This is a genomic window from Geodermatophilus obscurus, assembly GCF_900143215.1.
In the GTDB taxonomy this organism is placed as follows: domain Bacteria; phylum Actinomycetota; class Actinomycetes; order Mycobacteriales; family Geodermatophilaceae; genus Geodermatophilus; species Geodermatophilus obscurus_A.
The window spans coordinates 1-102,396 of sequence record NZ_FRDM01000015.1; the positions used below are offsets into that span (position 1 = coordinate 1).

Sequence of the window (102,396 nt, forward strand, 5' to 3'; positions counted from 1 at the left end):
TCAGGCCCGAGTCCGGCCGGGACATCAGGCCCGAGTCCGGCCGGGACATCAGGCCCGAGTCCGGCCGGGACATCAGGCCCGAGTCCGGCCGGGACGCGCCCCCACGACGTCGCCGTCCTGGCGCTGCCCGGCTCCATCGCCTTCGAGCTCGGTCTCCCCCACCGGCTGCTGGAGTCCGCGGTCGACGCCGACGGGCACCGGCTCTACCGGGTGCGGGTCGCCACGCTCGACGGCGGGCCGGTCCGCACCTCGGCCGGGTACTCGATCACGCCCGAGCACGACGCCTCGCTGCTGACCTCCGCCGGGACGGTCGTCGTCCCGGGGGTGCACGGCGGGCCGGCGATGACCGACGGCACGCTCCCCGACGGGCTCGCCGACGCGCTGCGCACCGCCGCCGGGCACGCGCGGCTGGTGTCCATCTGCACCGGCGCCTTCGTGCTCGCCGCCGCCGGCCTGCTCGAGGGGCGCCCGGCCACCACGCACTGGATGCACGCCGAGACGTTGCAGCGGCTGTTCCCGGCCGTCCGGGTCGACCCCGGCGTGCTCTTCGTCGACGACGGCGACGTGCTGACCTCCGCCGGCAACGCCGCCGGCATCGACCTGCTGCTGCACCTCATCCGCCGCGACCACGGCGGCGAGGTGGCCAACCGGGTGGCGCGGCGCAACGTCGTCGCCCCGTGGCGGGAGGGCGGCCAGGCCCAGTTCGTCGAGCGGCCGCTGCCCGAGGTCGGGGACGTCGGGACGGCGGCGACCCGCGCCTGGGCCGTCGAGCGGCTGGCCGAGCCGCTGACGCTGGCCGACCTCGCCGCGCACGCGCGGATGAGCGTGCGGACCTTCACCCGCCGCTTCCGCGACGAGACCGGCCTGTCGCCGCTGCGCTGGCTGGCCGGGCAGCGGCTGGCGCTCGCCCGGCAGCTGCTGGAGTCCACCGACGCGCCGATCGACCGGGTCGCCGACGAGGCCGGCTTCGGCACGCCGGCGTCCCTGCGCCAGCACCTGCGGGCCACCATCGGGGTGGCGCCGGGCACCTACCGGCGCAGCTACCGCGGCCGCGGTGTGACCGGCGCCTCCCCCGTCTGACGGCACAGGCCGGCGCCGCGTCTGGTTGAGTAGCAGTACCGGCGTTGCCCTGCTGCCCATCCGGGGCGCAGGACCGGACGTCGGGCTGCGGCAGCGCCACCCCGGCGCGCCCGGCTGTCCGACGTCCCGCCGACGACGCGGTACCCGGCCCTGCCCCGTGCAGGGCCGCGAGTGCGCTCGTGCCGGGTCGCCCGACGGCGAACCGAGCACCGAGGAACACCCCATGACCCCGCACGACCAGTCCACCCCTGCCCCCGCGGGCACCCGCCGCCGCCGCGGCGGCCGCGGCGGGAGCAGCCGCCCCGCGACCGGCCAGCGCACCGAGCAGCAGCCGGTCGCCCCCGTCGGCGGCGACGCCATGCCGTCCGCCCGCCCCACCACCCCGGCGACGCTGCCCACCGACACCACCTTCGCCGACCTCGGCGTGCCCGCCCCGCTGGTCGAGGTGCTCGCGGCCAGCGGCATCACCGCCCCGTTCCCGATCCAGGTGGCCACGCTGCCGGACACCCTCACCGGGCGCGACGTGCTCGGCCGCGGGCGCACCGGCTCGGGCAAGACGCTGGCCTTCGGCCTGCCGCTGGTCGCCCGGCTGGCCACCTCCGACAGCCGCCGGCAGCCGAGGCGGCCGCGCGCGCTGGTGCTGGTGCCGACCCGCGAGCTGGCCAACCAGGTCGCGGCCGTCGTCGACCCGCTGGCCCGGGCGCTCGGCATGAAGACGACGACGATCTTCGGCGGTGTCGGCCAGAACCCGCAGGTGCAAGCCCTCGCGGGCGGCATCGATGTGCTCATCGCCTGCCCCGGCCGGCTCGAGGACCTCATCGGCCAGGGCCACTGCGACCTCTCGGCCGTCGAGATCACCGTCCTGGACGAGGCCGACCACATGGCCGACCTCGGCTTCCTGCCCGGCGTCAAGCGGCTGATGGACCGCACCCCGGCGACCGGTCAGCGGCTGCTGTTCTCCGCGACCCTGGACAACGGCGTCGACGTGCTGGTCAAGCGCTACCTGCACGCTCCCACGACGCACTCGGTCGACCCCGCGGTGGCGCCGGTGGCCACGATGACCCACCACGTGCTCCGGGTGGAGGCCGCCGACAAGCCGGCCGTCGTCCGGGAGCTGGCCTCGGGGCTGGGCCGCAGCGTGCTGTTCACCCGCACCAAGCACCAGGCCAAGAAGCTCGCCAAGCAGCTCACCGCGGCCGGCGTCCCGGCCGTCGACCTGCACGGCAACCTCAGCCAGAACGCGCGCGAGCGCAACCTCGAGGCGTTCAGCAGCGGCGAGATCCGGGTGCTCTGCGCGACCGACATCGCCGCGCGCGGCATCCACGTCGACGACGTCGCGCTCGTCGTGCACGTCGACCCGCCGGCCGAGCACAAGGCCTACCTGCACCGTTCGGGCCGCACCGCCCGGGCCGGCGCCGGCGGCACCGTGGTCACCGTCTCCACCCCCGACCAGGCCGGCGAGGTGCGCACCCTCGCCCGGCAGGCCGGCATCACCCCGACTGTGAGCGCCGTCCGCCCCGGCGCCGTGGAGATCAGCGCGCTGACCGGTCCGGCCGCCCCCCACGTGGAGCCGGCGCCCGCCCCGGAGCCCCAGCCGCAGGGCCAGGGCGGTGGCCGACGCCGCCGTCCGGCGGGCGGGTCCGGTCGCTCCGGAGGCCAGCCGGGCGCCGCGTCCGGCGGCGGGACGACGTCGTCCTCCCGCGGCTCGGGCCGCGCATCGGGTCCGGCGCGCACCCGGGCCGAGCTCGCCGCCCGCGCCGGAACGCACTCGGCGGCGTCGTACAGCGGGCGGTCCCGCCGCGGGGGCCGCTGACCGGCCGCCAGGATTGACCCCCGAGGTGGTGGGCACAGCAGTCCTCGCCAGGGCCAGGCCGGGCCCTGACCGTCTGCGACCAGCGAGGAGCACCATGGCACTGCCCATCACCCTGTCCGAGATCGCACCCCGCATCTCGGCCGGCGCGTTCATCCTCAACAGTGGCCTGGGCAAGCGCGGCGCCGACGAGGGCACCGCGGCCGGGCTGCACGGCTTCGCCACCGGCACCTACCCGTTCCTCAAGGACGTCGACCCGGCGACGTTCGTCAAGGCGCTGGCCTACGGCGAGATCGCCGTCGGGACGGTGCTGCTGACGCCGTTCGTGCCCACCGCGGTGGCCGGCGCGGCGCTGACCGCCTTCTCCGGCGGGCTGCTCGGGCTGTACCTCAACACCCCTGGGATGCGGAAGCCGGGCAGCCTGGCGCCGACCCAGGAGGGGCTGTCGGTGGCCAAGGACGTGTGGCTGCTCGGCATCGGCATCGGCCTGCTCACCCGCGGGACGATCGACCGGGAGCCGCGCCGCGTGCGCAAGGCCGCGAAGACCCTGGCCAAGGCCAACAAGCGGGTCACCAGGGCCGCCGACCGCGCCGCCTGACGCGGCACGGGGCCGGGAACTCCCCGGCCCCGTGCGGTCACCCCGGCAGGAACACCTGGCTGACGATCCGGCGCCGGCGGGCGCCGCCGGGCTGGAGCGCCAGCCGTGCGGTCAGCACCGCGCGCAGCTCGGTCACCAGTCCGGTGAACTCCTCGTCGTCGAGCCACAGCGCCACCTGGCGGTAGCCGACCCCGTCGGCCGCGGGGTCGAGCCCCGGGCCGGCCGCGGCGTCGGCGTACCGGTCGAAGTCCGCGAGCAGCGCGGCGACGAAGGTGGCGAAGGCCCGCCGGTGCTCGTCGACCGACATCGCCGCGGCGTCCGCGGCGCCGACCGACGCCGCCTCGGTCACCAGCCGGTAGCTGCGCTCGGCCGCACCGCGGACCTTCCGCTCCCCCACGACGGCCAGCACGCCCGCCTCGGCCAGCACCCCGACGTGCCGGTACAGCGTCGCCAGGGGCACGTCGGGCAGCTCGCCGCGCAGGTCGGCCGTGGTGAGCGCACGGTCGCCGAGGAAGGCCTGCACGATCCGCAGCCGCACCGGGTGGAGGAGCAGGTCCGCCGTCGCCATGACGCCACCGTTCTCATAGTTGACATCGTTCTCAGTATCGATAACGATGATGCCATGGCGACCGTGACCACGACACCGCAGACCCTGCACGTCTCCCTCACCCGGGCTGAGCGCGTCCTCGGCCTGCTCCGCGACCTCAAGGTCCCGCTGGCCGCCGTGCAGTCGGTCGAGGTCGTCCCCGACGGGCCGGCCGCCGCCCGCGGGCTGCGCGCGCCCGGCCTCGGGCTCCCGGGCCTGCGCCTGATCGGCACCTGGCGCCGGCGCGGGGAGAAGGCCCTGGTGTCGGTGCGGCGCGGCCAGCCGGCGGTGCGCGTGCACCTGACCGGGCAGCGCTTCGACACCCTGCTGCTCGGGGTGGACGACCCGGCCGCGGTCGCCCGTGCCCTCTCCCCGGCGCGCTGAGGTGCGCGAACTGCCGGTGCAGGTGTCCGGCCACCCCTCGCTCGCCGGGACCCTCACCCTCCCCGACGCCCCGACGCCGGTGCCCGCGGTGCTGCTGGCCGCCGGGTCCGGTCCGCTCGACCGCGACTCGAACCACCGCCGCCTGCGCTTCGACGTCACCCGGGCGCTGGCGCAGGCCCTGGCCGAGGGCGGGCTCGCCTCGCTGCGCTACGACAAGCGCGGTGTCGGCGGCAGCCCCGGCGACTGGCGGGCCGCCGGCCTGTACGACAACGTCGACGACCTGGCCCGGGCGCGCGACACCCTGGCCGCCCGGCCGGAGGTGGACCCGGACCGGATCGTGCTGGCCGGGCACAGCGAGGGCGCCGTCCTGGCCGCCGCGCTGGCCGGTCGGGGTGTCCCGGTGGCCGGCGTCGTCCTGCTGGCGATGAGCGCGACCCCGGGCGCGGAACTGCTCCGCTGGCAGGCGCGGCAGATCGCGCCCATGCTCCCGGCGCCGGTGCGCGGCCTGTTCCGGCTGCTGCGCACCGACCTGGAGGCGAAGGTCGCGGCCAACCACCGGAAGATCCTCGCGACCACGGCGGACGTCGCACGGATCGGCGGCGCCCGCACCAACGCCCGGTGGCACCGCGAGTTCCTCCGCCACGACCCGCGGGCCGACCTCGCCCGGCTGACCGTCCCGGTCCTGGCCGTCACGGGTGACAAGGACCTCCAGGTGCCGGCCGACGACCTCGCCGTCCTCGCCGCGACCGTGCCCGGACCGGTCGAGGTCCGGCGGGTCCCCGACCTGACGCACACGTTGCGCCGGCAGCCGCGCGTGCCCTCGTTGCGCCACTACCGGGAGGAGCTGCGCCGTCCGGTCGACCCGGATCTGCGCGCCACCGTGGTCGCCTGGTGCCGGAGCGTGACGGGAGTGCCCGCGTCGTCGTGATCCCGGGGTCGGGGGGTTCCCCGAGGTGCTTGACCCCTGCAGCATCTGCGGGCACGGGGAGCCGCCGCCGGGGCGGGATCCCGTCGGCTCCCAGGAGGTCCCGCGTGCCCCACGCGACCGGTCCCACCCGCTCCGCCCGCCACGCCGCGCCGCTGGTCCTGGCCCTCGGCATCGGCCTGCTCAGCGGCTGCTCGGGGGACGAGGGCGCCGCGGACGCCGCGCCGTCGAGCAGCGCACCGTCGAGCAGCGCGGCCTCGAGCAGCGCGGAGGCGAGCACCTCCGCGTCGTCCGCGCCCGCGTCGAGCGCCCCGGCGGAGGCCGAGAGCCAGACGGTCGCGGTCACCGAGGGCGAGATGTTCATCGAGCTCTCGGAGGACTCGTTTTCAGCCGGCACGTACACCTTCGAGGTGACCAACGACGGCCGCATGCCGCACGACTTCGTCGTCGAGCAGGGCGGCAGCGACGTCGCCGGCACCGAGGTGCTCCAGCCGGGCGAGTCGGCCACGCTCGAGGTCGAGCTGGCGCCCGGCGACTACGTCTTCTACTGCTCCGTCGGTGCCCACCGGGCCGCCGGCATGGAGGTCACGGTCACCGTCGCCTGAGGAAGGACCCCTGCTCCCCGCCGCGGGAGCACGAGCGGCGGGGAGCGGAGCGGCCCCCTGGAGGGTCCCGCCGCGAGCCCGGTGACGTGCTGGAACGGCCCCCTGCAGGGAGAAGGACCCCGTCCTCCTCACCACTCGCACGCTCGCGGCGAGCCTCGCGACGGGGCCTGGCGCGAGCCTGCGAGTGGCGGGGGCAGGGGGTCCTTCCTTCAGTTGCCGCTGGCGAAGGCTGCGTCGAAGGCGGCCGCGGGCGGGTCGAAGGCCAGCCGGCGCACGAACGCCAGCGCCTCGGGTGCGCCGACGAGGCGGTCCATGCCGGCGTCCTCCCACTCGACCGAGATCGGCCCGTCGTAGCCGATCGTGTTCAGCATCCGGAAGCAGGCCTCCCACGGGACGTCGCCGTGGCCGGTGGAGACGAAGTCCCAGCCGCGCCGCGGGTCGGCCCAGGGCAGGTGCGACCCCATCCGGCCGTTGCGGCCGTTGCCCACCTGCTTCTTCGCGTCCTTGCAGTCGACGTGGTAGATCCGGTCCTTGAAGTCCCAGATGAACGACACCGGGTCGAGGTCCTGCCAGACGAAGTGGCTCGGGTCCCAGTTCAGCCCGAACGCCGCCCGGTGCCCGATCGCCTCCAGCGTGCGCACCGTCGTCCAGTAGTCGTAGGCGATCTCCGACGGGTGCACCTCGTGCGCGAAGCGGACCCCCACCTCGTCGAAGACGTCGAGGATCGGGTTCCACCGGTCGGCGAAGTCGCGGTAGCCGTCCTCGACCATCGAGTCGGGCACCGGCGGGAACATGGCCACGGTCTTCCAGATCTTCGACCCGGTGAACCCGACGACGACGTCCACGCCGAGCCTGCGCGCCGCCCGTGCGGTCAGCTTCATCTCCTCGGCCGCCCGCTGCCGCACGCCCTCGGGCTCGCCGTCGCCCCACACCCGGGCGTTGACCATGCCCTTGTGCCGCTCGTCGATCGGGTCGTCGCAGACGGCCTGGCCGTGCAGGTGGTTGGAGATGGCCCACACCTCCAGGCCGTACTTGTCCAGCAGCGCGAGGCGCTCCTGCACGTAGGAGTCGTCGTTCGCGGCGCGCTCGACGTCGAGGTGGTCGCCCCAGCAGGCGATCTCCAGGCCGTCGTAGCCCCACTCGGAGGCGAGCCTGGCCACCTCCTCGAACGGCAGGTCGGCCCACTGGCCGGTGAACAGGGTGACAGGGCGGGGCATCGCAGGGTGTCCTTTCGTCCGATGAGCAGTGATGGCCTCGTCCCGGGCACCGCCCCGAGCCTGCGGGGGGTGGGGAGGACGAGGTCCTTTCTCAGATCTCGGTCCACACGGACCGGGCGGCGGCGCTGCGCTCGACGGCGTCGAGCACCCGCTGCACCTGCAGCCCGTCGGCGAAGGACGGCGTGGGGTCCTCGCCCTTGGCGATGGCGGTGACCAGGTCGACGACCTGGTGGGTGAAGCCGTGCTCGTAGCCCAGGCCGTGCCCGGCCGGCCACCAGGCGCCGACGTAGGGGTGGTCGGGCTCGGTGACGAGGACGCGCCGGAAGCCCGCGGTAGCGGCCGGCTCGTCGCCGTCGAAGAACTGCAGGACGTTCATGTCCTCGAAGTCGAAGGCCAGGCTGCCGCGGGAGCCGTTGACCTCGATCCGGATGGCGTTCTTGCGGCCGAGCGCGAAGCGGGTCGCCTCGAAGCTGGCCAGCGCCCCACCGTCGAAGCGGCCGAGGAAGACCGCGGCGTCGTCCACCGTGACCGTGCCGGTCCCCTGCCCGGCCACGCCGGAGAGCGACCCCTCGGACGCCGGCAGCGGCCGCTCCTCGACGAAGGTCTCCAGCAGCGCGCTGACCCCGGTCATCCGCTGACCGGTGATGTGCTGGGTGAGGTCGACGATGTGCGCGCCGATGTCGCCGAGCGCGCCGGAGCCGGCCCGCTCCTTCTGCAGCCGCCACGACATGGGTGCGGCGGGGTCGGCGATCCAGTCCTGCAGGTACTGGGCTCGCACGTGCCGGATCTCGCCGAGCCGGCCCTCGGCGACCAGCTGCCGGGCCAGGCCGATGGCCGGGACGCGGCGGTAGGTGAAGCCGACCATCGACCGGACGCCGCGCTCGGCGGCGCGGGCGGCGGTCTCGGCCATCGCCTCGGCCTCGGCCACCGTGTTGGCCAGCGGCTTCTCGCAGAGCACGTGCTTGCCCGCCTCGAGCGCGGCGATCGCGATCTCGGCGTGGGTGTCGCCGGGGGTGCAGACGTCCACGAGGTCGACGTCGTCGCGCTCGAGCACGCGGCGCCAGTCGGTCTCGGTCGACGTCCAGCCCAGCCGCCCGGCGGCGTCGGCGACGCGGACGGCGTCCCGGCCGGCCAGCACGGTGAGCTCGGGACGCAGCGGCAGGTCGAAGAAGTGAGGGGCGGTGCGCCAGGCCTGGGAGTGCGCGGCGCCCATGAAGGCGTAGCCGATCAGGCCGACGCCGAGGGTCGGGGTCATGCGGTCTCCTCACGGGAGTCGCCGGGGGACGGCGCGCCGTCCCCCGGCGACCGGCGTGTCAGCGGGTCAGGACTCGAACGCGGCGTCGATGTACTGGTCGACGTTGTCGGCGGTCACGACGGGGGCGTCGAGCACGATCCGCTGCGGCACCCCCTGCGAGGAGAGGTCGGACAGGCTCTTGCCCTGCACGATGAGCCGGGCGAGCGCGATGCCGTCCGCGGCCTGGGTGTGCGGGTAGATGACCGTCGCGTCGAGCACCGACTGGCCGCCCTGGATCTCGCGCATCGCGTTGGCCGACCCGGCGCCGCCGACCATGACGAACTCGTCCCGGCCGGCGTTGTTGATGGCGGCCAGGACGCCGACGCCCTGGTCGTCGTCGTGGTTCCAGATGGCGTCGATCTGCGGCGCGGCCTGCAACAGGTTGGCCGCGGTCCGCTCCCCGCCCTCGACGGTGAAGTCCGCCGCCACGCGGTTGTCCACGTTGAGGCCGCATTCGGACAGCGCGTCGGCGAAGCCCTGGCTGCGGTCCTGCGTCAGCGGCAGCGAGTCGATGCCGGCGATCTCCGCGACGACGGCGTCGGGCTTGTCGCCCACCTGCTCGCAGATGTACTGGCCGGCCGAGACGCCCATGCCGTAGTTGTCACCGAGGATGGTGGCCTGGGCGGCGAACGGGCTGTTGAACTCGCGGTCGACGTTGATGACCGGGATGCCGGCCTCCATGGCCCGCAGCGCGACCGGGGTCAGCGCGGCGCCGTCGAAGGGCAGCAGCACGATCGCGTCGACGCCCTCGTTGATGAACGTCTCGACCTGGCTGATCTGGGTGCTGACGTCGTTGGTGCCCTCGGCGATCGAGAGCTCGACGTCCTCGTAGCCGTCGGCCTCGGCCTGGGCGGCCTGGCTGATGCCGGCCATCCAGCCGTGGTCGGCGGCCGGCGCGGAGAACCCGATGCGCACCGTCTCGCCGGCCTCGTCGTTGGGGCTGGCGGCCTGGCCGCCGCCCCCGCCACCGCCGCCGCCGGCGCTCTCGGGGGTGTTGCTCGTGCAGCCGGCGACCAGGACGCCGGCGCCGAGGACGGCGAGCGCGGTCGACGTCACACGACGCCCTCGGACCCGGCTCCGCGAGCCGGTCCGCTCCTCGCTCGTTCCTCGCTGCGATGCTCCCGGCTCTGTCGCCGGGCGACGGAACGGGCGCTGCCTCGCTGCAGACATGTTCTCTCCTCGGGTATCGCCTCCCTGGCTGTCGTCGGCCAGGTGGTCGGGGTGGTGCGGTGGTGCCGGTCCGGGACAGCTGCCCCGGGCCGCGTCAAGGGCGGTCGGTCGTCGCGCCGGGCGCGGGGCCGCCGGGGCCGCCGGGGGTCGCGCCGCCGGAGACCGTGCCGGCCGCGCCGGCCGGGGCGGGCGGGCTGCCGCCGTCGGATCCGCGGCCGAGCCGGCGCAGGCTGAACGAGCCGGTGGCCAGGCGCATCTGCAGCAGGACGGCGACGACGATGATCACGCCGCGGGCGACGGCCTGGGCGGAGCTGGACAGGTTGTTCAGCGTGAAGACGTTGCCGAGCGTGGTGAAGATCAGCACGCCGAGGACGGTGCCGACGATCGTGCCGCGGCCGCCGATGAGCAGCGTGCCGCCGATGACCACCGCGGCGATCGCGTCCAGCTCGTAGAGCGTGCCGTGGGTGGAGCTGCCGGTCGTCGTCCGGGCCATGAGCATGACGGCGGCGATGCCGCAGGTGACGCCGGAGAGCACGTAGAGCCACATGGTGTGCCGCTGCACCCGGATGCCGGCCAGCCGGGCGGCCTCGGCGTTGCCACCGACGGCGAAGGTGCGCCGGCCGAACGTCGTCCGGTTGAGCAGCACCCACCCGGCGACCGCGACCAGCGCGAAGATCACCACGAGCGTGGGGACGCCGAGGACGTCGCCGGAGAAGAAGGCCAGGAAGTCGCGGTCCTGCACGATCTGGGTGCGCCGGTTGGCGATGATCTCGGCCAGGCCGCGGGCGGCCGCCAGCATCGCCAGCGTCGCGATGAAGGCGACCAGCTTGCCGTAGGCGATGACGATGCCGTTGACCAGCCCGCACCCGGCTCCCACCAGGAGCGCAGTGACCACCATGACGATCCAGTGGAAGTCCGCCGCCATGGCCTGGGTGGCCAGCGTCGTCGCCCACACCGAGGACAGCGCCACGATCGCGCCGACGGACAGGTCGATGCCACCACCGATGATCACGAAGGTCATGCCGATGCTGACCACGCCGATCACGGCGGCGCCCCGCAGGATCGTCAGCACGTTGTCGACGTCGAGGAACCGGTCGGGGGCGGTGGCGGTGCCGACGACGCAGAGCACCACCAGGGCGACCACGAGGCCGAGGTTGCGGCCCACGGGCCCGGCGAGGAAGCCGGGGCCGCTGCGGCGCGCTGCCGCGCCGGACGGCTGCCGCGGGGCGTCGGTCCCCGTCGTCACGGTCGTGCTGCTCATGCCACGTCCCTCATGCCACGTCCCCTTCGCGCTGTGCGTGTGCGGCGCCATGGGCGGCCGCCTCCTCCATGACCAGGTCGAGCACGCGGTGCTCGTCGAGCGCGCCGGCCGGTTCCTCCGCCAGCACGCGGCCGTCGCCGATCACCAGGACCCGGTCGGCCAGGCCGAGCACCTCGGGGATCTCGCTGGAGACCACGACGACGGCCACGCCGCGGTCGGCCAGCCCGCGGATGAGCGCGTAGATCTCCGACCGGGCGCCGACGTCCACGCCGCGGGTGGGCTCGTCGAGCAGCAGCACCCTGCAGTCGCGCAGCAGCCACCGGGCCAGCACGACCTTCTGCTGGTTGCCGCCGGACAGCGTCCGGACCTCCCGGTCGACGTCGGCCGGCCGGACCTCCAGCGCCGTCACCTGCTGCCGGGCGGCCTCGGCCTCGGCGGACCGGGACAGGAACCCGGCGCGGGCGAACCGGTGCAGGCTGGACAGGCTGATGTTCCGGGAGATCGACTCCCCGAGCAGCAGGCCCTGGCTCTTGCGCTCCTCGGGGGCCAGGCCGACGCCGGCGGCGACCGCGGCGGCGACGTCCCCCGGGCGCAGCCGCCGGCCGCCGACCCGGACGGTGCCGGCGGTCGGGCGGCGGGCGCCGTAGACGGCCTCGAGGATCTCCGAGCGCCCGGAGCCGACCAGGCCGGCCAGGCCCACGACCTCCCCCGGGCGGACGGTGAACGAGACGCCGGCGAAGGAGCCGCGCAGCCCCAGCCCCTCGACCTCGAGCAGCGGGGCGGCGTCGGGGTCGGGGTGCTCGCGCCGCTCGGGGAAGACGTACTCGATGTCGCGGCCGGTCATCAGCGTGATGACCTCGCGCGTCGGGGTCTCGCGGGCGGGCAGGCCGGTGGCGACGGTGCGGCCGTCCTTGAGGACGGTGATCCGGTCACCGACCTCGCGGATCTCCTCGAGGCGGTGGGAGATGTAGACGACGGCGACGTCGTGGGCGGTGAGGTCGCGGATCACCGCGAACAGCCGCTCGACCTCCTCGCTGTCCAGGACGGCCGACGGCTCGTCCATGATGATCAGCTTCGCGTCCTGGGAGAGGGCCCGGGCGATGCTGACCATCTGCTGGGCGGCCGCAGACAGGGAACCGACCTCCGCGGTGGGCCGGATGTCGGCGTGGCCGAGGCGCTCCAGCAGCCGGGCGGCGGCTCGGTTCGCCGAGGACGGCCGGGTGAGCCCCAGCCGTGCGTGCTCGCGGCCGAGGAAGACGTTGTCGGCGACGGTGAGGCCGGCGACCAGGTCCAGCTCCTGGTAGATGGTCGCGATCCCGAGCGACATCGCCGCCTGCGGGTCGGCGAGCCGGACGGGCTCCCCCCGCCAGCTGATCCGGCCGGCGTCGGGCTGGTGCGCCCCGGCCAGCACCTTGATCAGCGTCGACTTGCCGGCGCCGTTCTGGCCGAGCAGGCAGTGCACCTCCCCCGCCCGGACGTCGAGGTCGACCCCGTCCAGCGCCCGGACGCCCGGGAACGACTTGACGACTCCGTGCACCTCCAGCAGAGGAGGCACCCCGGCGCGGGGAGGAGGGACAGCCACTGCGACACCACCCAGACTTCTGCTCAACACTGACCATTAGTCGGCTGAGGCGAGAACATAAGGGCAGTGCCAAGGGTGGTCAAGGGCACCGAACGGTGGTTGTCGAAAACGAGACCTGGACGGGGATGCTGCGCGTTCCCGCCGGGCGGTCGGCTCAGCGGGCGAGGGCCTGCTCGACCGAGTCCTCGTCGAGGAAGCCCTCGATGGCCATGAGGGCGGCGCCGACCCGGCCGGAGAGCTCCGGAGCCGCGCTGACGGTGATCTCCAGCGCGCGGGCGGCCAGCGGCATCGACCGCCGGTAGACCGACTCGCGGATCCCGGCCAGCAGCGGGACGCCGGCCTGGGCCACGCCACCGGTCACCACGATGCGGTGCGGGTTGAAGAAGTTGACCAGCGCCGCGAGCACCGTGCCGATCGTCCGCCCGGCCTCGCGGACCAGCTCGATCGCCGCACCGTCACCCTGGGCGGCGCGCTCCACGACCTCGCGGGTGGTGCTGACCGGGAGTCCCGCCGCGACGGCGTCGCGGAGCAGCGCACCACCGCCGGCGAGCGCCTCCAGGCAGTTCTCCTGGCCGCAGCGGCAGGTCACCAGCCGCCCGTCGGGCGTGGTCACGTGGATGTGCCCGATGTCCCCGGCGCTGCCCTGCGCCCCGCGGTAGACCCGCCCGTCGACGATGACGCCGCAGCCGATGCCGGTGCCGACCTTGACGACCAGCACGTCCTGCACCGACCCGGCGGCGCCCATCTCCCCCAGCGCCATGACGTTCACGTCGTTGTCGACGTAGACCGGGCACTCGTAGCGGCCGAAGGCGCTGGGGATCGGGAAGTCGTGCCAGCCGGGCATGATCGGCGGGTGCGAGGGGCGCCCGCTGGAGTGCTCCACCGGGCCGGGCACGCCGATGCCGATGGCGCACACGTCGGCCGGCTCCAGGTCGGCCTCGGCGAGGACCAGCTGGGCCAGCCGGTCGACCTCGGTCAGCACCGGGCCGGGGCCGTCGGCGATGTCGATCGGGTGGCCGATCGTGGCGAGGATCTGCGCGGAGAGGTCGGTGACCGCGACGTCGACGCTCGTGACGCCCAGGTCCACGGCGAGCACGCAGCCCGCGCGGCTGTTGAACTGCAGGATCGTCGGCGGGCGCCCGCCGGTGCTCCAGCCGCGGCCACCCTCGGCGAGGAGATTGGCCGCGATCAGCTGGTCGACCCGGGCGCTCACCGTGTTCCGCGAGGCGCCGGTCAGCGCGACCAGCTCCGCCCGGCTGCGCGCGCGGCCGGTGCGGACGTGCCGCAGCAGCGCACCGGCCGAGGCGGCGGAGGAGGAGGCCACGAGCACATCGTGTCACGCAGCGGCCAGCCGCCCGAGCGTCCGGGCCGCCCGCGCTCCCCGTGCTCAGGCACCCGGGCGCCGCTCCGCCGCGGCCTCGCGCACGAGGCCCGCGACCTCCTCCGGGTGGGTCATCGGGCTCAGGTGCGCCGCGCCCGGCAGCTCGAGGAGCCGGCCGCGGGGCGCGGCCGCGGCCACGGTGGCGGCCCAGTCGTGCGCGCAGAGCCGGTCGCGGGTGCCGCGGACGACCGTCACCGGGACGCCGGCCGTCCGCAGCCGGACGTCGATCCGGTCGGGTGAGGCCACGGCCCACAGCTGCCGCATCGCCCGCGGCCCGGTGCACAGCCACTGCGGCAGCGCCAGCAGCGCGTGCGGCCACCGTTCCCCGAGCGCCGTCGCCACCCACCGCCGGACCAGTCCGCCGACCGACCGCAGGCGGGGGTCGGTGGTCGGCCCGAGCAGCACCAGCCCGCTGACGCGCCGGTCACCGGCCAGGGCGGCGACCACCTGACAGCTCTGGGAGTGCCCGACCAGGAGCACCGGCCCCCCGCCGAGCCGGTCCCGCAGCAGGGCGGCGAGCTCCTCGAGCGACGGCACCGGGCCGGACAGCCCCATCCCCGGCAGCAGGACGACGTCGGCCGGCAGCAGCTCCCGGAGCCGGGCCGAGGAGCGCTCATCGAGCCCGAGACCGGGGACGAGGACCGGCCGGGACGCGAGTTTCGGCACCGAACCGGTCTACCGCGTCCGCGTGAGGCGCTCACCAGCGGGTAGGACGGCGGACTGTGACCTGGAAGGCTCCGGGGCGTCCAGGCCCTGGGGACACCGAGGTGGGAGACTGATTCATCATGACGACATCACCTGTGACCGACCCCGTCGGCGCCTCCCCGTCCGGCCGTCCCAGGGTCGTCGTCGTCGGTTCCGGGTTCGGCGGGTTGTTCGCCGCCCAGGCGCTCAGGCGGGCTCCGGTCGACGTGACGGTGATCGGCAAGACCAGCCACCACCTCTTCCAGCCGCTGCTCTACCAGGTGGCCACCGGCATCCTCAGCGAGGGCGAGATCGCCCCGCCGACCCGCGAGGTGCTCCGGCACCAGCAGAACGCCCGCGTGGTGCTCGGCGAGGTGACCGACATCGACCTGGTCGACCGGACGGTCACCTCGACCATCCTGGGCCGCACCACGGTGCACCCCTACGACGAGCTGATCGTGGCCGCCGGCGCCGGGCAGTCCTACTTCGGCAACGACCGCTTCGCCGAGTTCGCGCCCGGCATGAAGAGCATCGACGACGCCCTGGAGCTGCGCGGGCGCATCTTCGGTGCCTTCGAGCTGGCCGAGCTGGCCGACGACCCGGCCGAGGTCGACCGGCTCCTGACCTTCGTCGTCGTCGGCGCCGGCCCGACGGGCGTGGAGATGGCCGGGCAGATCGCCGAGCTGGCCCGCCGCACCCTGCGCCGGGACTTCCGCCGGATCGACCCGACCCAGGCGCGGGTGATCCTGCTCGACGCCGCGCCCCAGGTGCTGCCCCCCTTCGGGGAGAAGCTCGGCACGGCCGCTCGCCAGCACCTGAACCGGATCGGCGTCGAGGTCCAGCTCGGCGCCATGGTGACCGACGTCGACGCGGACGGGCTGGACGTCAAGGACGCCGACGGGCAGGTCCGGCGGATCACCGCAGCCACCAAGGTGTGGGCCGCCGGCGTGCAGGCCTCCGGACTGGGCCGGATGCTGGCCGAGCAGTCCGGGGCGGAGATCGACCGGGCCGGGCGCATCAACGTGCAAGCCGACCTCACGCTGCCCGGGCACCCCGAGGTGCACGTGGTCGGCGACATGATGGCCCTGGACAAGCTGCCCGGGGTGGCGCAGGTCGCCATCCAGGGCGGCCGGTACGCCGCGGAGGCCATCCAGCGGCGGATCGCCGGCAAGCAGCCCCAGGGGCCGTTCCGCTACCGGGACAAGGGCAACATGGCGACGATCTCGCGGTTCTCCGCGGTCGCGGACATCAAGGGGCTGAAGTTCTCGGGCTTCCTCGCCTGGGTGATCTGGCTGGTGGTGCACCTCTTCTACATCATCGGGTTCAAGAGCCGGATCACCACGGTGCTGCACTGGGCGGTCAGCTTCCTCGGCCGCGGCCGCTCGCAGCGGGTGGCCACCCAGCAGCAGGTCTACGGCCGCCTCGCCCTCGAGCACCTCGGGCCCGGATTCGCGGCGTCCAAGACCGGCGGGCGCAAGGACGTCGGCGCCGCCGCAGCCGAGGACGCGACCGAGCGCCGCTCCGCGTGAGAGAGGCCCCCGTCCTCCCCCGTGAAGGACCCCCTTGCCCCCCGCCACTCACGGGCTGGCAGCGGGACCTTGCAAGGGAGCCGTCAGGGCTCAGGGCAGGGCCCGGCACGGGGCCGGACCGGCGGTTCACCCGAGCCAGGTGGTGAGGGCGGCGGTCACGTCTCCGGGCCGGACGACGTGGCCGCCGTCGAACTCCTCGTAGCTGACCTCGTACCCGCCGGCGCCCAGCTCGCGGGCCAGCCGCCGCCCGCACCGCGCGACGGGCAGCACGCGGTCGTCGGTGCCGTGCGAGATCCAGATCCGCGGCCGGCCGACCCGCCGCGGCGGGACGGCGAACCCCGGCGAGAAGGCGAGCACCGCCCCGGCGAGGTCCCCGTTGGCCAGCCCGAGGCTGAGCGCGTACGAGGCGCCGTCGGAGAAGCCCCCGAACGCCACCCCGGTGACGGTTTGGCGGGCGAAGACCTGCTGGAGGGCGGCGTCGAGCACCGCGACGTCCCGGCCGAGGCCGCCGGCGACGAGGTCCCAGGTCGAGGCGATCGAGGACGGGGCCAGCACCAGGGCGTCCCGCGCGGCGGCCGGGTCGCCGACCAGGGCCACGCCCTGCGCCGCCGTGCCGCCCGCGCCGTGGAAGAACACCAGCAGCGGCCGCGGCCGGGGCGGCCCCTCGGGGACGACGAGCTGCGCCTGCGCGTGCGGTCCCAGCTCCAGCGTGCGGACCCCCGGCGGGTACGGCACCGCGGCCGGCGCGCTCACCGGCCGGGCGTCGAGCCGTCCCTCCGCGGCGTGCCGGAGCGCCATCAGACGACGTGCCCCAGCGGTGGCACGTGCTCGTCGGCCCGCTCCAGGTGCAGCGGCTGCAGGGGCGAGGTGTCCTCCAGGTAGAGGAAGGCGTCGTAGCGCTCGCCCAGCACGGTCGGCACGTAGTTGCCCCACCGCTCCCGCTCGGGCCGGTAGACCACGCCGATCGCCCGGTGGTCCAGCCGCCGCTGCAGCTCGGCCGGCCGGGAGCCGTCGCGCGCCCAGACGAGCAGCGCGTCGCGGCCCACCTCCTCGTGCAGCAGCGCCTCCAGGCTGCCGCGCCGGGCCTCGGGCACCGGCATGCGCTGCATCTGCGCGCCCCACTCGCTGCCGGCGATGACGCCGCCGCGGTGGCCGCCGAAGCCGATCAGGACGACGTCGTCGGTGCTGTGCCGCTCGCGCAGCAGCTGCCCGACGTTGGTCATCCCGGCGTCGGCCATGTCGGTGGCGCGGGCGTCCCCGATGTGCGTGTTGTGCTCCCAGACGACGGCCTTGGGCGGGTGGGGCCCTGTGTCGGCATGCACCAGCAGCCGGTCGAGGGTGTCGACCATGTGCACGTCCCGCACGTTCCACGACTCCGCCGAGCCCCGCACCATCGCCCGGTAGTAGCGCTCGGCGTCGACGACCGCGGCCGCGTTCTGCTCGGCGGAGAAGCGGGCCTCCGGGTCGGTCCCGGCCTCGGCCCGGCCGCGTTCCTCGCACAGGTGGTGGAGCAGGTCGACGACGGCCTGCTCGCAGCTGGTCGGGGTGAAGCGGCTGGCGAAGGCGTACTCGGCGCCGTCCTCACCGAAGGGCTCGAAGCAGCGCAGCGCCCGCAGCGCGGTCTCCACGTGCCCGGGCTCGTTCTCGCGCAGCCAGCCGACGAGCTCCTGCATCGAGTCCCAGAGGCTGTAGACGTCCAGGCCGTAGAAGCCGACCCGCTCGCCCTCGGCACGACCGGCGTTGACGTCGCGCAGCCACCGGCAGAAGTCGACGACGTCGTCGTTGGCCCACATCCAGGTCGGCCAGCGGGAGAAGGCATCGAGGGCGTCGCGTGGGTCGGCGTCGGCACCCGGCCGCAGCTTCACCGAGCGGTTGACCCGGTAGCAGTCGGGCCAGTCGCCCTCCACCGCGACGAAGCCGAAGCCGCGCTCGGTGATCAGCCGGCGGGTCAGCGCGGCCCGCCAGGCGTAGTACTCGGAGGTGCCGTGGCTGGCCTCGCCGATCGCCACGACGCGCGCGTCGCCGACCCGCTCGAGCACCGGGTCGAGATCGGCGGGGTCGCGCAGCGGCAGCGCCAGGTCCCGGACGCCGGTCATGGCCTACTCCGCGCCCCCGGGCTCGGCCAGCTTCGCGTGGCCGGCGGACTTGAGCCGGTCCGGAAGCACCGAGTTGACCACCGCCTGCGCCTTGCTCAGCAGCGAGCCGCCGAGCACCTTGGTCTCGCCCGCCATCAGCGCCTCGAACCCCTGCCTGGCCACCTGCGCCGGGTCGTCCTTGGGACCCTGGCCGAGCCTGGTGTCCAGCAGGTCACCGCGCTCGAAGAACTCGGTGTCGGTGGGGCCGGGCATGAGCGAGGTGACCGTGACCCCGGTGTCGCGCAGCTCGGTGGCCAGCGCCTCGGCCAGCGACTGCACGAAGGACTTGGAGGCGTTGTAGACCGCCTGGTGGGGCCCGGGCATCGTCGAGGCGATCGACGAGGTGATCAGCACCCGGCCCTCGCCGCGCGCGGCCATGTCGCGGAGCACGTACTTGGCCAGGACGACGGTGGAGACGACGTTCAGGTCGATGACGTCGAGTTCGTCCGCCAGGTCGTTCTCGACGAACGGCCCGCCGCGGCCCACCCCGGCGTTGAGCGCGGCGGCGGCCAGCGGGCGCCCGGTCGCCTGCACCGCGGCCCAGAGGGCGTCGACCCCCGTCCGCGACCGCAGGTCGGCCTGCACCGCCTGCACCGTGGTGCCGGCCGCGCGCAGCTGCTCGGCCGCGGCGGTGAGCTCGGCGTCCTCGGCGTTCACCACGAGGTCGAAGCCGTGCTCGACGAACTGCCGGGCGAGCTCGAGGCCGATGCCGCTCGAGGCGCCGGTGACCAGGGCGAGGGGACGCGGCTCTGTCATGGGCGCCTCCTACCCTGCGGGCTCCCTGCTCACCCGGCGCCGGGGACGCCGTCCCGCACCACCTCGGCGGCCACCGCGCGCCGGTCGCCGGTGCGCGACCAGGTGGCCCGCTGCCGCGCGGCCGAGGTGCCCCGCTCCCACAGCCGGTCGAGCAGCGCGGCGACGTCGTCCTCCTCGTCGTGCGCGCGCAGGTCGTCGGCGAGCTCGGCGACCAGCGCGCCGACGGCGTCCGTCGCGCGCACCGGCTCGCCGCGCACCGGGTCGAACAGCTCCCCGCCGAGGCCGTCGCGGGCGGCCCGCCAGCGGGCCGCCCGCAGCAGCTCGGGACGCGGCCCGTCGAACGGTTCGCCGCGCTCGGCGCGGCCGGCCAGCACCCGCACCAGCGAGCGGGCGAGCGCGGCGTGCAGGACGGCGGCGTCGAGGTCGGTGCAGACGTCGGCCAGCCGGAACTCCAGCGTCGGCCAGCGCGCCGAGGGCCGCACGTCCCAGTACAGGTGCCGGCCGTCCTGCACCACCCCGGAGCGGACCAGCCCGTCGACGACCTCGCGGAACCGCTGGTCGCTGCCCATCGGCTCGGGCGGCCCGGCGTTGGGCCAGTGCGACCACCAGATGGTGCGCCAGGACTCGTAGCCGGTGTCCGCACCGTCGTGGAACGGCGAGCTGCCGGTCATCGCCAGCAGCACCGGCAGGTACGCACGGGCGCGGTCCATGACCGCGACCGCCGTTCCGACGTCGGGGACACCGACGTGCACGTGGCAGCCGCAGATGTCCTGCCGGTGGGCCAGCGCGCCCCACCGCTGCGCCATGTCCCGGTACCGCGGTGCGGCGGTGAGCCGCTGCTCGCGCCAGGTGCCGAACGGGTGGGTGGAGGCGGCCAGCAGGGCCAGCCCGTCGCGGGCGGCGGCGGCCGCGGCCTCCGCACGGGTGGCGGTCAGCTGGGCGCGCAGCTCGGCGAGGGTGGCGCAGACGCCGGTGGAGGTCTCCAGCTGCGTGCTGACGATCTCCGGGTGCACGTGCTCTCCCGCGTCGCCGGCCAGGGCGGCCGCCACGACCGTCGGGCCCGGGGTGAGCACGAGGGTGTCGGGGTCGACGAGGTGGAACTCCTCCTCGACGCCGACCGTGGCCCCCGGCTCCGTCCCCGGTCCGCCTCCCCGGCTCACGGCTCGGCGAACCAGGCGAAGCCGAGGCCCGGGACGACGACCCGCCCGTTCCGCACCGGGAGGACGCCGTCGCTGCCGTGCACCTGCTCGAAGCCGCCGAAGCCGGTGACGGTGTCGGCGTCCACGGCCTGCGGGGACGCCGAGACGTTGGCCAGCCCGACGAAGGTGCCGCTGCGGGGGTGCTTGCGCCGCCACACCAGCACCGCGTCGCTGCCGGCGTCCACCACCGTGGACTCGACGCCGCCGCGCAGCGCGAGCAGCGAGCGGCGCACCTCGCCCAGCCGGCGGATCTCCCGCCAGACCCGGCCCTCGAGCGTCGCCGGGTCGGTGGCGCGGGCGGCGGCGTCCCAGTCCATCGGCGGTCGGTGCATCCAGCGGTTGTCCGGGGCCAGCGCGGGGTCGGCCAGGTAACCGGCGTCGTTGCGCAGCGCCAGCTCGTCGCCCATGTACAGCAGCGGGATGCCGCCGTAGGCGTAGGCGACCGAGTACAGCAGCACCAGCCGACGGACGCCGGCGTCGAGCGCGGCCTCGTCGCGGGCCTGCAGCGCGGCCTCGATGCCGCACAGGGACGCCGCCGAGCCGGAGACGCGGGCGTCGCCGGTGGCCTCGTTCTCCTGGAACAGCGCGCCCCGGGCGAAGGAGCCGGGGAAGCGGCCGGCGTAGAAGTCGTTGAGGAAGCGGCGGTGGGCGAACCCGTCGAGGCCGACCGCGGCGGCGTCCTCGTCGGCGACCGCCCAGCCGATGTCGTCGTGGCCGCGCACGTAGGTGCACCAGGTGGCGCTCGGCGGGATCGGCCGCATCCGGCGCAGCGCCTGCCGGGCGAGCCGGACGTCGCCGGTGGCCAGGCTGCTCCACAGCAGCACCATGAGCTGGTTGTGGTAGGCCAGCTCGCACTCGGGCCGGTAGCGGTCGTGCCCGCCCAGGTAACCGACGAGGTCGTCCGGCGAGACGATCGCCTCCGCCTTGAAGACGACGCCGGGGGCGGCCAGCCGGGTCAGCGCGTGCAGCAGCTGCAGCAGGCTGTGCCCCTCGGGCTGGTTCTGGCAGCTGGTGCCCAGCCGTTTCCACATGAACGGGACGGCGTCCATGCGGAAGACGTCGACGCCGCGGTTGGCCAGCCAGGTGATCTCGCCCAGCATCGCCAGGGTGACCTCGGGGTTGGCGTAGTCGAGGTCCCACTGGTAGGGCCAGAACGTCGTCCACACCCAGCCGCCGGCGCCGCCGCAAGCCTCCGGCACCCAGCTGAACGAGCCCGGCGCCCGGTCGGGGAACACCTCGGGGATCGTCGCGTCGTAGGCGTCGGGCAGCGTGCGGTCGGGGAAGGCGGTGTAGAAGCCGGCGTAGGCCGGGTCGCCGGCCAGCCAGCCCCGCGCCCAGGCGTGCTCGCGGGCGGTGTGGTTGAGCACCAGGTCGATGCACAGCGCCATGCCGCGGTCGTGCAGCGCGGTGGCGACGTCCTCGAGGTCGCCCATCGTGCCCAGCCGCGGGTCGACCGCGCGGTAGTCCAGCACCGCGTAGCCGCCGTCGTTCTCCCCCGGCCGCGGCCGCAGCAGCGGCATGAGGTGCAGGTAGGTGGTGCCGAGCCCGGCGAGGTGGTCCAGCCGGCCGGGGAGCCGGTCGAGGGTGCCGCAGAACCGGTCGACGTAGCAGACGTAGCCCTGCACCCGGGACCGCTGGAACCACCCCGGGTCGACCTCCCGGCGCCGGTCGATGCGCCGCAGCGCCTCCGGGCGCTCGACGGCGGCGGCCAGTGCGCTGCGCAGCGCGCGGGCGAAGAGCTCGTCGGCGGCGTCCGCGTAGAGGACGGCGAGCGGCTCGTGGACGTCGTACAGCGCGAGGTCGACGCGGGCGAGGAAGGCGTCGCCCTCCGCCGGGCCGAGCGCGGTGACCGCCTCGGCCTCCAGCTCCGGGCGCAGCTGCGTCCACGCCTGCTCCGCCGCCGCTCGACGGGCCGTCGCCGGGATCGTCACCGGGCCAGTATCGGGCTGCTGTTCGCCCACGGCATGACCGTGCCCGCAGCGCCCGCGGGAGGCGTTCACTGTGTAAGCGAGTAAGCAGGAGGTCGCCATGGACACGTCCCCGGAGCCGGACACGGCCTCCGCCCTGGACGCCTACTCGCAGGCCGTCACCGCCGTCGCGGCCGAGCTCACCCCGCACGTCGCGGCCCTGTCGGTGATGGCCCCCGACGGCCGCGGCGGCGCCGGATCGGCGGTTGTCGTCCCGGGTGGGGGGCTGATGCTCACCAACGCCCACGTCGTCGGGCGGTCCCGGGCCGGGACGGCGGTGTTCGCCGACGGCAGCGAGACCGCGGTCGACGTCGTGGGCGCCGACCCGCTGTCCGACCTCGCCGTCCTCCGGGCGCGGGGCGCCACTCCTCCGCCGGCCCGGCTCGGCGACGCGTCGACGCTCCGGGTCGGCCAGCTGGTGGTCGCCGTCGGTACCCCGCTGGGGCTGGCCGGCTCGGTGACCGCCGGGGTGGTCAGCGGCCTGGGCCGGTCGCTGCCCACCCGCGACGGCCGCACCGCGCGGGTGGTCGAGGACGTCATCCAGACCGACGCCGCGCTCAACCCGGGCAACTCCGGCGGGGCGCTGGCCGACTCCGCCGGCCGGGTGGTCGGGGTCAACACCGCGGTCGCCGGCTGGGGGCTGGGCCTCGCGGTGCCGGTCAACGACACGACCCGGCGGATCGTCGACGCGCTGGTCCGCGACGGCCGCGTGCGCCGCGCGTACCTCGGCCTGGTGAGCACGCCGGCACCACTGCCGGCGGCGCTGGCCGAGCGCACCGGGCGGCGGCGGGGGCTGCGGATCGTCGACGTCGTCCCCGGGTCGCCGGCCGACCGGGCCGGGCTCAAGGCCGGCGACCTGGTGCTCGAGGCCGGGCGGCGGCCGGTCGCCGAGGCGCAGAGCCTGCAGCGGCTGCTGTTCGACGAGGCGATCGGCCGGCCGCTGCCGGTGACCGTGCACCGGCGCGGCGCGATGGTCGACGTCATCACCGTGCCCACGGAGCTCACCGGGGGGTGACCCTGCGTACCCATCGGGTGACGGCACGGAATCCGGTGTCGCCCGCACGGGCGGGAGTGCCTCCCCCCATGGGGTCGGGTCGGTCACGCAGCGCTGCGGAGCGTCGTCCGGGCAGCTGATCCTGGCCCGGACGAACGGGGGACCATGTACACGCTCCGGCCTGACGGCATCGCGCTGCTCTCGCTGCTCTACGCGGTGGGCGCGGCGCTGTGCACCGTCGGCGCGCTGGTGCCGGCGTCCGACCGCGCCTCCGTGCCGCTGCTGTGGGGCCTGGCCGGGCTGGGCGCCGCCGGGTCGGCCGTGCTGTGGTCGCGCCGCGACCGGCTCGGTCCGGGGGCGCTGCACGTGGCCGTCGCCCTCGTCTCCGCCGCCCTCGGCCTGCTGGCCTGGCGCTCGGTGACCGCGGTCGGGATCGTCGGCCTGGGGCCGGCGATGGTGGCCGTCGGGGTCTTCAGCGCCCACTTCACCTCCCGGCGGGCCGCCCGGCTGCACGTCGTCCTGCTGCTGGCGCTCACCACCGCCGGCGCCGTGGCCGCAGCGCCGTCCGGCTTCCTGCCGCAGTGGCTCACCACGGCGGTCAGCGTCGTCGTCCTCACCGAGGTGCAGTCCCGCCTCTCCGGCGACCTGTACCGGGCCGCGGGCACCGACCCGCTCACCGGGCTGGCCAACCGGCGCACCTGGCAGGCGATCGCCGACAGCGGCCTGGCCCACGCGCTGCGCAGCCGCGAGCCGTTCACGGTGGTGCTCATCGACCTCGACGGCTTCAAGGCGGTCAACGACCAGGGCGGCCACGGCGCCGGCGACGCCCTGCTGCAGGCGCTCGCCGACGCGTGGAGTGCGCAGCTGCGGCTGTCGGACCTGCTGGGCCGCTACGGCGGCGACGAGTTCGTGCTCAGCCTGCCCGCCACCGACGCCGCCCGCGCCGAGGACCTGCTGTCCCGGCTGCGGGCCGCCCACCCGGCGCCCTGGTCGGCGGGGACGGCGACCGCCCGGCCCGGCGACACCCTCGCCGAGCTGCTCGTGCGCGCCGACACCGACCTCTACCGCGCCAAGCGCCGCAAGCGCGGCGGCTGACGACGCCGGCCCGGCCACGTCCCACCTGCCGTCGTCCCGGAGTCGAGGGCTCACCGAACGGCGGAACGGCGACGGAACCGGGGGGCTTCCGGCACTGTCCGCTCCCCCGGCGCGGTGGCAGCGTCCCCAGCGGACCCGGGAGGTGGCATGGCGGCGATCGTGGTGTGCGGCGGCGGCGTGGTCGGCCTGTGCGCGGGCCTGATGCTGGCCGAGGACGGGCACGAGGTCACCGTCCTGGAGCCCGACGCGGCCGACCCTCCCGGAACGCCCCGCGAGGCGTGGGACGGCTGGCGGCGCGCCGGCGTGGCCCAGTTCCGCCAGCCGCACAACCTCCTGCCCCGCTTCCGGCAGGTGGTCGACCGGGAGCTGCCCGGGCTGACCGAGCGGCTCGCCGACGGCGGGTGCGTCCGGGTCGACTACCTCGAGTCCCTGCCGCCGTCGATCGAGGACCGCGCGCCCCGGCCGGGCGACGACCGCTTCCGCTTCGTCACCGGGCGGCGTCCGGTCAGCGAGGCGGTCGTGGCGGCGGCCGCGGCGGAGCACCCGGGGCTCTCGGTCCGCCGCGGGGTGCGGGTCGCGGGTCTCGTGGCCGGCCCCTCGGCGCTGCCCGGCGTGCCGCACGTCGCCGGGGTGCGCACCGGCACCGGCGAGGAGGTCGCCGCCGACCTCGTCGTCGATGCGACGGGACGCCGGTCGCCGAGCGCGGGCTGGCTCGCCGAGCTGGCCGCCCGCCCGGCCGGGGCGGAGAGCCAGAGCAGCGGCTTCGTGTACTACACCCGCTACTTCACCGGCCCCGAACAGCCGCGGCGGACCGGCCCGCAGCTGGCCCCGGTGGGCAGCATCTCGCTGATCACGCTGGGCGGGGACAACGACACCTGGTCGGTGACCGTCTTCGGGCCGACCCGCGACGCCCCGCTCAAGGCGCTGCGCGAGGCGGCGACCTTCGACCGGGTGGTCGGCGCGTGCCCGCGGCAGGCGCACTGGTTGGACGGCCGGCCGATCACCGGCGTGCTCGCGATGGCCGGGGGGCTCGACCGCTACCGGCGCCTGGTGGTGGACGACGTCCCCGTGGTGACCGGCTTCGTCGCGGTGGGCGACGCCTGGGCCTGCACCAACCCCTCGGCCGGCCGCGGCATCTCGGTCGGGGCGCTGCACGCGCAGCTGCTGCGGGCCGCCGTGCGCTCGTCGCTCGACGACCCGGGCGAGCTGGCCCGGGCCTTCGACGAGGCCACCGAGCGGGAGGTCACCCCGTTCTACCGCGGCCAGCTGGCTGCCGACCGGGCGCGGATCGCCGAGATGGACGCCCTCCGCGCGGGTCACGAGCCCCCGCCGCCGGACCCGGTGCGGGCCGGGCTGCTGGCCGCCGCGCTGCACGACGCCGACGCCTACCGCGCGCTGCTGGAGACGGTCACCTGCCTGGCGCTGCCCGACGAGGTGCTCACGCGTCCCGGGATGGCCGAGCGGCTGGCGGCCCACGCCGGCGAGCCGCCGTCGAGGACGCACGGCCCGGACCGGGCGCGGCTGCTGGACCTGCTCGCCGGCTGACCGGCTCCGGTCAGGGACGGCGCCAGTCGTCGGAGGTCAGGTGGGAACCGGCCATCGGGCCCATCTGCAGCATGCCGCCGTCGACGGCGTAGGAGGTCCCGGTCACGTAGGAGGCCTCCGGTGAGGCGAGGAAGGCGACGACGGCGGCCACCTCCCGCGCGCCGCCGGGACGGCGCAGCGGGACGCCGGGCCGCTCGTGCCCGGGAGCGGTCGGGTCCTCGTCCTGCTGGCCGGTCATCGGGGTGGCGATCTCGCCGGGCGCGACGGCGTTGACCGTGATGCCGTGCTCGGCCAGCTCGATCGCGGCGACCCGGGTGAGCAGGCCCAGGCCGCCCTTGGCCGCGCAGTAGGCGGCGGCGCCGACCCGCGGCTGGTGCTCGTGGACGCTGGTGATGTTGACGATCCGCCCGCCGCGGCCGGCGGCGACCATCCGCCGGGCGGCCCGCTGCAGGCACAGGAACGCCGCGTCGAGGTCGGTGGCCAGCACCTCCCGCCAGGTGGCGAAGTCGGTGTCGAGCAGCGTGGACATGTGCCCGGTGCCGGCGTCGTTGACCAGGACGTCGACACCGCCGAGGGCGTCGGCCAGCTCGTCGACCACGTCGGCGGCCTCGGGCAGCCGCGTCAGGTCGACGGGCCGGACCTCGGCGCGCCGCCCCAGCCCGCGCACCTCCTCCGCGGTGGCCTCCGCGGCCTCGCGCTCGCGGTACCAGGTGATGCCGACGTCACAGCCCTGTTCGGCGAGCGCGACGGCGGTGGCCCGGCCGATGCCCGACTCGGAGCCGGTGACGATGGCGACGCGGCGTGCGGGTGCGGTCATGGCCCGACGCTAGTTCCAGGACCCTCCTGCCCCCCACCGTTCGGAGGAGGACCCCGTCCCGCTCACCCCTCGCGAGCTCGGGGTGAGCCTCCGGACGGGGCCGGCGGGACTCTGCGGAGGGGCCTCCCGGGACCGACACCCGATCGCAGTGCGATCCACGGCCGGCCGGGACCCGGACGGGGTAGTGGACGAGCATGACCGCCGGCCGCCGCTGCGCACTCGCCGCCGTCGCGGCGCTCCTCACCGTGCTGCTCGGCGGGTGCGTGGCGGTGGAGGTCCCGGTGTCCGGACCGGCCCCCGAGGCGGCCGCGCCGACCTCCACCCCGCCCCCCGCGGAGGCCTCCGCCGCGGAGCGGGAGATGGCGCGCGACATCCTCGACCGGGTCAACGACGAGCGCACCGAGCGCGGGCTCGCACCGGTGGAGTGGGACGAGGAGCTCGCGGCGGTGGCCCGCAGCTGGAGCGCCGAGATGGCGCGCACCGGGCAGCTGCGACACCAGGACATCGGGGGGCTGCTCGCGCGCGAGGACCTCTCCGACCTGCAGGGGATCGGCGAGAACGTCTTCCAGTCGACCGGTCCGGTACCGGCGGGCACCATCCACGCGGGCTGGATGCGCTCCGACGGCCACCGGGTCAACGTGGTGAACCCCGGTTGGAACCGGTTGGGCGTCGGCGTGCACTGCGCGGAGAACGGGTCGGTGTGGGCGACCCAGGAGTTCGGGCGGACGATCGGCGCGGACCTGCCTGCGGTCGCCACCACCACGCCGCCGCCGGAGCCGCTGGTCCGCCCGGAGGACGACGGGCCGACCTGCGGCTGACCACCGCCCTCACAGTCAGGCGGCGGCGAGCCGCCGGTCGAGCAGGGTGTCGACGTCGGCCTCGGCCTCGGCGACCCGTCGCGCGTTCTCGGCCGATGGGCTGTGGGCCGCGGCGCTGCGGGCGACGCCGAGCGCGATGTAGGCGACGGCGATCTCCAGGTCGAGGGCCTCGATGCTGGTGACGGTGCGGGTCATGGTGACCTCCCCTCGGTGGGACGGTCCCCATGCTCGTCCGGGGGTACGACGGAACCGGCCCTGCTGAACCGATGCCCCCACTCGTGCAGCAGATACAGCAACTCCGGCGGCGAGACGACGGCGACCTCGGCGCCCAGGGTGCCGATGGCGAACGCCGGCCAGTCCAGGCCGTCGGCCTCCATGTGCACCCGGCTGCGACCGGGGCCGTCGTCCTGGACCCGCGCCCACCGCCCGATCCGTGCCCGCACCCGGTCGGCGGGGGCGTCGACGAGGAACTCGACGGCGGTGGGCGCACTCAGCGCCGCCGTGCCGGCCCGGACGAACGCGACGGCGTCCTCGGCCGGCAGCCGCCGCGGTGCGAACCGGGCCCCGGTCGGCCGCGGCTCGGCCAGCCGGTCGAGGCGGAAGCTGCGCCAGTCGCCGCGGTCGAGGTCGTAGCCGACCAGGTACCAGCGCCGGCCGAGGGTGACCAGCCGGTGCGGCTCGACCCTCCGGTCCGACGGGGTGGCGTCGGCGGCGGTGTAGGCGAAGTGCAGCCGTTCGCAGTCGCGGGCCGCCTGGGCCACGACGGCCAGCGCCTCCGGGTCGACGAGGTGCCGCGGAGCGGCCCACGGCGCCGGGTCGGTCACCGCGCGCAGCGCCTCGACCCGGCGCCGCAGCCGCGCCGGCATCACCTGCACGACCTTGGCCAGCGCCCGCACCGACGACTCCGCCGTCCCGGCGACGGCGCTCTGCGCGGCGGTCTGCAGCCCGACGGCCAGGGCGACCGCCTCCTCGTCGTCGAGGACCAGCGGCGGGAGGGCGGCGCCGGGGGCCAGCTGGTAACCGCCGTCGACGCCGCGCTGGGCCCGCACCGGGTAGCCGAGCTCGCGCAGCCGGTCGACGTCCCGGCGCAGCGTGCGGACCGAGACGCCGAGCCGGTCGGCGAGGTCGGCACCGGCCCAGTAGCGGCGCTGCTGCAGCAGCGAGAGCAGCCGGAGGGTGCGGGCACCGGGGTCGGTCATGCAGGAATCCTGACTGGTATTGAGGTCAGGATGTGGCACTTGTCCGGCCTAGCGTCGTCCTCGACAGGAACGAGACCCGGAAAGGCGGATCCCATGGACACCACGACGACCCTCACCGGCGAGCGGGCGGACCTGCTGGAGGCGCTGGCCGCGCACCGGCACTTCCTCCGGTACACCGTCCAGGGCCTCACCGAGGAGCAGGCCCGGCTGCGGCCGACGGCCAGCGAGCTCACTCTCGGCGGGCTGGTCAAGCACGTCGCGCACCAGGAGGCCGGCTGGGTGGACTTCATCGTGGACGGCCCGGCCGCCATGGCCTCGGCCACCGACCCGGAGCAGATGGCCACGTGGGCCGAGCAGTTCCGGCTGGGCCCCGACGAGACGCTGGACGGCGTGCTGGCCTCCTACGAGGAGGCCGCGCGGCGCACCGACGAGCTGGTGCGCACCCTCCCCGACCTCGACGCGTCGCACCCGCTGCCGGAGGCGCCGTGGTTCGAGCCGGGCGCGACCCGCTCGGCCCGCCGGGTGTTCCTGCACATCGTCGCCGAGACCGCCCAGCACGCCGGTCACGCCGACATCCTGCGGGAGACCCTGGACGGCCAGAAGACGATGGGCTGAGCTCAGGGCTCCGGCCGCCGAGGCGGCCGTCCGGAACCGGACGGCCGCCGACCACGCTGGGATGCACATATGACTGAGTCAGTCATAGAATGGTGGCATGGAGCGGCTGACGAACCTGCTCGGCGCCTTCGCGCTGGCGGTCGCCGATCGGGTGGCAGCAGCCACCGAGGCGGCATGCGGTGCGGGCGGCGCCGCGGCTGCCGTCCTCGTGCACCTGAGCCGCCATCCGGAGACCTCGGTGTCCGACCTGGCCGCGGTCGTGGGCGTGGGCGGCTCCGGCGGCGTGCGCCTGGTGGACCGCCTCGCGGCCCAGGGCCTGGTCACCCGGGAGCCGAGCCCCACCGACCGGCGCACCGTCCTGCTGCGCCTGACCGAGACGGGCACGGAGACGGCCCGGCGGGTGCTGCACGCCCGCGAGGAAGCCGTGCGCCAGACGGTGGAGGCCCTCGGGGCGGACCAGCGCTCGGCGCTGGAGCGCCTGCTCCCGGACCTCGTGACCGCCCTGCCGGGCAGCCGGACGGAGGTCCTGCGCACCTGCCGCCTGTGTGACGTGGCCGCCTGCCGGCAGGAGCCGGGCTGCCCGTTGGACTGCTGGCCACCGGACGGCGGCGGACCGGCGTGAGCGGCGTCCCGGCCGTCCGCGCGCCGGATGCCGAGCGGATCCCACCGTGGGCGCTGATCGGGTCGGGACTGGCGGTGGTGGCGGTCGCCTTCGGCCTCGCGCGCTACGGCTACGGACTCCTGCTGCCGCAGATGCGGACCTCCCTGGACCTGTCGCTGGGCCAACTGGGCGCCATCGGCGGCGCGGGGTACGGCAGCTACCTGGTCGCCTCCCTGGCCTGCCCCGCGCTGCTGTCCCGGTGGGGGCCGCGCAGGACCGTGCTGGCGGGTGGGGCGTCCGCCGTCGCCGGGATGGCGGTGTGCGCCGCGGCCACCGGCCCGCTGACCCTGGGGGTCGGCGTCCTCGTCGCCGGCGCGAGCCCGGCTCTGGTGTGGCCTCCCTACGTGGCCGCGGTCGAGGCGCACCTGGCCGCGGACCGCCGGGCACGCGCCCACGGGGTCATCAACTCCGGCACCGCCTACGGGGTCGCCCTGGCCGGGCCGGTGAGCCTGCTCGCCACCGGATCCTGGCGGGGAGCGTGGGCGGCCTTCGCCGCCGTGGCCCTCCTGGCCACGATCTGGGCGGTGCGCACCCTGCCCTCCGGGGTCCACTCCACCGCCGGCGCCCGCGGTGCCGGGAGCCTGGTGGCGGTGGCACGGGAGCAGGGGAGGCGGCTGCTGCTGGCCGCGTTCCTCGTCGGTCTCGTCGCGGGCAGCTACTCGACCTTCGGTGTCGAGGTCGCCACCGCGCAGGCGCCGCTGGGCGAGGTCAGCGGCGGGGTCTTCCAGACCCTGGTCGGGATCAGCGGCGTCGCGGGCGGACTGGTCGGAGCGCTGCTGGCCAGGACCTCGCTCCCCCGCCTGCTGGCGGCAACGGCGTCGACGCTCGCCGCGTCCTGCCTGCTCCTGGCCGCGGCGCCCGGCCTCGTCCTCGTCTCGGCGGTCCTCTACGGCGCGGGCTTCATCGCGATCATCGGGCTGCTCCTGATCTGGAGCAACGCCCTCGTCCCGCGCGCCCCCGCCACCGGGATCGTCACCGCCATGCTGGCCATGGCCCTCGGGCTGGTCGTCGGCCCGCCCCTGGCCGGCGTCGTCGCCGGGGCGGCCGGTCTTCCCACGGTCTTCGTCGCGTGTGCACCACTCGCGGCGACCGTCGGGCTGCTGCACCCGGCGCGACGTCGTTCCTCTCCTCCCGGACCGGCGTGACCATCGGCGGGTGTCCACCGCCCCCGGCGTGTCGAGCAGCCACCCGTCGACGACCACCGGCGGGACCCGGAGGTCAGCCCTCCTCGAGCGCGCGGAGCGCGGCCAGCGCGTGGTCGCGGGCGGCGGCGGCCTCGGTGGCGTGCCGCTCCGCGGTGCGCCGGTGCCGCTCGGCCCGTTCGAGCTCTTCGGCGGTCCGCGCGGCCTCCTCCTCGGTGCGGGAGAGCTCGTCGGCCAGCTCCGCTCCCCGCGCCTGCAGGTCGGCCCGGCGGGCGTCGAGGTCGTCGACCCGGTGCCGCTCCTCCTCGGCCGCGGCGACGGCCTCGGCGGCCAGCGCGGTCGCCTCCTGCGCCGCGCGGCGCGCCTCCTCGAGCTCGCGCCGGCGGCGCTCCTCGGCCGCCCGCCGTGCCTCCTCCTCGCGCCGTCGCGCCTCCTCCGCGGCCCGCCGGGCGTCCTCGGCGCGGCGCCGGCGGGGAGCCGCGGTGCCGTCGCGCGTCGTGGGGGCCTCGCGCCGCTCCGGTCGCGGCGACACCAGCCGCAGCGCCGGCCGGGTGCCGGTCGTCCCCAGGCCGCTGTAGGACATCGCCCCGGTGAGCCGGCCGGACAGCAGCCCCGCGCCGGCCTCCGGATCGGCCATCGCGGCGCGCAGCGTCTCCGCGACCTGGGTCTCCACCGTGCTGCCCACCCGCATGCCGTGCTCGCGGGCCAGCGCGGTCGCCCGGCGGGTGAGCGCGGTCAGCAGCTGGGAGCGCTGGCGGTCCAGGGCGCGCAGCTGGTCGCCGGCCAGCTCCTCCTGCGCCTGCCGCAGCAGGTCGCCGAGCTCGACGAGGCCCTCGATCTCCGCGCGCTGCTTCCGCACCAGCAGGTTGCACACCCACGCCGCGGCGGTCGGCTTGGGCAGCGCGCCGATCTCCCGGGCCAGGGTCCGGTTCCCTGCGCCCCGGGCGTCGTCCTGGCGCTGCGTGCGCACCGCGACGAACTCGTCGGGCAGCACCGCGTACAGCTCGTCGGCCACCTCGTCGAGGTCCACGGGCGCCTCCTCGCTGCCGGGTGCTGCGAACTCGTGGTGATCGCGGCGCGATCACCACGAGTTCGTAGCACTCGACGGCTCAGGCGGCGCGGCACCATGACGGCCGTGACCACGACCAGGGTGAGCCGTTCCCTGCGGGCCGCGCGCGCCACCGTCTACCGCGCCCTGCTCGATCCCGTCGCCGTCGCCCACTGGAAGGTGCCCGAGGGCATGACGTGCGAGGTGCACGAGTTCGACGCCCGCGAGGGCGGCACGCTGCGCGTCTCGCTCACCTACGACGCGCCGGGGCCGCAGGGGAAGACGACGGCGCACACCGACACCTACCGCGGCCGCTTCGTCCGCCTGGTGCCCGACGAGCTGGTCGTGGAGGTCGACGTCTTCGAGGCCGCCGACCCTGCGCTGCAGGGCGAGATGACCAGCACCATCACGCTGGCCGACGCCGGCGACGGCGGTACCGAGCTGACCGCCGTCCACGACGGGGTGCCCGACGCCGTGGCCCCCGCGGACAACGAGCTCGGCTGGCGGACGGCGCTGGACCGGCTGGCGGCCCTGGTCGAGCGCGACGCCTGAGAAGGAACCCCCTGCCTCCGGCCCCGTCCAGGGCACCGCCCTGAGCTCGCGAAGGGCGGGGAGGACGGGGTCCTTCGACCTGCAGGGGGCCGTTCAGGCCGTCCGGGGGGCCTCCCAGAGGTCGATGCCGGAGTCGACGGCGTGCTGCTCGATCGCGGCGAGCTCGTCGTCGGAGAAGTCCAGCCGCTCGAGCGCGCCGACGTTCTGCTCCAGCTGGCCGACGCTGCTGGCGCCGATGAGCACGCTGGTCACCCGCGGGTCGCGCAGCGCCCAGGCCAGCGCCATCTGGGCCAGGCTCTGCCCGCGCTGCTCGGCGATGCCGTCGAGCGCGCGGACGTGCCCGAGCGCCTCCTCGGTGAGCAGGTCGGCCGACAGCGACTTGCCCTGGCTGGCGCGCGAGCCCTCCGGGACGCCGTCCAGGTACTTGCTGGTGAGCATCCCCTGGGCCAGCGGGGAGAACGCGATGCAGCCGGCGCCGACGTCCTCGAGGGTGTCGAGCAGTCCCTCGGTCTCGATCCAGCGGTTGAGCATCGAGTACGAGGGCTGGTGGATCAGCAGCGGCGTCCCCAGGTCGGCGAGGATCTCCGCGGCCTTCGCGGTGTCCTCGGGCGAGTACGAGGAGATGCCGACGTAGAGCGCCTTGCCCGCCTGGACGGCGCTGTGCAGCGCGCCCATCGTCTCCGCGAGCGGCGTGGTCGGGTCGGGCCGGTGGGAGTAGAAGACGTCGACGTACTCCAGGCCCATCCGGGCCAGCGACTGGTCGAGGCTGGACAGCACGTACTTGCGCCCGCCGCCGCCCTGGCCGTACGGGCCGGCCCACATGTCGTAACCGGCCTTGGTCGAGATGACCAGCTCGTCGCGGTAGGGACGGAAGTCGTCGGCGAGGTGCCGGCCGAAGTTGACCTCGGCGCTGCCGTAGGGCGGTCCGTAGTTGTTGGCCAGGTCGAAGTGGGTGACGCCGAGGTCGAAGGCGCGGCGCAGGATGTCGCGCTGCCGGTCGAACGGGACGTCGTCACCGAAGTTGTGCCACAGGCCCAGGCTGACCGCCGGCAGGTCCAGGCCGCTGCGGCCGGTGCGCCGGTAGGTCATCGAGTCGTAGCGGTCATCAGTTGCGGAGTAGGCCATGGTCGGCATCCTGCCCGGCTCGCGGGGGCCCGAATCCGGCCGCCTGCCGCCTACGCTGGCGAGGTCGGCGGCCCACTGCTCCGGAGGTGCACCGTGCTGCGAATCATCGGCTTCCTGCTGGTCGTCTGGCTGGTCGTCACGGTCGTCGGCGCGGTCCTCGAGGGGCTGTTCTGGCTCGCCGTGGTGGGCCTGGTCCTGTTCGTGCTCACCGCCGTCGTCGGCTGGAACAAGCGGGACACCCGGGTCTGAGCCCCTAGCGGGGCTCGTGGCCGCAGCGCTCGCGCTCACCCCCCGCCGAGCGTGTGGCCGACGCCCAGTGCGCGGGCCACCGCGGTCAGCGCCCGGGACATCCGGGACGGCACGGACGCCGGGCCCGGGATGGTGACCGGCCGGACCCGACCGTTGTGCAACGCAGCGATCCGCCACGCGCCGCCCTCCTCCACGGCGATCAGCGTCTGACGCGAGAGCCGCCGTCTCGGCAGGCTCGAGCGCCAGGGCATCAGCACGGAGCCGGTCGCGTGCAGAACCGCGACGCCGGGTCGCAGGTGACGGACCGACTCGACGCGGCCGACGAGTGCCGAGCCGCTCAGCACGCCCGTGAACAGCCGCTGGTGGTTGTCGACCATCGCCCGGCGCCCGCGCGCCTGCGTGCCGTCGTAGGAGACGTAGTCGCTGTCCTCGGTGAAGCAGTCCCCGTAGGCGGCCGCGTCTCCGGCCGTCCAGGCGGCGCACATGCGCTCGAACAGCTCGTGCAGCGCCGCGTCCGCGTTCCTCTCGACGACCGTCATCAGGCGTCCTCCTCGGCTCGTTCCGGGTGGGTGGGTGCGCGACTGGAGGCGCGGGCTGCGCCGACGAGGAGCGCCCGGGCCCGGAGCCGGCTCGCGCACGCCGCCAGCTCGTCCGTCGCGCGGGACAGGAACGTGAGCACCGCGTCGACCTGCTCGCGGGTCATCCCGGCGGTGAGGCGGTCGAGGTCCGGCCCGTCCTCGGCGAACACGGCGGCGACCTCCTCGACGCGCTCCGGCACGGGCCGGAGCAGTTGCCGTCGTCCGTCGGCCGGGTCCGGACGGCGGTGCAGGAAGCCGGCCGCCTCCAACCGGGCGACGACACCGGTCACCGCACCGGTGGTGAGACCGGTCATCCTGGCGAGCCGGCTGCCGGTGAGCTCGCCGTGCTGCAACAGCAGGTCGAGGCACTTGTGGTCGGAGGGCCCGAGGCCGAGCCGCTCTGCGACGGCGTGGTGGTACAGGACGGTCGCCGTGCTGTGTCGACGCGCGGCCCGCGCCAGCTGCTCACGTCCGGAGTCGACAGGCTGGCTCATCCCGCTCCTCGATATCGCTTAGGAGATGAGCGAGTATACGACTCAACCAAGTGGGTCCGTCAAGCCTCACGAGAGGTCGCGAGAACCCGAGCCGATCGGGGTCGGCGTCGATCGTGATCCGTCCGGTGGCGACGACAGGCCTGGGAAGCGACGCCGGACGCTGCCGCCGGTGAGGGTCCGAGGACCCCTCCGACCTGTGCGGCCGGCGAGGAGGATCGCCGCAACGGGGACCCCGTCCGCGCACTCCGGAGGGAGGGGCTGCGATGCCCTTCTTCGATGGCTCCCGTGGCCGCATCCACCACGAGGCATGGCTGCCCGACGGCGAGGTGCGCGCCGTCGCCGTGTTCTGCCACGGCGGCTTCGGCGAGCACCTGGGCCTCTACGAACCCCTGGGCCGTCGGCTGGCCGCCGACGGCATCGCCGTGCACGCACTGGACGCCATCGGCCACGGCCGCAGCGACGGCGAGCGCGACCTGATGCTCTCCTGGGACGACTACGTCGACGACGCCCGCACCCTCGCCGGGCTCGCGCCGACCCGGCACCCGGACCGCCCCCTGGTGCTGATGGGGCACTCTGCCGGTGGTGTGGCCGCCCTGCTGCTGGCCCAGCGGTCCCCGCAGCTGGGGCGGGCCCTGGTGGTCTCCGCGCCGCCGGCCCAGCCGCTGCCGTGGGTGCAAGAACTGGCGGACGAGGACGTCGACGAGGTCGACGCCCCCGATCCGGCCGAGGCGTTCAGCACCCACCCCGAGTACCTGGACGCGCTGCGGAACGACCCGCTGGTGCACCGCGGCCCGGTCCCGCCGCAGACCATCGAGGCGCTGATGCGGACCTGGCCCGAGATCGCCGCGGGAGTGGCCGAGGGCCGGCCGTCGGTCCCGACCCTGTTCCTGCACGGCGAGTCCGACCCGATGGTCCCGGTCGAGGACTCGCGGGCCCTGGTCGCCCGGCTGCCCCGGGCGACGCTGCGCACCTTCCACGGTGACCTGCACGACGTCCTCAACGAGCACGACCGGGACGCGGTGCACGACGTCGTGGCCGAGTTCGTGCTCGCCCAGGTCCGCCCGGCCGCCGTCCGGACCTGAGCTGCACCCCGCATCGGTGCGAGACCGGGCCCGCCTCGCCGCGGTCGGCACCTGCCGGTGGCGAGCAGCCCCGGCGTGGCCGCCGCACGGACGCCGTCGTGTCCTGCGCGTGACCGCCGTCGTCGGTTCAGCCCGGCGACCCGTGCGGTCGGCGCCCGAGGGCCGCCAGCAGCCGGTCCTGCGCCGGTGCGTCGTCCGGCACGGGGACCGGCGGGCCGTACATGCCGCTGGCCTGCAGCTGCCCACCGAGGGCGAGGACCCCGGGCAGCAGGGCCTGCACCGCGTCGGGATCGAGGTCGGCCGGGCGTCCGGTCGCCGTCGCCAGTGCCGAGACGGCCGCCTGGTGGGCGCGCCGCCACGAGCCGGCGCGGTCCCGACCGGCGAGCGCGCCGAGTGCCTCCAGGCCGGTCACCGGTGCCCGTGGGTCCTCCCCGGCGAGCATCGCGAGCACCTGGCCCTGCGCGTCGACGAGGTGGCCCACCAGGTGGCGGGCCGACCAGCCGGAGCAGGGCGTGGGCGCGTCCCAGCGCTCCGCCGGGACGGCCTCGACCACGGCGCCGAGCCGGTCCAGCGCACGGAGATACCGCGCGACCGCGTCGTCCGGCCGGGTCACGGGGCGGCGACCGGGTTGTCGGCCACGGGCAGCCCTGCGGCCGAGGCGACGACGTGGTCGACCAGGCCGTAGTCGCGGGCCTGCTCGGGGGTGAACCAGCGGTCGCGGTCGGAGTCGCGCTCGATCTGCTCGACGCCCTGCCCGGAGTGCTCGGCCTGCAGCTCGTTGACGTCCCGCTTGAGGCGCCGGAGCATGTCGGCCTGGATGGTGATGTCCGACTGCGTCCCGCCGACCCCCGCCGAGACCTGGTGCATCATGATCCGCGTGTGCGGCAGCGAGAACCGCTTGCCCCGCGTGCCCGCGGTGAGCAGGAACTGGCCCATCGAGGCGGCCATCCCGAACGAGTAGGTCGCCACGTCGCAGTCGATGAAGCGCATGGTGTCGTAGACGGCCATCCCGGCGCTGACCGAGCCGCCCGGTGAGTTGATGTACAGGTGGACGTCCCGGTGCGGGTCGTCGGCCGACAGCAGCAGCATCTGCGCGCAGATCTGGTTGGCGATGTCGTCGTCCACCTGGCTGCCGAGGAACACGATGCGCTCCCGCAGCAGTCGGTCGTAGACGGCGTCGTGCAGCGACGCGTGCCCGTTCCCTGCCTGCAGGAACGGGCTGTGCGCGCTGGTGGTTGTGGTGGCGTGCATGGGCCGATCCCTTCCGTGGACTGGTGACCGGAGTCAAGCAACACGCAGGGCCGAATGCGTCATTGAAATGGCGTATTCAGCCGGTCGCGCAATTCTTGTGCCGTGGGCGAAATGGTCTTGACCGCGCCTCCTCGTCTCCGCCCCGGACGTCCGGTGTCCCCGTCCGCTCCCGGTCTGGTACAGGCTGCGGACCTGTTCCGGCACCGCAGCGGAGGTTCCCGTGACGACTCCACCCACCGTCCTCGTGCACGGCAACCCCGAGACCCCGGCGCTGTGGGACCCGCTCGTCGCCTGCCTGCAGCGCGACGTCGTCCGGCCGGCCCCGCCCGGCTTCGGGGCACCGCTGCCCGCGGGCTTCGGGGCGACGATGCCCGACTACCGCGACTGGCTGATCGGGGAGCTCGAGCGGATCGGCGAGCCGGTCGACCTCGTCGGCCACGACTGGGGTGGCGCCCACGTGGTCACCGTGGCGATGGCTCGCCCGGACCTGCTGCGCAGCTGGGTCAGCGACGCGGTCGGCATCTTCGACGCGGACTACGTGTGGCACGACCTGGCACAGGCGTGGCAGCAGCCGGGTGTCGGTGAGGAGTCGATCGCGCAGATGCTGGGCGGCAGCCTCGCCGACAAGACCGCGCGGCTGGTCTCGTTCGGCTTCCCGCCGGACACCGCGGACCAGATGGCCGCCGGGCAGGACGAGGACATGGGCCGGGCCGTCCTGGCGCTCTACCGCTCGGCCGCCCAGCCGGCCATGGCGGAGGCGGGCCGGTCGCTGGAGGCCGCTGCCGCCCGGCCGGGGCTGGCCCTGCTCCCCTCCGAGGACGCCTTCGTCGGCTCCGACGCGCAGCGGCGTCGCGCGGCGGGTCGCGCCGGTGCCCGCGTCGAGGTGCTCGACGGCCTCGGCCACTGGTGGATGGTCGAGGACCCGCAGCGCTCGGCCGCCGTGCTCGAACGGTTCTGGGCGACGCTGTGACGCCGGTCAGCGCACCACGCGGAACCGCAGGCTGGTGCGCGCGCCCGCCTCGTCGACGCCGAGCTTCTCCAGCACCAGCGGCGGCGTGCCGTCGAACAGCCGGAGACCGGCGCCGAGGAGGACGGGCATGACGTCGACGTGCAGCTCGTCGACCAGCCCCGCCGCGAGCAGCTGACGGTTCACGTCGACCCCGCCGACGACGCTCACGGCGCGCTCCCCCGCCGCCTCGGCGGCCTGCGCGACGGCCGATTCGATGCCGTCGGTGACGAAGGTGACGAACAGCCGCTCGTTGCGCTTCGGCGCGACCGGCGGCGGCGTGTGGGTGACGACGAAGATCGGCACCTGCAGCTCGTAGCTGTCGGCGTAGCCGTCCGTGTCGCCGGCCATGTCGAAGGTCCGCCGGCCCATCAGGACCGCACCGGTCTGCTCCTGCAGCGCCTTCACGTAGGCCGAGTCCTGCAGCTCGGCCAGATCCGGGTAGAGCGCGTCCGTGCTGCCGTTCTCGTCCTGGACGAAGCCGTCCAGCGACACCGTCATCCCCGCGACGACCCTGGCCATCGGCCCTCCCGTCCTCGTCGTCTGCACGGGAGACCGGCCGGCCGGCGCCAACTCATCGCCACCCGTGATCAGCGCGGTGACCGGGACCTCGGAGCCCGTCACCTCCCATCCCGCAGACTCGGCACGTGACCACCATCCGGACGGCGACGAGGGACGACGAGCGCCTGCTGGCAGCGCTCGACCGCATGACCTGGTCGCCGGCCGTGGCTCCCGGGCCGCTGTGGGACGAGCACGCCGACTTCTTCGCCAAGGACCCCCGGAGGACGTCCTCGTGGCCGAGCTCGACGGCGCGGTGGTGGGCTACGTGAAGCTGCGCCGGCCGACGGACCTGCCGTCCCACCGGCACGTCCGCCAGGTGAACGGACTGGCGGTCGACCCGGCCTTCCAGCGGCGCGGCGTGGGCCGGGCGCTGCTCCTCGCCGCGATCGACGAGGCCCGGCGGCGCGGCGCCCACCGGCTCACCCTGCAGGTGCTGGGCACGAACCCCGGCGCGCTCGCGCTGTACACCGGCTGCGGCTTCGAGGTGGAGGGGGTGCGGCGCGGCGAGTTCCTCCTGGACGGTGAGTACGTCGACGACGTCCTGATGGCCGTGCACCTGGGCGAGTAGCCGGCGCCTCGGTCGTCGAGGAGGCGCGCCCCACGTGCGGCGGCGCGCCGCTGCCGCTCGCGCTCCCGTGCCCGGCGGCGCGGGGCCGGCCATCAGGGCGCGGACGGCCACCACCACGCGGACCGCGTGGTCGGCGACCGGCTGGACGTGCCTCGGGCTCCCGGGGCGAACGGGGCGCGTCCTGGTGCGGGCCGGGTGGGGAGGCATGCCCGTCCCCACCAGCCGGCCGGTCCGCCGGCCGTCGCCGGGAGCCCGGGCGCGAGACTGCACACCGTGACGGACGAACGGTGGACGACGACCGAGGAGATCGCGGCCGCGCGCGAGCGGCTGGAGAACGCGATCGAGGGCTACGAGCGCCCGGCGGCCTACGCGGTCGGCCTGACCGCGGACGGCGACGCCACGGCCGAGGAGGTGTTCCCGCGCGTCAACCGCGGCGCCAACTTCCTGCCCGCGGTCGTGCTGGCGACGGTGTGCGGCCACGTCCGGGGGACGGCGACGTACCTCCTCGACGAGCAGCGCCTGCAGGAGGCCATCGACCTGCTGCGCCCGGCCGAGGCGTGCACCGTCTACGAGCACCCCAACCTCGCCGTCTGGCGTCAGGTCCGTGCCGAGGTCGCAGACCGGCCGGGCGCACAGGTCGTCGCGGTCTTCCTCGGCGACCTGGAACCCTCCTCGACGGAGGGCCGCTACGAGCGGCTGCTGCGGGAGGCTGCTGCCGGCTGAGGTCACGTCGGGACGCCACTCGGCTCAGCACGGGGGTGGGGTGGTGACCGCGGTGAGCCCGGTGGATGTGGTGACGGGTGCCTGGTGGTCGCCGCGGTGGTCGCTGGTGCAGTAGCCGGCCAGTTCCGCGCGCTGGGCGTCGGTGGCGGCGGCGAGTGCAGCCAGCGCGTCGGGTGCGGCGTCGACCCGCCCCGCACGGTCCGGCGTTCGTATCGGTGCAGTTCCACCCGGCCGGCGTCTGCTTGCATGTCCGCCGTGACCGACGAACAGGACGCCCTGACCGGACTGCACGTGGCGGTGCTCGGCCCCGGCGGGGTCGGCGGCCTGCTGGCAGCGCTGCTGGCCCGCGCCGGCGCGGCGGTCACCTGCCTGGCGAGCGCGGGGACGGCGGATCGGCTGCGGACGGCGGGCGTGCGCGTGCAGAGCGGGCAGTTCGGCGACTTCACCACCCCGGTGGACGCCGCCGAGCGGCTGACCACCCCCGTCGACGTCGTCTTCGTGTGCGTCAAGGCCACCCACCTGGACGACGCCCTGGACCGCGTGCCCGCGGACGTCCCGGGCGACGCGCTCGTCGTGCCGCTGCTCAACGGCGTCGAGCACGTCGGCCTGCTGCGCCGTCGCTACCCGGAGGCCGGCGTCGTCCCGGCGACGATCCGCGTCGAGAGCACCCGCACCGAGCCGGGCGTCGTCCAGCACGGGAGCCCGTTCGTGACCGTCGACCTCGTCGCCGTGGGCGGGCTCGAGCAGCGGGTGCGGCGGCTGGCCGGGGCCCTGCACCAGGCCGGCGTCACCACGCGGGTCGGGGACGACGAGCAGGCCGCACTGTGGAGCAAGCTGAACTTCCTGGCGCCCCTGGCCCTCCTCACCACCGCGGCGCAGGCGACCGCCGGCGAGGTCCGCGAGTCCCGGCGGGAGGACCTGGTCGCGATCGTCGGTGAGGTCGCCGCCGTCGCCCGCGCCGAGGGAGCGCCCGCCGACGAGGAGCAGGTCGTCGACTTCTTCGACGGCGTCCCCGCGGGCATGCGCTCGTCGATGCAGCGGGACGCCGCCGCCGGCCGGCCGATCGAGCTCGACGCGATCGGTGGCGCGGTGGTCCGCGCGGCCACCAGGCACGGGATCGCCGTCCCGGTCACCGCCCGCTACGTCGACGAGCTGCGCGCCCGCTACTGAGCCGCGACCTGCTCGGCCAGCCACCGCAGGAGGACCGGCTCGACGAGCGCGGCCAGACGGCCGTAGCCGCGGGTGGACGGGTGGTACGCGTCGCCGGCGCCGACCTCCTCGATCCACACCGGGTCCGCGGCCAGCCCCGTCGTGTCGACGAAGGGGATGCCACGTGCAGCACACAGCGCCGCCATCCCGGCGGTGAGGTCAGCGGCCCGGGCGCTCTCCCCCGCATCCGACACCGGCGGCGGACCGACCACCAGCGCCGGCCAGCCCCGCACGACCGCCCCGTCGAGCACCTCGGTCAGCGCGGCCAGCGACCGCTCCGGCGCCACTCGCGGGTGCCCGTCGTCCAGGACGACGTCGTTGAGGCCGATCGCGACGACCACGCCGTACCGGTCGCCGTCGCGCAGCCGCCACGACGCCTCGGCGAGGAACCGCCGGGCCACGTCGACGGAGGTGTCCCGGCGCACGCCGAGGACGTAGCCGGTCAGGTCCCAGCCCGCGCGGCGGGCCGCCGCCCCGACCCGGCCGACCCAGCCCACGCCCGTGGGGTCGCCGACGCCGGCGGTGAAGGAGTCACCCAGGAAGCAGGCCCGCACGTCGAGGGCGGCCATCACGACACCGCGGGACGTCGCCGCGCAGGTCGGCCGCGCTGCGGTGTCACGGGGGATGCAGCGACGGCGAGCGGGACGACCAGGACCGCGGACATGAGAGCAGCATAATCATGCGTTGCCCTGCATGATCATCAGACCGGCGTCCGTGTCCCGTGCCGGCGGGGCATGCGTGGAGCCAGGGTGCCGCGCACCGACGCGCCACCTCCATGGCGTCCTGCCCGGCCCGCCGTACGCCGTCGCGCGATGAGGGCCTCGCGGCGGCCTGCTCACAGCCCCTCGGCGTGACCTCTTCCACGCGCGTCGCCGGGCCGGCTGCGGTCGAGAGCGGCCAGCCGCTCCGCGCGGGCGGCGCGCAGCAGCGGCACAGCCGGGGATCGCCGAGGTCCTCGGCGCTGCGCACGGTGAGCTTGCGGAACGCCTTGCCGGTGCCGTCGAGCAGGCCGCCGTGCTCGAGGGACGCGTCGCGGTTGAAGCCGAGGTTCAGGTGCCGGGCGAACGTCGCGAGGTAGGCGTAGTGCTCGCTGTTCTTGGCCGGGCCGACGCCGTACCCGACGGTGCCCTGGTGCGGCCACACGACCCGGACGACGTCCGGGTCCACCTCCCGGACCAGCTCGTCGGCCGCGCGCACCAGGTCGGCGACCCCGGGTCCGAGCCGGGCCAGCAGGACGTCGAGGTCGCCGGTGCTCACCCCGGCACTGTCCCACCCGTGGCCGGCCCCCTCCGCACCGTGGCCCCGTGACCACCAGGGACGACGTCCAGGCCGCGGGGCAGCGCACCGCCGGGCTGGTGCGGCGGACGCCGGTCGCCGTCCGGAACGCCGGCCCTCCGGTCGGGTGCCTGCACGCCGGAACTGACGGGGTTCAGGCGGCGGCCGCCAGCGCCCTGCGCGGGGCCGCCGCCGGACACAGCCGGACGACGGGAGCGACGGGGGCCGCCGGCCGCCGGGTGCGCAGGACCACGCAGGTGGCGACGGCGCAGACCAGGCCGAAGCCGGCCGACAGCCAGACCGTCGGCTGGTCGAGCAGCCAGCCGTAGGCGGTCCAGGAGGCGCAGGAGCCGGTGCCGAGGTACCAGCGCGCCGGGGACATGCCGGACAGGTCCTGGCTGCGGTCGAGGAGGATGCCCACCAGCTGGGGCAGCGCGGCGACGATGCCGACGACGGTGGCGACCGCGGCGAGCGCGGATGCGACCGGCGCCGCGTCCGCACCGAGGAGGACGGCGGCGACGCTGCCCGCGACGAGCGCGGCGAGGGCCGCGGCTCCGGCCGCGGTGCGCACCAGGACCCGCACCGAGCGCGCGTGCGGCCGGGTGAGGAGCAGGGCGGCGAGGACGGCGGTGTTGCCGGCGCCGACGACGGCGTGGGTCGCGATCTGCGGGGCGTCGCCGACGAGGAGGCCGAAGGTCAGCCAGCACAGGTTGAGGCCGACAGCGAGCCAGCCGGCCGTCGGGGAGAGACCGAGGGTGCGGCCGTGCCGGCAGGAGAGCCAGACCTGGGGCCAGACGACGGTGATGCTGAGGGCGGCCGCGAGGGAGCCGAGGGCGGCGATCATGGTGGAGCGGGGTTCCGTTCGGGTGGGGCGGGATGGGCGCGGCCACCGGCGGGCCGAGCAGCCGCACACCGGTTCCGGGCGCTCGTCGGTGAGCGGCAGCCGGATGGCTGCAGGGATGACCGGAGAAGTCATCGGCGCCCTCGTCCCGTGACGGGAAGCGATCCGGCGTGATCGTCCTGTGACCTCGCTCATCACCGTGGCCGGGCCGCCACGCGACCCTCGGCGACGCCGCGGTGAGCCGGTGCGGGCTAGCCGCGGACGGCCGCGCCGGATGTCCGCGGGAGGGTGAGGGCGGCGCCGAGCCCGGCGGCCAGCACGGCCGTGGTGACGGCGAAGGCCGCCTGGTACGAGACGACGTCGGTCAGCCAGCCGGCCACGAGCGGTCCCACGATGGCGCCGAGGTCGGCCGACATCTGGAACACCGCCACCACCCGGCCGCCGCGGGCCGGGCTGACATCGGCGACCAGCGCCGCCGGCACGCTGGCGAGGAAGGAGGCGGCCAGACCGAAGAGCGCCATCGACAGCAGGAAGACCCACAGCAGGGGCGGCAGGACCAGGGCCGCCATGGAGGTCGTGGCCAGCGCGGCGCCGAGGACGAGCGCGGGACGCCGTCCCCACGTGTCGGCCAGGCGCCCCGACCGCAGCAGGCCCAGCGCCTGCGCCACCGAGCCGGCGAGCAGCCCGGCGCCGGCCCAGGCGACGGTCCGGCCCAGTTCCTCGGTGACGTACAGGGGCACCAGCGAGTTGCGGACGCCGAAGAGGACCCAGCCCACGCCGAGGTTGGCCACCAGCGCCGTCAGGTAGACCCGGGAGCGCAGGGCCGTCCGCAGGCCGACCGGGTCGGCGGCGAGGCCGGGTCCGGTCGCCGCGGGTGCCGTCGAGCGCTGCGTCGTCACGGACGGTCGCAGCAGCACCATGGCGACCGAGCCGGCGAGCAGCAGGAAGCCGGCGTAGAGGAAGAAGGGCAGGCGCGGGGACAGCTCGGCGAGCAGCCCGCCGGCCGCCGGACCGGCGATCCCGCCGAGGATGAACCCGCCCTGCCACGTGGCCGCGGCGCGACCGCGGTGCGAGGGCGGGGCCACCCGCAGCAGCAGCGACAGCGCGGCGACGGTGAACATGGCGCTGCCCACGCCGCCGGCCGCCCGGAGGGCGAGGAACAGCGGGAAGGACGCCGCCAGACCCGCCAGGCCGGTGGTGACGGCGACGATGACGAGGCCGGCGGACAGGACGGTCCGCTCGCCGAACCGCTCGACCAGGGAACCGCCGCCGAAGGCGGAGACGAAGCGGAAGAACGCGAAGGCACTGATGGCGAGCCCGACGGCCGTCGTCCCGACGCCGAAGGACCGGGCGAACAGGGGGATGGCGGGTGCGACGATGCCGAAGCCGAGCGCGACGACGAAGGCGACGACGGCGAGGATGCCGACCTCACGGGGCAACTCCCCCTGCCCCCGCCACAGCACGTCCTGGATGCTCGCACGGCGGCCACCCACGCCCGTCGAGGGGCCGGGACCCACGGCGGAGCAGAGGTGCCGCCTGCTGCAGCCGTCGTCACGGCCCAGACCGTCGACCGGCGGGACACCGACCGGCTCGCATGAACCCAGGCCGGGCGATCAGACCCGCCCGGCGAGGTAGTCGCGGCGCCGGTCCGCGGGTAGCCGTTCGATCGCGTACCGGAGCATCGTGCGCGGCATCCGCCGGTAGCGCGGCCCGAGGAACGCCTCCGCGCAGGCGCGGTCCCGGTTGGCGACCTCCCGCAGCATCCAGCCCACGGCCTTCTGCACCAGCTCCGCGGGGTCGGTGAGCAGCCGGTCGGCCAACCGCAGGGTCGTCTCCGGACGACCCGCCCGGACGCCGGCGAACGTGGCCATCACCGCGATCCGGCGGTCCCAGACCGACGCCGACGCGGCCAGCTCGTCGAGCAGGGCCCAGTCGTCGGCGCGGTCGCGGAGCAGCAGCCAGGGCCCGAGCAGGTACGGCGCCGAGGCGTCCACCAGGTCCCAGTTGTCCACCCGGTTCCGCCGGGCGAGGTAGAGCTCCACGATCCGGTCGCGCTCGTCGTCGTCCGCCCGTTCGAAGCGGTGCACGAGGACGAACATCGCGGTGAGCCGCTCCTCGTGCCACGGGCTCCCCAGCAGCTCCTCGACGCCGGCCGGCGTCGTCGCCGCGGCGTGCCGCCGAGCGATCCGCCGCTGCGGTGGTACCGCGATCCCCAGGAACCGGTCGCCCTCGCCGTAGCCGCCCGGCCGCGCCTGGAAGTAGCGGGCCATGCCCGCGGCCCGCTCCGGGTCGGCCAGCTGGGCCAGCTCGGTGCGGATCACCGCGGCGGCCCCGACCTCAGGCCGGGTGCGCCCGCGCGAGGTGTCGGTCACGGCGCCTCCTCGGTGCCGGCGCAGGGCGGCGCCCTCGTGCTGGCTGAGGGTAGGGCAGCACCCGCCCGCCGATCGGCTCCGACGGCCGTGGCCCGGGACCCGGCTGCGGCGTGAGCATGACCGCGGGCCGAGTAGACGTCCCGCCGGCCGGGTTCAGCCGCTGTCGGGGCGAGCCTCACCCGCCGCTCGCCAGGTCATGCCCGGAAGAGCACCACTCCCTCGCCGTCGCGAGCTCCAGGGATGGAGGTCGCCGTGGATGAGGTCGAGGTGGCCGGCTCCGCATCGGCTACGAACGCGCGGGCACGGGCCGCCGCTGGTCCCTGCACGGGTTCGCGGGCGATGCGCGCGGCACCTGGGGTCGCCGGCTCGAAGCACTGTCCGAGGACTTCACGGTGGTGGCCTGGGACGGGCCGGGCACCGGCCGGTCAGCCGATCCACCAGGTTGGTTCCGCCTGCCGGGCGTCGGTCATGTCAGTGCGGTCGAGGCGCCCCAGCGGTGCAACGCTGCGATCCGCGGGATTCTCGGCGGGGCCGGTCCTTGATCTGGGTCATGCCGCGACCGCCGCGAGCCCGCTCCAGGGTCCTCCAGGGCGTAGCGTGTGCTGCCTGCCGAGGGGAACCGCCATGACTGACAAGTCACCGCACGACGCTCACTCCGCGAAGAAGTCCGGAAAGGCGATCAAGGCCAAGCGCAGCGAACGCAGGGAGAAGGAGCAGGCTGCGGCGCAGATGCAGCAGCTGATGCACCCGAGGAAGCAGAGCCGCTGACGGCGCCGTCGGGGCCCACCGCCGCTGACGAACCAGCACCGGTGCTGGAGCCGCGAACCTGCGACGACCGGTAGCCGCATGAGCGAGCGGGCATCCTGATCGGGCCGATCGGACGTCCGACGGGACCCGGTCCAGACCGGCTGCGACAGCCGGCGCCCGTCCTGCGCATGCGGCCGTCCAGCGATGGACGCGACCGGCTGCTCACAGCCCGCGCCTGCGGTCCGCGTGACGACGGCCGACACAGGTGACGTCCGCCAGCGACTCCACAGCCAAGGGCACCTCGCCGCCGTGCCCCGACGTCTCGGTCACGGAGCTCGTCGACGGCCGCTCCCGGCACCGCGGAGCACGGCGGCGCGGTTCGCGCAGTACCGGTGCGGGGCGGCACTGATCCCGCCCGGCGCGCTCCGCGGCCACCGACGGCCCAGCAGTTCGACCTCCCCGGGAACTCGACGAGGACCTCCTGCCGCCACGCCACGCACTCACTGAGGGCGCCGAACGTCGACGGGCCCCACCGGAGGAACGCGACCGGCCCGGCGCCCTCGCGTAGGGCACCGGGCCGGTGACGTGCTGCCAAGCCGTGGAATGTCGACCCCGACGAACCCGTGACGCTCCGGTCCGAGATCAGGACATCCGGGTCCGGCTCAGCGGGACATCCGCTGGCTGACTACATCAGCTGCAGCCGCTGGTGGAGCCGCAGCCCTCGCAGACGTAGCAGCTGCCGGCCGGGCGCATCTTCGTGCCGCAGGTCATGCACAGCGGCGCGTCGGTGGCGGTGCCGGTGACCAGCTCGAGCAGCTCGGCCGAGGAGTGGGCCTCCTTGACCGGCTCCGCCTTCGGCTCCGGCTTGGCAGGCGCCTCGGTCGGGGCCGAGCTGCGCAGCGCCTCGAGGTCGACCTCCTCTTCCTCGACCACCGCAGCGGTCGACGCGGAGGAGCCGTAGCCCGACACCTGCGCGGCCCGCTCCTCGGCGCTGAAGATGCCGAGGGTGGCGCGGGTCTCCACCGGCAGGTGGTCCAGCGCCAGGCGGCGGAAGATGTAGTCCATCACCGACTGGGCGATCCGGATGTCCGGATCGTCGGTCATGCCGGCCGGCTCGAACCGCATGTTGGTGAACTTCTGGATGTAGGTCTCCAGCGGCACACCGTGCTGCAACGCGATCGACAGCGAGATCGAGAAGGCGTCCATGACACCGGCCAGGGTGGAGCCCTGCTTGCCCAGCTTGAGGAACACCTCGCCGAGGCTGCCGTCCTCGTACATCCCGGCGGTCATGTAGCCCTCGGCGCCGGCCACGCTGAACGACGTCGTCATGCTCTGCCGCTTCTTGGGCAGCCGGCGGCGCACCGGGTGCGACGTCGTGACGACCGGCGCGGCGGCCTCGACCTTGGGGTCGGCCTTCTTCGCCTTGGCATCCGACAGCGGCTGGCCGACCTTGCAGTTGTCGCGGTAGATCGCCAGCGCCTTGAGACCGAGCTTCCAGCCCTGGAAGTAGATGTTCTCGACGTCCTCGACGGTCGCCGTCTCGGGCATGTTCACCGTCTTGCTGATCGCGCCGGAGATGAACGGCTGCACCGCGGCCATCATCCGGACGTGGCCCATCGGGGAGATGGCCCGCTCGCCCATCGCGCAGTCGAAGACCTCGTAGTGCTCCGGGCGCAGGCTCGGAGCATCGACGACGTGGCCGTGCTCGGCGATGAACTCGACGATCGCCTCGATCTGCTCGTCCTGGTAGCCCAGGCTGCGCAACGCCCGCGGGACCGTCTGGTTGACGATCTGCATGGAGCCGCCGCCGACCAGCTTCTTGTACTTGACCAGCGAGAAGTCCGGCTCGATGCCGGTCGTGTCGCAGTCCATCATGAAGCCGATCGTGCCGGTGGGGGCGAGCACCGAGGCCTGCGCGTTCCGCCAGCCGAAGTCGGCGCCGAGCTCCAGGCACTCCTGCCACTGGGCGGTCGCGGCCCTGAGCACGTCGGCGTCATCGGCGCCGACCGGGCGGATGGCGTCGTTGGCTGCGGCGTGCTTGCGCATGACCCGGGCGTGGGCGTCGGCGTTGCGGGCGAAGCCCTCGTAGGCGCCCACGATGCCGGCCAGCTCCGCCGAGCGGCGGTAGGCGGTGCCGGTCATCAGCGAGGTGATCGCCGCGGCGAGGGTCTGGCCGCCGCGCGAGTCGTACGCGTGGCCGGTGGCCATGAGCAGGGCGCCGAGGTTGGCGTAGCCGATGCCCAGCTGCCGGTAGGCCCGGGTGGTCTCACCGATCGGGTCGGTCGGGAAGTCCGCGAAGCAGATCGAGATGTCCATCGCGGTGATGACCAGCTCGACGGACTTGACGAAGTTGCGGCTGTCGAACGTGCCGTCGTCCTTGAGGAACTTCATGAGGTTCAGCGACGCCAGGTTGCACGAGCTGTTGTCCAGGCTCATGTACTCCGAGCAGGGGTTGGACGCGTTGATCCGCCCGGTCTCGGGGTTGGTGTGCCAGTCGTTGATCGTGTCGTCGTACTGGATGCCCGGGTCGGCGCACTCCCAGGCGGCCTGGGTGACCTTGCGGAACAGCTCCTTGGCGTCGACGGTCTCGATCACCGAGCCGTCCATGCGGCCGCGCAGCCCGAAGTCCGTGCCGTCCTCCACCGCGCGCATGAACTCGTCGGAGACCCGGACGGAGTTGTTTGCGTTCTGGTACTGGACGCTCGTGATGTCCTTGCCGCCGAGGTCCATGTCGTACCCGGCGTCGCGCAGCGCGCGGATCTTGTCCTCCTCGCGCGCCTTGGTCTCGATGAACTCCTCGATGTCGGGGTGGTCGATGTCGAGGACGACCATCTTGGCCGCGCGGCGGGTGGCCCCACCGGACTTGATGGTGCCGGCGGAGGCGTCGGCGCCGCGCATGAAGCTGACCGGGCCGGAGGCGGTGCCGCCGGAGGAGAGCAGCTCCTTGGAAGAGCGGATTCGGGAGAGGTTCAGGCCGGCGCCGGAGCCGCCCTTGAAGATGAGCCCCTCCTCCCGGTACCAGTTGAGGATCGAGTCCATCGTGTCGTCGACGGCGAGGATGAAGCAGGCGCTGACCTGCTGGGGCGCGCTGGTGCCGACGTTGAACCACACGGGGCTGTTGAAGCTGAAGTACTGGTGCAGCAGCATCCAGGTCAGCTCGTGCTCGAAGACCTCGGCGTCGCCCTCGGAGGCGAAGTAGCCGTGCTCCCGGCCGGCCGCGCCGTAGGTCAGCACGACCCGGTCGATGAGCTGGCGCAGGCTGGTCTCGCGCTGCGGGGTGCCGACGGCGCCGCGGAAGTACTTCGTGGTGACGATGTTGGTCGCGTTGATGCTCCACTCGGCGGGGAACTCCACGCCGCGCTGCTCGAAGTTGATCGAGCCGTCCCGCCAGTTCGTCATGACGACGTCCCGACGCTCCCAGGTCACCTCGTCGTACGGGTGCACCCCGGCGGTGGTGAAGACACGCTTGACCTTCAGGCCCTTCCCCCTGGTCGGCGCCTTGGCGGCGCGACGCGTACGACCCGACAAGCGATCCTCGGTCTCGGTCACGGAGCTCTCCCTGTGTCGTGGGCATGCGGCGGCTGGGGAAGAGAGCCGCCTGTTGTTGTAGCGGGTGGTGCTGACAGTTCTCAGGTGGCGGCGGCGCTGCCGCCGGAGGCGGCCTGGCCGCGCCCCCCACCCCGCCGGCGGGCCGGCGGGTCCTGCATGCCGGGCAGCGGCGGGGTGCCGGCAGCGACGTGCCGGGCCCGCAGCTCGGTGATCTCCTTCTCGAAGTCCTCGAGCGAGGTGAACGCGCGGTAGACGCTGGCGAAGCGCAGGTACGCGACCTCGTCCAGCTCCCGCAGCGGCCGCAGGATGGCCAGCCCCACCTCGTTGCTGGGGACCTCCGCGGCACCGGTGGCCCGGATGGCGTCCTCCACCTGCTGGGCGAGCTGCTGCAGCTGGTCCTCGTCGACCGGCCGCCCCTGGCACGCCCGGCGGACGCCGGCCACCACCTTGCTGCGGTTGAACGGCTCGCTCACGCCGCTGCGCTTGACGACGGCGAGGACGGCCTCCTCCACCGTGGTGAAGCGCCGCCCGCACGCGGGGCACGACCGGCGGCGACGGGTGGTCGCCCCCTCGTCGGCCTCGCGCGAGTCGATGACCCGGCTGTCGGGGTTGTGGCAGAAGGGGCAGCGCACGGACTCTCCCCTCCGGACACGCCCGCTGCGGGCTCCGCCCGGGTGCCGCGGGGACCGCCGGAGCGGCCGGTGCGACAGAGCCGGGAGGCCGACTGTGGACCTCCCTGGGGACATCCGGTGGACGTCGTGGGGAGGACCTGAGGATCGGCCTGTGGACGGACTTACAGCAGTGCAACTACTAGATGTAGGGGAACCCTAGGCCGGGCTCTACTAGATCTGCAAGCCGGAACCCACGGCGCGTCGTCCGCCGAGTCGACATCGTGACCACCGGCGCGCACTCGTCACACCCGCCCCGGCGACACGCCGCAGAAGGCACCGCAGCGGTCGCGCAGCGTGCTGGAGGGTGTGACGAGTGACGGGCCGAGAGGCCCCGGAGGCGGTCGCGTCAGGTGCGCAGGGCCGCGTCGGGGCGCGCGAGGCGGGGACGGGACACGCGGTCGCCGAGCCGCATGGGGCGGGTGAGGCAGTCGACCTCCGTCGCACGCGGCATGAGCACCGTCGCGTCGGCGGTCTCCGCCTGCGGCGTCCCCGCCGGCTGCGTCGGTGCGTCGGTCGCGCGGTGGCGGCCGGCCACGGCCGAGGCCCGGTGACGGCCGGCCGACTGGCCGGCGGGGACCGCGGGCATCTCGGCGCTCACGTCACCGCCGTGACGACGGCGCCGGCGCACCGGAGCCGGCGCCGGGAGGACGCCGGCCACCCGCTGCTCACGGGCAGCAGCCTCGCTCAGCGACAGCAGCGGGCCGGCCGAGGCTCCGGGGAGCAGCTCCTCGGCGAGACCCGCGAAGGGGTCGACACCGGCGTCCGGGACCAGCGCCGGAGCGGGGCGGGTCACCGGCAGGCGGACCTGGGCGAGGTCGGTCCAGGTCTCGCGGTCGGCGCCGTCGACGGTCACCCGCACCCAGACCTCGCAGACACCACTGCCGTCGTGCCGCCAACCCAGCAGCGACCCCGGCCACCAGGCGCCCTCGAGACACACCTCGACGCTCTGCGACTGCTGGGTGAAGACGGCGGCCCGGCTGCCTGACATCGCTGACACGACTCCGACCGTAGATCCGCCGCCGGTCACAGTGCGTCAACGACTCGGCACGACGGATTGACGAACATCAGCACCGCGTCTTGTCGCTCCTCGACCTCGGGCGTCGCTGCACGAGGCGGGAACGGACCGGTCAGGGCAGCTCGAGGACCTGCCCCGGCACGACGACGGAACCCTCGAGGTCGTTGAGCTCCTCGATGGCGTCGACCACGACGCGCACGTCCTGGCCGCCCCCGGCCACCTCCCCCGCGATCGACCACACCGTGTCCCCCGGCTGGACGACGACGCTGCTCTCACCGGCCAGGCGCAGCCCCCCGTCGACCCCGTCGACCAGCGGGGCGATCGACGCCCCGAGGGCGACGGCGGCGCCCAGCGCGAGCGCGGCGGCGAACCGGCGCCCGCGGCGGGTCGGCCGCACGGAGACCGGCACCGGTGCCCACCCGCCGCGGACGGCACCTCCGGCGGGTGCGGACCGCAGCGGCCGACCACCCGGGCGCGCCGGGTCACGACGGGTGCGGGGCGCGGCGGTGTCCGGACCGGCACCGCGCGGCCCGGGCGCGGCCGGGCAGTCGGGGACCGGCCGCAGGTGCCCGGCCACCCGGGGGCCGGCACCCGGCAGGACGGACCGCGCCGCCGGCCCCGCCGCCCGAGCGGGCCCGGCCGTCGCAGACCCGGACCCGGGGGCACCGCCGACGGCCCCCGGCTCGAGCAACGGCCGCCACGGGACCCGTACTGCCGCGTCGAACTCCAGCACGGCCTGCCGCACGTTCGCCATGACCACTCCTCCTCGCTCCCCGGGCCGGATCGAACACGCGTTCGATCGAACGTCCGTTCGATGTCTACCGCATCTCGCCGACGGGGTCGACCCGGCGCCTCGCGACTGTTTCGAACACACGTTTGAAGTACCGGCGCCGAGGCGCTACCGTCCGGACCAGCACCCGTCCGCCGTCGCCTCCGGGCGCCGGCGGGGCCGGGCCGGACGCGGGCTCCGTCGAGAACCGCGCCCGGCCGCGGCGCCTCCGGCGGGCGCAGGACACCAGGGCCGTGGCGACACGGCCGGCGAGGAGGAGACGTGGCGGGCACGAGCGGGACGTCGGGGAGCGGGGTCCGGGGCGGCGGCACCTCGTCGCGGCGCACGTCCGGGAGCCGGGCCGGCGCACCGGAGCCGGCCGAGGCGGCGTCGGTGCGCACCTTCCCCGACCGCGGTGAGGCCGGGGACGGGCTCACCCAGCGGCAGCGGCGGGTGCTCGAGGTGATCCGTGACTCCATCGAGCGGCGCGGCTACCCGCCCTCGGTGCGCGAGATCGGCGAGGCCGTCGGGCTGTCGTCGGCCTCCTCGGTGGCCCACCAGCTCAGCGTGCTGCAGAAGAAGGGCTGGCTGCGCCGCGACCCGAACCGGCCCCGGGCGCTCGACGTGCGCCTGCCCGGCGACGGCTCCGGCGCCCCGGCGCCCACGGCGGTCACCCCGGCTGCAGCCGAGGTGAGCCCCACCCCGACCTACGTCCCGCTGGTCGGCCGGATCGCCGCCGGTGGCCCGGTGCTGGCCGAGCAGGCCGTGGAGGACGTCTTCCCCCTCCCCCGTGAGCTGGTCGGCGAGGGGACGCTGTTCATGCTCAAGGTCACCGGTGACTCGATGGTCGAGGCGGCCATCTGCGACGGCGACTGGGTCGTCGTGCGGCAGCAGCCGACCGCGGAGAACGGCGAGATCGTCGCCGCCATGATCGACGGCGAGGCGACGGTGAAGACCTACAAGCGGCGCGACGGGCACGTGTGGCTGCTGCCGCACAACCCCGCGTACGAGCCCATCCCCGGGGACGACGCCACCGTGCTGGGCCGCGTCGTCACGGTGCTGCGCCGGGTCTGAAGAAGGACCCCGTCCTCCCCTTGAAGGATCCCTTGCCCCCCGCCACTCGCAGGCTCGCGCCAGGCCCCGTCCCAGAGGCTCGCCGCGAGCGTGCGAGCGGTGAGGAGGACGGGGTCCTTCTGCCTGCAAGGGGGCCGTCAGGGCTCGGGGCGGACCCCGGGACGGGGCCAGCAGTCCGTCGGCGCGGCGTCAGTCGCGCCGGCGGACGAGCTTGCCGCCGAGCCAGACCACGACGCCGGCCACGAGGGCGGCGGCCACCGCGGCCGCGACCGGGGGCGGCCCGTCGTCGGCGGAGAGCAGGCCGGTGACCGAGCCGCCCGCCGACGCCGCGTCCGTGGCCGGGGCAGCCGGCAGCGGGACCACGGTGACGTCGCTGGGCAGCCCCTCCCCTGCGACGACGAGCGCCGCGGAGTCGCTGGTGAAGCTCACCGCCTCGCCCTGGGCCGCCTCGGGCAGGGCCACCCGGCGGGGCTCGCCCGCCAGCGCCGCCACGACGTCGGACCCGGTCAGCGGCCAGACGTAGGCGTCGGTGTAGGTGCGCAGCGCGACCCACCGCTCGTCGGGCGACACGGCGCCGCCGGTGACCATGAGCTGCCCGGCGCGGCCGACGGGTCCGCCCGGCGTCCCGGTGAGCACGAGGTCGACCCTCCCCACCTCGGTGAGCCCGACCGTGCCGTCCTCGACGAGCGGCGACGCCGGCCGGTACACCGCGCTGGCCCCCAGGACCTCCTTGGTCACCAGGTGGGGCGTCCCGTCGGGGGCGAGCAGCAGCGCCTCGACGTCCCGTGGTCCGTCGGGGTAGGCGAGCCGGAAGACCGAGCTGCTGCCGTCGGCGTGCAGGGCCAGCAGGGCCACCGTCGACCGGGTCCCGGTGTTGTCGCCGGTGTCGGCGAGCCAGACCGTCCCGTCGACGGCCAGCGCCAGGTCCTCCGGGTCGTAGGGGTCGACCGGCGCGGAGTGCACCGTGACCACCGCGCAGGTGCTGTCGAGCACGTACACGTCGAGCGAGTCGCCGCCGTCGTTGTGCACCAGCATCCGGTCGCCGACCTCGACCAGCCCGGAGACCTCGGGCAGGCGGGGGTCGGTGAGCTGGCAGCGCGTCTGCGGCGGTGCGGGGTCAACCGCCTGCGCGGACGCCGGCAGGGCGGTGCCGAGGACGAGCGTCAGCGCGAGGCCCGTCCCGGCCGCCAGACGTCGCCCCCTGGCTCCGCTACGCGGACGACCGGCCTGCTCGGGCACCGGGCCAGCGTGACACCACGACGTGGTCCACGACGTGAACCACGCCCAGCAGCAGGATGCCGACGGCTGCCCCGACGACCGCGTCGGTGACCCAGTGGAAGTCCAGGGACACCATGGCCACGCCGGTGGCCACCGGGCCGGCGACGCTGAGCACCCGGGCGGTCTGCTGCACCCACGCCGCGAGCCGGTACTGCACCACCTGCCAGCGGGCGACCCCCCACATGAGCACGGCGTTGGCGACGTGCCCGGAGGGGTAGGAGGCGCCGTCGCGGTGGAAGAAGGACCCGGGGTAGGCCGGGGCGGTGCGTCCGGTCCCGTACTTGAACGAGTAGACGACGGCGGTCAGCAGCACCAGCGCGAGGAGCACCCGCACCAGCGGCACGACGGTGCGGAACCGCCACCCGAGGTAGCCGACCAGCCCGGCGAGGACGATCAGGATGAAGCCGCGCCCGCCGAGCTGGGTCACCGCCCACACCGGCCAGTAGGCGGCCGAGTCCTTCAGGTCCCAGACGCTGACCACCTCGGAGACCCGCAGGTCCATCCGCTCGAGCACGCCGCGGGTGAGCAGGTCGACGGTCACCGCGACGGTGACGATCCCCGACAGCAGCACCAGCCACCGCGGCGGGCGGCCCACGGGGACCTCCGGCCCGGCGGCGGCGTCCGAGGAACTCGCCCCGGGACGCCGCCGTACCGCGCCACTGGTCACGCGGCAACGGTACCGGGCCGTGACCTGACCGTGACCTCGCTCGACCAGGGGAGCGTGTCAGGCGACGGGCGTCGCGAACCCCTCGAGCGCGGCAGCCAGCGCGCCGTCCACCCGCGCGCTGAGCCGGGTGCCACCGGCCTCGTGGGTCTCCTTGAGCACCTCGCCGTCCCGGTGCACGCGGGCGACCAGGTCGCCGCGGTCGTAGGGCACCAGCACGTCGACCTCGACGTCGGGGTGCGGCAGCCGGGCCGCGACGACCTCGCGGAGCTGCTCGATGCCGCTGCCCGTGCGGGCCGACACCCAGATCGCGCCCGGCAGGGCCCGGCGCAGGGTGAGGACGTCCTCCTCGCTCATCGCGTCGACCTTGTTGACCACGATGAGCTCCGGCACCGCCGCCGCGTCGATCTCCCGGAGGACGACGTGCACCGCGTCGATCTGGCCCAGCGGGTCGGGGTCGGAGCCGTCGACGATGTGCAGCAGCAGGTCGGCGGCGGCCACCTCCTCCAGCGTGGAGCGGAAGGCGTCGACGAGCTGGTGCGGCAGGTGCCGCACGAAGCCCACGGTGTCGGTGAGCGTGTACTCGCGACCGTCCGGGGACTGCGCCCGGCGCACGGTCGGGTCCAGGGTCGCGAACAGCGCGTTCTCGACCAGCACGCCGGCGCCGGTGAGCCGGTTGAGCAGGCTGGACTTGCCGGCGTTGGTGTACCCGGCGATCGCCACGCTCGGGACGGCGTTGCGCCCGCGGGCCGAGCGCTGGGTGGCCCGGGCGGTGGCCATGCCGGCGATCTCGCGGCGCAGCCTGCTCACCCGCGCCCGGATCCGCCGCCGGTCGGTCTCGATCTTCGTCTCACCCGGACCGCGGGTGCCGATGCCGCCACCGCCGGCGACCCGTCCACCGGCCTGCCGGGACAGCGACTCACCCCAGCCGCGCAGCCGCGGCAGCATGTACTGCATCTGAGCCAGCTCCACCTGCGCCTTGCCCTCCCGGCTCGACGCGTGCTGGGCGAAGATGTCGAGGATCAGCGCGGTCCGGTCGACCACCTTGACCTTGAGGATCTTCTCCAGCGCGTTGAGCTGGCCGGGTGTCAGCTCGCCGTCACAGATCACCGTGTCGGCGCCGGCCGCCGCGACGATGTCGCGGATCTCGGCGGCCTTGCCCGACCCGACGTAGGTACCGGCGTCGGGCTTGTCGCGGCGCTGGCTGACGGCCTCCAGCACCTGCGAGCCCGCGGTCTCGGCCAGGGCGGCCAGCTCGGCGAGGGAGCGGTCGGCGTCGGCCTGCGTCCCCTCGTTCCAGACACCGACCAGCACGACGCGCTCCAGGCGCAGCTGGCGGTACTCGACCTCGGTGACGTCGGCGAGCTCGGTGGACAGGCCGGCGACGCGGCGCAGCGCACCGCGGGCCTCGAGCGCGTAGGAGCCGGTCGTCTCGTCCGGCTCGTCCCGGCCCTCGTCGGAGCGGGGGGCCTCCTCGGCGGGTGCGGGCGCGGCCCGGAGGGCGCGCTCCTCGGCGTCGGTGAGCACGGCGCGGTTCTGTGCGGTCGTCATCGTCTCCAGCGTGGCAGACCCCAGCACCTGGGGCATCCGAGTTGTCTCCTGCGCTTGTGTCATCGACCCGTACAACACCGCAGCCGCCGCGGACCATCCCGCACGCGTGGCCGGGTCGTCACCGGGTAGGGCCGGAGCACGACCGACCACAGGAGGAGGCTCGAGATGAGCGAGACGGGCAGCAGCGCGGCGGGGGCCGACGAGCAACTCGACGACCCGGGCCGGGACCCCGTGGGCCTCAACCCGCCGCGCAACCCCCTGGGCGGCGGCCCCGACCAGGACAGCGGCCGCGGCCGGCCCTCCGGCAGCCCGGGCACCGCCGGCGAGTCACTGATGCCCGAGGCGCCCGAGGACACCGAGACGCCGAAGACCTGAACAACGCCCCCTGTTCCCCACCACTCGCAGCTCGTGGCGGGGCCCTGCAGCGGGCCCGCCCGGCGGGTCAGCTACCGAGCCACTCGGGGGTCAGCTCGCCGGTCGCCACCACGACCGCGGGGCCGGACAGCACCGTCGTCCGCTGGTCGACGGTCACGCCCAGCCGGCCACCGGGGACGTCGACGGTGACCGTGCCGGTGGTCGCTCCGGCGGCCTCGAGCGCCGCCCAGGCCGCCGCGCAGGCGCCGGTCCCGCACGAGCGGGTCTCCCCCACCCCGCGCTCGGACACCCGCAACCGCACGTGCCGGCCGGCCTCGACGACGTTGACGAACTCGACGTTCACACCGTCCGGGAACAGCCCGGCGTCGACCGCCGGGGCCCTCGTGAGATCGAGGGTGTCGACGTCGACGTCGGTGAGGACGGCCAGGTGCGGGTTGCCCATCGACACCGCGCGGCCGGGGAACGACGTGCCGTCGAGGTGGGCGTCGCCGGCGCCGAACGGCCGGGCCGGGCCCATGTCCACCCAGTAGCGGCCGTCGGCCGCCGCACCGACCCTTCGGGGACCGCCGCGGGTGCCGACCCAGATCCCGTCGGCGCAGGCGGCCCGCTCGACGAGCCCCTCGGTGACCAGCACGTGCAGGAACAACCGGATCCCGTTGCCGCACATCTCGGCCGTGGAGCCGTCGGCGTTGCGGTGGTCCATGAACCACTCGCACCGCCCCAGCGCCTCGCCGAGCACGGCTCGGGCGTCGGGCACGTGCACACTGCGGACGACGCGCAGCACGCCGTCCCCACCGAGGCCGGCGCGCCGCTCGCACAGCCGCCGGACCATCGCCGCGTCCAGCCGGCTCTCCGGCCAGCCGGTGCCGTCGGGGTCGGGCAGGACGACGAAGTCGTTCTCCGTGCCGTGGCCGATCAGCACCCGGTGCGCGCTCACCGGTCCAGCGTACGAGCGGTGATCACCCCGAGGGCGGCCTCCACCAGATCGGGCCGGGCGGCGTCGAGCCAGGTGGTCGCCGGGTCGCGGCGGAACCACGAGCGCTGTCGGCGGACGAACCGGCGGGTGGTGCTCACCGTGCGCTCCCGGGCCTCGGCGGGCGTCAGCGCGCCGTCGAACTGGGCCAGCACCTGCGCGTACCCCAGCGCCCGCGAGGCGGTGGGGCCCTCCCGCAGCCCGTCAGCGGCGAGCGCCGCCACCTCGGCGACGAAGCCCGCGGCCCACATCCGGTCGACCCGGACGGCGACCCGCTCGTCGAGCTCGGCCGGTTCACGGTCCAGCCCGACGACGACCGCCGGGTAGTGCGGCCGCGGCTCGGGCAGCGTCGCGCGGAACGGCCCGCCGGTGATCTCGACGACCTCCAGCGCCCGCACGATCCGCCGCCCGTTCGACGGCAGGACGGCGGCCGCGGCGGCGGCGTCGCGCGCGGCCAGCCGGGCGTGCAGCGCGGCCGGGCCGACCTCGGCGAGCTCGGCCTCCAGCCGGGTCCGGACGGCCGGGTCGGTGCCGGGGAAGTCCAGCTCGTCGAGGACGGCGCGCACGTAGAGCCCGGAGCCGCCGATCAGCAGCGGCACCACCCCGGCCGCGCGCAGCCGGTCGACCTCGGCGCGGGCCAGCCGTCGGTACTCGGCCACCGACGCCGCCTCCCGCACGTGCCAGAGGTCTAGCAGGTGGTGCGGCACGCCGTCCCGCTCGGCGACGTCGGGCTTGGCGGTGCCGATGTCCATGCCGCGGTACAGCTGCATCGAGTCGGCGTTCACCACCTCGCCGCCCAGCCGGTGCGCCAGGGCGACCCCGAGGGCGGTCTTGCCGGTCGCGGTGGGGCCGACCAGCGCGACCACCGGCGGCAGACCGCTCACCGCACGCTCCAGTCGGCCACCAGGTAACCGACGCCGAAGGGCGCCTCGTGCGCGTGCAACCGGCCGGTGACCTCCCGGCCGGCCAGCACGGCGCCGACCGCCCGCCAGGCGGGCACGCCGGCGGCGAGCAGCCGGGCGCCCTCCGCGGGGTCGAGCGCGGCCAGGGCGCCGGGGTCGCCGGCGGCGAGCGCGGCGGCAACGGCCTCGTCGAAGGGCTCGGCGGCCTCGTCCAGGTGGCCGGGCGCCTTGAGCGAGCGCCGCGCCGAGCCGTCCCCCATCACGAGGACGGCGACTGGAGCGGCGCGCCCGGTCAGGGCGCCGGCGAGGTCGTCGGGGCCGACGCCGAGGCGGGCGCCGGCGTACCCGGCCCCATCGAGCAGCCAGGCGCCGAGCGTGTGGGCCAGCGGCGTGCGGCGCCCATCGGACCGGGCCCGTCCCGCGAAGGGCACCTCCAGGTCGACGCCGAAACCGCGGAGGTCCCCGCCGTCGCCGTCCCCGAAGCGCCCGCAGCCGGGCTCTCCGCCGACCACCACGACCAGCTCCGGCCGGGCAGCCAGCACCGCGCCGACCGCGGTCGCGCAGGCCGCCCGCAGCGTCGCGGTGTCCGCTGCCGCCCGCCCGGCCACGGCCGGCACCAGCAGCGGCGGGCAGGGGCAGAAGGCGACGGCCGACGGGGTCGCGCGGGACCGAGCGGCCGGGGCTGAGCTCACGGCAGCAGTCTCCCGGATGCGTCGTGGGAGACTCCGACACGTGTCGAGCACGGAGAACGCCGGAAACCCCTCGCAGCAGCTGCCCCAGCCCGAGACGGCCGGATCCGAGGCGGTCGCCCCCGAGGCGGGGACGGCGGCGGCGCCCGGCCCTGGCGACGCCGCTCTCGCCGACCCGACCGCGGGGGCCGCCACCGAGCAGGCCCCGTCGGAGGCCGCCCCGGAGGCGCCCGCACCCGGGACCGACGGTCCCGAGGGCACCGCTCCCGACGCCTCCGCGCCCGAGGGCACCGCCCCTGAGGGCACCGCTCCCGACGCCTCCGCGCCCGAGGGCACCGCTCCCCAGGGCACCGCTCCCCAGGGCACCGCTCCCGACGCCTCCGCGCCCGAGGCCACCGCTCCCGACGCCTCCGCGCCCGGAACCGCCACTGCCGAGACCGCCGCCCCCGGGACGCCCGCACCCCAGCACGCCGTCCCGCACCCGCCCGTCGACGCGGCCCCGGCGTCCGACCCCGCCCAGTGGGGTCGGGTGGACGAGGACGGGACGGTCTACGTGCGCACCGCCGAGGGCGAGCGCGCGGTCGGCTCGTGGCAGGCCGGCGACCCCGCCTCAGGGCTGGCCCACTACGCCCGCCGCTACGACGACCTCGCCACGGAGGTATCGCTGCTCGAGGCGCGGCTGCGGGCGCACACCGGCAACCCCAGCGAGATCAAGGCCAAGGCGCAGTCGCTGGCCGAGTCCATCCCCACCGCCACAGCCGTCGGCGATCTCGACGGGCTGGCCACCCGCGCCCGGGCGATGGTGGAGACCGCCGACTCCGCGGCCGCCGAGTCCCGGGCGGAGAAGGCCGCCGCGCGGGCCGCGCAGGTCGCCCGCAAGGAGGCGCTGGCCGCCGAGGCCGAGCAGATCGCCGCCGAGTCGACCTCGTGGAAGGCCGCCGGCGACCGGCTCAAGGCCATCGTCGAGGAGTGGAAGACCATCCGCGGCATCGACCGCAAGACCGACGAGGCGCTGTGGAGCCGCTTCGCCGCCGCCCGTGACGCGTTCGGCCGCCGCCGGGGCGCGCACTTCGCCGCCCTCGACGCGCAGCGCGGCGAGGCCCGCGCGGCCAAGCAGGAGCTCATCGCCGAGGCGCAGCGGCTTTCCACGTCGACCGAGTGGGGCCCCACGAGCGCCGCCATGCGCTCGCTGATGGACCGCTGGAAGGCCGTTCCGCGCACCGGCCGCGACGGCGACGACGACCTGTGGAAGCAGTTCCGCGCGGCGCAGGACGTCTTCTTCAGCGCCCGCGCCGAGTCCGACAAGGCCCGCAACGCGGAGCAGCTGGCCAACCAGCAGGCCAAGGAGGAGATCCTCGCCGAGGCCGAGAAGCTCGATCCGTCCGGCGACCTGCGCGGAGCCCAGAACGTGCTGCGCAAGCTGCAGGAGCGCTACGACGCCATCGGCCACGTGCCGCGCGGCGCCATGCGCCAGCTGGAGGACCGGATGCAGGCCGTCGAGCAGCGCATCCGCGGCGCCGTCGACACCTCCCGCCCGCGGGTCGCCCCGGAGAACCCGATGGTCACCTCGATGCGGCAGGCGGTGACCAAGGCCGAGGAGCAGCTCGCCAAGGCCGAGGCCGCAGGCGACGGCCGCCGGATCGAGGACGCCCGGGCGAACCTGGCCACCCGCCGGGAGTGGCTGGCCGAGGCCGAGAAGTCGGCGTCCCGCCGGTAAGGACCCCGTCCTCCCCACCCTTCGCAGGCTCAGGGCGGGACCCGGGACGGGGCCGAGGTCAGCCGCAGCCGCCGACCGGGGCGAGCGGAGCCGGGACGCCGACCCGCGGCATCCCGAGCGACACGCCGGGGGTGCTCGGCCGGGTCCCGGCCTCGTGCGCGTCCCCGGCACGGGTGCGGCGGTGCGACCGCAGCGGACCGTCGGCGACCAGGTGGTGCGGCGCGGCCTGGGTCACCACGGTCTCGACGACGTCACCAGGCCGCACGCCGTCGGCGGCCGTGAAGTGCACCAGCCGCCCGTCGCGGGCGCGGCCGGACAGCCGCCCGGTGCGGGCGTCCTTGCTGCCCTCTCCGGCAGCGACCAGCAGCTCGACGGTCCGGCCGACCTGGGCCCGGTTCTCCGCCCAGCTGATGTCGTCCTGCAGCGCGGTCAGCCGCAGGTAGCGCTCCTGCACGACCTCCTTGGGCAGCTGACCCTCCATCTCCGCGGCCGGCGTCCCGGGCCGCTTGGAGTACTGGAAGGTGAACGCGCTGGCGAAGCGGGCCTGACGCACCACGTCGAGAGTCTGCTCGAAGTCCGCGGCGGTCTCGCCGGGGAAGCCGACGATGACGTCGGTCGTGATCGCGGCGTCGGGCATCGCGGCCCGCACACGGTCGATGATCCCGAGGTAGCGGTCCTGCCGGTAGCCGCGGCGCATCCGGCGGAGGACGTCGTCCGACCCGGACTGCAGCGGCATGTGCAGCTGGTGGCAGACCGCCGGCGTCTCGGCCATCGCGGTGATGACGTCGTCGGTGAACTCGCGGGGGTGCGGGCTGGTGAAGCGGACCCGTTCGAGGCCCTCGATCCGCCCGGTCGCGCGCAGCAGGTCGGCGAACGCGCCCCGGTTCCGGAACTCGACGCCGTAGGCGTTCACGTTCTGCCCCAGCAGCGTCACCTCCAGCACGCCCTGGTCGACCAGCGCCTGCACCTCGGCCAGGATCTCGCCGGGCCGGCGGTCCTTCTCCTTGCCGCGCAGCGCCGGGACGATGCAGAACGTGCAGGTGTTGTTGCACCCGACGCTGATGGACACCCAGCCGGAGTAGGCGGAGTCCCGCTTGGCCGGCAGCGTCGACGGGAAGACCTCGAGGGCCTCGGCGATCTCCACCTGCGCCTCGGCGTTGTGCCGCGCGCGCTGCAGCAGCGCCGGCAGCGAGCCGACGTTGTGCGTGCCGAAGACGACGTCCACCCAGGGGGCCCGCCGGACGATCTCGCCGCGGTCCTTCTGCGCCAGGCAGCCGCCGACGGCGATCTGCATGCCGGGGTTGGCGTCTTTCGCCGGGCGGAGGTGGCCGAGGTTGCCGTAGAGCCGGTTGTCGGCGTTCTCCCGCACCGCGCAGGTGTTCAGGACGACGACGTCGGCGTCGGTCCCCTCGGGGGCGGCGGTGTAGCCGGCGGCCTCCAGCAACCCGGAGAGGCGCTCGGAGTCGTGCACGTTCATCTGGCAGCCGTAGGTGCGGACCCGGTAGGTCCGCCCGGCAGCCTGCAGGTCGGTCGTCATGACGGAACGAGGGTACGGCGACCCGATCGGGTGTCCCCGCCTCACTCGGCAGGGCTTCGTTACGCCTTCGTGATCGCCGGAGACCGATGGCGTCGTTCGCCGCCTCTAGGGTTCCCCGGGTGACCAGCCGTACCGCCGGAGAGCCTCTCGTCCGCCTGTCCGGGGTCGACAAGTGGTTCGGTGAGCTGCACGTCCTGCAGGACATCGACCTGTCGATCGACCGCGGCGAGGTGGTCGTCGTCATCGGCCCGTCCGGGTCGGGCAAGTCGACGCTGTGCCGGACGGTCAACCGGCTCGAGCCCATCGACTCCGGTGAGATCACCATCGACGGCCAGCGCCTGCCGGAGGAGGGCAAGGAGCTCGCCCGGCTGCGGGCCGACGTCGGCATGGTGTTCCAGAGCTTCAACCTCTTCGCCCACAAGACGATCCTCGAGAACGTCACCCTCGGCCCGATCAAGGTGCGCAAGCAGGGCAAGGGCGAGGCCGAGCGGCGCGCCCGCGAGCTGCTGGACCGGGTCGGGGTCGGCGTGCAGGCGAACAAGTACCCGGCACAGCTCTCGGGCGGTCAGCAGCAGCGGGTCGCCATCGCGCGCGCCCTGGCGATGGACCCGAAGGTGATGCTCTTCGACGAGCCGACCTCCGCGCTGGACCCCGAGATGATCAACGAGGTCCTCGACGTGATGATCTCGCTGGCCCGCGACGGCATGACGATGGTCGTCGTCACCCACGAGATGGGCTTCGCCCGCCGGGCGGCCAACCGGGTCGTGTTCATGGACGGTGGCCGGATCGTCGAGTCCGCCGCCCCCGAGACCTTCTTCACCAACCCGCAGTCGGACCGGGCCAAGGACTTCCTCGCGAAGATCCTCACCCACTGAGCCCGGTAGAGAGGAACGCACATGCGCATCACCCGCTACGCCGCCACCCTGGGGGCCCTGGGCCTCGTGCTCGCCGGCTGTTCCAGCGAGGCCGGCCAGCAGGCCGAGGAGGCCACCGAGAACGCCCCCGAGGTCGCCCAGGACGTCGAGTTCCCGGCCGGGAGCACGATGGCCGAGCTCGCCGAGGCCGGGACGATCACCGTCGGCACCAAGTTCGACCAGCCCGGCTTCGGTCTGGCCAACCCGCAGGGCGTGCCCGAGGGCTTCGACGTCGAGGTCGCCAAGATCATCGCTGGTGAGCTGGGCATCGCCCCCGAGGAGATCGAGTGGAAGGAGACGGTGTCGGCCAACCGGGAGTCGTTCATCCAGAACGGTGACGTCGACGTCGTCGTGGCCACGTACACGATCAACGACGCCCGCAAGCAGCTCATCGACTTCGCCGGGCCCTACTACGTGGCCGGCCAGGACATCATGGTCGCCACGGGCAACCCGCTAGCCATCGAGGGCCCCGACGACCTCGCCGGCAAGCGGGTCTGCTCGGTGGAGGGCTCGACGCCGGCCCAGAACATCCGGGACAACTACCCGGAGGCCCAGCTGACGCTGTTCGACGTGTACTCCAAGTGCGCCGACGCTCTGCGCAACGGCCAGGTCGACGCGGTGACCACCGACAACGTCATCCTCACCGGCCTCGTGCAGGGCGGTCAGGGCGCGTTCGAACTGGTGGGCAACCCGTTCACCGAGGAGCCGTACGGCATCGGCCTGGCGAAGGGTGACGACGAGTTCCGCGGCTTCATCAACGACACCCTCGAGCAGGCCTACGAGGACGGCTCCTGGGCCGCAGCGTGGGACCGCACCGCGGGCGCCATCACCGGCACGGAGGCTCCCGAGCCGCCGGCGGTCGACCGCTACTGAGCGACCGGATCCCCTGACGCCGCCGGGCGGGGCTTCCCGCCCGGCGGCGCCTCGCCGTCCCGACCCGGAGAGGAGGCGCCGTGGACTTCGTACGCGAGAACTCCGACCTGTTCCTCGATGCGTTCCTGACCACCCTCGGCCTGTCGCTGCTGGCCGGCCTGCTGGCGCTGGTGCTCGGCACCCTCCTCGCCGCGATGCGCGTCAGCCCCATCCCCCCGCTGCGCGGCCTGGCCACCTTCTACGTCGAGACCTTCCGCAACACGCCGCTCACGGTGGTCTTCTTCTTCATCATCTTCGGACTGCCGCAGATCGACTTCGTCATCGGCTTCTTCCCGGGGGCCGTCCTGTCGGTCGGCCTCTACACCGCAGCCTTCGTCTGCGAGGCGGTGCGCTCAGGAGTCAACGCGGTGTCGGGCGGCCAGGCCGAGGCCGCGCGGGCGCTCGGGCTGACCTTCGGGCAGTCCCTCCGCGAGGTCGTCCTCCCCCAGGCCTTCCGGACCGTGGTCCCGCCCCTGGGCAACGTGCTGATCGCGATGGTGAAGAACACCTCCATCGCCGCAGGCTTCTCGGTGAGCGACCTGAGCTCGCTGCTGCCCCGGTTGGTCAACGCCGACGCCGGTGACCTGACGCTCGTGCTCGTCGGCGTGGTCGTGGGCTACATGGTCATCACCCTCCCGTCCGCCCTGGCGATCAACCAGATCGAGCGCCGGGTGGCGATCCTGCGATGACGACACCCGTCCTCTTCGACGTGCCCGGCCCGAAGGCCCGCCGGCGCATCCGCATCGGCACGGCGGTCGGCGTCCTCGTCGTCGTGGCGATCGCCGCCCTCGTCCTCGTCCGCCTGGCCGGCAACGGCCAGCTGGAGCCACAGCGCTGGGCCGTCCTGTTCGACCCGGCCAGCCAGGTGCCCCAGGCACTCGGCCAGGCCCTGCTGCGCACGCTCCAGGTCGCGATCGTCGGCATGGTGCTGGCCACCGTGCTGGGTCTCCTGCTCGCGGTCGGCCGGCTCTCGGAGCACCGCTGGGTCGGCGTGGTCGTCACGACGCTGATCGAGTTCTTCCGCGCAGTACCGCTGCTGGTCCTGATCTTCGCGCTCTACTTCCTGCTCCCGAAGTTCGGGATCCGGCTCAGCGCGTTCTGGGCCCTCGTGGGTGGCCTGGTCCTCTACAACGCCGCGGTGCTCGCCGAGATCTTCCGCGCCGGCATCCTGTCGGTGGACCGCGGCCAGCGCGAGGCCGCCTATGGCCTCGGTATGCGCAAGACGCAGGTCATGACGCTGGTGCTGCTCCCGCAGGCGGTCCGGCGCATGCTGCCGGTGCTCATCGCCCAGCTCGTCGTGCTGCTCAAGGACACCTCGCTGGGCTTCATCATCAGCTTCCCCGAGCTCCTGCGCGGGGCGCGTGGCCTGGTGGAGTTCTTCACGCTGCAGTTCGGCAACCAGTACACGTTCCAGCTCTACGTCGCCGCCGCGGTCATCTACATCGCGATCAACCTGGTGCTGTCGTGGCTGGCGCGGTATGCGGAGGGGCGCACCCGTCGCAACGCGAAGACGGCGGCCACGACGCCGACCGAGCTGCCCGCCGACGTGCAGATGGGTGGTGGCGGCGGCGTCATCCCAGCGGCCCGGTGACGCCGCCGCCGGGTGGGGCTGCCGGGTTCCGCGGCGGTTCCACCCGGCGGCCGGGCTGCCGAGAACTGCGACGTGGACACCGCCCTCCGCCCCGCCGTGCCCCCCGCTCCCGGCGCCGGTGCGCCGTCCGGCGGCTCCTCCGGACGCCGCCCAGGAGTTCGTGACCCGGCTGCGTGCCTCCGCGGCCTCCCTCGCCGCCGCCGCGAGCGCCGACACGGCCGTCGTGCGGGAGGTCGTGCCCCCGGCCCGTCACCGGCGCTCGCGGTGCCGGGTGGTGCTGCGTTTCGCCGCGGGTGAGGAGACCGACGTGACCTTCCTCGGGCCGGTGAGCTCCGCGGCCGCGGCGCCCGAGCGGTCCTTCGACCTGCAGATCCGGGCGTGGCTGTCCACGGAGCTGGGTCGCGAGGGCAGCTGGCTGGTGGCCGACGACGAGGCGCCGGACGGCGTCGCCGTCGACGTGACTGCCTGGTCGGCGACCGACCACTCCGCGGAGGAACCCGCTCCCGGCGCAGGATGACCGGCCCAGGGGCGTTCCGGCTTCCCTGACCTGCGTCGGTGGGTCACCATGGGAGCAACAGCTCCGAGCCGGAGGAGCGCGGTCGCCCCTGGGAGTCCCGCATGACCGCTCTGGCCCCGCAACCCATCGTCACGCGCTCGAGCACCGCTCCGGCGCCGGCAAAGGGCTCGCGGCTGTCGAACCTGCTGCGGACCACCGACCACAAGACCATCGGCCTGATGTACCTGGTCACGTCGTTCGTGTGGTTCATCATCGGCGGGCTGATGGCGATGCTCATCCGCGGGGAGCTGGCCCGGCCGGGGCTGCAGTTCCTGTCGCCGGAGCAGTACAACCAGCTGTTCACCATGCACGGCACGATCATGTTGCTGTTCTTCGCGACGCCGCTGTTCTTCGCCTTCGGCAACCTGATCATGCCGCTGCAGATCGGCGCCCCCGACGTCGCCTTCCCGCGGCTGAACTCCTTCTCCTACTGGCTGTTCCTCTTCGGCTCCACCCTCGCGGTGTCCGGCTTCTTCACCCCGGGCGGGGCCGCCGACTTCGGCTGGTACGCCTACACGCCGCTGTCCGACGTGGCGCACAGCCCCGGGGCCGGCCCCGACCTGTGGATCGCCGGCCTGGCGGTGTCCGGCCTGGGCACCATCCTCGGCGCGGTCAACTTCACCACCACGATCGTCTGCCTGCGGGCGCCGGGGATGACGCTGTTCCGGATGCCGATCTTCTGCTGGAACACGCTGGTCACCAGCCTGCTGGTGCTCTTCGCCTTCCCGATCCTCACCGCCGCGCTGTTCGCCCTGCTGGCGGACCGGCAGATCGGCGCGCTGGTGTACTCGGAGGAGAACGGGGGGCCGATGCTGTGGCAGCACCTCTTCTGGTTCTTCGGGCACCCCGAGGTCTACATCATCGCGCTGCCGTTCTTCGGCATCGTCACCGAGATCATCCCGGTGTTCAGCCGCAAGCCGCTGTTCGGCTACAAGGGCATGGTGTTCGCGACCATCGCCATCGGCGCCCTGTCGGTGACGGTGTGGGCGCACCACATGTACGCCACCGGTGCGGTGCTGCTGCCGTTCTTCGCGTTCCTGACCTACCTGATCGCCGTGCCGACCGGCATCAAGTTCTTCAACTGGATCGGCACCATGTGGCGCGGGCAGCTGACCTTCGAGACGCCGATGCTGTGGTCGATCGGCTTCATGGTCACCTTCCTGCTCGGTGGGCTGACCGGCGTGCTGCTGGCCAGCCCGCCGCTGGACTGGCAGGTCAACGACAGCTACTTCGTCGTCGCGCACTTCCACTACGTGGTCTTCGGGACCGTCGTGTTCGCCGCCAACGCCGGCATCGCCTTCTGGTTCCCCAAGATGTGCGGCCGGATGCTCGACGAGCGTCTCGGGAAGCTCCAGTTCTGGATGACGCTCATCGGCTTCCACGGCACGTTCCTGGTGCAGCACTGGCTCGGCGGCGAGGGCTTCCCCCGCCGTTACGTCAACTATCTACCGACCGACGGCTTCACCACGCTGAACACTGTGTCGACGATCTTCTCGTTCATCCTGGGTGCCTCCATCATCCCGTTCCTCTTCAACGTGATCCGGTCGTGGCGCCACGGGCCACTGGCGCTGCGGGACGACCCCTGGGGCCACGGCAACTCGCTGGAGTGGGCCACGTCGTCCCCGCCGCCGCGGCACAACTTCACCGAGATCCCGAAGATCCGCTCCGAGCGGCCGGCGTTCGAGGCGCACTACCCGCACCTCATCGAGCGGCTGGAGCAGGAGAAGCACGTCGGCAAGCGGCACGAGCCCTACGCCGGCGTCAGCGAGATCGGCCTCAGCGGAGGGCAGCGGCAGGGCAGCAGGGACCCGGACCCGACCTGAGAGCGGCCCCGCTGCACGTTCCCACCCCTCGTAGCAAGGACCCCGTCCTGCCCACCCTTCGCAGGCTCAGGGCGGGGTCCGGGACGGGACCGGCGGTGCTCTTGAGGGGGGCGCTCCGCCCCCGCCCCTCGTCGGTGGACCCTCGCCCCGAGCCCTTCGCGAGCTCAGGACACCCCGGGTGAGGGCTGGACCACGGGCCATCCGCACCGCGTCGTCGGCCCCGACGTGGAGGCGGCCGGCAGGTCACGGTAGCCAGGCGTCCAGGCCCTGCCCGTGGTGCGAGCCCGGCTCGGCTTCCTCCGCGTGACCGGACCGGTCCTCATCGAGTGCCTCGCGGACCACCCAGGCGGCCAGCCCGGAGCCGTAGCCCTTGCGAGCCAGCATGCCCACCAGCCGGCGCTCGGCGGTGACCCGGTCGACCCGCCGCATCCCGGGCATCCGACGCTGCACCAGGCGACGGGCCGCATCCCACTCGTCCTGGTCGTCGACGAGGGCGACCGCCTCCTCGGCGACCTCGCCGTCGACGCCCTTGGCACGTAGCTCGGCCTTGAGTGCGCGCCGCGCCAGGCCTCGCCCGGCCTGGCGCGAGGTCACCCAGGCCCGGGCGAAGGCTGCGTCGTCGATGAGCCCCACCTCGCCGAACCGGTCCAGGACCAGCTCGGCGACGTTGTCGGGGATGCCGCGCTTGGCGAGCAGGTCGTCCAGCTGCTGACGGGTCTTGGGGGCGCCGGTCAGCGCCCGCAGGCAGATCGACCGGGCGATCTGCTCGGGGTCGCCCGGGTCGTCCTCGGAGTGCGGGTCGCCGGCCGGCAGGGCGGCGTCCGGATCGCCCGGGTCAGGGGACGAACCGGAGCGCCGCCCGCGTCGTCGTCCGGGAGCCGAGCGCTCCCGGGCCTCGGGCCAGCCGCCCACCGTCAGAAGTCGGGCTGGTCGGCCGCGACCGGCTCATCCAGCTTCGCGCCGATGCCGAGCTTCTCCTTGACCTTCTTCTCGATCTCGTCGGCGAGGTCGGGGTTGTCGCGCAGGAAGGTGCGGACGTTCTCCTTGCCCTGGCCGAGCTGGTCGCCCTCGTACGTGTACCAGGCACCGGACTTGCGGATGAAGCCCTGCTCGACTCCGGCGTCGATCAGGCCGCCCTCACGGCTGAAGCCCTGACCCCACAGCAGGTCGAGCTCGGCCTGCTTGAACGGCGCGGCGACCTTGTTCTTGACGACCTTCACGCGGACCCGGCTGCCGACCGCCTCGGTGCCCTGCTTGAGGGTCTCGATGCGGCGGACGTCGAGCCGGACCGACGAGTAGAACTTCAGCGCGCGGCCACCGGTGGTGACCTCCGGCGAGCCGTACACGACGCCGACCTTCTCGCGCAGCTGGTTGATGAAGATCGCGGTGGTGCCGGAGTTGTTCAGCGCACCGGTGATCTTGCGGAGCGCCTGGCTCATCAGCCGGGCCTGCAGACCGACGTGGCTGTCGCCCATCTCGCCCTCGATCTCGGCGCGCGGCACGAGCGCGGCGACCGAGTCGATGACGATGACGTCGAGCGCGCCGGAGCGGATGAGCATGTCGGCGATCTCCAGCGCCTGCTCACCGGTGTCGGGCTGGCTGACCAGGAGCGCGTCGGTGTCGACGCCGATGGCCCGGGCGTACTCGGGGTCGAGCGCGTGCTCGGCGTCGATGAACGCCGCGATACCGCCGGCGGCCTGCGCGTTGGCCACCGCGTGCAGGGCGACCGTCGTCTTGCCGGAGGCCTCGGGGCCGTACACCTCGATGACGCGGCCGCGCGGCAGGCCACCGATGCCGAGGGCGATGTCGAGGGCGATGGAGCCGGTCGGGATGACCTTCATCGCGACCTCGGGGCTGTCCCCCAGCCGCATCACCGAACCCTTGCCGAACTGCTTGTCGATCTGGGCGAGGGCCATGTCGAGGGCCTTGTCACGGTCGAGCGTTGCCATGGTGCTCACCTTCGAGAAGTCGCGATGCCGTGTGTCTTCGAGCGGGTCGGTGTCGACGCTAGAGCGGGGGGCTGACACTTCCGGGGGATCCGGTCGACCTGTGGAGGAACGCCCGGCCTGTGGACTGCGGCACCAATCTAGACCGAACGTGTGTTCGACTGTCAGCGTGACACGCCGTTCCCGCGACTCAGCGCTCCTTGCGCGGCACGTCGAACTCCTCGCAGATCGCCAGCCACACGCGCCGCACCGGCAGTCCGGCATCGATGGCCTCGACGGCGCTGCGCCCGCCCAGCGAGCTGAACACGTGGTCGCGGGCCACGCTCTCCGCGCGCATGGGGCCGAACTGCTCGCGGAGCCGGGACCAGAAATCCTGCAGTCGCACGACCCCGACGCTAGCGCGCACGCGGCCGGGTCCGCTCCGCTCCCCGGGCTCCTACGCTGGCTGCGTGATCGGCACCGGCTCGGCCAGCCTGGACCTCCTCCTCGAGATCGGCATCGCCCTGGCGCTCCTGGCCTCGCTGGTCCTGCTCTGGCGCAACTACCGGGGGCGCTGAGCCACCACGGCTCCCGCGGTCCGCGCCCACACCACGAGCAGCGGGACCACGAGCGCGGCCGAGACCGTCGCCACCAGCCCGTAGCCGCCCAGGGCGAGCAACGGGCCCCCGGCGACACCGGCGACCGCGGCACCCAGTCCCATGAGCAGGTCGGTGCCGCCCTGGGCGGCCGGCCGCTGCTCGTCGGTGACCGACTCGGTGACGAGGGTGGAGCCGGCGATGAGCCCGCAGGACCAGCCCAACCCGAGCAGCAGCAGCCCCGCGCCCAGCTGCAGCGCCGCGTCGGGTGCCGCCGTCCCGGCGAGCGCAGCCGCGGCCAGCAGCAGGGCCGCGGCGGCAGCGACCGTGGTCCGGCGGCCGGCCCGGTCGGCCAGCAGTCCGACCAGCGGGGAGAACAGGTACATGCCGGCGACGTGCACGCTGATGACCAGGCCGATGACGCGCAACGTCGTCCCGCCGGCGTGGCCCATGTGCACCGGCGCCATGACCATCACACCGACCATCACCGCGTGGGAGACCACCACCGCGGTGATCCCGAGCCGGCCGCGGGGGTCGGCCCACACGGCGCGGACGGCGTGCGTGGTGGCCCGTCGTGGCCGGCCGACGTCCGCCCCAGCGCCCCGCAGCCGGCGGGCCAGCAGCAGCGGGTCGGGCCGCAGCAGGGCGAGCAGGCCCAGGGCGACGACCGCGAAGACGGCGACGGAGATGGCGAAGGCCCCGGTGAGGGGGGGCAGTCCCAGGACGTCACCGAGCGCCTCACCGGGGCCGGCGAGGTTGGGGCCGAGCACCGAGCCGACCGTGGTCGCCCACACCACCAGGGACAGCGCCCGCCCGCGCTGCTCGGGTACGGCGAGGTCGGCCGCGGCGTAGCGCGCCTGCAGCCCGCACGCGGTGGCGGCGCCGAAGGCGAACAGGCCGACGAGGAGCAGCGGCAGCGACGAGGCGACCGCGGCGACGACGGTCAGCAGGGCACCCAGGACGGCGACCGCGTACCCGGCGGCCAGCCCGGCCCGCCGGCCGGCGCGGTCGCTGACGCGGGCCAGCGGCACGGCGAGGACCGCGGCCCCGAGCACGCCGGCCGTCTGGCCGAGACCGGCCGCGGTCTCGGTGCCGGCCACGTCGCGGGCGAGGAGGCCACCGACGGTGATGCCGACCGTGATGCCGAGCCCGCTCAGGGCGACTGCCCCACTGAGCACGCCGAGGGTCCGACGCTGGACGAGCGCCGGGTCGGCCGACCGGGTCTCCGCGGTCACGTCAGGCCCCTGTCAGAGGCCCATGGCACGGCCGACGATCTCGCGCATGATCTCGTTGGTGCCGCCGTAGATTGGCTGGATGCGGGCGTCGCGCCAGGCCTTGGAGACCGGGTACTCGTCCATGTAGCCGTAGCCGCCGTGCAGCTGCAGACAGCGGTCGGCCACCTTGTTCTGCAGCTCGGTGGTCCAGAACTTGGCCATCGCCGCGTCGACCGGGGTGAGGTCGCCGCGGTCGAGCTGGCGCACGCACTCGTCGACGAAGGTGCGGGCGATGGTGACCTCGGTCTGCAGCTCGGCCAGGACGAACCGGCTGTTCTGGAAGCTGCCCACCGGCCGCCCGAAGGCGGTGCGCCCGGTGACGTACTCGACGGTCTGGGCCAGCACGGTCTCGGCCGCAGCCACCGCGCCGACCGCGATTGACAGCCGCTCCTGCGGCAGGTTCTCCATGAGGTGGGCGAAGCCGCGGTTCTCCGCGCCCAGCAGGTTCTCCGCCGGCACCTGCACGTCGTCGAAGTACAGCTCCGCGGTGTCCTGCGCCTTGAGGCCGATCTTGGCCAGGTTCCGGCCGCGGGTGAAGCCGGGCATGCCGCGCTCGACCACCAGGAGGCTCAGCCCCCGCGACCCCGGGGCGTCGGGGTCGGTCCGCGCCACGACGATGACCAGGTCGGCGTTGATGCCGTTGGTGATGAAGGTCTTGGAGCCGGCGAGCAGCCACCCGTCGCCGTCCCGGCAGGCCGTCGTCCGGATGGCCTGCAGGTCGCTGCCGGCCGCCGGTTCGGTCATGGCGATGGCGGTGATGAGCTCACCGCTGCAGAAACCCGGCAGCCAGCGCTGCTTCTGCTCCTCGGTGCCGAGGTCGCGCAGGTAGGGCCCGGCGACGTCGTTGTGCAGGCCGAAGCCGAGGCCGGTGGCGCCGATCCGCATGAGCTCCTCGTCGAGCACCGCCTGGTAGCGGAAGTCGCGCACGCCCCCACCGCCGTACCGCTCGTCCATGTCGGTGCCGAGCAGGCCCTGGGCACCGGCAGAGGTCCAGACCTCGCGGGGCACGATGCCGTCGCGCTCCCACTGGTCGTGGAAGGGGACGACGTTCTTCTCGGCCCAGGCGCGGACCGTCTCCCGGAAGTCCTCGTGCTCGGCCTCGTACAGGGATCGGCGCATGGCGTCAGTGTGCCGCACGCCACGTCGGGGCCCCCGGCTGCTGTTCGCAGGTCAGCGGAGTGTCGTCCGCCTGTGGACACTGGAGCCGTGCCCGCCCTCGACCGGTTCTCCGAGCCCACCCGGGCCTGGTTCACCGGCGCCTTCGCCGAGCCCACCGCCGCTCAGGAAGGCGCCTGGGAGGCCATCAGCAGCGGCGGCCACGCACTCGTCGTGGCCCCGACCGGCTCGGGCAAGACGCTCGCCGCCTTCCTGTGGTCGCTCGACCGGCTGGCCGGCACACCGCCGCTGGCCGACGAGCAGGCCCGCTGCCGGGTCCTCTACGTCTCGCCCCTCAAGGCACTGGCCGTCGACGTCGAGCGGAACCTGCGCGCCCCGCTGGCCGGCATCGGCCAGGCCGCCGCCCGGCTGGGTCTGCTCCGCCCGGAGATCCAGGTCGGCACCCGGTCCGGCGACACCCCCGCCGAGGAGCGGCGCGCCTTCGCCCGGCGCCCCACCGACATCCTCATCACCACGCCCGAGTCGCTGTTCCTGTTGCTCACCAGCTCGGCGCGGGAGGCGCTGCGCGGCGTCGAGACGGTGATCGTCGACGAGGTGCACGCGGTGGCCGACACCAAGCGGGGCGCGCACCTGGCCGTCTCGCTCGACCGGCTGGACGAGCTGCTGGAGCGCCCGGCCCAGCGGATCGGTCTGTCGGCGACGGTGCGCCCCGTCGAGGAGGTGGCCGCCTTCCTGGCCGGCGGCCGGCCGGTGGAGGTGGTCGCACCCGGGTCGGGCAAGCAGTGGGACCTCTCGGTCGTCGTCCCGGTCGAGGACATGAGCGCCCTGGGCCAGCCCACCGGCGAGCTCGACGGCTCCGCGGCGGGCGACCAACCGCGGACGTCGATCTGGCCGGCCGTCGAGGAACGGGTCCTTGACCTCGTGGAGGCCCACCGCAGCACGATCGTCTTCGCCAACTCCCGGCGGCTGGCCGAGCGGCTGACCAGCCGGCTCAACGAGCTGGCCTACGAGCGGGCGACCGGCGAGCCGGTCCCGCCCGGCACCAACGCCGCCGCGCTCATGGCCCAGGCCGGCTCCGGCGGCGGGGTGCCCGAGGGCGTGCAGCCGGTCGCCGCCGCGCACCACGGCTCGGTGTCCCGCGAGCAGCGGGCGATCGTCGAGGAGGCGCTGAAGACCGGGCGGCTGCCGGCCGTGGTGGCCACCTCGAGCCTCGAGCTCGGCATCGACATGGGCGCGGTCGACCTGGTCGTGCAGGTGGAGGCGCCGCCCACGGTCGCCTCCGGTCTGCAGCGGGTGGGCCGCGCCGGTCACCAGGTCGGCGCGGTCAGCCGAGGTGTGCTCTTCCCCAAGTACCGCGGCGACCTGGTCCAGTGCGCGCTGGTCGCCGAACGGATGAAGGCCGGCGCGATCGAGTCGACCCGCTACCTGCGCAACCCGCTCGACGTGCTGGCCCAGCAGGTGGTCGCGATCGTCTCCGAGCGGCCGCGGACCGTCGACGAGGTCGCCGCACTGGTCCGCCGGTCGGCGCCGTTCGCCTCGCTGCCGGACTCCGCGCTGCACGCGGTGCTCGACATGCTGGCCGGTCGCTACCCTTCCGACGCGTTCGCCGAGCTGCGGCCGCGGCTGACCTGGGACCGGGTCACCGACACCCTGACCGCTCGCGGTGGCGCCCAGCGGCTGGCGGTCACCAGCGGCGGCACCATCCCCGACCGCGGCCTGTTCGGCGTCTTCCTCGTCGGCGGCGAGGACAGCCGCGGCGGCCGGCGGGTCGGCGAGCTCGACGAGGAGATGGTCTACGAGTCACGGGTGGGCGACGTGTTCCTCCTCGGCTCCTCCTCCTGGCGGATCGAGGAGATCACCCACGACCGCGTGCTGGTGAGCCCCGCCCCCGGCCAGCCCGGGAAGATGCCGTTCTGGCACGGCGACGCCCCCGGCCGCCCGCTGGAGCTGGGCCGTGCGCTGGGCGCCTTTCTCCGCGAGGTCGGCACCGCGACGCCCGAGGCCGGGCTCGACCGCGCTCGCGCCGCCGGCCTCGACGAGTGGGGCGCGGCCAACCTGCTGGCCTACCTCGCCGAGCAGAAGCAGGCCACCGGGCACCTGCCCGACGACCGCACGCTGCTGGTGGAGCGCTTCCGCGACGAGCTCGGCGACTGGCGGCTGGTCGTCCACTCCCCCTTCGGCGCCCAGGTCAACGCCCCGTGGGCGCTGGTGCTCGCCGCCCGGTTGCGGGAGCGCTACGGCGTGGACGTCGCCTCGATGCACTCCGACGACGGCATCGTGCTGCGGCTGCCCGACACCACCGGCGAGCCGCCGGAGGCCGACCTCGCCGTCCTCGACCCGGACGACGTCGAACGGGAGGTGACCGCCGAGGTCGGCAGCTCGGCGCTGTTCGCCAGCCGGTTCCGTGAGTGCGCGGCGCGGGCGCTGCTGCTCCCCCGCCGCGACCCGCGCCGGCGCACCCCGCTGTGGCAGCAACGGCAGCGCGCCGCACAGCTGCTCTCGGTGGCCAGCGAGTTCTCCAGCTTTCCGATCACGCTGGAGGCCGCCCGCGAGGTGCTGCAGGACGTCTACGACGTGCCCGGCCTGGTCGAGCTGATGCGCGACGTCCGCTCCCGCCGGGTGCGGGTGGTCGACGTGCAGACCCAGGCGGCCTCCCCGTTCGCCCAGTCGTTGCTGTTCGGCTACGTCGGCCAGTTCCTCTACGAGGGCGACGCGCCGCTGGCCGAGCGGCGGGCGCAGGCGCTGGCCCTCGACACCGGTCTGCTCGCCGAGCTCCTCGGCCGCTCCGAGCTGCGCGAGCTGCTCGACGCCGAGGCGCTGACCGAGGTCGAGAACGAGCTGCAGCGACTGCCGGCCCAACGCCACCCCCGCGACCTCGACAGCGCCGCGGACCTGCTGCGCATCGTCGGTGACCTCACCCCCGCCGAGGCCGCCGCCCGCGGCGTGGGCCGGGAGTGGCTCGACGAGCTGGTGGCCGCCCGCCGCGCGCTGGTGGTGCGCATCGCCGGCGAGGAGCGGTACGTGGCGATCGAGGACGCCGGCCGGCTGCGTGACGCCCTCGGCACCGCCCTGCCCGTCGGGGTACCCGAGGTGTTCACCGAGCCGGTGCCCGACCCGCTCGGCGACCTGGTCGGCCGCTACGCCCGCACGCACGGCCCCTTCCAGCCCGGCGAGGTGGCGCAGCGGCTGGGGCTCGGCGTCGCGGTGGTGAGCGCGACCGTTCAGCGGCTGGTCGGCACCGGACGCCTGGTCACCGGCGAGTTCCGTCCCGGCGGCACCGGCCAGGAGTGGTGCGACGCCGACGTGCTCCGGTCGGTCCGCCGGCGCAGCCTGGCCCGGCTGCGCCAGGAGGTGGAGCCGGTGCCGGTCGGCACGCTGGCGCGCTTCACCCCGTCCTGGCAGTCGGTGGGCAGCCGGATGCGCGGCCCGGACGGTGTCCTCGCGGTCGTCGAGCAGCTGGCAGGCGCCCTCGTGCCGGCCAGCGCACTGGAGTCGCTGGTGCTGCCGGCCCGGGTCCGGGACTACGCCCCCGCGATGCTCGACGAGCTGACCAGCGCCGGCGAGGTGCTGTGGGCCGGGGCCGGCGGGCTGCCCGGCGGCGACGGCTGGGTCAGCCTCGTCCCGGCCGACCTCGCCCCGCTCCTGCTCCCCGAGCCACTCGAGCTGCCCGAGGCGGCATCCACCGTGCTGGACCAGCTGGCCGGCGGTCAGGCGCTGTTCTTCCGCGGGCTGTCGGACCTGGCCGGCTCCACCGACGACGCCGCCTTCGCCGACCTGGTGTGGGATCTCGTCTGGTCCGGCGTGCTCACCAACGACACCCTCGCGCCGCTGCGCACCCGGCTGTCCGGCGGCGGCACGCACAAGCGCCAGCCCGCGCCGCCCCGAGCCCGGCTGGACCGCAGCCGCTACGGCCGCACCCGACTGGGCCGGCCGGCCATGCCGACCCGCGGCGGGCCGCCGACGATGGCCGGCCGCTGGTCGCGGCTGCCCGACCGGGAGCCCAACGCCACCAAGCGGACGACGGCCCGCGCCGAGGCGCTGCTCGAGCGGCACGGCGTGCTCACCCGCGGCGCGGTGGTCGCCGAGCAGGTCTCGGGCGGCTTCTCCGCGGTGTACCCGGTGCTGCGGGCGTTCGAGGAGAACGGCCGGGCCCGGCGCGGCTACTTCGTGGAGACCCTCGGCGCCGCCCAGTTCGGCACGCCGGGGTCGGTCGACCGGCTGCGCAGCTTCGCGTCGCCGGACCGGGTGCCCGGCGGCGCGGTGGTGCTGGCCGCGACCGACCCGGCCAACGTCTACGGTGCGGCACTGCCCTGGCCCGAGCGGCCCGGCGCGACGGACGAGGGCGGCAACCCCGGTGGGGCCGTCGACGTGGGTGAGGGCACCGGCGGCGGACGGCGCTCCACCGGGCACCGCGCAGGGCGGAAGGCCGGCGCGCTGGTGGTGCTGGTCGACGGCGAGCTGGTGCTCTACGTCGAGCGCGGCGGCGGGACGCTGTTGTCCTGGACCGAGGACGAGACCATCCTCAAGGAGGCCGCGACGGCGCTGTCCGGAGCGGTCGCGGCGGGCGCGCTGGGCCGGATGGTGGTGCAGAAGGCCGACGGCGCCTCGGTGCACGAGTCGACCCCGCTGTCGGCCGCGCTGCAGGCGGCCGGCTTCGCCGCCACCCCCCGCGGCCTCCGCCTGCGCGCCTGAGCCCGCGGCCCCGTCCAGGGCCCCGCCGGCCTCCGGAAGGACCCGTTCCCCTCACCCCTCGCACGCTCGGGTGAGCCTCTGGACGGGGCCGGGGGACACTGGAGCGCGTGCCCGAGGGAGACACCGTCTGGCTGGCGGCGAAGCGGATGGACACCGCGCTCGGCGGGGCCACCCTGCGCCGCGGTGAGCTGCGCGTGCCGCAGCTGGCCGCCACCGACCTCGCCGGGCGGACCGTCTTCGAGGTGGTGCCCCGCGGCAAGCACATGCTCACCCGGTTCACCGACGGCTGGACGCTGCGCACGCACTACCGGATGGACGGCAGCTGGCACATCTACCGGCACGGCGCCCGGTGGCGCGGCGGTCCGGCCTTCTCCATCCGCGCCATCCTGGCCACCGACGAGTGGGAGTGCGTGGGCTACCGGCTGCACGACGTGGCGATGGTGCGCACCGAGCACGAGGACCAGCTGGTCGGCCACCTCGGCCCCGACGTCCTCGGTCCGGACTGGGACCTCGACGAGGCGCTGCGCCGGCTGCGGGCGCACCCCGACGAGCAGATCGGCGTGGCCATCCTCGACCAGCGCAACCTGTGCGGCCCCGGCAACCTCTACAAGGTCGAGGGCCTGTTCGTCTGCGGCGTGCACCCGTGGATGCGGGTGGCCGACGTCGCGGACCTGCCCGGGCTCGTGGAGCGCACCCGGTCGCTGATGCTGGCCAACCGCGACCGCCCGGAGCAGAGCACCACCGGCGACCTGCGCCGCGGGCGGGACCACTGGGTCTACGGCCGCAAGGACCGTCCGTGCCTGCGCTGCGGCACCCCGATCCTGCGCGGCGACCAGGGCCCGGACCTGCAGGAGCGGATCACCTACTGGTGCCCGCGCTGCCAGGCCACCCGCTCCCCCATCGACCCGGCGGCCCGCACCGGCGAGCCCGGTCACCCGCCCCCACTCCCCAGCGCCTCCTGAGACGCCGCTGCCCGGTCACTTCGGTGACCGGGCAGCGACCCCTCTGCAGGGTCCCGCCGCGAGCCTGCGAGCGGTGGGGGGCAGAGGGGTCCTTCTCCTACTGCTGGTCGGGGCGCTCGGCAGGCTGCGTCGCCGGCTGCGCGGTCGACGTCGGCACTGACGGCGTCCCCTCCTCCAACGCCGGCGCCGCGGCCTGGCCGGTGATCGCGGGCTGCCCCATCGAGGCGCGGATCTGGTCCAGCCGGGAGGCGCCGGCGACGTCGAGGGTCGCCTTCTGCACCTCGAGCATCCGGCCCTCGACCGACGTCTGCGCCAGCTCGGCCTGCCCCAGGGCGTTCGCGTAGCGGGCCTCGATCTTGTCCCGCACCTCGCCCAGGCTCGGGGTGTTGCCCGGCGCGGAGAGCTCGTTGACCTGCTTGAGCGAGGCCGCCACGTGCTCCTGCATCTTGGCCTGCTCGAGCTGGCTCATCAGCTTGGTGCGCTCGGCCAGGGTCGTCTGCAGCCGCATCCGGCTCTGCTCGACCGCGCCGCGCGCCTGCTCGGCAGCCTGCAGCGCCTCGTCGTGGCTGCGCTTGAGGTCCTCCATCGACTGCTCGGCGGCGACCAACTGGGTGGCGAAGGCCTGCGCGGCGTTCTCGTACTCCATCGCCTTGGCCTCGTTCCCACCGGCGCGGGTCTGGTCGGCCAGCACCAACGCCTGGCGCGCGGATGCCTGCAGCTTCTCCACCTCGCCGAGCTGCCGGTTGAGCCGCATCTCCAGCTGGCGCTGGTTGCCCAGCACGGCGGCCGCCTGGTTGGCCAGCGCCTGGTGTCGCTGCTGCTCGGCCTCGATCGCCTGCTGGATCTGGATCTTCGGGTCGGCCTTCTCGTCGATCTTGGCGTTGGCCGAGGCCGTGAGGTACTTCCACAGCTTCACGAACGGGTTCGGCATCTGTCCTCCTGCGCAGGTAGCGGTCGTCCGCCAGGGCCTACCCGTCCGGCGTGCCGCAGCGATCGTCGTCCCCGTCATCGTCCCAGGTGCGCCCGCGGGTGAGCCAGCGCCGGGGTACGGAGGCGTTCCGGTCGCTAGGGTCGCGGGCGTGACCAGCGACCACTCGATGCTGAGCGTCCTCGGTGAGCTCGTCGTCGACATGCTCCCCGACCTCGCGGTCGGCGCCGGGCCGCACGGCACGACCCCGCACTACGTCGCCCGGCCCGGCGGCAACGCCTTGAACGTCGCGGTGGCCGCCGGCCGTCTCGGCGTCCCGGTGCGGCTGCTCGCCCGGCTGGGCACCGGGCCGCTGGCCGTGGGGCTGCGACGGCACGTGGAGCTGGCCGGCGTGGACCTCGCCGGGCTGGTACCGGCCACCGAGCCGGTCAGCCTCGCGGTGGTGGGCCTGGGCCCCGACGGTTCCCCCGACTACGGGTTTCACGTGCAGGGCGCCGCCGACTGGCAGTGGACCGACGAGGAACTCGCCGCCGTGCTGCCGCCCGGAACGGCGATCCTGCACGTCGGTTCGATCTCCAGCTGGACCCAGCCGGGCTGCGAGGCGATCGCCCGGCTGGTCGAGCAGGTGGCCGCCGACGGCCGGGCGCTGGTCAGCGTCGACCCCAACATCCGACCGATGCTGGCCAACGGCCCGGTCGGGACGGCGCTGGGCAACTCCGCCGCGTCGGTGCGCACCCGCCTCGACCGGCTGCTGTCCCGGGCCGACATCGTCAAGGTCAGCGCCGAGGACCTCGCCTGGCTCGAGCCCGACAGCGCCGGCGACCTCGACGGGACGGCCCTGCGCTGGGCCGACCGCGGCGCCGCCCTGGTGCTGCTCACCGACCGCGGGGCGCCGCTGCGCATCGCCCGGCCCGGCCGTGAGCTGCTGCGCCGTGAGCCCCCGCGGGTGACCGTGGCCGACACGGTGGGCGCCGGTGACTCGCTGGCGGCGGGACTGTTCGCGGGACTGCTGGACGCCGGGGTCACCACCCGGGCCGCGCTGGAGGAGCTGCCCGACGAGCAGCTGCTGCCGATCATCGACGACGCCGCCCTGGTCGCGGCGCTCACCTGCACCCGCGAGGGCGCCGACCCGCCGACCCGCGACGAGCTGGCGGCCGCCCGCCGGTGAGCGCGCCCGACGACGTCACAATGGTCGGGTTCGCCGAGCTGTCGGCTCCCGTCGTCCGCGCCCGCCTGCTCGCCGCGCACGACAGGTTCTGGGACGTCGACACCCGGCCGCTGCACCACCCGGTCTGGTTCGACCAGTTCGGCGGCTTCGGCACGCTGGCCCGCAGTGCCGCCGGGGAGGACGTCGGCTACCTGCTCGGCGTGGTCACCGCCGACCGGCTGGCCTACCTGCACCTGCTGGCCGTGCGCGACGACCGGCGCCGCACCGGCCTGGGCCGCCGGCTGGTGGCGTGGTTCGACGACCTGGCGCGCGACACCGGGGCGCGCGTCGTCCAGGCGGTCGCCCGACCGGAGAACACCGCCGCGGTCGCCTTCCACACCGCGCTCGGCGCCAGTGCCCACCTGTCGCAGGACGGGGTCGGACCGGGTGAGGACCGCCTCGTCCTCACCCGGTCGCTGACCCGCTAGCCGGACACCGCCACCGTCTGGGCCCCCGCCAGTGGCCCCGTCCGGGGTCCCGCCCTGAGCTGTGGGTGGGGCGGACGGGGTCCTCTCTCAGGCGGCTCCGGCCCGGCTGGCGCCGCCGCCGACCGTCGTCCCCTGTGCCTGTGCCTCCTGGACCTGCTCCACCCGGTCCTCGGTCGCCATCTGGGTCAGCCGGGCGCCGGCCTCGGCGTCCCGGGTGAGGTTGTCGCCGGTCTGCGGGTCGAACACGTGCACCTTGCGGGCGTCCAGCCAGAACTCCGCCTCACGCCCCTCCCGGATCCGGCTGGTCGCGTCGATGGAGACGATCGCCTGGGTGCGCAGCTCCTCGGCGTCCAGCTCCCGGGACAGCTCGCGCAGCTGGTCGCGGATCGTGTCGGGTGCCTCGTAGGGGATGTAGGCGTACTGGGAGTCGCCCAGCCACTCGGTGACGTCGACCCGCGCCCGGAACAGCGAGCCCAGCGGCCGCTTGGCCTCGTCGACCAGCGACGCGTCCTCGAAGTACTCCGGCCGGATGCCGACCAGCAGCAGGTCGCGGCCGCGGACGGCGGCGGCCCGGCGCTCGTCGAGCGTGATCGGTCCGAACGGCGTCTGCAGCCGGTCGCCGTCCAGGCTCGCGGGCAGGAAGTTCATCGGTGGAGAGCCGATGAAGCCGGCGACGAAGAGGTTGACCGGCTGCTCGTAGAGCTCGCGCGGCGAGGCGACCTGCTGGATCTTGCCCTTGCGGAGCACGCAGACCCGGTCGCCGAGGGTCATCGCCTCGGTCTGGTCGTGGGTGACGTAGACCGTGGTGATGCCCAGCCGGCGCTGCAACCGGGAGATCTCGGTGCGCATCTGGCCGCGCAGCTTGGCGTCGAGGTTGGACAGCGGCTCGTCGAAGAGGAACGCCTCAGCCTGGCGCACGATGGCCCGGCCCATCGCCACCCGCTGCCGCTGGCCACCGGAGAGGTTCGCCGGCTTGCGCTCCAGGTGGTCCTTGAGCTCGAGCACGTCGGAGGCCTCGGTGACCCGGCGGCGCACCTCGTCGTCGGACACCTTGGCCAGCCGCAGCGGGAAGGCGATGTTCTCGTACACGGTCATGTGCGGGTACAGCGCGTAGTTCTGGAACACCATCGACAGGTTGCGGTCCCGCGGGGCCAGGTCGTTGACCCGCTTGCCGCCGATCAGCATGTCCCCGCTGGTGATGTCCTCGAGCCCGACGATCATCCGGAGCAGCGTCGACTTACCGCAGCCGGACGGACCCACGAGGATCATGAACTCCCCGTCGGCGATGTCCAGGCTGACGTCGTTCACGGCCGGGTAGCCGTCGCCGTACTGCTTGACGATGTTGCGCATCTCGATCGAAGCCATGAGATCTCGTCCCCTCGCTGAGGTGGGTGGGTACGGGGGTCAGCCCTTGACCGCGCCGTTGGTGAGGCCGGCGACGATGCGCCGCTGGAAGAGCAGCACCAGGACGATGACCGGGATGGTGACGATCACGGCGGCCGCGGCCGTGACACCGGTCGGGTCCTCGAACTGCGAGGCACCGGAGAACAGGCCCAGAGCGGCAGGGACCGGTCGGGCCGCCTCGGTCGAGGTCAGGGAGATGCCGTACAGGAAGTCGTTCCAGGCGATGAAGAACGCGATGATCGCCGTGGTGAACACGCCCGGGGCGGCCAGCGGGACGATGACCTTGCGGAACGCCTGCCAGGTGGTCGCGCCGTCGACCTGCGCCGCCTGCTCCATCTCCCAGGGGATCTCCCGGAAGAACGCCGACATCGTCCAGATCGAGATCGGCAGGGTGAGCGACAGGTACGGGAGGATAAGCCCCGGCCAGGTGTCGTACAGGCCGATCTGCCGCCACACGTTGAACAGCGGCGTCACGATCGAGATGATCGGGAAGATCGCCACGGCGAGCGCGGTCGTCAGGATCAGCCGCTTGCCCGGGAAGTCCAGCCGCGCGATGGCGTAGGCGGCGAACATCGCCAGGATGCAGGAGATGAACGTCGCGATCAGGCAGATGCCGAAGGAGTTGCGCAGCGCCGGGAGGAACAGGCCGCTGGCGCTGCCGGTGAAGATGTCGCTGTAGTTCTGGCCGGTGAACTGCGTCGGCAGGAACCCCCCGTTGGACAGGTCGGACGGCGCCTTGAACGACAGCGACACGATCCAGGCGATCGGGAACAGGCAGTAGACGACGAGCACGAGCCCGCCGATGAGCCACCAGGTCTTCTCGCGCCGCGACATCAGCCCTCTCCTCTGGCCTGGGACAGGTCGACCTTGAAGATCTTGATGAATCCCACCGCGATGAGCACCACGCAGAGGAACAGCAGCACGGAGACTGCCGAGCCCAGACCGATCTCCAGCCGCGCGATCGTCTGCCGGTAGGCGAGGAACGACACCGACTCCGTGCCGTTGGCACCGGCTGTCATGATGAAGATGGTGTCGAAGATCCGGAACGCATCGAGCGTCCGGAACAGCAGGGCGACCATGATGGCCGCCTTCATGTTCGGGATCGTCACCCGCCACAGCCGCTGCCACCAGGTGGCGCCGTCGACCTTGGCCGCCTCCTGCAGCACCTCCGGCACCTGGGCGAGGCCCGCGAGCAGCAGCAGCGAGATGAACGGCGTGGTCTTCCAGATCTCCGCCAGGCAGATCACCAGCAACGACGTCCAGGTGCCGCCGAACCAGTCGGTGTCCGTGCCGATGCCGGGCAGCCAGGCGAACCAGCTGTTGACGAAACCGGTGTTGATGTCGAAGGCGAACTGCCAGGCCAGCGCCGAGACGACCGTGATCACCGCGTACGGGATGAGGATCGAGGCCCGCACGACGGGCCGGATGGAGCTCAGCGCCTTGGCCATCACCATGGCCAGGCCGAAGCCGAGCACCAGCTCGACCGCGACGGTCACCAGCGTGATGAAGAGGGTGATGCCGAGGGCCTGCCACCACAGCGGGTCGGTGAGGATCACCAGGTAGTTGGACAGCCCGGTGAACGAGCGGTTGGCCGGGTCGGTGAGCCGGTAGGAGAACAGCGACTCGTAGACCGCCTGCAGGATCGGGTAGGCGGTCACCGCCAGCATCACGAAGAAGGCAGGGCCGGCGAGCAGCCAGCCGAGCCGGCGCTCGGAACGGGACCGGTCGCTGATGCTGCCGCGCGGTGCCGATTTCGGCTGGGTCTTCTCCGTGGGTGGGAGGGTCGTCGTGGTCACAGCAGTTGCTCCCCTGCGAGGACGGCTTCGATCAGCGCGGCCGCGGCGGGACCGGTCTCCCCGGGGACGACCGAGCCCGGCGGGTGGTAGGTCCGCTGGATGGCGGCGGAGACCTCGTTGTAGTAGACGGTCTGCGGCCGTGGGGCGGCCATCTCCAGCGACTCCCGGATCTCCGGGGCCATCGGGAAGACCTCGAGGACCTCGGGGTCGTCGTAGACGGGGATGGAGGAGGCCGGGTTGCCGTTGGTGGTGAAGTAGTAGGCCTGGTTCTCGTCCGAGACGATGCACTCGGCGGCCTGGTACGCCAGCTCGGGGGCCGCGCTGAACGCGCCGACCCCGAGGTTGATCCCCCCGTAGGGCGGGGCGGCCGGCTCGTCCGGGTCGACCTGGGGGTAGACCGCCCAGCCGTAGTCCTCCGGCACCGACGCGTCGAGGGTGCCGGCCTCCACGGCACTGAGCGCCCGCCCGTAGACGAACGGCCAGTTGACCATGAAGCCGGCGTCCGGGCCCTCGAACTCGGTCGCCGAGGCGTCCTCGTTCTCGGTGGAGAAGGCCGGACCGGCGACGCCGCTGTCGGCGACCGCGCGCATCACCTCGGCCGCGCGGACGGCGGCATCGGACTCCAGGCCGAACTGGATGTCTGCGGGGTCCTCGGCGTTCTCGGTGATGATCGACTCGCCGGCGGACTCGATCAGGGCGTTCAGCCACACCGTCAACGACTCGGCGCGGATGCCCTGCGCGCCGATGAGCGTGTCGGTCTGCTGGGCCGCCTCGATGATCTGGTCCCAGGTGACCGGCTGGCTCATGTCCAGCCCGGCCTCCTCGGCCACCGACTCGCGGTACCAGAGCAGCTGGGTGTTCGCCCAGAACGGAACGGTGACCAGCTCGCCGTCCCACGTGGCGCCCTGGACGGCGCTCTGGACGACGTCCTCGGTGACCCGTTGGGCGACGTCCTCGGGCACCGGGGCCAGGAAGCCGGCCTCGGCGAACTCGGGGATGAAGGGCGGGTCGAGGCTCATCAGGTCGATCGACGCGTCGTTCGCCGCCAGTCGGCGGATGAGCTGCTCCCGCTGTTGCGAGGCCTCCCGTGGCAGCTGCGCGACCTCGATCGTGTACGCCCCGCCCGACTCCTCCGTGCACCGCGCGGCGATCTCGGCCTGCCCGCCGGAGTCGGGGTTGATGTACCAGGTGAGGGCGTTGGCCGCGCCGGCGTCGCCTCCGCACGCGGCGAGCGTCGAGGCCAGCACCGCCGCGGCTGCGGCACCGCCCAGCTGACGTCTGCGCCCCCGCCTCGCGGCGTCGCCGGACGATCTGGCCTTGCCGTTCCTCGACACCGTCATCCCGCCTCCGTTGGAGAGCAGCGAGCTTGAGATCACCGCGGTTTTCGTACCGTGGCCCAGGCCACAGTGGGTGTCAACTCGAACGAAACCGGTCCGTTACCGAGGCCGCGGACCCCCTGGCAGGGTCCCGCCGCGAGCCTGCCAGCGGTGGGGCGAGGGGCCCTCAGTCGCGGCTCCCGACGATGGCCGAGGGGGTGGTCAGCTCCTTGGGCGTGCGGGGCAGCACGGTGGCGAAGTAGGAGCGCGCGGCCTTCGTCGTCCCGACGTCGTGGCCGGCCTTCTCGGACAGGAACCAGCGGTGCTCGAGGATCTCGTGGAAGACCTCGGCAGGTGCCAGCCGGCCGGCGAGGTCGGGCGGGATGGCCTCGACGACGGGCTGGTAGGACTCGGCCAGCCAGCGGTAACCCGCGACGGTCTCCGGGACCGGGGCGCCGGTCTTCTGCTCCAGCGTGGCGCGGTAGGCGCGCAGGTCGTTGAGCAGCCTGCGGGCCTGGCGCTCCTGCACCTCCAGGCCGGTCAGCCGGAACAGCTCCCGGCGGTTCTGCCCGGGCTCGGAGACGCGGGTCTCCACGCGCAGCCGCGCGCCGCCCTCGGGGTCGGTGACGAGCTCGATCTCGCCCACGTCGAACCCCAGGTCGTTGAGCCGCTGCAGCCGCTCGGCCACCCGCTGCCGCTGCTCCGCCAGTGCGAAGACCTCCTCGCGGTTCACCTCCTCCCAGAGCGCCTCGTAGCGCACGGGCAGGCTGTCGGCGACCTCGATGGGGTCCACGTGCGACGGCAGCAGGCCGCCGGCCTGCAGGTCCAGCAGCTCGGCGCCCACCCGCTCCCGGGCGAGGTCGACGTCGTAGCGCCGCTGCCCCGGGCTCAGCTGCGGGTGCCGCTCGGAGGTCTCGGCGTCGACCAAGTGGGCGGTGAAGGCCCCGGCGTCGAGCCGGAACAGGGTGTTGGACAGCGAGCAGTCGCCCCAGAAGACGCCGGCCAGGTGCAGCCGGACCAGCAGCACCACCATGGTGTCGAGCAGCTGCTCCTCGGAGTGCTCGCCGTGGGGCCGCGAGAACAGGTACCGGTAGGACATCGAGTACTCGAGGTAGCGGGTCACCAGGACGGCGTCCTGGTCGTCGGGTCGGTCGACGCAGATGCCCAGCACGGAGACCGAGGGCAGCCCCTCCTCCTCGAACTGGCCGAGCAGCGCGTACTCGTGGCGGGCCAGCCGCTCGGGGATCTCCTTGAGCGCGTAGACGTGCCCGCCCTGCGCGGTGAACCGGACGACGTGCCGCGAGATGCCGCGCTGCGGGACCTCGAGCAGCAGCTCCGGATCCCACTCCTCGAGCGGCAGGTGGAAGGGCAGGCTCAGCAGGCCCGCGCCGTCGGTGGCCGGTGGCCGGAAGAGGTACCGCACGACGGGCTCCGATGGTCGCAGCTGCAGCCGACGCCCCGGCGGGGCGGTGCCGGACCGTCACCATCCCACGCCGCAGCGGCGGACCGCGCGGCCCGGCCCGGGTCGCGTGCCGCGACGCCCGTCAGGGCGGCGGGACGAGGGATGCGAGCCGCTCGGCCGTCGCGCGGCGGACGGCGGGCTCCCCCGGCTGGAGCACCAGACCGAGCAGCCAGCGCGCCGCGAGCTCGGCGACGTCGGCGTCGGCTCCCAGCACCGTGGCCAGCCGGTCCACCAGCTCCGCCCAGCGCTCCGGTGAGGTGGCCAGCAGGCCGGTCAGCACGGCCGGTTCGTCGTCCGCGACGCGGCGCAGCACCGGGTGGCCGGCGACCTCGTCGGCCAGCGCCGTCAGGGCCGCACCGGGGGCGAGGCCGACGGCCAGCGCGGTGAGCCGGTCGAGTTCGGCGGCCAGCAGCGCGCGGGCCACCTCGTCCTTGGTCCGGAAGTGGTTGTAGAGGGTCGCCTTGGCCACCCCGGCCGCGGCCGCTACCGACTGCACCGTGCTGCCCCGCAGGCCGCGCTCGGCGAACGCCCGCACGGCACCCTCGAGCAGGCCGGCGCGGGTGCGCCCCATGGCGTTGCCGCTGCGGGTGTGCGAGCCCGGTACGTGCGCGGGGGGACGAGGGGCCCGCCCCGGCGGAGCAGGATCGGGCGGGAACGGTGCGGCCGACGCCATGGCCCCTGTCTGGCACCGGGCACGCGTCCGGTCAAGTGGCGGACCCCGCCGGGGCCTGCTCCGGGTGGGCGGCGGTGCTCCCTCAGGCCGCCAGCGACACCGCGCCGGACGAGCGGCCGGCGGCGCGGGCCGGCGCACCGACCAGGGCCAGCGCGGGCTCGGCAACCGGCTGCTCGCCGGGGGTGGCGACCGCGACCTCCTCGGCGGGGACGTCGGCGGCGGCCGTGGGGACGAGCGGGCGCAGGCGGCCGTCGTCGCCGCGCAGTCCCAGGCTGACCTCGGCCAGCAGGTCGGCGAGCTCGACGTCGAGGGCGTCGCAGATCGAGGCGAGCAGCTCGGAGGAGGCCTCCTTCTGCCCCCGCTCGACCTCGGAGAGATAGCCCAGGCTGACCCGGGCGGCACCGGAGACGTCGCGCAGCGTCCGACGCTGGCGCAGCCGGTGGCCGCGCAGGGTCGTCCCGAGCTGGGTGCGCAGCAGCGTCATCGCCGTCTCCTGTCCTGCCTGTGCGGAAGCGGCGGCACCCCGGAGAGGAGGCCGTGCGCTCACGGTACGCGGAGGCACCGACGGTTTCCTGGCCGTGCCGGGCGCGTCCGCTCTGGGCGTAACACCGGAGGCCGGAAGGCCCTTCCCCCGTTCCGCCCCGAGCCTGCGGACGGGGGAGGACGAGGTCCTGCCACGGTGGGAGCGGGGCCTTCGCTCAGGTGGCCGCGTCGGTCCGCGGCCCGCCGGTCGGGCCCGGCGAGCGGCGGGCGGCCGCGGCGCGCATGGCGCGCGCGCTGGTGCGCCGCAGCATGAGGGCGCGGTACACGTAGTCCAGGCCGGTGGCGACGGTGAGCACCACGGCGGCGGCCATCACCCACCAGCGGACGGTGCCGAACAGTCCGTCGAGCGGGAGGGTGTACATGCCGACCGCCAGCGCCTGGACGACGGTCTTGGCCTTGCCACCGCGGCTGGCCGCGATCACCCCGTGGCGGATCACCCAGAAGCGCAGCAGGGTCACGCCGACCTCGCGGACGAGGATGGTGAGCGTCACCCACCACGGCAGCAGTGCGAGGACCGACAGGCCGATGAGGGCGGTGCCGGTCAGCGCCTTGTCGGCGATCGGATCGGCGAGCTTGCCGAACTCGGTCACCTGGCCGGTGCGCCGGGCGATCATCCCGTCGTAGCGGTCGGTGATGATCGCGAGCGCGAAGACGAGGGTGGCCCAGTAGCGCCGGTCGTCGTCCATCCCGCCGTCGGCGAACAGCAGGGCGGCGAACACAGGCACGAGGGCCAGCCGGAGCAGGGTCAGCGCGTTGGGCAAGTTGACCACCCGCGCCGACTGGGGCGGCGTGGCGGCCGGGTCGACCGGAGAATTCATGCGCGTACCGCAGGCACGAGTGCCGTGGCCACCAGGTCGACCCCCTCGGTGTCGACGACCTCTGCGGTGACCAGCATGCCCGCGACCGCGCCGTCCGGCACCCCGGCGAGCGTCGTCGTCCCGTCGGCCTCGGGGTCCTGGTGGGCGGCGTGCCCGGCCCACACCCCGGTCCCCTCGTCGGCGGAGAGGTCCTCGGTGAGGAGCACCTCGACCCGCTCGCCGAGGCGGTCCTCGGCGCGCTGCGCGGTGAGCTCCTCGACCAGGTCGGTGATCCGCCGGACGCGGGCGTCGATCTCGGCCTGGTCGAGCTTGCCCGGCAGAGCGATCGCCTCGGTGCCCTCCTCGTCGGAGTAGCCGAACACCCCGACGGCGTCCAGGCGCCCCTCGACGAGGAAGCGCTCGAGCTCGACGACGTCGTCCTCGGTCTCCCCGGGGAAGCCGAGGATGACGTTGGTGCGGAATCCCGCGGCAGGCGCCAGCGCGCGCGCCCGCTCGATGAGTGCGAGGAAGTCCTCGGTGCCGCCGAAGCGGCGCATCCGGCGCAGCAGCGTCGGCGAGGAGTGCTGGAAGGACAGGTCGAAGTAGGGGGCGATCCCGTCGGTGGCGGCGACGACCTCGAGCAGGCCCGGCCGCAGCTCGGCCGGCTGCAGGTACGCCACCCGCACCCGGGCGATGCCCTCGACCGCGGCCAGCTGCGGCAGCAGCCGCTCCAGCAGGCGCAGGTCGCCGAGGTCCTTGCCGTAGGACGTGGAGTTCTCGCTGACCAGCACCAGCTCGGTGACGCCCTGCGAGGCCAGCCACTGCGCCTCGCCGAGCACCTCGACCGGCGGGCGGGAGACGAACGAGCCGCGGAAGGCCGGGATGGCGCAGAAGGCGCACCGCCGGTCGCAGCCGGAGGCGAGCTTCAGGGCGGCCGACGGACCGGAGGCCAGCCGGCGCCGCTGCAGCCAGCCGTGGCCGGGGATGGCCGGGGCGTCGAGCGCGGTGACGGCCGCGCTGCGGTCCACCGGGCTGAGGGGCAGCAGCGTGCGCCGGTCCCGGGGGTCGTGCGGGACGAGCGGGCGGCCGGTGAGCACGTCGTCGAGCCGGTCGCCGATCGCCGCGTAGTCGTCGAAGCCGAGCACCGTGGCCTCGGGCAGGGCACCGGCGAGCTCGGAGCCGTACCGCTCGGCCATGCAGCCGACCGCCACCACCCGGGCGCCGGAGTCGGTGGCGGCCAGGATGGCGTCGACGCTGTCCTTCTTGGCCGACTCGATGAAGCCGCAGGTGTTCACCAGGACGGCGTCCGCGCCCTCGGCGTCCTCGACCAACCGGTACCCGCCGGAGGCCAGCCGGCCGGCCAGCTCCTCCGAGTCGACCTCGTTGCGGGCGCACCCGAGGGTCACCACCGCCACGGTGCGGGCAGGGTCGGTCGGAGGTGTCACCGGTCCATCGTAGGTGACGGACCCCTCCGCCCCCCGCCGCTCGCCAGCCCGCAGGGGGGCCGCGCTCAGCCCTCGGTGCCGCGCAGAGTGAACATCACCGACTCGAGCTCGTCGGGCTTGACCAGCACGTCGCGGGCCTTGGAGCCCTCGGACGGGCCGACGATCCCGCGGCTCTCCATGAGGTCCATGAGCCGCCCGGCCTTGGCGAACCCGACCCGCAGCTTGCGCTGCAGCATCGACGTCGAGCCGAACTGGCTGGTGACGACGAGCTCCACGGCCTGGACGAGCAGCTCCAGGTCCCCGCCGATGTCCTCGTCGATCTCCTTCTTCTCGCCCTCGGCGGCGCTGAAGACCTCCTCGCGGTACTCCGGCTCGGCCTGGCGCTTGGTGAACTCGACGACCGCCTCGATCTCGGCGTCGGAGACGTAGGCGCCCTGCACGCGCATCGGCTTGCCCGCGCCGATCGGCAGGAACAGCGCGTCGCCCATGCCGATGAGCTTCTCCGCGCCGGGCTGGTCGAGGATGACCCGGCTGTCGGTGAGGCTGGAGGTGGAGAACGCCAGCCGCGAGGGCACGTTGGCCTTGATCAGGCCGGTGACGACGTCGACCGACGGCCGCTGGGTGGCCAGCACCAGGTGGATGCCGGCGGCACGCGCCTTCTGGGTGATCCGGACGATCGACTCCTCGACGTCGCGCGGGGCGACCATCATCAGGTCGGCGAGCTCGTCGACGATGGCGAGGATGTACGGGTAGGGGCGGTAGACCCGCTCGCTGCCCGGGGGCGCCACGATCTCGCCGCGCTCCACCTTGCGGTTGAAGTCGTCGATGTGCCGGACGCCGGTGGCCCGCATGTCCTGGTAGCGCTGCTCCATCTCCTCGACCAGCCAGGCCAGCGCGGTGGCCGCCTTCTTCGGGTCGGTGATGATCGGCGTGATCAGGTGCGGGATGCCGTCGTAGGGCGTGAGCTCGACCATCTTCGGGTCGACCAGGATCATCCGCAGCTGGTCCGGCGTGGCCCGCAGCAGCAGCGAGGTCAGCAGCGAGTTGACGCAGCTGGACTTGCCGGCACCGGTGGCACCGGCGACCAGCAGGTGCGGCATCTTGGCCAGGTTCGCGCAGACGAACCCGCCCTCGATGTCCTTGCCCAGCCCGACGAGCATCGGGTGCGGGTCCTGCTTGGCCACCTGGGAGCGCAGCACGTCACCGAGGCTCACCATCTCGCGGTCGGTGTTGGGCACCTCGACGCCGACGGCGGACTTGCCGGGGATCGGCGCGAGGATCCGGATGTTGTCGTTGGCCACCGCGTACGCCATGTTCTTGGTCAGCGCGGTGATCTTCTCGACCTTGACCGCCGGGCCCAGCTCGATCTCGTAGCGGGTGACCGTCGGGCCGCGGGTGAAGCTGGTGACGGCGGCGTCGATGTTGAACTGCTCGAGGACGCCGGTGATGGCCTCGATCGCCGCGTCGTTGGCCGCAGAGCCCTTCTTCGGCGGGTCGCCGGCGCGCAGCACACCGACCGAGGGCAGCGTGTACTGCCCCTCCACCGGCTCGATGCGCAGCTGCTCGGGCTCGGCGATGGGCTCGAGCTCCTCCACCGGCGCGGTCCGGTCCACCACCGCGGGGCGGCGGGCCGGGACCGGCGGGGGCGGTGGCTGGTGCAGCACCGCCTCGGGCGCCTCCTCCAGCGCCGCGTGGTCGATCGCCGGCACCGTCTCCACCGGGCCGGTGTCCATCAGGTCGTCCGACAGCGACCGGCGGCGGGCGCGGCGCGGCGCCGGCGGCTCGGCCGGCTCCTCCTCGTCGTCCCAGTCCTCGTCGTAGAGGTCCTCGTCGTCGTGGTCCTCGTCGTCGTGGTCCTCGTCGTCGTGGGCCTGACCCAGCAGGCGGTCGGTGAGCTCACGCAGGCGCTCGGGGATCTGGTGCACCGGCGTGGCGGTCAGCACCAGCAGACCGAAGAAGGCCAGCAGGACCAGCAGGACGACGGCGACGACGGTGCCCACGCCCGCCACCAGTGGCGTGGCCGCGGCCCAGCCGACCAGCCCGCCGGAGCCGGGCCGGTCCTGCGACGGGGCGGCGCCCTCGCCGACGACCTCGGCGACGCCCAGCACCGACACCACCAGGCACAGCCAGCCGATCGCCAGCCTGCCGCGCGCCTCGGGGCGCGGGCCGCGGCGCAGCAGCCGCAGCGCCGCCAGGAAGAGCACGACCGGCAGCACCATGACCAGCGAGCCGACGATCCAGCGGACCCCGCCGGCGAACGCGGCGCCGACCGGGCCGATGCCGTTGCTCCAGGCGGCCGCACCCAGGACGACGGCCAGGCCCAGCACGGCCAGGCCGACGCCGTCGCGGCGGTGCTCGGGCGCGAGCGGCTCGGCCTCCTCCGGGCGGGCGACCGAGCGGGCCAGCCCGCCGGCGCCCCGCGCCAGCAACGACCAGCCGCCGCTGACGACGCTCCACAGACCGGGACCGGACCCCTTGGACGCGGGTTTGCGGGCGGCGGGCTTGCGGCCGCCGGTGGCGGGTCGCTTGGCGGGCGGGCGCTTCCGGGACGCGGTCGACCCGGAGCCCGAGCGTCCGCGCGCGGACGACCGGCCCGAGGGTCGGGTCGTCGTCGTGCGAGCAGGCATGCGTCGACGGTAACGGCCGCCGGGCCGCCCCGACGGCAGGCGCAGCGTGTCCGCGTGCCAAGCCGCACGGGAACGGTTCGGCACGTCTCGGCTGCAGAGCAGCGCCGGGACGCCGATGGAGGCGGGGCCCGGGCTCCTCGGAAGCACGCCGGCCGTCTCCGGGTCGTGGCCGCCGACGGCACCGTGGTGGCGAGTTCGGAGCTGTGACGCCCAGCGGCGCGGGGAACGGTGGTCCCCCGGCGCCGCGCAGGTCCCAGCTGCCGGACGCCTCGACCGTGCGCCGGTCGACGGTGCAGCCGGTGCGTTCCCGCCCGTGACCCGGTGCGCACCGGTCGTCCCTCGGAAAGCGGCCCCGCTGCAGGATCCCTCCGCCTGAGCATGCGAGGCGTGGGGGCCAGCGAGGCCCTTCTTCAGACCTCGAGAACGGTCGGGATGATCATGGGACGGCGGCGGTAGGTGTCGGACACCCACTTGCCGATCGTCCGGCGGATCACCTGCGAGAGCCGGTGCGGGTCGGTGACCCCGTCGGCCAGCGTGCGCCGCAGGTTCTCCTCGACCAGCTGCAGTGCCGGGTCGAAGACGGAGGGGTCGTCGGCGAAGCCACGGGCGGAGAGGTGCACCGGCCGCACGATCGTCCCGGTCGAGGGCTCGATGACGACGGTGAGCGCGACGAAACCCTCGTCGCCGAGGATCCGCCGCTCCTGCAGCGACTCCTCCCCCACGTCACCGACGTTGAGGCCGTCGACGTAGACATCGCCCACCGGCACCGAGCCGACGATCGACGCCTTGCCGTCGACCAGGTCCACGACGACGCCGTCCTCGGCCAGGATCACCCGGTCCGCGGACATGCCGGTCTCCTCCGCGAGGGCGGCGTGGGCGCGCAGGTGCCGCCACTCGCCGTGCACCGGCATGAGGTAGCGGGGCTTGGCGACGTTGAGCAGCGTGCGCAGCTCGCCGGCCGGCGCGTGCCCGGAGACGTGCACCCGCGCGGTCTCCTTGTGCACGACGGTGGCGCCGAGGCGGGCCAGCCCGTTGATCACCTTGTAGACCGCGGTCTCGTTGCCCGGCACCAGCGAGGAGGCCAGCACGATGGTGTCGCCGGCCTCGATGGTCACCTGGTGGTGCTCGCCACGGGCCATCCGCCCGAGCGCGGACAGCGGCTCCCCCTGCGACCCGGTGCTGACCAGGACCACCTGCTCCGGCGGCATGCTGGTCGCCTCGTCCAGGCTGACCATCAGGCCGGGCGCCACCCGAAGCAGCCCGAGGTCGCGAGCCACGCCCATGTTGCGGACCATCGAGCGGCCGACCAGGGCGACCTTCCGGCCGTGGGACTCGGCGGCGTCGAGCACCTGCTGGATGCGGTGCACGTGGCTGGCGAAGCTGGAGACGATCAACCGCTGGGTGGCCCGCCGGAACACGTCCTCCAGAACCGGGCCGATCGACCGCTCCGGGGTCACGAAGCCGGGGATCTCCGCGTTGGTGGAGTCGGCGAGCAGCAGGTCGATGCCCTCGAGGCCCAGCCGGGCGAAGGCGCCCAGGTCGGTGAGGACCCCGTCCAGCGGCAGCTGGTCCATCTTGAAGTCGCCGGTGTGCACGAGGACCCCGGCCGGCGTGTGCACGGCCACGGCCAGCGCGTCGGGGATCGAGTGGTTGACCGAGATGAACTCGCAGTGGAACGGCCCCGCGAGGTGGTCGTCGCCGGCGGCCACCTGGACCAGCACCGGGTCCAGCCGGTGCTCGCGCAGCTTGGCCTTGACCAGCGCGAGGGTGAACCGGGACCCCACCAGCGGGACGTCGCCGCGCATGCGCAGCAGGTAGGGGATCGCGCCGATGTGGTCCTCGTGCCCGTGGGTCAGGACGACGGCGACGACGTCGTCGAGCCGGTGCTCGATGATGCCGAAGTCGGGGAGGATCAGGTCGACGCCCGGCTGCTCGGCCTCCGGGAACAGCACGCCGCAGTCGATGACGAGCAGCTTGCCGTCGAACTCGAGGACGGCCATGTTGCGGCCGATCTCACCGAGCCCGCCGAGCGCCATGACCCGCAGGCCACCCTGGGGCAGCGCGGGCGGTGCCTGCAGGTCCAGGTGCGGCTGGGTGGTCGAGGTGGTCACGAGGTCGCGCTCACAGGTGGATGCCTCCGTCGGCGAGGTCGGCGCGCAGCTGCGCGAGTTGTTCGGGGGTGGCGTCGACCAGCGGCGGGCGCACGGGGCCGGCGGGCAGGCCCAGCTCGCGCAGCGCAGCCTTCGCCATGATGACGCCCTGGGTGCGGAAGATGCCGGTGTAGACGGGCAGCAGGCTCTCGTTGACCTCGCGCGCCTTGGCCAGGTCGCCGGACTCGACCGCGGCGATCAGCTCGGCCAGCCGGGGGCCGACGAGGTGCCCGGCCACGCTCACCACGCCGACCGCACCGAGGGCCAGCATCGGCAGGTTGAGCATGTCCTCACCGCAGTAGTAGGCGAGGTCGGTGCGGGCCAGCGTCCAGGCGAGCGCGCCGAAGTCGGCCTTGGCGTCCTTGACCGCGATGATCCGCGGGTGCTCGGCGGCGCGGACCAGCGTCTCGACCTCGATCGGCACGACGGAGCGCGGCGGGATGTCGTAGAGCATCACCGGCCGGTCGGTGGCGTCGGCGACGGCGGTGAAGTGCCTCAGCAGGCCGGCCTGCGGGGGCTTGTTGTAGTACGGCGTCACGACCAGCAGGCCGTGCGCGCCCAGCCGCTCGGCCCGGCGCGCGTTCTCGATGGTGTGCGCGGTGTCGTTGGTGCCGACGCCCGCGACGACGGTCGCGCGGTCGCCCACCGCGTCGAGCACCGCCTCGAGGACGGCGTGCTGCTCACCGTCGCTCAGGGTGGGCGCCTCGCCGGTGGTGCCGAGCACGACCAGGCCGTCGTGCGCCTGCCGGTCGACGAGGTGGGCGGCCAGCTCCTGAGCCCCCGCGAGGTCGATCGAGCCGTCCTCGGCGAAGGGCGTCACCATCGCCGTGAGCACACGCCCGAAGGGCCGGGCGGGGTCACTGGTCATACCGAGAATCTACCGACCCGTCCCGGCCGGCACGTCGGCGTCGGTCGCTGCGCGGGCGTACTCCGACACCGCGTACCGCAGGCCGGTGGTGGACGCCGTCCAGCCCGCCGCCGGGGTGCGCGACACCCGCACCCACTCCGCGCCCAGTTCCGGGGCCCAGGTGTCGCCGTCGACGGCGGTGTCGACGTCGGTGACGACCACCCGGTCGGCGTGCGGGAGGAACGCGGCGTAGACCCGGCCACCGCCGATGACCCAGAGGTCGCCGTCGTCCGCGCACGCCAGCACGTCCTCGACCCCGCCCACCCGCGCGGCGCCGTCGGCGGCCCACGACCGGTCGGTGGTGAGGACGATGTTGCGCCGTCCGGGCAGCGGGCGGAACCGCTCGGGCAGCGACTCCCAGGTGCGGCGACCCATCACGACGGTGCTGCCCGTGGTGAGCTCGCGGAACAGGCGCAGGTCCTCGGGCAGGTGCCAGGGCAGCCGGCCATGGGCGCCGATGACCCCGCCGCGGGCCTGCGCCCAGACCAGCCCGACGGCCCTGCCCCTGGCCACCCGCGGCTCAGACCGCCACCGCGGCGCGGATCGCCGGGTGGTGCCGGTAGTCGCGCAGCGTGAAGTGCTCGTAGGTGTAGTCGAACAGCGACGGCGCGGGGGCCAGGTCGAGGGTCGGGAAGGGCAGCGCCTCGCGGGAGAGCTGCTCGCGGACCTGATCCACGTGGTTGCTGTAGACGTGGCAGTCGCCACCGACCCAGATGAGGTCGCCGGGGGCCAGGCCCACCTGGTCGGCGACCATGCGGGTGAGCAACGCGTAGCTGGCGATGTTGAACGGCACGCCGAGGAACATGTCGGCACTGCGCTGGTACAGCTGACAGGACAGCCGGCCGTCGGCGACGTGGAACTGGAACAGCGCGTGGCAGGGCGCGAGCGCCATGTCCGGCAGCGCGGCGACGTTCCAGGCGGAGACGACCATGCGTCGCGAGTTCGGGTCGGTGCGCAGCGTCTCCAGGACGCCGGCGATCTGGTCGACGTGCTCGCCGCCGGGCGTGGGCCAGGACCGCCACTGGACGCCGTAGACCGGGCCGAGCTCCCCCTCCGGCGAGGCCCACTCGTCCCAGATGCTGACCCTGTTCTCCTGCAGCCACCGCACGTTGCTGTCACCGCGGAGGAACCACAGCAGTTCGTAGGCGATCGACCGGAAGTGCACCGACTTGGTCGTGACCAGCGGGAACCGCTCAGCGAGGTCGTAGCGCAGCCGCTCGCCGAACAGGCTCACCGTGCCGGTGCCCGTCCGGTCCTGCTTGGGTGTGCCCTGCTCGAGCACCCGGCGCAGCAGGTCCTCGTACTGGGTGTCGACCCGCACTGTGTCCATCCCCTGAGCGTTCGTGCCCACCAGACCCGTTCCCCTCGTCGTGCCACTGCCCGGACCAGGGTAGGCGGAGCCACCGACCACACTGGAGCGCGTGAGGTGGCTGGAGCTGGTGCTGTCGGTGGGAGCGGGGCTGCTCCTGCTCTGGGGCATCCTGCTCCTGCTGCTGTGGTGGGCGCGCCCACCGGACCTCACCGTGCGCGAGGCGCTGCGGCTGCTGCCGGACCTGGTGCGCCTCGTGCGCCGGCTCGCCGCGGACCGGTCCCTGCCGCGGGGCGTCCGGGTGCGACTGTGGCTGCTGCTGGTCTACCTGCTCTCCCCGGTGGACCTGGTGCCCGACGTGATCCCGGTCCTCGGCTACGCCGACGACGTCGTCGTCGTGGCCCTGGCACTCCGCTCGGTGGTGCGGGCGGCCGGGGCGCCGGCGGTGCAGCGTGCCTGGCCGGGCGGGCACGCGGGCCTCGCCGTCGTCCAGCGCCTGGCCGGCCTGGGCAGGCGCTGAGCCCGCTAGCCCACGACGGCGGCGAGTTCGGCGGCCAGGTCACCGCGCCCGCCCACGACGACGGCGCCCAGCTGCATCCAGCCGGCCATGAGCGCCAGCTCCTCGGCGAGGGCAGCGGTCACCTCGGCGCGGTCCACGCCCTCCTCGGCGAACGCCGACTGGACCCGCAGCACCCCGGCCTGCCGGTCGGCCTTGAGGTCGACCCGCGCCACCAGCCGGTCGCCGAGCAGGAACGGCAGGACGTAGTAGCCGTGCACCCGCTGGACCGCCGGGGTGTAGATCTCCAACCGGTACCGGAAGCCGAAGATGCGCTCCACCCGCGGCCGCTCCCAGACCAGGGAGTCGAAGGGGCTCAGCAGCGCCCGCGCCCGCGCCCAGCGGGGACGGCGCGCCTCGGGCCGCAGCCACGCCGGCGCACCCCAGTCGGCCACCTCGACGGGGACGAGCTCGCCGGAGTCGACCAGCTCGGCGATCGCGGCCCGCGCAGCCGGTGGACGCAGCCGGAAGTAGTCGCGCAGGTCCCGCTCGGTGGCCACGCCCAGTGCACGCGAGGCGGTGCGCACCAGCTCGCGGACGGCGTCGGCCGGCTCCGGAGTGGGCACCTGCAGGACGGCGGCCGGCAGCACCCGCTCGGTGAGGTCGTAGACGCGCTCGAAGCCCGCCGTCCGGCCCCGGGTGGTGACGACGCCGGTGTAGAAGAGCCACTCCAGGGCGACCTTGCCGGCGTGCCAGTTCCACATGCTCCCGGGCCGGTCCGGTCGCGGCTCGGCGAGGTCGCTGGCCTTGAGCGGACCGGTCTCGCGCACCCGCTCGAGGACCTCGCTGACGTATCCGGGCCGTTCGCGCTGGATCCGGACCATCGAGCCCCAGGCGTGCTCCTCGGCCGCCGCCATCCGCCAGCGCAGGTGCGGGTGCAGCCGGACCGGGAGCAGCGAGGCCTCGTGCGCCCAGTACTCGAACAACTCCCTGCGGCGGTCGGCGAGGTCGTCGAGCGTCTCGCGCGGATACGGTCCGAGACGGCTGAAGGCGGGCAGGTAGTGCGCGCGGGAGAGCACGTTGACCGAGTCGATCTGCAGCACGGCCAGCCGGGACGCCATCCGGCGCAGCTGCCGCCCGTCGACGGGGCCCGTGGGCCGGGGGTCGGCGAAGCCCTGCGCGGCCAGGGCGATGCGGCGGGCCAGCGCGGCCGGTAGCCGGTCGGCGACGGGTGTTCCCACGGCGGCCGATCCTGCCCGGGACCCCCGACGACTCCGGCAGGTACCCGTCGCGGCCTACGCTGCCTGGCGTGCAGCCGACCTCGCCGTTCCCTCGCCGGTCGGGGACCGCGGAGGCGTCGGTCCGCCCGGCGCAGCGGTCCGACGCCCCCGCGGTCGCCCGCGTGCAGGCCGTCACCTGGCGGACGGCGTACCGCACCGTGCTGCCGTCCGAGGTCCTCGACGGCTGGGACGAGGCCGCGGCAGCGGAGGCCTGGCGGGCCGCGGTCACCGCACCGCCCACACCCGGGCACCGCGTCCTGGTGGCCGTCGAGCAGGACGTGGTGGTCGGCTTCGCCGCCTCCGGCCCCGCGGAGCTCGCCGCGGACGAGCACCCGCACCCCGCGGGCCCCAGCAGCGAGATCGCCACCCTGCTGGTCGAGCCCCGCTGGGGGCGGCGCGGACACGGCAGCCGGCTGCTGGCCGCCGTCACCGACCTGGCCCGGGCGGACGGGACGGCGCGGGTGCAGGTGTGGCTGCCAGAGCAGGACGCGGTCTCCGCGGGCTTCTTCGAGTCGGCGGGCTGGGCGCGCGACGGCTGGACCCGGACCCTGGACACCGGGGGGACGCCGCTCCGCGAGGTCCGCTGGCACACCCTGCTGCAGGAGACGGACGGGAGTCGATGACCTTCGAGGGGTTCCCCGACGAGGGGCTGGTCTTCTACGAGGGCCTGGAGGCCGACAACAGCAAGACCTACTGGACCCGCAACCGACAGATCTACGACGCATCCGTCCGGACCCCGATGCAGGCGCTCCTCGACGAGCTGACCGGCGAGTTCGGCGTCCCGAAGCTCTTCCGCCCGTACCGGGACGTCCGCTTCAGCAACGACAAGACGCCGTACAAGACCCATCAGGGTGCGGTCGTGAACCCCGACGGCCGGGGCGCCGGGGCCTGGTACGTGCAGGTGTCCGCGGACGGGCTGATGGTCGCCGGCGGGTGCTGGCGGCTGGAGCCCGACCAGGTGGCCCGCTACCGCCGCGCCGTCGCGGACGACGTGCAGGGCCCGCGGCTGCGCGCGGAGGTGAACCGGCTCGCCGCCGCTGGGTGGACCATCGACGGCGAGCGGCTGGTCCGGGTACCGGCCGGCTTCGACCGCGAGGGCGACCGCGCCGACCTGCTCCGGCACAAGACCTTGCACGCCTCCCGCCGCTGGGAACCTGCCGACTGGCTGCACGACCGCCGTGCGCTCGACGAGGTGCGCAGCGCCTGGCGCGACCTGACCGCACTCAACGCGTGGCTGGCGGACAACGTCGGGGCGACGACGCGCGAGTCGCGAGCCCGCCGCTGACCCGCCACGCGACAGGACCCGTTGGGGCGCTCCGCAGGGCGCCCCCGTTCGTCGCCAGACGTGCATGAAGGGCCCGCACCGGGTGGTGAGGGCCCTCCGCGCAGCGCCGCCCGATGGGTGCGGACACGACGGAACGGGGGCCAGAGCACGTGGCTCTGACCCCCGTTCCGGAAAGAGTTGTCCGGCGGTGTCCTACTCTCCCACTCCGTTCCCGGAGCAGTACCATCGGCGCTGAGAGGCTTAGCTTCCGGGTTCGGAATGGAACCGGGCGTTTCCCTCTCGCCATGACCGCCGTAACACTGTGAACATGACAACCGGTGTCTCCGGTTGGGTCGTTCAGAACCGCACAGTGGACGCGTTGGTGCGCATGATCTTCGACCGCGGCCCGTGTGTGGGGCTCGTGGTGGTCGTGTGGTCAAGCCCTCGGCCTGTTAGTACCGGTCAGCTCACACACCTCGCGGTGCTTCCACTTCCGGCCTATCAACCCG

The 102,396-nt window shown here is 74.4% G+C and carries 99 protein-coding genes and 1 rRNA gene; 39 read left to right on the forward strand and 61 right to left on the reverse strand.

Going from position 1 to position 102,396, the window contains the following annotated elements:
* The 3 genes from BUB17_RS14630 to BUB17_RS14640 form a co-directional block, all read left to right on the forward strand.
* Positions 1-1,080 (forward strand): helix-turn-helix domain-containing protein (locus BUB17_RS14630; protein WP_432416392.1); only part of this gene is annotated, 1,080 nt, incomplete at its 5' end.
* Between the two features lie 223 nt (positions 1,081-1,303).
* Positions 1,304-2,893: a DEAD/DEAH box helicase gene (locus tag BUB17_RS14635; RefSeq protein ID WP_244277226.1), complete on the forward strand. Its 1,590-nt coding sequence runs from the start codon at positions 1,304-1,306 to the stop codon at positions 2,891-2,893.
* A 94-nt stretch (positions 2,894-2,987) separates the two neighbouring features.
* The gene (locus BUB17_RS14640) at positions 2,988-3,488 is read left to right on the forward strand and encodes a hypothetical protein (RefSeq protein WP_072919184.1); all 501 of its coding nucleotides are present in this window, start codon (positions 2,988-2,990) and stop codon (positions 3,486-3,488) included.
* Positions 3,489-3,525: 37 nt separating this feature from the next.
* On the opposite strand, the gene BUB17_RS14645 is transcribed toward BUB17_RS14640, so the two are convergent.
* The gene (locus tag BUB17_RS14645) at positions 3,526-4,056 is read right to left on the reverse strand and encodes a helix-turn-helix domain-containing protein (protein ID WP_072919186.1); all 531 of its coding nucleotides are present in this window, start codon (positions 4,054-4,056) and stop codon (positions 3,526-3,528) included.
* A 63-nt stretch (positions 4,057-4,119) separates the two neighbouring features.
* Here BUB17_RS14645 and BUB17_RS14650 point away from each other — a divergent pair, with 63 nt between their 5' ends.
* The 3 genes from BUB17_RS14650 (at position 4,120) to BUB17_RS14660 (ending at position 5,988) form a co-directional block, all read left to right on the forward strand.
* The gene (locus tag BUB17_RS14650; protein ID WP_208983408.1) at positions 4,120-4,458 is read left to right on the forward strand and encodes a hypothetical protein; all 339 of its coding nucleotides are present in this window, start codon (positions 4,120-4,122) and stop codon (positions 4,456-4,458) included.
* 1 nt (position 4,459) lies between these two features.
* A complete protein-coding gene (locus BUB17_RS14655; RefSeq protein WP_072919190.1) occupies positions 4,460-5,386 on the forward strand; it encodes an alpha/beta hydrolase family protein in 927 nt (308 codons plus the stop codon).
* Between the two features lie 104 nt (positions 5,387-5,490).
* Positions 5,491-5,988 carry a cupredoxin domain-containing protein gene (locus BUB17_RS14660; protein ID WP_072919191.1) on the forward strand — a complete coding sequence of 166 codons (498 nt, stop codon included), beginning with the start codon at positions 5,491-5,493 and terminating at the stop codon, positions 5,986-5,988.
* Between the two features lie 209 nt (positions 5,989-6,197).
* Here BUB17_RS14660 and BUB17_RS14665 read toward each other — a convergent pair whose 3' ends face one another.
* From BUB17_RS14665 to BUB17_RS14695, 7 genes are all read right to left on the reverse strand, one after another.
* Positions 6,198-7,205, reverse strand: coding sequence for a sugar phosphate isomerase/epimerase family protein (locus BUB17_RS14665; protein WP_072919193.1), 1,008 nt, complete (start codon positions 7,203-7,205; stop codon positions 6,198-6,200).
* A gap of 91 nt (positions 7,206-7,296) precedes the next feature.
* The gene (locus BUB17_RS14670; RefSeq protein WP_072919194.1) at positions 7,297-8,460 is read right to left on the reverse strand and encodes a Gfo/Idh/MocA family protein; all 1,164 of its coding nucleotides are present in this window, start codon (positions 8,458-8,460) and stop codon (positions 7,297-7,299) included.
* A 66-nt stretch (positions 8,461-8,526) separates the two neighbouring features.
* Positions 8,527-9,555 carry a substrate-binding domain-containing protein gene (locus BUB17_RS14675; RefSeq protein ID WP_072919196.1) on the reverse strand — a complete coding sequence of 343 codons (1,029 nt, stop codon included), beginning with the start codon at positions 9,553-9,555 and terminating at the stop codon, positions 8,527-8,529.
* Positions 9,556-9,763: 208 nt separating this feature from the next.
* Positions 9,764-10,930: an ABC transporter permease gene (locus tag BUB17_RS14680; protein ID WP_072919197.1), complete on the reverse strand. Its 1,167-nt coding sequence runs from the start codon at positions 10,928-10,930 to the stop codon at positions 9,764-9,766.
* A gap of 10 nt (positions 10,931-10,940) precedes the next feature.
* Positions 10,941-12,485: a sugar ABC transporter ATP-binding protein gene (locus tag BUB17_RS14685; protein ID WP_083606344.1), complete on the reverse strand. Its 1,545-nt coding sequence runs from the start codon at positions 12,483-12,485 to the stop codon at positions 10,941-10,943.
* Between the two features lie 181 nt (positions 12,486-12,666).
* On the reverse strand, positions 12,667-13,836 hold the full coding sequence (locus tag BUB17_RS14690; protein ID WP_244277227.1) for an ROK family protein: 1,170 nt from the start codon (positions 13,834-13,836) through the stop codon (positions 12,667-12,669).
* Between the two features lie 63 nt (positions 13,837-13,899).
* A complete protein-coding gene (locus BUB17_RS14695) occupies positions 13,900-14,559 on the reverse strand; it encodes an alpha/beta fold hydrolase (protein ID WP_072919211.1) in 660 nt (219 codons plus the stop codon).
* Positions 14,560-14,678: 119 nt separating this feature from the next.
* On the opposite strand from BUB17_RS14695, the gene BUB17_RS14700 reads away from it, so the two are divergent.
* Complete coding sequence (locus BUB17_RS14700; RefSeq protein ID WP_072919213.1) at positions 14,679-16,106, forward strand: NAD(P)/FAD-dependent oxidoreductase; 1,428 nt, start codon at positions 14,679-14,681, stop codon at positions 16,104-16,106.
* A 126-nt stretch (positions 16,107-16,232) separates the two neighbouring features.
* On the opposite strand, the gene BUB17_RS14705 is transcribed toward BUB17_RS14700, so the two are convergent.
* From BUB17_RS14705 to BUB17_RS14725, 5 genes are read right to left on the reverse strand one after another with little or no spacing between them, the layout of a single operon-like run.
* On the reverse strand, positions 16,233-16,904 hold the full coding sequence (locus tag BUB17_RS14705) for an alpha/beta hydrolase (protein ID WP_072919215.1): 672 nt from the start codon (positions 16,902-16,904) through the stop codon (positions 16,233-16,235).
* Positions 16,904-18,202 (reverse strand): erythromycin esterase family protein, encoded by a 1,299-nt coding sequence (locus tag BUB17_RS14710; protein ID WP_072919216.1) that lies wholly within the window; start codon positions 18,200-18,202, stop codon positions 16,904-16,906. Before BUB17_RS14710 ends, BUB17_RS14705 begins: the two co-directional genes overlap by 1 nt.
* A gap of 3 nt (positions 18,203-18,205) precedes the next feature.
* Positions 18,206-18,997 (reverse strand): SDR family NAD(P)-dependent oxidoreductase, encoded by a 792-nt coding sequence (locus tag BUB17_RS14715; protein ID WP_072919218.1) that lies wholly within the window; start codon positions 18,995-18,997, stop codon positions 18,206-18,208.
* 29 nt (positions 18,998-19,026) lie between these two features.
* Positions 19,027-20,157: a carboxylate-amine ligase gene (locus tag BUB17_RS14720; RefSeq protein WP_072919220.1), complete on the reverse strand. Its 1,131-nt coding sequence runs from the start codon at positions 20,155-20,157 to the stop codon at positions 19,027-19,029.
* The gene (locus BUB17_RS14725; protein ID WP_072919222.1) at positions 20,154-22,157 is read right to left on the reverse strand and encodes an alpha-amylase family protein; all 2,004 of its coding nucleotides are present in this window, start codon (positions 22,155-22,157) and stop codon (positions 20,154-20,156) included. Before BUB17_RS14725 ends, BUB17_RS14720 begins: the two co-directional genes overlap by 4 nt.
* 67 nt (positions 22,158-22,224) lie before the next feature.
* Here BUB17_RS14725 and BUB17_RS14730 point away from each other — a divergent pair, with 67 nt between their 5' ends.
* The 3 genes from BUB17_RS14730 to BUB17_RS14740 all read left to right on the forward strand — a co-directional run bounded on the left by BUB17_RS14730 (position 22,225) and on the right by BUB17_RS14740 (position 25,797).
* Complete coding sequence (locus tag BUB17_RS14730; RefSeq protein ID WP_072919223.1) at positions 22,225-23,178, forward strand: S1C family serine protease; 954 nt, start codon at positions 22,225-22,227, stop codon at positions 23,176-23,178.
* A 144-nt stretch (positions 23,179-23,322) separates the two neighbouring features.
* Positions 23,323-24,252, forward strand: coding sequence for a GGDEF domain-containing protein (locus BUB17_RS14735; protein WP_072919225.1), 930 nt, complete (start codon positions 23,323-23,325; stop codon positions 24,250-24,252).
* 147 nt (positions 24,253-24,399) lie between these two features.
* The gene (locus tag BUB17_RS14740) at positions 24,400-25,797 is read left to right on the forward strand and encodes an NAD(P)/FAD-dependent oxidoreductase (RefSeq protein WP_072919227.1); all 1,398 of its coding nucleotides are present in this window, start codon (positions 24,400-24,402) and stop codon (positions 25,795-25,797) included.
* Positions 25,798-25,807: 10 nt separating this feature from the next.
* Here the strand turns inward: BUB17_RS14740 and BUB17_RS14745 are convergent, their stop codons facing one another.
* Entirely contained in the window at positions 25,808-26,614 is an 807-nt protein-coding gene (locus tag BUB17_RS14745; protein ID WP_072919228.1) for an SDR family oxidoreductase, read from the reverse strand.
* A gap of 194 nt (positions 26,615-26,808) precedes the next feature.
* Here BUB17_RS14745 and BUB17_RS14750 point away from each other — a divergent pair, with 194 nt between their 5' ends.
* Positions 26,809-27,432 carry a CAP domain-containing protein gene (locus tag BUB17_RS14750; RefSeq protein WP_072919230.1) on the forward strand — a complete coding sequence of 208 codons (624 nt, stop codon included), beginning with the start codon at positions 26,809-26,811 and terminating at the stop codon, positions 27,430-27,432.
* Positions 27,433-27,447: 15 nt separating this feature from the next.
* Here the strand turns inward: BUB17_RS14750 and BUB17_RS14755 are convergent, their stop codons facing one another.
* On the reverse strand, positions 27,448-27,627 hold the full coding sequence (locus BUB17_RS14755; RefSeq protein WP_072919231.1) for a hypothetical protein: 180 nt from the start codon (positions 27,625-27,627) through the stop codon (positions 27,448-27,450).
* Entirely contained in the window at positions 27,624-28,631 is a 1,008-nt protein-coding gene (locus BUB17_RS14760; protein ID WP_072919233.1) for a helix-turn-helix transcriptional regulator, read from the reverse strand. The genes BUB17_RS14755 and BUB17_RS14760 overlap by 4 nt, the downstream gene beginning before the upstream one ends.
* Positions 28,632-28,724: 93 nt before the next feature.
* Between BUB17_RS14760 and BUB17_RS14765 the strand changes: the two genes are divergently transcribed.
* The 3 genes from BUB17_RS14765 (at position 28,725) to BUB17_RS14775 (ending at position 31,052) form a co-directional block, all read left to right on the forward strand.
* Positions 28,725-29,246: a DinB family protein gene (locus BUB17_RS14765; RefSeq protein WP_072919235.1), complete on the forward strand. Its 522-nt coding sequence runs from the start codon at positions 28,725-28,727 to the stop codon at positions 29,244-29,246.
* Between the two features lie 97 nt (positions 29,247-29,343).
* Complete coding sequence (locus tag BUB17_RS14770; RefSeq protein ID WP_072919248.1) at positions 29,344-29,868, forward strand: MarR family winged helix-turn-helix transcriptional regulator; 525 nt, start codon at positions 29,344-29,346, stop codon at positions 29,866-29,868.
* Complete coding sequence (locus BUB17_RS14775; protein WP_072919250.1) at positions 29,865-31,052, forward strand: MFS transporter; 1,188 nt, start codon at positions 29,865-29,867, stop codon at positions 31,050-31,052. Before BUB17_RS14770 ends, BUB17_RS14775 begins: the two co-directional genes overlap by 4 nt.
* Positions 31,053-31,125: 73 nt before the next feature.
* On the opposite strand, the gene BUB17_RS14780 is transcribed toward BUB17_RS14775, so the two are convergent.
* Entirely contained in the window at positions 31,126-32,079 is a 954-nt protein-coding gene (locus tag BUB17_RS14780; protein ID WP_072919252.1) for a hypothetical protein, read from the reverse strand.
* Between the two features lie 96 nt (positions 32,080-32,175).
* On the opposite strand from BUB17_RS14780, the gene BUB17_RS14785 reads away from it, so the two are divergent.
* The gene (locus BUB17_RS14785; protein WP_072919254.1) at positions 32,176-32,649 is read left to right on the forward strand and encodes an SRPBCC family protein; all 474 of its coding nucleotides are present in this window, start codon (positions 32,176-32,178) and stop codon (positions 32,647-32,649) included.
* A gap of 93 nt (positions 32,650-32,742) precedes the next feature.
* On the opposite strand, the gene mgrA is transcribed toward BUB17_RS14785, so the two are convergent.
* Positions 32,743-33,774: an L-glyceraldehyde 3-phosphate reductase gene (mgrA, locus tag BUB17_RS14790; RefSeq protein WP_072919256.1), complete on the reverse strand. Its 1,032-nt coding sequence runs from the start codon at positions 33,772-33,774 to the stop codon at positions 32,743-32,745.
* Between the two features lie 93 nt (positions 33,775-33,867).
* Here mgrA and BUB17_RS26885 point away from each other — a divergent pair, with 93 nt between their 5' ends.
* Positions 33,868-34,023 (forward strand): hypothetical protein, encoded by a 156-nt coding sequence (locus tag BUB17_RS26885; RefSeq protein WP_175561372.1) that lies wholly within the window; start codon positions 33,868-33,870, stop codon positions 34,021-34,023.
* 35 nt (positions 34,024-34,058) lie between these two features.
* Here BUB17_RS26885 and BUB17_RS14795 read toward each other — a convergent pair whose 3' ends face one another.
* Together BUB17_RS14795 and BUB17_RS14800 are read right to left on the reverse strand one after the other, a co-directional pair.
* Positions 34,059-34,562: an SgcJ/EcaC family oxidoreductase gene (locus tag BUB17_RS14795; RefSeq protein ID WP_072919257.1), complete on the reverse strand. Its 504-nt coding sequence runs from the start codon at positions 34,560-34,562 to the stop codon at positions 34,059-34,061.
* Positions 34,562-35,095: a MarR family winged helix-turn-helix transcriptional regulator gene (locus BUB17_RS14800; protein ID WP_072919259.1), complete on the reverse strand. Its 534-nt coding sequence runs from the start codon at positions 35,093-35,095 to the stop codon at positions 34,562-34,564. Before BUB17_RS14800 ends, BUB17_RS14795 begins: the two co-directional genes overlap by 1 nt.
* 263 nt (positions 35,096-35,358) lie before the next feature.
* On the opposite strand from BUB17_RS14800, the gene BUB17_RS14805 reads away from it, so the two are divergent.
* On the forward strand, positions 35,359-36,177 hold the full coding sequence (locus BUB17_RS14805; protein ID WP_072919260.1) for an alpha/beta fold hydrolase: 819 nt from the start codon (positions 35,359-35,361) through the stop codon (positions 36,175-36,177).
* A gap of 127 nt (positions 36,178-36,304) precedes the next feature.
* On the opposite strand, the gene BUB17_RS14810 is transcribed toward BUB17_RS14805, so the two are convergent.
* Complete coding sequence (locus BUB17_RS14810; RefSeq protein WP_072919262.1) at positions 36,305-36,790, reverse strand: maleylpyruvate isomerase N-terminal domain-containing protein; 486 nt, start codon at positions 36,788-36,790, stop codon at positions 36,305-36,307.
* Positions 36,787-37,428: an ATP-dependent Clp protease proteolytic subunit gene (locus BUB17_RS14815; RefSeq protein ID WP_083606347.1), complete on the reverse strand. Its 642-nt coding sequence runs from the start codon at positions 37,426-37,428 to the stop codon at positions 36,787-36,789. The genes BUB17_RS14810 and BUB17_RS14815 overlap by 4 nt, the downstream gene beginning before the upstream one ends.
* 220 nt (positions 37,429-37,648) lie before the next feature.
* Between BUB17_RS14815 and BUB17_RS14820 the strand changes: the two genes are divergently transcribed.
* Positions 37,649-38,398: an alpha/beta fold hydrolase gene (locus tag BUB17_RS14820; protein ID WP_072919264.1), complete on the forward strand. Its 750-nt coding sequence runs from the start codon at positions 37,649-37,651 to the stop codon at positions 38,396-38,398.
* 6 nt (positions 38,399-38,404) lie between these two features.
* Here the strand turns inward: BUB17_RS14820 and BUB17_RS14825 are convergent, their stop codons facing one another.
* Positions 38,405-38,956, reverse strand: a complete 552-nt coding sequence (locus BUB17_RS14825; protein WP_072919265.1) for a dihydrofolate reductase family protein — start codon at positions 38,954-38,956, stop codon at positions 38,405-38,407.
* 125 nt (positions 38,957-39,081) lie between these two features.
* On the opposite strand from BUB17_RS14825, the gene BUB17_RS26890 reads away from it, so the two are divergent.
* From BUB17_RS26890 to BUB17_RS14840, 4 genes are all read left to right on the forward strand, one after another.
* Entirely contained in the window at positions 39,082-39,264 is a 183-nt protein-coding gene (locus tag BUB17_RS26890) for a hypothetical protein (RefSeq protein WP_175561371.1), read from the forward strand.
* Positions 39,228-39,563 (forward strand): GNAT family N-acetyltransferase, encoded by a 336-nt coding sequence (locus BUB17_RS14830; RefSeq protein ID WP_208983409.1) that lies wholly within the window; start codon positions 39,228-39,230, stop codon positions 39,561-39,563. The genes BUB17_RS26890 and BUB17_RS14830 overlap by 37 nt, the downstream gene beginning before the upstream one ends.
* 273 nt (positions 39,564-39,836) lie before the next feature.
* Positions 39,837-40,286 (forward strand): hypothetical protein, encoded by a 450-nt coding sequence (locus BUB17_RS14835; protein WP_072919267.1) that lies wholly within the window; start codon positions 39,837-39,839, stop codon positions 40,284-40,286.
* A 246-nt stretch (positions 40,287-40,532) separates the two neighbouring features.
* Positions 40,533-41,456: a ketopantoate reductase family protein gene (locus BUB17_RS14840; protein ID WP_072919269.1), complete on the forward strand. Its 924-nt coding sequence runs from the start codon at positions 40,533-40,535 to the stop codon at positions 41,454-41,456.
* Here the strand turns inward: BUB17_RS14840 and BUB17_RS14845 are convergent.
* The 5 genes from BUB17_RS14845 to BUB17_RS14870 all read right to left on the reverse strand — a co-directional run bounded on the left by BUB17_RS14845 (position 41,450) and on the right by BUB17_RS14870 (position 45,983).
* On the reverse strand, positions 41,450-42,064 hold the full coding sequence (locus BUB17_RS14845) for a GDSL-type esterase/lipase family protein (protein WP_072919271.1): 615 nt from the start codon (positions 42,062-42,064) through the stop codon (positions 41,450-41,452). The genes BUB17_RS14840 and BUB17_RS14845 overlap by 7 nt on opposite strands.
* Before the next feature lie 46 nt (positions 42,065-42,110).
* Entirely contained in the window at positions 42,111-42,752 is a 642-nt protein-coding gene (locus tag BUB17_RS14850; protein WP_072919272.1) for a DUF1801 domain-containing protein, read from the reverse strand.
* Between the two features lie 172 nt (positions 42,753-42,924).
* The gene (locus BUB17_RS14855; protein ID WP_175561374.1) at positions 42,925-43,746 is read right to left on the reverse strand and encodes a SemiSWEET transporter; all 822 of its coding nucleotides are present in this window, start codon (positions 43,744-43,746) and stop codon (positions 42,925-42,927) included.
* Between the two features lie 116 nt (positions 43,747-43,862).
* Positions 43,863-45,074 carry an MFS transporter gene (locus BUB17_RS14865; RefSeq protein ID WP_072919351.1) on the reverse strand — a complete coding sequence of 404 codons (1,212 nt, stop codon included), beginning with the start codon at positions 45,072-45,074 and terminating at the stop codon, positions 43,863-43,865.
* A gap of 150 nt (positions 45,075-45,224) precedes the next feature.
* Positions 45,225-45,983, reverse strand: a complete 759-nt coding sequence (locus tag BUB17_RS14870; RefSeq protein WP_083606348.1) for a DNA alkylation repair protein — start codon at positions 45,981-45,983, stop codon at positions 45,225-45,227.
* 624 nt (positions 45,984-46,607) lie between these two features.
* Between BUB17_RS14870 and BUB17_RS26895 the strand changes: the two genes are divergently transcribed.
* Positions 46,608-46,751 (forward strand): hypothetical protein, encoded by a 144-nt coding sequence (locus BUB17_RS26895; RefSeq protein ID WP_175561375.1) that lies wholly within the window; start codon positions 46,608-46,610, stop codon positions 46,749-46,751.
* A 669-nt stretch (positions 46,752-47,420) separates the two neighbouring features.
* Here BUB17_RS26895 and BUB17_RS14875 read toward each other — a convergent pair.
* From BUB17_RS14875 to BUB17_RS28250, 4 genes are all read right to left on the reverse strand, one after another.
* Positions 47,421-50,279 carry a vitamin B12-dependent ribonucleotide reductase gene (locus tag BUB17_RS14875; RefSeq protein ID WP_072919278.1) on the reverse strand — a complete coding sequence of 953 codons (2,859 nt, stop codon included), beginning with the start codon at positions 50,277-50,279 and terminating at the stop codon, positions 47,421-47,423.
* An 80-nt stretch (positions 50,280-50,359) separates the two neighbouring features.
* Positions 50,360-50,911 (reverse strand): transcriptional regulator NrdR, encoded by a 552-nt coding sequence (gene nrdR, locus BUB17_RS14880; RefSeq protein ID WP_072919280.1) that lies wholly within the window; start codon positions 50,909-50,911, stop codon positions 50,360-50,362.
* Positions 50,912-51,296: 385 nt separating this feature from the next.
* Positions 51,297-51,947, reverse strand: coding sequence for a hypothetical protein (locus BUB17_RS14885; protein ID WP_141243031.1), 651 nt, complete (start codon positions 51,945-51,947; stop codon positions 51,297-51,299).
* A gap of 130 nt (positions 51,948-52,077) precedes the next feature.
* Complete coding sequence (locus tag BUB17_RS28250) at positions 52,078-52,719, reverse strand: LysM peptidoglycan-binding domain-containing protein (RefSeq protein ID WP_141243032.1); 642 nt, start codon at positions 52,717-52,719, stop codon at positions 52,078-52,080.
* A gap of 297 nt (positions 52,720-53,016) precedes the next feature.
* Between BUB17_RS28250 and lexA the strand changes: the two genes are divergently transcribed.
* Complete coding sequence (lexA, locus tag BUB17_RS14895) at positions 53,017-53,808, forward strand: transcriptional repressor LexA (RefSeq protein WP_072919283.1); 792 nt, start codon at positions 53,017-53,019, stop codon at positions 53,806-53,808.
* 189 nt (positions 53,809-53,997) lie between these two features.
* On the opposite strand, the gene BUB17_RS14900 is transcribed toward lexA, so the two are convergent.
* From BUB17_RS14900 to hflX, 3 genes are read right to left on the reverse strand one after another with little or no spacing between them, the layout of a single operon-like run.
* On the reverse strand, positions 53,998-55,047 hold the full coding sequence (locus BUB17_RS14900) for a hypothetical protein (protein ID WP_175561376.1): 1,050 nt from the start codon (positions 55,045-55,047) through the stop codon (positions 53,998-54,000).
* Positions 55,019-55,753: a phosphatase PAP2 family protein gene (locus tag BUB17_RS14905; protein WP_244277229.1), complete on the reverse strand. Its 735-nt coding sequence runs from the start codon at positions 55,751-55,753 to the stop codon at positions 55,019-55,021. Before BUB17_RS14905 ends, BUB17_RS14900 begins: the two co-directional genes overlap by 29 nt.
* 57 nt (positions 55,754-55,810) lie before the next feature.
* Positions 55,811-57,301, reverse strand: a complete 1,491-nt coding sequence (gene hflX / locus BUB17_RS14910) for a GTPase HflX (protein ID WP_072919357.1) — start codon at positions 57,299-57,301, stop codon at positions 55,811-55,813.
* 165 nt (positions 57,302-57,466) lie between these two features.
* On the opposite strand from hflX, the gene BUB17_RS14915 reads away from it, so the two are divergent.
* The gene (locus BUB17_RS14915; RefSeq protein WP_072919287.1) at positions 57,467-57,676 is read left to right on the forward strand and encodes a hypothetical protein; all 210 of its coding nucleotides are present in this window, start codon (positions 57,467-57,469) and stop codon (positions 57,674-57,676) included.
* A 67-nt stretch (positions 57,677-57,743) separates the two neighbouring features.
* Here BUB17_RS14915 and dapF read toward each other — a convergent pair whose 3' ends face one another.
* Genes dapF through BUB17_RS14930 form a run of 3 tightly spaced genes read right to left on the reverse strand, consistent with a single transcriptional unit; the run spans position 57,744 to position 60,243 of the window.
* Entirely contained in the window at positions 57,744-58,613 is an 870-nt protein-coding gene (dapF, locus tag BUB17_RS14920) for a diaminopimelate epimerase (RefSeq protein WP_244277230.1), read from the reverse strand.
* Positions 58,610-59,533, reverse strand: a complete 924-nt coding sequence (gene miaA, locus BUB17_RS14925) for a tRNA (adenosine(37)-N6)-dimethylallyltransferase MiaA (RefSeq protein ID WP_072919288.1) — start codon at positions 59,531-59,533, stop codon at positions 58,610-58,612. The genes dapF and miaA overlap by 4 nt, the downstream gene beginning before the upstream one ends.
* Entirely contained in the window at positions 59,530-60,243 is a 714-nt protein-coding gene (locus BUB17_RS14930) for a class III extradiol ring-cleavage dioxygenase family protein (RefSeq protein ID WP_072919290.1), read from the reverse strand. The genes miaA and BUB17_RS14930 overlap by 4 nt, the downstream gene beginning before the upstream one ends.
* 40 nt (positions 60,244-60,283) lie before the next feature.
* On the opposite strand from BUB17_RS14930, the gene BUB17_RS14935 reads away from it, so the two are divergent.
* On the forward strand, positions 60,284-61,957 hold the full coding sequence (locus BUB17_RS14935; protein ID WP_072919291.1) for a DUF349 domain-containing protein: 1,674 nt from the start codon (positions 60,284-60,286) through the stop codon (positions 61,955-61,957).
* Between the two features lie 58 nt (positions 61,958-62,015).
* Here the strand turns inward: BUB17_RS14935 and miaB are convergent, their stop codons facing one another.
* Complete coding sequence (gene miaB, locus BUB17_RS14940) at positions 62,016-63,494, reverse strand: tRNA (N6-isopentenyl adenosine(37)-C2)-methylthiotransferase MiaB (protein ID WP_072919293.1); 1,479 nt, start codon at positions 63,492-63,494, stop codon at positions 62,016-62,018.
* 119 nt (positions 63,495-63,613) lie between these two features.
* Here miaB and BUB17_RS14945 point away from each other — a divergent pair, with 119 nt between their 5' ends.
* The 6 genes from BUB17_RS14945 (at position 63,614) to ctaD (ending at position 69,290) form a co-directional block, all read left to right on the forward strand.
* Positions 63,614-64,369: an amino acid ABC transporter ATP-binding protein gene (locus BUB17_RS14945; protein WP_432416393.1), complete on the forward strand. Its 756-nt coding sequence runs from the start codon at positions 63,614-63,616 to the stop codon at positions 64,367-64,369.
* Between the two features lie 21 nt (positions 64,370-64,390).
* Positions 64,391-65,281, forward strand: coding sequence for a glutamate ABC transporter substrate-binding protein (locus tag BUB17_RS14950; RefSeq protein WP_072919296.1), 891 nt, complete (start codon positions 64,391-64,393; stop codon positions 65,279-65,281).
* Between the two features lie 80 nt (positions 65,282-65,361).
* Positions 65,362-66,009, forward strand: coding sequence for an amino acid ABC transporter permease (locus BUB17_RS14955; RefSeq protein WP_072919298.1), 648 nt, complete (start codon positions 65,362-65,364; stop codon positions 66,007-66,009).
* A complete protein-coding gene (locus tag BUB17_RS14960; protein ID WP_072919299.1) occupies positions 66,006-66,911 on the forward strand; it encodes an amino acid ABC transporter permease in 906 nt (301 codons plus the stop codon). The genes BUB17_RS14955 and BUB17_RS14960 overlap by 4 nt, the downstream gene beginning before the upstream one ends.
* A gap of 160 nt (positions 66,912-67,071) precedes the next feature.
* Positions 67,072-67,428, forward strand: a complete 357-nt coding sequence (locus tag BUB17_RS14965) for a hypothetical protein (protein WP_072919301.1) — start codon at positions 67,072-67,074, stop codon at positions 67,426-67,428.
* Between the two features lie 101 nt (positions 67,429-67,529).
* Positions 67,530-69,290 (forward strand): aa3-type cytochrome oxidase subunit I, encoded by a 1,761-nt coding sequence (gene ctaD, locus BUB17_RS14970; RefSeq protein ID WP_072919303.1) that lies wholly within the window; start codon positions 67,530-67,532, stop codon positions 69,288-69,290.
* Positions 69,291-69,533: 243 nt separating this feature from the next.
* Here ctaD and BUB17_RS14975 read toward each other — a convergent pair whose 3' ends face one another.
* From BUB17_RS14975 to BUB17_RS14995, 5 genes are all read right to left on the reverse strand, one after another.
* Positions 69,534-70,202 (reverse strand): regulatory protein RecX, encoded by a 669-nt coding sequence (locus tag BUB17_RS14975; protein WP_072919304.1) that lies wholly within the window; start codon positions 70,200-70,202, stop codon positions 69,534-69,536.
* 2 nt (positions 70,203-70,204) lie between these two features.
* On the reverse strand, positions 70,205-71,239 hold the full coding sequence (gene recA, locus BUB17_RS14980) for a recombinase RecA (RefSeq protein WP_072919306.1): 1,035 nt from the start codon (positions 71,237-71,239) through the stop codon (positions 70,205-70,207).
* Between the two features lie 187 nt (positions 71,240-71,426).
* Positions 71,427-71,621: a DUF3046 domain-containing protein gene (locus BUB17_RS14985; RefSeq protein ID WP_041241587.1), complete on the reverse strand. Its 195-nt coding sequence runs from the start codon at positions 71,619-71,621 to the stop codon at positions 71,427-71,429.
* 156 nt (positions 71,622-71,777) lie between these two features.
* Entirely contained in the window at positions 71,778-73,046 is a 1,269-nt protein-coding gene (locus BUB17_RS14990; RefSeq protein WP_072919309.1) for an MFS transporter, read from the reverse strand.
* Between the two features lie 12 nt (positions 73,047-73,058).
* On the reverse strand, positions 73,059-74,204 hold the full coding sequence (locus BUB17_RS14995; protein ID WP_072919311.1) for an acyl-CoA dehydrogenase family protein: 1,146 nt from the start codon (positions 74,202-74,204) through the stop codon (positions 73,059-73,061).
* Between the two features lie 87 nt (positions 74,205-74,291).
* Here BUB17_RS14995 and BUB17_RS15000 point away from each other — a divergent pair, with 87 nt between their 5' ends.
* Both BUB17_RS15000 and BUB17_RS15005 read left to right on the forward strand, forming a co-directional pair.
* Positions 74,292-78,893: an ATP-dependent helicase gene (locus BUB17_RS15000; RefSeq protein WP_072919313.1), complete on the forward strand. Its 4,602-nt coding sequence runs from the start codon at positions 74,292-74,294 to the stop codon at positions 78,891-78,893.
* Positions 78,894-79,000: 107 nt separating this feature from the next.
* Positions 79,001-79,855, forward strand: a complete 855-nt coding sequence (locus BUB17_RS15005; protein WP_072919314.1) for a DNA-formamidopyrimidine glycosylase family protein — start codon at positions 79,001-79,003, stop codon at positions 79,853-79,855.
* A gap of 97 nt (positions 79,856-79,952) precedes the next feature.
* Here BUB17_RS15005 and BUB17_RS15010 read toward each other — a convergent pair whose 3' ends face one another.
* Positions 79,953-80,786: a PspA/IM30 family protein gene (locus BUB17_RS15010; RefSeq protein ID WP_072919316.1), complete on the reverse strand. Its 834-nt coding sequence runs from the start codon at positions 80,784-80,786 to the stop codon at positions 79,953-79,955.
* A gap of 148 nt (positions 80,787-80,934) precedes the next feature.
* Here BUB17_RS15010 and BUB17_RS15015 point away from each other — a divergent pair, with 148 nt between their 5' ends.
* Positions 80,935-81,951, forward strand: a complete 1,017-nt coding sequence (locus BUB17_RS15015; protein WP_083606350.1) for a PfkB family carbohydrate kinase — start codon at positions 80,935-80,937, stop codon at positions 81,949-81,951.
* Positions 81,948-82,418: a GNAT family N-acetyltransferase gene (locus tag BUB17_RS15020; RefSeq protein WP_141243033.1), complete on the forward strand. Its 471-nt coding sequence runs from the start codon at positions 81,948-81,950 to the stop codon at positions 82,416-82,418. The genes BUB17_RS15015 and BUB17_RS15020 overlap by 4 nt, the downstream gene beginning before the upstream one ends.
* 87 nt (positions 82,419-82,505) lie before the next feature.
* On the opposite strand, the gene BUB17_RS15025 is transcribed toward BUB17_RS15020, so the two are convergent.
* The 14 genes from BUB17_RS15025 to BUB17_RS15090 all read right to left on the reverse strand — a co-directional run bounded on the left by BUB17_RS15025 (position 82,506) and on the right by BUB17_RS15090 (position 98,868).
* On the reverse strand, positions 82,506-83,783 hold the full coding sequence (locus BUB17_RS15025) for an ABC transporter ATP-binding protein (protein ID WP_072919319.1): 1,278 nt from the start codon (positions 83,781-83,783) through the stop codon (positions 82,506-82,508).
* Between the two features lie 39 nt (positions 83,784-83,822).
* A complete protein-coding gene (locus BUB17_RS15030; protein ID WP_072919321.1) occupies positions 83,823-84,656 on the reverse strand; it encodes a carbohydrate ABC transporter permease in 834 nt (277 codons plus the stop codon).
* Positions 84,656-85,618: a carbohydrate ABC transporter permease gene (locus tag BUB17_RS15035; protein ID WP_072919322.1), complete on the reverse strand. Its 963-nt coding sequence runs from the start codon at positions 85,616-85,618 to the stop codon at positions 84,656-84,658. Before BUB17_RS15035 ends, BUB17_RS15030 begins: the two co-directional genes overlap by 1 nt.
* Positions 85,615-86,958, reverse strand: coding sequence for an extracellular solute-binding protein (locus BUB17_RS15040; RefSeq protein ID WP_072919324.1), 1,344 nt, complete (start codon positions 86,956-86,958; stop codon positions 85,615-85,617). Before BUB17_RS15040 ends, BUB17_RS15035 begins: the two co-directional genes overlap by 4 nt.
* A 163-nt stretch (positions 86,959-87,121) precedes the next feature.
* Positions 87,122-88,357, reverse strand: a complete 1,236-nt coding sequence (locus BUB17_RS15045) for a DUF4032 domain-containing protein (protein WP_072919325.1) — start codon at positions 88,355-88,357, stop codon at positions 87,122-87,124.
* Positions 88,358-88,478: 121 nt separating this feature from the next.
* Positions 88,479-88,967 carry a TetR/AcrR family transcriptional regulator gene (locus tag BUB17_RS15050; protein WP_244277232.1) on the reverse strand — a complete coding sequence of 163 codons (489 nt, stop codon included), beginning with the start codon at positions 88,965-88,967 and terminating at the stop codon, positions 88,479-88,481.
* Positions 88,968-89,151: 184 nt separating this feature from the next.
* Positions 89,152-89,553, reverse strand: a complete 402-nt coding sequence (locus BUB17_RS15055; protein ID WP_072919329.1) for a helix-turn-helix domain-containing protein — start codon at positions 89,551-89,553, stop codon at positions 89,152-89,154.
* Between the two features lie 214 nt (positions 89,554-89,767).
* The gene (gene pgsA / locus BUB17_RS15060; RefSeq protein ID WP_072919330.1) at positions 89,768-90,430 is read right to left on the reverse strand and encodes a CDP-diacylglycerol--glycerol-3-phosphate 3-phosphatidyltransferase; all 663 of its coding nucleotides are present in this window, start codon (positions 90,428-90,430) and stop codon (positions 89,768-89,770) included.
* Positions 90,427-91,854, reverse strand: a complete 1,428-nt coding sequence (locus BUB17_RS15065) for a MiaB/RimO family radical SAM methylthiotransferase (RefSeq protein ID WP_072919332.1) — start codon at positions 91,852-91,854, stop codon at positions 90,427-90,429. The genes pgsA and BUB17_RS15065 overlap by 4 nt, the downstream gene beginning before the upstream one ends.
* A 65-nt stretch (positions 91,855-91,919) precedes the next feature.
* Positions 91,920-94,481, reverse strand: coding sequence for a DNA translocase FtsK (locus tag BUB17_RS15070; protein WP_072919334.1), 2,562 nt, complete (start codon positions 94,479-94,481; stop codon positions 91,920-91,922).
* Positions 94,482-94,891: 410 nt separating this feature from the next.
* A complete protein-coding gene (locus BUB17_RS15075; RefSeq protein WP_072919336.1) occupies positions 94,892-96,592 on the reverse strand; it encodes a ribonuclease J in 1,701 nt (566 codons plus the stop codon).
* A 10-nt stretch (positions 96,593-96,602) separates the two neighbouring features.
* On the reverse strand, positions 96,603-97,499 hold the full coding sequence (gene dapA, locus BUB17_RS15080) for a 4-hydroxy-tetrahydrodipicolinate synthase (protein WP_072919338.1): 897 nt from the start codon (positions 97,497-97,499) through the stop codon (positions 96,603-96,605).
* 9 nt (positions 97,500-97,508) lie between these two features.
* Entirely contained in the window at positions 97,509-98,051 is a 543-nt protein-coding gene (locus tag BUB17_RS15085; protein WP_072919339.1) for a dihydrofolate reductase, read from the reverse strand.
* 7 nt (positions 98,052-98,058) lie between these two features.
* A complete protein-coding gene (locus tag BUB17_RS15090; protein WP_175561377.1) occupies positions 98,059-98,868 on the reverse strand; it encodes a thymidylate synthase in 810 nt (269 codons plus the stop codon).
* Positions 98,869-98,959: 91 nt separating this feature from the next.
* Between BUB17_RS15090 and BUB17_RS15095 the strand changes: the two genes are divergently transcribed.
* Positions 98,960-99,367, forward strand: a complete 408-nt coding sequence (locus BUB17_RS15095) for a YkvA family protein (protein WP_072919342.1) — start codon at positions 98,960-98,962, stop codon at positions 99,365-99,367.
* A gap of 5 nt (positions 99,368-99,372) precedes the next feature.
* On the opposite strand, the gene BUB17_RS15100 is transcribed toward BUB17_RS15095, so the two are convergent.
* Entirely contained in the window at positions 99,373-100,584 is a 1,212-nt protein-coding gene (locus BUB17_RS15100) for a winged helix-turn-helix domain-containing protein (protein WP_072919344.1), read from the reverse strand.
* A 68-nt stretch (positions 100,585-100,652) separates the two neighbouring features.
* On the opposite strand from BUB17_RS15100, the gene BUB17_RS15105 reads away from it, so the two are divergent.
* Positions 100,653-101,246, forward strand: a complete 594-nt coding sequence (locus BUB17_RS15105) for a GNAT family N-acetyltransferase (protein WP_072919345.1) — start codon at positions 100,653-100,655, stop codon at positions 101,244-101,246.
* Positions 101,243-101,908, forward strand: a complete 666-nt coding sequence (locus tag BUB17_RS15110) for a DUF2461 domain-containing protein (protein ID WP_072919346.1) — start codon at positions 101,243-101,245, stop codon at positions 101,906-101,908. Before BUB17_RS15105 ends, BUB17_RS15110 begins: the two co-directional genes overlap by 4 nt.
* Before the next feature lie 179 nt (positions 101,909-102,087).
* On the opposite strand, the gene rrf is transcribed toward BUB17_RS15110, so the two are convergent.
* Positions 102,088-102,204: ribosomal RNA gene (rrf, locus tag BUB17_RS15115) — 5S ribosomal RNA — on the reverse strand.
* Positions 102,205-102,396: the final 192 nt, after the last annotated feature.

Bases quoted from the DNA above. Each gene is read 5' to 3' on its own strand.
- BUB17_RS14855 (WP_175561374.1), bottom strand. From the start codon at position 43,746: ATGACTTCTCCGGTCATCCCTGCAGCCATCCGGCTGCCGCTCACCGAC.
- BUB17_RS14805 (WP_072919260.1), top strand. From the start codon at position 35,359: ATGCCCTTCTTCGATGGCTCCCGTGGCCGCATCCACCACGAGGCATGG.
- BUB17_RS14635 (WP_244277226.1), top strand. From the start codon at position 1,304: ATGACCCCGCACGACCAGTCCACCCCTGCCCCCGCGGGCACCCGCCGC.
- BUB17_RS14670 (WP_072919194.1), bottom strand. From the start codon at position 8,460: ATGACCCCGACCCTCGGCGTCGGCCTGATCGGCTACGCCTTCATGGGC.
- BUB17_RS26895 (WP_175561375.1), top strand. From the start codon at position 46,608: ATGACTGACAAGTCACCGCACGACGCTCACTCCGCGAAGAAGTCCGGA.
- BUB17_RS15030 (WP_072919321.1), bottom strand. From the start codon at position 84,656: ATGTCGCGGCGCGAGAAGACCTGGTGGCTCATCGGCGGGCTCGTGCTC.
- BUB17_RS14960 (WP_072919299.1), top strand. From the start codon at position 66,006: ATGACGACACCCGTCCTCTTCGACGTGCCCGGCCCGAAGGCCCGCCGG.
- BUB17_RS14730 (WP_072919223.1), top strand. From the start codon at position 22,225: ATGGACACGTCCCCGGAGCCGGACACGGCCTCCGCCCTGGACGCCTAC.
- BUB17_RS14995 (WP_072919311.1), bottom strand. From the start codon at position 74,204: ATGCGCCGATCCCTGTACGAGGCCGAGCACGAGGACTTCCGGGAGACG.
- BUB17_RS15070 (WP_072919334.1), bottom strand. From the start codon at position 94,481: ATGCCTGCTCGCACGACGACGACCCGACCCTCGGGCCGGTCGTCCGCG.
- BUB17_RS15050 (WP_244277232.1), bottom strand. From the start codon at position 88,967: ATGGGGCGCACCCGCGCCGGCCTGCTCGAGGGTGCCGTGCGGGCGTTC.
- BUB17_RS14915 (WP_072919287.1), top strand. From the start codon at position 57,467: ATGAGCGAGACGGGCAGCAGCGCGGCGGGGGCCGACGAGCAACTCGAC.
- miaB (WP_072919293.1), bottom strand. From the start codon at position 63,494: ATGACGACCGACCTGCAGGCTGCCGGGCGGACCTACCGGGTCCGCACC.
- BUB17_RS15110 (WP_072919346.1), top strand. From the start codon at position 101,243: ATGACCTTCGAGGGGTTCCCCGACGAGGGGCTGGTCTTCTACGAGGGC.
- dapA (WP_072919338.1), bottom strand. From the start codon at position 97,499: ATGACCAGTGACCCCGCCCGGCCCTTCGGGCGTGTGCTCACGGCGATG.
- BUB17_RS14760 (WP_072919233.1), bottom strand. From the start codon at position 28,631: ATGACCGACCCCGGTGCCCGCACCCTCCGGCTGCTCTCGCTGCTGCAG.
- BUB17_RS14770 (WP_072919248.1), top strand. From the start codon at position 29,344: ATGGAGCGGCTGACGAACCTGCTCGGCGCCTTCGCGCTGGCGGTCGCC.
- BUB17_RS15040 (WP_072919324.1), bottom strand. From the start codon at position 86,958: ATGACGGTGTCGAGGAACGGCAAGGCCAGATCGTCCGGCGACGCCGCG.
- BUB17_RS14755 (WP_072919231.1), bottom strand. From the start codon at position 27,627: ATGACCCGCACCGTCACCAGCATCGAGGCCCTCGACCTGGAGATCGCC.
- BUB17_RS14750 (WP_072919230.1), top strand. From the start codon at position 26,809: ATGACCGCCGGCCGCCGCTGCGCACTCGCCGCCGTCGCGGCGCTCCTC.
- BUB17_RS14840 (WP_072919269.1), top strand. From the start codon at position 40,533: ATGTCCGCCGTGACCGACGAACAGGACGCCCTGACCGGACTGCACGTG.
- BUB17_RS14745 (WP_072919228.1), bottom strand. From the start codon at position 26,614: ATGACCGCACCCGCACGCCGCGTCGCCATCGTCACCGGCTCCGAGTCG.
- BUB17_RS14710 (WP_072919216.1), bottom strand. From the start codon at position 18,202: ATGACCGGCGTCCGGGACCTGGCGCTGCCGCTGCGCGACCCCGCCGAT.
- BUB17_RS14845 (WP_072919271.1), bottom strand. From the start codon at position 42,064: ATGGCCGCCCTCGACGTGCGGGCCTGCTTCCTGGGTGACTCCTTCACC.
- BUB17_RS14795 (WP_072919257.1), bottom strand. From the start codon at position 34,562: ATGACGGTCGTCGAGAGGAACGCGGACGCGGCGCTGCACGAGCTGTTC.
- BUB17_RS14680 (WP_072919197.1), bottom strand. From the start codon at position 10,930: ATGAGCAGCACGACCGTGACGACGGGGACCGACGCCCCGCGGCAGCCG.
- mgrA (WP_072919256.1), bottom strand. From the start codon at position 33,774: ATGGCCTACTCCGCAACTGATGACCGCTACGACTCGATGACCTACCGG.
- BUB17_RS14825 (WP_072919265.1), bottom strand. From the start codon at position 38,956: ATGGCCAGGGTCGTCGCGGGGATGACGGTGTCGCTGGACGGCTTCGTC.
- BUB17_RS14740 (WP_072919227.1), top strand. From the start codon at position 24,400: ATGGCGGCGATCGTGGTGTGCGGCGGCGGCGTGGTCGGCCTGTGCGCG.
- BUB17_RS28250 (WP_141243032.1), bottom strand. From the start codon at position 52,719: ATGGCGAACGTGCGGCAGGCCGTGCTGGAGTTCGACGCGGCAGTACGG.
- BUB17_RS14665 (WP_072919193.1), bottom strand. From the start codon at position 7,205: ATGCCCCGCCCTGTCACCCTGTTCACCGGCCAGTGGGCCGACCTGCCG.
- hflX (WP_072919357.1), bottom strand. From the start codon at position 57,301: ATGACGACCGCACAGAACCGCGCCGTGCTCACCGACGCCGAGGAGCGC.
- BUB17_RS14735 (WP_072919225.1), top strand. From the start codon at position 23,323: ATGTACACGCTCCGGCCTGACGGCATCGCGCTGCTCTCGCTGCTCTAC.
- BUB17_RS14700 (WP_072919213.1), top strand. From the start codon at position 14,679: ATGACGACATCACCTGTGACCGACCCCGTCGGCGCCTCCCCGTCCGGC.
- BUB17_RS14645 (WP_072919186.1), bottom strand. From the start codon at position 4,056: ATGGCGACGGCGGACCTGCTCCTCCACCCGGTGCGGCTGCGGATCGTG.
- BUB17_RS14815 (WP_083606347.1), bottom strand. From the start codon at position 37,428: ATGCACGCCACCACAACCACCAGCGCGCACAGCCCGTTCCTGCAGGCA.
- BUB17_RS14785 (WP_072919254.1), top strand. From the start codon at position 32,176: ATGACGGCCGTGACCACGACCAGGGTGAGCCGTTCCCTGCGGGCCGCG.
- recA (WP_072919306.1), bottom strand. From the start codon at position 71,239: ATGGCAACGCTCGACCGTGACAAGGCCCTCGACATGGCCCTCGCCCAG.
- BUB17_RS14765 (WP_072919235.1), top strand. From the start codon at position 28,725: ATGGACACCACGACGACCCTCACCGGCGAGCGGGCGGACCTGCTGGAG.
- BUB17_RS15090 (WP_175561377.1), bottom strand. From the start codon at position 98,868: ATGGACACAGTGCGGGTCGACACCCAGTACGAGGACCTGCTGCGCCGG.
- ctaD (WP_072919303.1), top strand. From the start codon at position 67,530: ATGACCGCTCTGGCCCCGCAACCCATCGTCACGCGCTCGAGCACCGCT.
- BUB17_RS15055 (WP_072919329.1), bottom strand. From the start codon at position 89,553: ATGACGCTGCTGCGCACCCAGCTCGGGACGACCCTGCGCGGCCACCGG.
- pgsA (WP_072919330.1), bottom strand. From the start codon at position 90,430: ATGAATTCTCCGGTCGACCCGGCCGCCACGCCGCCCCAGTCGGCGCGG.
- BUB17_RS14800 (WP_072919259.1), bottom strand. From the start codon at position 35,095: ATGAGCCAGCCTGTCGACTCCGGACGTGAGCAGCTGGCGCGGGCCGCG.
- BUB17_RS15010 (WP_072919316.1), bottom strand. From the start codon at position 80,786: ATGCCGAACCCGTTCGTGAAGCTGTGGAAGTACCTCACGGCCTCGGCC.
- BUB17_RS15025 (WP_072919319.1), bottom strand. From the start codon at position 83,783: ATGGCTTCGATCGAGATGCGCAACATCGTCAAGCAGTACGGCGACGGC.
- BUB17_RS14950 (WP_072919296.1), top strand. From the start codon at position 64,391: ATGCGCATCACCCGCTACGCCGCCACCCTGGGGGCCCTGGGCCTCGTG.
- BUB17_RS14705 (WP_072919215.1), bottom strand. From the start codon at position 16,904: ATGGCGCTCCGGCACGCCGCGGAGGGACGGCTCGACGCCCGGCCGGTG.
- BUB17_RS14715 (WP_072919218.1), bottom strand. From the start codon at position 18,997: ATGACAGAGCCGCGTCCCCTCGCCCTGGTCACCGGCGCCTCGAGCGGC.
- BUB17_RS14640 (WP_072919184.1), top strand. From the start codon at position 2,988: ATGGCACTGCCCATCACCCTGTCCGAGATCGCACCCCGCATCTCGGCC.